This is a genomic window from Anoxynatronum buryatiense, from assembly GCF_900182905.1.
In the GTDB taxonomy this organism is placed as follows: domain Bacteria; phylum Bacillota; class Clostridia; order Peptostreptococcales; family Tindalliaceae; genus Anoxynatronum; species Anoxynatronum buryatiense.
The window spans coordinates 115,344-230,686 of record NZ_FXUF01000005.1 but is presented as its reverse complement, the minus strand read 5'-3'; the positions used below and the strand labels follow the sequence as shown (position 1 = coordinate 230,686).

Annotated in this window: 91 protein-coding genes, 2 pseudogenes and 1 riboswitch (2 of these 94 cut by a window edge); of the genes and pseudogenes, 78 read left to right on the top strand and 15 right to left on the bottom strand. The window is 51.7% G+C overall.

All coding sequences use genetic code 11. The features are described 5' to 3' along the window. The 39 genes and pseudogenes from fsa to QOL74_RS08750 all read left to right on the top strand — a co-directional run. Positions 1 to 5, top strand: partial view of a fructose-6-phosphate aldolase gene (fsa, locus tag QOL74_RS08940; RefSeq protein WP_283409116.1) — the 3' portion only. Its footprint begins 640 nt before the window's first position; 5 of the gene's 645 nt are visible here — the last part of the coding sequence; its start codon lies beyond the left edge, outside the window; its stop codon occupies positions 3 to 5. Positions 6 to 63: 58 nt separating this feature from the next. Then, on the top strand, positions 64 to 1,032 hold the full coding sequence (gene glpX / locus QOL74_RS08935; protein ID WP_283409115.1) for a class II fructose-bisphosphatase: 969 nt from the start codon (positions 64 to 66) through the stop codon (positions 1,030 to 1,032). Between the two features lie 11 nt (positions 1,033 to 1,043). Continuing rightward, positions 1,044 to 2,513 (top strand): transcription termination factor Rho, encoded by a 1,470-nt coding sequence (rho, locus tag QOL74_RS08930; RefSeq protein ID WP_283409114.1) that lies wholly within the window; start codon positions 1,044 to 1,046, stop codon positions 2,511 to 2,513. 151 nt (positions 2,514 to 2,664) lie between these two features. Then, complete coding sequence (gene rpmE, locus QOL74_RS08925; RefSeq protein WP_283409113.1) at positions 2,665 to 2,862, top strand: 50S ribosomal protein L31; 198 nt, start codon at positions 2,665 to 2,667, stop codon at positions 2,860 to 2,862. Positions 2,863 to 3,462: 600 nt separating this feature from the next. Continuing rightward, positions 3,463 to 4,809 carry a dihydrolipoyl dehydrogenase family protein gene (locus QOL74_RS08920; RefSeq protein WP_283409112.1) on the top strand — a complete coding sequence of 449 codons (1,347 nt, stop codon included), beginning with the start codon at positions 3,463 to 3,465 and terminating at the stop codon, positions 4,807 to 4,809. Between the two features lie 14 nt (positions 4,810 to 4,823). Continuing rightward, positions 4,824 to 5,786, top strand: a complete 963-nt coding sequence (prmC, locus tag QOL74_RS08915; RefSeq protein WP_283409111.1) for a peptide chain release factor N(5)-glutamine methyltransferase — start codon at positions 4,824 to 4,826, stop codon at positions 5,784 to 5,786. A 192-nt stretch (positions 5,787 to 5,978) separates the two neighbouring features. Then, positions 5,979 to 7,049: a peptide chain release factor 1 gene (prfA, locus tag QOL74_RS08910; protein WP_283409110.1), complete on the top strand. Its 1,071-nt coding sequence runs from the start codon at positions 5,979 to 5,981 to the stop codon at positions 7,047 to 7,049. A 72-nt stretch (positions 7,050 to 7,121) separates the two neighbouring features. Then, positions 7,122 to 8,231: an L-threonylcarbamoyladenylate synthase gene (locus QOL74_RS08905; RefSeq protein WP_283409109.1), complete on the top strand. Its 1,110-nt coding sequence runs from the start codon at positions 7,122 to 7,124 to the stop codon at positions 8,229 to 8,231. A 175-nt stretch (positions 8,232 to 8,406) separates the two neighbouring features. Then, positions 8,407 to 8,889: a low molecular weight protein arginine phosphatase gene (locus QOL74_RS08900; protein WP_283409108.1), complete on the top strand. Its 483-nt coding sequence runs from the start codon at positions 8,407 to 8,409 to the stop codon at positions 8,887 to 8,889. Continuing rightward, positions 8,886 to 9,338, top strand: coding sequence for a ribose 5-phosphate isomerase B (gene rpiB / locus QOL74_RS08895; RefSeq protein WP_283409107.1), 453 nt, complete (start codon positions 8,886 to 8,888; stop codon positions 9,336 to 9,338). The genes QOL74_RS08900 and rpiB overlap by 4 nt, the downstream gene beginning before the upstream one ends. A gap of 84 nt (positions 9,339 to 9,422) precedes the next feature. Next, positions 9,423 to 10,053, top strand: a pseudogene (upp, locus tag QOL74_RS08890) (uracil phosphoribosyltransferase). 6 nt (positions 10,054 to 10,059) lie between these two features. Further along, positions 10,060 to 11,256, top strand: coding sequence for a glycosyltransferase family 2 protein (locus QOL74_RS08885; RefSeq protein WP_283409106.1), 1,197 nt, complete (start codon positions 10,060 to 10,062; stop codon positions 11,254 to 11,256). 221 nt (positions 11,257 to 11,477) lie between these two features. Next, positions 11,478 to 13,013, top strand: coding sequence for a sugar transferase (locus tag QOL74_RS08880; RefSeq protein ID WP_283409105.1), 1,536 nt, complete (start codon positions 11,478 to 11,480; stop codon positions 13,011 to 13,013). Continuing rightward, on the top strand, positions 13,014 to 14,234 hold the full coding sequence (locus QOL74_RS08875; RefSeq protein ID WP_283409104.1) for a glycosyltransferase family 4 protein: 1,221 nt from the start codon (positions 13,014 to 13,016) through the stop codon (positions 14,232 to 14,234). Beyond that, on the top strand, positions 14,231 to 15,346 hold the full coding sequence (locus tag QOL74_RS08870; protein WP_283409103.1) for a glycosyltransferase family 4 protein: 1,116 nt from the start codon (positions 14,231 to 14,233) through the stop codon (positions 15,344 to 15,346). Before QOL74_RS08875 ends, QOL74_RS08870 begins: the two co-directional genes overlap by 4 nt. A gap of 8 nt (positions 15,347 to 15,354) precedes the next feature. Next, positions 15,355 to 16,026: a YveK family protein gene (locus QOL74_RS08865; protein WP_283409102.1), complete on the top strand. Its 672-nt coding sequence runs from the start codon at positions 15,355 to 15,357 to the stop codon at positions 16,024 to 16,026. 105 nt (positions 16,027 to 16,131) lie between these two features. Beyond that, positions 16,132 to 17,679: an O-antigen ligase family protein gene (locus QOL74_RS08860; protein ID WP_283409101.1), complete on the top strand. Its 1,548-nt coding sequence runs from the start codon at positions 16,132 to 16,134 to the stop codon at positions 17,677 to 17,679. Continuing rightward, on the top strand, positions 17,670 to 18,815 hold the full coding sequence (locus tag QOL74_RS08855; protein ID WP_283409100.1) for a glycosyltransferase: 1,146 nt from the start codon (positions 17,670 to 17,672) through the stop codon (positions 18,813 to 18,815). The genes QOL74_RS08860 and QOL74_RS08855 overlap by 10 nt, the downstream gene beginning before the upstream one ends. Further along, the gene (locus QOL74_RS08850; RefSeq protein ID WP_283409099.1) at positions 18,805 to 19,593 is read left to right on the top strand and encodes a DUF2334 domain-containing protein; all 789 of its coding nucleotides are present in this window, start codon (positions 18,805 to 18,807) and stop codon (positions 19,591 to 19,593) included. The genes QOL74_RS08855 and QOL74_RS08850 overlap by 11 nt, the downstream gene beginning before the upstream one ends. Before the next feature lie 37 nt (positions 19,594 to 19,630). After that, entirely contained in the window at positions 19,631 to 20,413 is a 783-nt protein-coding gene (locus QOL74_RS08845; RefSeq protein ID WP_283409098.1) for a GNAT family N-acetyltransferase, read from the top strand. A 64-nt stretch (positions 20,414 to 20,477) separates the two neighbouring features. Next, complete coding sequence (locus QOL74_RS08840; protein WP_283409097.1) at positions 20,478 to 21,245, top strand: hypothetical protein; 768 nt, start codon at positions 20,478 to 20,480, stop codon at positions 21,243 to 21,245. A 125-nt stretch (positions 21,246 to 21,370) separates the two neighbouring features. Continuing rightward, on the top strand, positions 21,371 to 22,123 hold the full coding sequence (locus QOL74_RS08835) for a hypothetical protein (protein WP_283409096.1): 753 nt from the start codon (positions 21,371 to 21,373) through the stop codon (positions 22,121 to 22,123). A gap of 33 nt (positions 22,124 to 22,156) precedes the next feature. After that, complete coding sequence (locus QOL74_RS08830) at positions 22,157 to 22,807, top strand: GNAT family N-acetyltransferase (RefSeq protein ID WP_283409095.1); 651 nt, start codon at positions 22,157 to 22,159, stop codon at positions 22,805 to 22,807. 45 nt (positions 22,808 to 22,852) lie between these two features. Continuing rightward, on the top strand, positions 22,853 to 23,992 hold the full coding sequence (locus QOL74_RS08825) for a glycosyltransferase family 4 protein (RefSeq protein WP_283409094.1): 1,140 nt from the start codon (positions 22,853 to 22,855) through the stop codon (positions 23,990 to 23,992). 40 nt (positions 23,993 to 24,032) lie between these two features. Then, positions 24,033 to 25,565, top strand: a complete 1,533-nt coding sequence (locus tag QOL74_RS08820) for an oligosaccharide flippase family protein (protein WP_283409093.1) — start codon at positions 24,033 to 24,035, stop codon at positions 25,563 to 25,565. Positions 25,566 to 25,682: 117 nt separating this feature from the next. Continuing rightward, positions 25,683 to 27,458 (top strand): DUF4832 domain-containing protein, encoded by a 1,776-nt coding sequence (locus tag QOL74_RS08815; protein ID WP_283409092.1) that lies wholly within the window; start codon positions 25,683 to 25,685, stop codon positions 27,456 to 27,458. Between the two features lie 227 nt (positions 27,459 to 27,685). Further along, complete coding sequence (galE, locus tag QOL74_RS08810) at positions 27,686 to 28,702, top strand: UDP-glucose 4-epimerase GalE (RefSeq protein WP_283409091.1); 1,017 nt, start codon at positions 27,686 to 27,688, stop codon at positions 28,700 to 28,702. Positions 28,703 to 28,825: 123 nt separating this feature from the next. Beyond that, positions 28,826 to 28,914, top strand: a riboswitch (cyclic di-GMP riboswitch). Positions 28,915 to 28,988: 74 nt separating this feature from the next. After that, the gene (locus QOL74_RS08805) at positions 28,989 to 31,472 is read left to right on the top strand and encodes a DUF4832 domain-containing protein (RefSeq protein ID WP_283409090.1); all 2,484 of its coding nucleotides are present in this window, start codon (positions 28,989 to 28,991) and stop codon (positions 31,470 to 31,472) included. A gap of 352 nt (positions 31,473 to 31,824) precedes the next feature. Next, positions 31,825 to 34,356, top strand: coding sequence for an ABC transporter permease (locus QOL74_RS08800; protein WP_283409089.1), 2,532 nt, complete (start codon positions 31,825 to 31,827; stop codon positions 34,354 to 34,356). A 150-nt stretch (positions 34,357 to 34,506) separates the two neighbouring features. Continuing rightward, entirely contained in the window at positions 34,507 to 35,199 is a 693-nt protein-coding gene (locus QOL74_RS08795) for an ABC transporter ATP-binding protein (RefSeq protein ID WP_283409088.1), read from the top strand. Continuing rightward, a complete protein-coding gene (locus QOL74_RS08790; protein ID WP_283409087.1) occupies positions 35,183 to 36,265 on the top strand; it encodes an HlyD family secretion protein in 1,083 nt (360 codons plus the stop codon). The genes QOL74_RS08795 and QOL74_RS08790 overlap by 17 nt, the downstream gene beginning before the upstream one ends. 371 nt (positions 36,266 to 36,636) lie before the next feature. Beyond that, a complete protein-coding gene (locus QOL74_RS08785; RefSeq protein ID WP_283409086.1) occupies positions 36,637 to 37,593 on the top strand; it encodes a bile acid:sodium symporter family protein in 957 nt (318 codons plus the stop codon). A gap of 332 nt (positions 37,594 to 37,925) precedes the next feature. Continuing rightward, positions 37,926 to 39,623, top strand: a complete 1,698-nt coding sequence (locus tag QOL74_RS08780) for a helix-turn-helix domain-containing protein (RefSeq protein WP_283409085.1) — start codon at positions 37,926 to 37,928, stop codon at positions 39,621 to 39,623. Positions 39,624 to 39,814: 191 nt separating this feature from the next. Further along, on the top strand, positions 39,815 to 41,491 hold the full coding sequence (ilvD, locus tag QOL74_RS08775; protein WP_283409084.1) for a dihydroxy-acid dehydratase: 1,677 nt from the start codon (positions 39,815 to 39,817) through the stop codon (positions 41,489 to 41,491). A gap of 215 nt (positions 41,492 to 41,706) precedes the next feature. Continuing rightward, a complete protein-coding gene (locus tag QOL74_RS08770) occupies positions 41,707 to 42,006 on the top strand; it encodes a Nif11-like leader peptide family RiPP precursor (RefSeq protein WP_283409083.1) in 300 nt (99 codons plus the stop codon). Positions 42,007 to 42,050: 44 nt separating this feature from the next. After that, positions 42,051 to 45,266, top strand: a complete 3,216-nt coding sequence (lanM, locus tag QOL74_RS08765) for a type 2 lanthipeptide synthetase LanM (protein WP_283409082.1) — start codon at positions 42,051 to 42,053, stop codon at positions 45,264 to 45,266. A gap of 389 nt (positions 45,267 to 45,655) precedes the next feature. Beyond that, a complete protein-coding gene (locus QOL74_RS08760; RefSeq protein ID WP_283409173.1) occupies positions 45,656 to 46,858 on the top strand; it encodes a TraB/GumN family protein in 1,203 nt (400 codons plus the stop codon). 157 nt (positions 46,859 to 47,015) lie between these two features. Next, on the top strand, positions 47,016 to 48,338 hold the full coding sequence (hisS, locus tag QOL74_RS08755; RefSeq protein WP_283409081.1) for a histidine--tRNA ligase: 1,323 nt from the start codon (positions 47,016 to 47,018) through the stop codon (positions 48,336 to 48,338). A 227-nt stretch (positions 48,339 to 48,565) separates the two neighbouring features. After that, the gene (locus tag QOL74_RS08750) at positions 48,566 to 49,168 is read left to right on the top strand and encodes a GNAT family N-acetyltransferase (protein WP_283409080.1); all 603 of its coding nucleotides are present in this window, start codon (positions 48,566 to 48,568) and stop codon (positions 49,166 to 49,168) included. An 11-nt stretch (positions 49,169 to 49,179) separates the two neighbouring features. Here QOL74_RS08750 and QOL74_RS08745 read toward each other — a convergent pair whose 3' ends face one another. After that, positions 49,180 to 49,638, bottom strand: a complete 459-nt coding sequence (locus tag QOL74_RS08745) for an Lrp/AsnC family transcriptional regulator (RefSeq protein ID WP_283409079.1) — start codon at positions 49,636 to 49,638, stop codon at positions 49,180 to 49,182. A gap of 254 nt (positions 49,639 to 49,892) precedes the next feature. On the opposite strand from QOL74_RS08745, the gene QOL74_RS08740 reads away from it, so the two are divergent. From QOL74_RS08740 to QOL74_RS08730, 3 genes are all read left to right on the top strand, one after another. Beyond that, on the top strand, positions 49,893 to 52,820 hold the full coding sequence (locus QOL74_RS08740) for a chemotaxis protein CheB (protein ID WP_283409078.1): 2,928 nt from the start codon (positions 49,893 to 49,895) through the stop codon (positions 52,818 to 52,820). A 14-nt stretch (positions 52,821 to 52,834) separates the two neighbouring features. Further along, on the top strand, positions 52,835 to 54,202 hold the full coding sequence (locus QOL74_RS08735; protein ID WP_283409077.1) for a PAS domain-containing sensor histidine kinase: 1,368 nt from the start codon (positions 52,835 to 52,837) through the stop codon (positions 54,200 to 54,202). A 67-nt stretch (positions 54,203 to 54,269) separates the two neighbouring features. After that, positions 54,270 to 55,781 carry a hypothetical protein gene (locus QOL74_RS08730; RefSeq protein WP_283409076.1) on the top strand — a complete coding sequence of 504 codons (1,512 nt, stop codon included), beginning with the start codon at positions 54,270 to 54,272 and terminating at the stop codon, positions 55,779 to 55,781. A 75-nt stretch (positions 55,782 to 55,856) separates the two neighbouring features. Here QOL74_RS08730 and QOL74_RS08725 read toward each other — a convergent pair whose 3' ends face one another. Next, positions 55,857 to 57,362: a phospholipase D family protein gene (locus tag QOL74_RS08725; RefSeq protein WP_283409075.1), complete on the bottom strand. Its 1,506-nt coding sequence runs from the start codon at positions 57,360 to 57,362 to the stop codon at positions 55,857 to 55,859. A 203-nt stretch (positions 57,363 to 57,565) separates the two neighbouring features. On the opposite strand from QOL74_RS08725, the gene QOL74_RS08720 reads away from it, so the two are divergent. The 10 genes from QOL74_RS08720 to QOL74_RS08675 all read left to right on the top strand — a co-directional run bounded on the left by QOL74_RS08720 (position 57,566) and on the right by QOL74_RS08675 (position 70,140). Further along, positions 57,566 to 59,431: a sigma-54 interaction domain-containing protein gene (locus tag QOL74_RS08720; protein ID WP_283409074.1), complete on the top strand. Its 1,866-nt coding sequence runs from the start codon at positions 57,566 to 57,568 to the stop codon at positions 59,429 to 59,431. 424 nt (positions 59,432 to 59,855) lie between these two features. Further along, positions 59,856 to 60,038, top strand: coding sequence for a hypothetical protein (locus QOL74_RS08715; protein ID WP_283409073.1), 183 nt, complete (start codon positions 59,856 to 59,858; stop codon positions 60,036 to 60,038). After that, positions 60,035 to 61,171, top strand: coding sequence for a dipeptide epimerase (locus QOL74_RS08710; protein ID WP_283409072.1), 1,137 nt, complete (start codon positions 60,035 to 60,037; stop codon positions 61,169 to 61,171). The genes QOL74_RS08715 and QOL74_RS08710 overlap by 4 nt, the downstream gene beginning before the upstream one ends. 162 nt (positions 61,172 to 61,333) lie before the next feature. Continuing rightward, positions 61,334 to 62,914, top strand: a complete 1,581-nt coding sequence (locus tag QOL74_RS08705; protein ID WP_283409071.1) for an ABC transporter substrate-binding protein — start codon at positions 61,334 to 61,336, stop codon at positions 62,912 to 62,914. Between the two features lie 169 nt (positions 62,915 to 63,083). Beyond that, a complete protein-coding gene (nikB, locus tag QOL74_RS08700; RefSeq protein ID WP_283409070.1) occupies positions 63,084 to 64,004 on the top strand; it encodes a nickel ABC transporter permease in 921 nt (306 codons plus the stop codon). A 24-nt stretch (positions 64,005 to 64,028) separates the two neighbouring features. Then, positions 64,029 to 64,943 carry an ABC transporter permease gene (locus QOL74_RS08695; protein ID WP_283409069.1) on the top strand — a complete coding sequence of 305 codons (915 nt, stop codon included), beginning with the start codon at positions 64,029 to 64,031 and terminating at the stop codon, positions 64,941 to 64,943. Positions 64,944 to 64,960: 17 nt separating this feature from the next. After that, positions 64,961 to 65,944: an ABC transporter ATP-binding protein gene (locus QOL74_RS08690; protein ID WP_283409068.1), complete on the top strand. Its 984-nt coding sequence runs from the start codon at positions 64,961 to 64,963 to the stop codon at positions 65,942 to 65,944. Positions 65,945 to 66,036: 92 nt separating this feature from the next. After that, a complete protein-coding gene (locus tag QOL74_RS08685; protein WP_283409172.1) occupies positions 66,037 to 67,032 on the top strand; it encodes an ABC transporter ATP-binding protein in 996 nt (331 codons plus the stop codon). Positions 67,033 to 67,106: 74 nt separating this feature from the next. Then, a complete protein-coding gene (gene lysA, locus QOL74_RS08680) occupies positions 67,107 to 68,414 on the top strand; it encodes a diaminopimelate decarboxylase (RefSeq protein ID WP_283409067.1) in 1,308 nt (435 codons plus the stop codon). 121 nt (positions 68,415 to 68,535) lie between these two features. After that, a complete protein-coding gene (locus tag QOL74_RS08675) occupies positions 68,536 to 70,140 on the top strand; it encodes a serine hydrolase (protein ID WP_283409066.1) in 1,605 nt (534 codons plus the stop codon). A gap of 85 nt (positions 70,141 to 70,225) precedes the next feature. Here QOL74_RS08675 and QOL74_RS08670 read toward each other — a convergent pair whose 3' ends face one another. Further along, a complete protein-coding gene (locus tag QOL74_RS08670; RefSeq protein ID WP_283409065.1) occupies positions 70,226 to 70,975 on the bottom strand; it encodes a TIGR03915 family putative DNA repair protein in 750 nt (249 codons plus the stop codon). Continuing rightward, positions 70,956 to 72,419, bottom strand: a complete 1,464-nt coding sequence (locus QOL74_RS08665; RefSeq protein ID WP_283409064.1) for a putative DNA modification/repair radical SAM protein — start codon at positions 72,417 to 72,419, stop codon at positions 70,956 to 70,958. The genes QOL74_RS08670 and QOL74_RS08665 overlap by 20 nt, the downstream gene beginning before the upstream one ends. Before the next feature lie 467 nt (positions 72,420 to 72,886). Between QOL74_RS08665 and QOL74_RS08660 the strand changes: the two genes are divergently transcribed. From QOL74_RS08660 to QOL74_RS08550, 23 genes and pseudogenes are all read left to right on the top strand, one after another. Then, the gene (locus QOL74_RS08660; RefSeq protein ID WP_283409063.1) at positions 72,887 to 73,084 is read left to right on the top strand and encodes a cold shock domain-containing protein; all 198 of its coding nucleotides are present in this window, start codon (positions 72,887 to 72,889) and stop codon (positions 73,082 to 73,084) included. Positions 73,085 to 73,441: 357 nt separating this feature from the next. Beyond that, the gene (gene cshA, locus QOL74_RS08655; protein WP_283409062.1) at positions 73,442 to 75,004 is read left to right on the top strand and encodes a degradosome RNA helicase CshA; all 1,563 of its coding nucleotides are present in this window, start codon (positions 73,442 to 73,444) and stop codon (positions 75,002 to 75,004) included. Between the two features lie 197 nt (positions 75,005 to 75,201). Beyond that, on the top strand, positions 75,202 to 78,030 hold the full coding sequence (locus QOL74_RS08650) for a PAS domain S-box protein (protein WP_283409061.1): 2,829 nt from the start codon (positions 75,202 to 75,204) through the stop codon (positions 78,028 to 78,030). Beyond that, a complete protein-coding gene (locus tag QOL74_RS08645; RefSeq protein WP_283409060.1) occupies positions 78,011 to 78,610 on the top strand; it encodes a 3'-5' exonuclease in 600 nt (199 codons plus the stop codon). The genes QOL74_RS08650 and QOL74_RS08645 overlap by 20 nt, the downstream gene beginning before the upstream one ends. Positions 78,611 to 78,634: 24 nt before the next feature. After that, positions 78,635 to 79,282: an HAD-IA family hydrolase gene (locus QOL74_RS08640; protein WP_283409059.1), complete on the top strand. Its 648-nt coding sequence runs from the start codon at positions 78,635 to 78,637 to the stop codon at positions 79,280 to 79,282. 37 nt (positions 79,283 to 79,319) lie between these two features. Further along, complete coding sequence (locus tag QOL74_RS08635; RefSeq protein WP_283409058.1) at positions 79,320 to 80,711, top strand: sensor histidine kinase; 1,392 nt, start codon at positions 79,320 to 79,322, stop codon at positions 80,709 to 80,711. A 5-nt stretch (positions 80,712 to 80,716) separates the two neighbouring features. Next, a complete protein-coding gene (locus QOL74_RS08630; RefSeq protein WP_283409057.1) occupies positions 80,717 to 81,412 on the top strand; it encodes a response regulator transcription factor in 696 nt (231 codons plus the stop codon). Positions 81,413 to 81,566: 154 nt separating this feature from the next. Then, on the top strand, positions 81,567 to 82,856 hold the full coding sequence (locus QOL74_RS08625) for an FMN-binding protein (RefSeq protein WP_283409056.1): 1,290 nt from the start codon (positions 81,567 to 81,569) through the stop codon (positions 82,854 to 82,856). 167 nt (positions 82,857 to 83,023) lie between these two features. Beyond that, positions 83,024 to 84,139, top strand: a pseudogene (locus QOL74_RS08620) (DEAD/DEAH box helicase); the annotation flags it as partial. Between the two features lie 1,027 nt (positions 84,140 to 85,166). Further along, positions 85,167 to 86,741, top strand: coding sequence for a sigma-54 interaction domain-containing protein (locus tag QOL74_RS08615; protein ID WP_283409055.1), 1,575 nt, complete (start codon positions 85,167 to 85,169; stop codon positions 86,739 to 86,741). A 296-nt stretch (positions 86,742 to 87,037) separates the two neighbouring features. Further along, complete coding sequence (locus tag QOL74_RS08610; RefSeq protein WP_283409054.1) at positions 87,038 to 87,691, top strand: CoA transferase subunit A; 654 nt, start codon at positions 87,038 to 87,040, stop codon at positions 87,689 to 87,691. Further along, positions 87,691 to 88,392 carry a 3-oxoacid CoA-transferase subunit B gene (locus QOL74_RS08605; RefSeq protein WP_283409053.1) on the top strand — a complete coding sequence of 234 codons (702 nt, stop codon included), beginning with the start codon at positions 87,691 to 87,693 and terminating at the stop codon, positions 88,390 to 88,392. Before QOL74_RS08610 ends, QOL74_RS08605 begins: the two co-directional genes overlap by 1 nt. Continuing rightward, a complete protein-coding gene (locus QOL74_RS08600) occupies positions 88,370 to 88,711 on the top strand; it encodes a cupin domain-containing protein (RefSeq protein WP_283409052.1) in 342 nt (113 codons plus the stop codon). Before QOL74_RS08605 ends, QOL74_RS08600 begins: the two co-directional genes overlap by 23 nt. A gap of 21 nt (positions 88,712 to 88,732) precedes the next feature. Beyond that, complete coding sequence (locus QOL74_RS08595) at positions 88,733 to 89,521, top strand: SDR family NAD(P)-dependent oxidoreductase (protein WP_283409051.1); 789 nt, start codon at positions 88,733 to 88,735, stop codon at positions 89,519 to 89,521. An 11-nt stretch (positions 89,522 to 89,532) separates the two neighbouring features. After that, positions 89,533 to 90,465, top strand: coding sequence for a 3-hydroxyacyl-CoA dehydrogenase family protein (locus QOL74_RS08590; protein WP_283409050.1), 933 nt, complete (start codon positions 89,533 to 89,535; stop codon positions 90,463 to 90,465). A gap of 80 nt (positions 90,466 to 90,545) precedes the next feature. Continuing rightward, positions 90,546 to 91,484, top strand: coding sequence for a cyclase family protein (locus tag QOL74_RS08585; RefSeq protein ID WP_283409049.1), 939 nt, complete (start codon positions 90,546 to 90,548; stop codon positions 91,482 to 91,484). A gap of 68 nt (positions 91,485 to 91,552) precedes the next feature. After that, on the top strand, positions 91,553 to 92,383 hold the full coding sequence (locus tag QOL74_RS08580) for a beta-keto acid cleavage family enzyme (RefSeq protein WP_283409048.1): 831 nt from the start codon (positions 91,553 to 91,555) through the stop codon (positions 92,381 to 92,383). Between the two features lie 131 nt (positions 92,384 to 92,514). Continuing rightward, on the top strand, positions 92,515 to 93,708 hold the full coding sequence (locus tag QOL74_RS08575; RefSeq protein WP_283409171.1) for an acetyl-CoA C-acetyltransferase: 1,194 nt from the start codon (positions 92,515 to 92,517) through the stop codon (positions 93,706 to 93,708). A 285-nt stretch (positions 93,709 to 93,993) separates the two neighbouring features. Next, positions 93,994 to 94,815, top strand: coding sequence for a DAPG hydrolase family protein (locus QOL74_RS08570; protein WP_283409047.1), 822 nt, complete (start codon positions 93,994 to 93,996; stop codon positions 94,813 to 94,815). A gap of 25 nt (positions 94,816 to 94,840) precedes the next feature. Continuing rightward, positions 94,841 to 95,080 carry a 4Fe-4S dicluster domain-containing protein gene (locus QOL74_RS08565; RefSeq protein WP_283409046.1) on the top strand — a complete coding sequence of 80 codons (240 nt, stop codon included), beginning with the start codon at positions 94,841 to 94,843 and terminating at the stop codon, positions 95,078 to 95,080. A 32-nt stretch (positions 95,081 to 95,112) separates the two neighbouring features. Then, on the top strand, positions 95,113 to 96,828 hold the full coding sequence (locus QOL74_RS08560) for an FAD-binding protein (protein WP_283409045.1): 1,716 nt from the start codon (positions 95,113 to 95,115) through the stop codon (positions 96,826 to 96,828). A 443-nt stretch (positions 96,829 to 97,271) separates the two neighbouring features. Then, on the top strand, positions 97,272 to 98,639 hold the full coding sequence (locus QOL74_RS08555; protein ID WP_283409044.1) for a YjiH family protein: 1,368 nt from the start codon (positions 97,272 to 97,274) through the stop codon (positions 98,637 to 98,639). Between the two features lie 477 nt (positions 98,640 to 99,116). After that, a complete protein-coding gene (locus QOL74_RS08550; protein ID WP_283409043.1) occupies positions 99,117 to 99,782 on the top strand; it encodes a methyl-accepting chemotaxis protein in 666 nt (221 codons plus the stop codon). 166 nt (positions 99,783 to 99,948) lie between these two features. Here the strand turns inward: QOL74_RS08550 and QOL74_RS08545 are convergent, their stop codons facing one another. Beyond that, positions 99,949 to 100,842 carry an acetamidase/formamidase family protein gene (locus QOL74_RS08545; protein ID WP_283409042.1) on the bottom strand — a complete coding sequence of 298 codons (894 nt, stop codon included), beginning with the start codon at positions 100,840 to 100,842 and terminating at the stop codon, positions 99,949 to 99,951. Between the two features lie 407 nt (positions 100,843 to 101,249). On the opposite strand from QOL74_RS08545, the gene QOL74_RS08540 reads away from it, so the two are divergent. Beyond that, complete coding sequence (locus tag QOL74_RS08540; RefSeq protein ID WP_283409041.1) at positions 101,250 to 102,017, top strand: hypothetical protein; 768 nt, start codon at positions 101,250 to 101,252, stop codon at positions 102,015 to 102,017. Between the two features lie 160 nt (positions 102,018 to 102,177). Here the strand turns inward: QOL74_RS08540 and QOL74_RS08535 are convergent, their stop codons facing one another. Continuing rightward, positions 102,178 to 103,839, bottom strand: a complete 1,662-nt coding sequence (locus QOL74_RS08535) for a M23 family metallopeptidase (RefSeq protein ID WP_283409040.1) — start codon at positions 103,837 to 103,839, stop codon at positions 102,178 to 102,180. 454 nt (positions 103,840 to 104,293) lie between these two features. Between QOL74_RS08535 and QOL74_RS08530 the strand changes: the two genes are divergently transcribed. Both QOL74_RS08530 and QOL74_RS08525 read left to right on the top strand, forming a co-directional pair. Beyond that, positions 104,294 to 104,431, top strand: a complete 138-nt coding sequence (locus QOL74_RS08530) for a hypothetical protein (RefSeq protein WP_283409039.1) — start codon at positions 104,294 to 104,296, stop codon at positions 104,429 to 104,431. Beyond that, positions 104,428 to 106,023: a flagellar assembly protein A gene (locus QOL74_RS08525; protein ID WP_283409038.1), complete on the top strand. Its 1,596-nt coding sequence runs from the start codon at positions 104,428 to 104,430 to the stop codon at positions 106,021 to 106,023. Before QOL74_RS08530 ends, QOL74_RS08525 begins: the two co-directional genes overlap by 4 nt. An 82-nt stretch (positions 106,024 to 106,105) precedes the next feature. On the opposite strand, the gene trhA is transcribed toward QOL74_RS08525, so the two are convergent. From trhA to nirJ1, 9 genes are all read right to left on the bottom strand, one after another. Next, on the bottom strand, positions 106,106 to 106,735 hold the full coding sequence (gene trhA / locus QOL74_RS08520; RefSeq protein WP_283409037.1) for a PAQR family membrane homeostasis protein TrhA: 630 nt from the start codon (positions 106,733 to 106,735) through the stop codon (positions 106,106 to 106,108). Further along, positions 106,722 to 107,075, bottom strand: coding sequence for a hypothetical protein (locus QOL74_RS08515; RefSeq protein ID WP_283409036.1), 354 nt, complete (start codon positions 107,073 to 107,075; stop codon positions 106,722 to 106,724). The genes trhA and QOL74_RS08515 overlap by 14 nt, the downstream gene beginning before the upstream one ends. A gap of 164 nt (positions 107,076 to 107,239) precedes the next feature. Further along, positions 107,240 to 109,483: a DNA gyrase subunit A gene (locus QOL74_RS08510; protein ID WP_425499424.1), complete on the bottom strand. Its 2,244-nt coding sequence runs from the start codon at positions 109,481 to 109,483 to the stop codon at positions 107,240 to 107,242. A gap of 137 nt (positions 109,484 to 109,620) precedes the next feature. Beyond that, a complete protein-coding gene (locus tag QOL74_RS08505) occupies positions 109,621 to 111,603 on the bottom strand; it encodes a DNA gyrase/topoisomerase IV subunit B (protein ID WP_283409035.1) in 1,983 nt (660 codons plus the stop codon). Positions 111,604 to 111,813: 210 nt separating this feature from the next. Beyond that, positions 111,814 to 112,305 carry a siroheme decarboxylase subunit beta gene (ahbB, locus tag QOL74_RS08500; protein ID WP_283409034.1) on the bottom strand — a complete coding sequence of 164 codons (492 nt, stop codon included), beginning with the start codon at positions 112,303 to 112,305 and terminating at the stop codon, positions 111,814 to 111,816. Positions 112,306 to 112,374: 69 nt separating this feature from the next. After that, positions 112,375 to 113,232, bottom strand: coding sequence for a DUF6544 family protein (locus tag QOL74_RS08495; protein WP_283409033.1), 858 nt, complete (start codon positions 113,230 to 113,232; stop codon positions 112,375 to 112,377). A gap of 126 nt (positions 113,233 to 113,358) precedes the next feature. After that, a complete protein-coding gene (gene ahbA / locus QOL74_RS08490) occupies positions 113,359 to 113,829 on the bottom strand; it encodes a siroheme decarboxylase subunit alpha (protein ID WP_283409032.1) in 471 nt (156 codons plus the stop codon). Next, positions 113,826 to 114,830, bottom strand: a complete 1,005-nt coding sequence (nirJ2, locus tag QOL74_RS08485; RefSeq protein ID WP_283409031.1) for a putative heme d1 biosynthesis radical SAM protein NirJ2 — start codon at positions 114,828 to 114,830, stop codon at positions 113,826 to 113,828. Before nirJ2 ends, ahbA begins: the two co-directional genes overlap by 4 nt. Then, positions 114,827 to 115,343 carry the end of a putative heme d1 biosynthesis radical SAM protein NirJ1 gene (gene nirJ1, locus QOL74_RS08480; RefSeq protein ID WP_283409030.1) on the bottom strand. The gene runs 665 nt beyond the window's last position, so only the last 517 of its 1,182 coding nucleotides appear in the window; its start codon lies off the right edge, out of view; the stop codon is at positions 114,827 to 114,829. Before nirJ1 ends, nirJ2 begins: the two co-directional genes overlap by 4 nt.

The following is a 115,343-nucleotide window of genomic DNA, read 5'->3' as shown; positions in this document are numbered from 1 at the left end:
AATAACCGCTTCAATGAATCATTGGCCCTGAGCAATCACTGAAAAGGAAAGGACGGTGCGGCAATGGATCGAAACCTGGCACTGGATTTGGTGCGAGTGACGGAAACAGCGGCCCTGCGGGCAGCTCGCTATATGGGTTTGGGAGATAAGAACGCAGCTGACCAGGCGGGTGTGGACGGCATGCGCCGGATGTTTGACACCCTCGATATTGACGGCATCGTTGTGATTGGTGAAGGGGAAATGGATGAGGCTCCCATGCTCTATATTGGTGAGCAGGTGGGACGAGGCGGTCCGGGAGCCCCCAAGGTGGACATCGCCGTTGACCCGGTGGAAGGCACCACCTCTGTGGCCGACGGTATGCCCAATGCCATTGCCGTGGTGGCTATGGCGCCCCGGGGCTGCCTGTTGAATGCACCGGATATGTACATGGACAAACTGGCTGTCGGCCCCAAAGCCGCCCCATATGTCAATCTGGATGCTCCTGTGGCTGATAACCTGCGGGCTGCCGCAGGGGCACTTGGAAAAAGCATCAGTGATATCACTGTTGCCATTCTTGACCGGGAACGGCATGCGGGCATTATTGACGAATGTCGTCGGGTGGGAGTGCGGATCAAGCTCTTTCAAAATGGCGATGTGGATGCCGCCCTGGCCACCTGCTTCGAAGAGACAGGCGTCGACATGCTGCTGGGTATTGGCGGTGCCCCGGAGGGTGTCATCGCTGCGGTGGGCATTAAATGCATGGGCGGCAACTTTCAGGGACGCCTTATCCCCTATGGAGATGAAGAAGAATCCCGCTGCGTACTCATGGGCATTGACTGCAGCAAAACCCTCACCCTGGATGATCTGGTGAAGGGGAAGGAAGCTTCCTACGCCGCCACGGGAATCTCCGATGGTGCGTTGCTGCGGGGCGTTACATTTTCTGCCAATGGCATTGCCCGCACCCACTCAGTGGTGATGCGGTCAGAAACGGGCACCATCCGCTATGTGGAGGCTGTTCACAATTTCAATAAGAAACCATTATACGCATTTTAGGAGGTGCAGGCTTGGATCGTCAGACACTCGAGGCTAAAAAGCTGACCGACCTCAGGGAAATTGCCAAGGCCCTGGGTATAAAAAGCATTGTCAAATATCGCAAGCAAGAACTGATTGATCTGATTATTCGGGGCGAAGGTTCGGCTGCAGTCTCTCAAGAGTCTGACTTAGCTGCATCTAAATCTACTGTATCAGAACCTGCTTCACCTGAAGCACCCAAACAGGAAAATCCGGGAGGACCGTCTGGGGCGCAGCCATTGAGAGAAGCTGCCAATGAGAACGCTCCGCCTGTTCCACCCCGCCCCCGGGTGCTCCCCTCGGCACCCGATCTTCCCCAGCACCTGCATGATGAAATCCCGCTGGGTGAGGAAGCCAATCAGGCAGAGGGAATTTTGGAAATCATGGTGGACGGCTACGGGTTTCTCCGAAGCAGTAACTACCTGTCAGGGGATGCAGATATTTACATGTCTCCCTCCCAGATTCGCCGGTTTAACATGAAAACAGGGGATAAAATCACCGGCATTACCCGCCCCCCAAAATCCGGCGAAAAATATAAGGCCCTTCTCTACGTGCGCAAAATCAACGATCTTGATCCGGAAATGGCCAGCAAACGCCCCGCTTTTGAAACCCTCACCCCCATTTACCCCAATCAGCGGTTAACCCTTGAACTGAAAAACCACGAGCTTTCCACCCGTCTCATTGATCTTGTGGCACCCATCGGCAAAGGCCAGCGGGGACTCATTGTTTCGCCGCCAAAAGCCGGTAAAACCATTTTGCTGCAAAAAATTGCCAACAGCGTGACACATAATCATCCTGAGGTGGAAATCATCGTCCTTCTCATTGACGAGAGACCTGAAGAAGTCACTGATATGCAGCGTTCCATTCAGGGCGAGGTGGTGTATTCCACTTTTGATGAGATGCCCAGTCACCATATCAAAGTGGCAGAAATGGTGCTGAATCGGGCACAGCGGCTGGTGGAACACGGGAAAGACGTACTGGTGCTGCTGGACAGCCTCACCCGGCTGGCCCGGGCTTATAACCTGGTGGTGCCCGCTTCGGGACGCACCCTTTCCGGCGGCCTTGATCCGGCTGCCCTTCACCCTCCCAAAAAGTTTTTCGGAGCCGCCCGTAAACTGGAAGAAGCCGGCAGCCTGACCATCATGGCCACTGCTTTGGTGGACACCGGCAGCCGCATGGATGACGTGATTTACGAGGAGTTCAAGGGAACAGGGAACATGGAACTGCACCTGGATCGCAAACTGTCGGAAAAACGGATTTTCCCGGCGGTGGATATCAACCGTTCCGGTACCCGGCGGGAAGAGTTACTTCTTTCCCAGGCAGAACTGGAAACCATCTGGCGTATCCGACGTGCCCTGGGGAACAACTCAACTCAGGAAGTGACCGAGACAATTACTCAAATGCTGTCAGAATCCAGGAGCAACCGGGAGTTCATCGACTTGGCGGGCAAAAAGCTTCTCTAAGAATGTGCTTGCACCTGTTGCGGGGCTGTGCTATAATTGAAACGTTCTTTTCATGACAGTCGGTTGACAGCAGCCGGCAACATCGCTCATGACATTTTGCGGTTCATCCGCTGGCAACCATCGAAGCATGAACGGGAAAGAGGTGAAGGAAATGAAAGAAGGAATCCATCCGAACTATAATGAAGTGGAAGTGCATTGCGCATGCGGCAATGAGTTTAAGACCCGTTCCACCAAAGAGGAAATCCGCGTGGAAATTTGTTCCGAGTGCCATCCCTTTTACTCCGGTAAACAAAAGGTAATGGAAAAGGGCGGTCGCGTGGAAAAATTCAAGAAGAAATACGGCGTGTAAGTTTATTCTTTTGCGTCAACCGGGAACCGACAGTCCTTATGAGGATGGCGGTTCTTTTTTATGTCAGTTTTATGTCAGTTTGTGCTTATACAGAAAACGGACGCCTTCATCGCTGTGGATGAGACGCCCGCTTATTCATAATAGATTCGGAAGTAGCTGTGCCAGCCCCTTTCATACTTTGGTGGGAGAGTGTGCTCTGTGTTCATAGACCAACGCCTTTCTACGGTATTTGGAAAACCAGGTTTTCCAGGAACTGCGGTGCTGCAGGGATTTCAGATGAAGCAACTTCACCTGTGTCCCTTGTCCGGCTTTCGCCGGTGGTGCTTCGGTCGTGCGAAAATCTGTTGAAACCAAAAGGTTTCGACTCCTGATGAATCATCAGAGCCATCAGTTTCTTCGCTGTCCACCGAGACTGGCAGGGAACTACCGGAATCTATTGTGTTCTTTATATACCACAGGGCGTTTTCTTTAAACAGAGAATTTCATTTTGTTTTTGATAAAACACTTTTATCAGCGAAACACCCGGTGATGACTGCTTTCGGAAAGTGATGTGATATAATGGAATCAGTCAGTTAACAGACATAAAATGGAGGGATGGGGATGAACACAGAACTGGTGATCATAGGAGGCGGTCCGGCGGGCTATCACTGTGCCCTGCAGTGTGCCAGGCAGGGACTAAAACCCGTGCTCATTGAAAAAGAAGCATTGGGAGGCACCGGGCTTCGATGGGGGTGTCTGCCGGTGAAATATATCATGGACCGAATTCGGGCCCATAAAACCCGGCGGGGATTCTGGAGAGGCGGTATTGCCGGAGAAGAGTCCTTGGCGTCGGGGGTGGCTGAAACCATTCTTACCGACAGCCGCAAAACCATGGCCGCTGTCAGCGAAGCCATGGAAGAGCAGCTGACAGCCGCCGGTGTGACCCTGCTTTACGGAGACCCGGAACTGCTGGGCCCGCAGCGGGTGCAGCTGGGAGATGAAACCATCACCTTCCGCCGGCTGGTGCTGGCCACGGGAACAGAAGCCAATCCGCCGACGGGTGTCCGGCTGGATGGCAAGCGCATCATCAGCCATCGGGAAGCGGTGGTCATCACTGAACCCCCTGCGTCTCTTCTGATTTTGGGCGGCGATGTGGAAGGGCTTGAATTTGCTTCCCTCTTTTCAGAGTTGGGGAGTCGGGTCACGGTACTGGAAATGCAGCCTGATTTGCTGGCGGGAACAGACCCGGATCTGACAGCCCCCCTCTTTCGAAGGCTGGAAGCCAACGGTGTTGCGCTGAACACCGCCACCCAGGTGGCGACGGTGAAGACAGTGGATAACGGCGTCGAAGTGCAGGCAGTCGACGGGCGCCTTTATGAAGCAGAGCTGGCTCTGGTGGCCATGACCCGGCGGCCGGTGCTGCCGGCAGGGCTGGAAAAGACGGGTCTTTCCCTGGTGGACGGTCGCATCCCTGTGAATGATGACTGCCAGACCACTGTGGATCATATTTACTGCATCGGTGATCTGAATGGTCGCATGGAAATGGGACATACGGGGATTCAGCAGGGCGTGTTGCTGGCAGACCATTTCAACCGGGGCACCGCCATCACCTGGCGCTATGCCCCACTGCCCAGAGCCATGTTCACCCTGCCTCAGAACGGTGGCGCCGGTGAACAGGAGCAGGAACTGAAAGCAGCCGGGATCCCCTATCGGAAAGCCCAGGTTCGCTGGGCCGATACCTGGCGGGGAATGGGACAGGCAGAGCCAGAGGGCTTTGTGAAAGTACTGGCCCATGAAAATGGCACCTTGCTGGGAATTTGGATGACCGGATATGAAATCAGCGAGCAGGTGGGACTGGCGGGAATGCTCATTGACGAAAAGAGAACGGTGGATGAGCTGAAGCAACAGCTGTGGGTGCATCCCACCCTTTCAGAAGCGCTGCATATGGCCCTGCTGCAGCTATCATGAAAGGAATGGGAGCGATGACTTGTCAGGAATGGCTGAAAGCCGCTGAGCAGCGGCTGAACCTTGAGGGGAGCACCACCCCCCGACTGGATGCTGAGGTGCTTCTGGCCCATGTGCTCCAGGTGGAACGGATCCGCCTTCACATGTACCCGGAGCGTCTGTTGTCAGCCGAAGAGATGCAGCAGGTCTCCCGGCTGGTGGAACGGCGTCTTCATCAGGAACCGGTGGCGTATATCATCGAATCCCAGGAGTTTATGGGGTTTGACTTTCACGTGAACCCGGCGGTGCTGATCCCCCGGCCGGAAACAGAGCTGCTGGTGGAGCAGGTGGTGTGCTGGTTGAACAGGAAGGCTTCTGATAAAACCACCGGGGAACAACTTCGGGCAAAAGACAACGACACAATGATAACCTGCAGTCTTCGGGGAGCTGACATTGGCACCGGCAGCGGCTGTATTGCCGTGAGTCTGGCAAAGCTGGTGCCGGAAATCATGATGCTGGCGGTGGACCTTTCACCGGCGGCTTTGGAAGTGGCCGCAGAAAATATCCGGCGGCATCAGCTGACCCATCGGGTGACCCCCCTGGGCGGCGATCTGCTGGCACCGGTGGCGTCTTACCTGGAGAACCGGGCATTGCCGCAGTGTGGTCATGATGGCGGCGGCAGCCTTGATTTCATCGTGTCCAACCCGCCTTACATCAATGAAAAGGACATGGAAGCCCTGAGCCCTTCGGTGGCCGCTTTCGAACCGGAGACTGCCCTGGCCGGAGGGGCTGACGGCTTGGATTATTACCGCCGGCTGGCGGCGGAATCTCCCCGGCTGCTGTGCCCCGGCGGTCTGCTGGCCCTTGAAATTGGCTATGATCAGGGAAGTGCGGTGGTGAGGTTCTTGGAAGAACAGGGGTTCATGGAAGTGAAATGTCTTCCGGACCTGGCAGGCATTGACCGGGTGGTAATGGGCATCCGGCCTGGGGCAGCAGAATGAAACAACACCGGAGCAGTCTGGCAAAAGCGATCTGGCAGGAGAGGCCGAAAAGCAAATGAGGATTTCTTTTGGAAGACTGTTCCCTTATGATCCTTCTTTTGATATAATACATTGTTGGAATAGATGCCTGTGAACCAGGCCTGTCGGCGAATGTGAAATGTGAAACATGAAATAAGGAATAGGTGATGACGCATGCTGGAAAAACTGGCATTTTTAGAAGATAAATACGAAGATCTGGGCGCACAGCTGAGTGATCCAGAGGTGATTAATCAGCAAAACCTGTGGCAGAAGCTGGTGAAAGAGCATGCCGAGCTGGAAGAAATCGTTACCTGTTACCGGGCATATATGGAAACCCGGAAGGCGGCAGACGAAACAAAAGCCATTCTGTACGATAAATCCATGGAAGACGAACTGCGGGATATGGCCCGGATGGAACTGGATGAGCTGGAAGAAAAAGTTGCCGCTCTGGAGGATGAGCTTCAGATATTGCTGCTGCCCAAAGACCCCAACGACGATAAAAATGTCATTGTGGAGGTGCGTGCCGGCACCGGTGGCGATGAAGCCGGTCTTTTTGCCGCCGACCTCTTTCGCATGTACACCCGTTTTGCCGAAGACCAGGGGTGGAAGGTGGAGCTCATGAGCGCCAGCGAAAGCGGCATCGGCGGGTACAAAGAAGTCATTTTTATGATTCGCGGCAAGGGAGTTTACTCCCGCATGAAATTTGAAAGCGGCACCCACCGGGTACAGCGAATTCCTGCCACCGAGTCAGGCGGGCGAATTCACACTTCGGCCGCGACGGTGGCAGTGCTGCCGGAAGTGGATGACGTGGAGTTTGAGATTAACCCCAATGAGATTCGTGTCGACGTGTTCCGGGCTTCCGGCCACGGCGGTCAGAGCGTTAACACCACCGATTCGGCAGTGCGTATTACTCATTTGCCCACAGGGATGTCGGTGTCCTGCCAGGATGAAAAGTCCCAGCTGAAAAACAAGGACAAAGCGATGAAAGTGCTTCAGGCCCGGCTTTATGACATTATGGTGCATGAACAGCAACAGGCCATCGCTGCCGACCGGAAAAGTCAGGTTGGTTCCGGCGACAGAAGCGAACGGATTCGCACCTATAACTATCCCCAGGGCCGGGTCACCGACCATCGCATCAACATGACCCTCTATCAGCTGGACTCCTTCATGCAGGGAGATCTTGACGCCATGATTCAGGCACTGATCACCACCGATCAGGCAGAAAAAATGAAAGCCATGGCATAAGGTAAATACCACAAGAGGCACGGGGACGGTTCCCCTGCCTCTTTTTGCAGGCTTGAATGTAAAGGAGACGCCATGAAAACAACCCGTTTTGCCACCATTGACCCTCAACATGTTACCGATGAAGCCCTGCAGCCTTTTGCCCGTATGCTGGCAGCGGGAAAGACCGTGGCCTTCCCCACAGAGACTGTCTACGGCCTGGGAGCGGATGCCACCAATCCCCGGGCACTGGCGGCCATTTTTGAAGCCAAGGGACGCCCTTCCGATAATCCCCTCATCGTTCATGTGGCGGCCATGGAAGATGTGGCACCACTGGTGAAAACCGTGACGCCCCTGGCCCGGAAACTGATGGCACATTTTTGGCCGGGCCCCCTCACCATCATTCTGGAAAAATCGCCTGCTGTCCCTGACATGGTGACAGCGGGACTGGATACTGTTGCCCTGCGTATGCCGGCCCATCCCCTGGCCCGGCGCCTCATCGCCCTGGCAGGAGTTCCGGTGGCGGCTCCCAGCGCCAATCAGTCAGGGCGGCCCAGCCCCACCCGTGGCAGTCATGTGGTGAAAGACCTGGAGGGGCGGGTGGATGCCATTATTGACGGAGGCCCCTGTGAAGTGGGGCTGGAATCCACCGTGGTGGATGCCACCGGCAGTTTTCCGGTGATCCTCAGACCCGGGGGCATTACCCGGGAAATGCTGCTGATGGTGGTGGACCATGTGGCGGTTGATCCCGCCCTGACGAAAAAGGATTTCGGCGGCGGAGAATCGGTGACAGCACCCCGTTCACCGGGAATGAAATATACCCATTATGCTCCAAAAGCTCCCCTGATACTGGCCCGGTCAGTACAACCGGCAGCAACAACCACAGAAGCGGCTCACGTTCTGATTACCCTGGCCCTTCGCCATCAAAAAAACGAAGCCGCCATTGGCATTCTCTGCACCGACGAGACCGCCGCGATACTGGCCGAAATGCCTGAAGCAGCCAAGCCGCCCCTGCTGGTGGTTAAGTCACTGGGAAGCACTCACCGCCCGGAAGAAATGGCGGCGAACCTTTTCCTGCGGCTGCGGGAATTTGATGAGACGCCGGTGAGCCTGATTATCGCAGAAGCTTTGGCTGACAACGCGCTGGGGTTTGCCCTGATGAACCGGTTGGTGAAAGCTGCGGGAAACCAGTGGGAAGAAGCCTAAGCACAGCATCAAAAACATGTCTGATAAAACCGGCTAAACCAAAAGTTCAAAGATTGCCATAAAATGACACACAAAGAAAGTTTTCACAAAAGATCATCGAAAGATGGTTGAACCACGGGGAATACGGTAGAATAAAAAGGAATCGACGGTTCAGTGTCGGGAAAGGAGCAGATTTTTGAAAACCATTCTCTTTGTCTGCACAGGAAACACATGCCGCAGCCCCATGGCCGCTGCATTGCTGCAGGGTACGCTGAACCGGCTGGGCATTGGTGAAGACCAGATCAGCGTGCTGTCGGCGGGCATTTTTGCATCAGAGGGGCAACCGGCCTCTTTTCAGGCGGTGGAAGTGATGCAGGAAAAGGAGCTTCCCCTGGAAAATCATCGGAGCCGGCGGGTGACACCCCGGCTGCTGGAATCTGCCGATCTGATCTTTACCATGACGGCAGCCCACCGCCAGTCGGTACTCATGATGGATGCCGCGGCTGCCGGACGGGTGTTCACACTGACGGAATACGTCACCGGAGACCCGGAAGCGGGAGAAGTACCTGACCCCTTTGGCGGTTCGGTGACGGTTTACCGCCAGACAGCAGATTATCTGGAAACACTGATTCATCAACTGGCACTTCAACTGAAAGAAAGGGTGGTGGAAGGCAGATGAAAATTGCCATTGGCAGTGATCATGGCGGCTATGCTCTGAAAGAACTGATTTATCAGCATCTGGTTGACCAGGAATATGAAGTGACCGATTTTGGCACCCATGATGAAGAATCCTGCGACTATCCGGTTTATGCCCAAAAGGTGGCAGAGGCTGTGGCGGCGGGAAAATATCAGCGGGGCATTCTTCTCTGCGGCACCGGCATTGGCATTTCCATTGCCGCCAATAAAGTGCCTGGCATTCGGTGTGCCCTGGTATCCGACTGTTATTCTGCCCGCTCCACACGGCAGCATAACGACAGCAATGTACTGGCCCTGGGCGGCCGGGTCATTGGCCCTGAACTGGCCCTGGAATTGGTGAAAGTCTGGCTGGAAACCAGCTTTGACGGCGGACGGCACCAGCGGCGGGTGGATCTCATCACCCAGCTGGAAGCAACTTACGGCCGCCAATAAATGAAACCTGCTTCGCGTTCTTCTGAAACCTGCTTCACAACCTGTCTGACAAACGCAAGAAACCATTTTAAAGGAGGAATCTGGATGAGCAAAGTGGTGGTAATGGACCATCCCCTGATTCAGCACAAACTGACCATGCTGCGGGACATCAATACCGGATCAAAGGATTTTCGTGACCTGGTGAAGGAGATTTCCATGCTGATGGCCTACGAAATGACCCGTGAACTGACCCTGGAAGATGTGGAGATTGAAACACCCCTCTGCAAAATGAATTCGGAAAGCCCTGGCAGGAAAAAAACTGGGGATTATTCCCATTCTGAGGGCAGGATTGGGCATGGTGGACGGTGTGCTTCAACTGATTCCTGCTGCCAAGGTGGGTCATATTGGCCTGTACCGTGATCCGGAAACGCTGCAGCCTGTGGAGTATTACTGTAAGCTCCCTTCTGATGTGCCGGAGAGAGAACTTTTTGTGCTTGATCCCATGCTGGCCACCGGCGGGTCTGCCAATGCAGCCATCCAGTTTATCAAAGACCGGGGCGGCGTCAACATTCGGCTGGTCTCCCTGATTGCGGCGCCGGAAGGGGTGGATGCTGTTCACAAAGCTCACCCGGATGTGGACATCTACGTGGCCGCCATGGATGAAAAGCTGAATGATCACGCCTACATTGTCCCGGGTCTGGGTGACGCAGGCGATCGGCTTTTCGGAACCAAATAATGACTGATGTTTGAGCGGATTTTCAATAAACTCTACGGCATCACCGGCAGCTACTCCCTGTCCCTGGCAGGGGGGAAGCTGCTGGACGCATTGCAGCAATTGATGTTTCAGTTTCGTTTGCAGCGCATTGATCCCCGCACCCGGGTGACGCTCACTGAAACCGAAAGCATGGAACTGCTCCAGTCCCTGCGCCCTTATGACCCCGAGGATTTGAAACCGGCGCTGACAGACCGGGTGGCGGCAGATCCATCCATCTGGGTCTCTGTTATTGTGCCTGCCTATAACGCTGCCGACTATCTGGAAGAATGCCTTCAGTCACTGTTAAGCCAACAGACGACCTATGGGTATGAAGTCATTGTGGTGAATGACGGTTCCACCGATGCCACCGGCGAGATGCTGGCAGCCCGGAAACCGGACGACCGGCTGGTGATCATCACCCAGCCCAACGGTGGCATTTCAAGAGCCCGAAACCGGGCCATGTCTGTTGCCAGAGGACGTTATTTTCTTTTTGTGGATGCAGATGATGCCCTGACACCGGGAGCGCTGGAGCATATGCTGACAGAAGCGGAACGCACCAGGGCTGACCTGGTGGAGGGTAACTACCTGCTGCTGGAAAAAGGACGCACCCGTCTGGGCCGGCCCCTGCACCACCACCGCAAGCAGGTGGACTTTAAGCAGACGCCGGAAACCATGCTGACCATTCCCGGTTATCCCTGGGGTAAGCTCTATGCCCGTCATCTGTGGGATGATCTGGGATTCACCCTGGGGCTCATCTATGAGGATACCATTAACCGCCTGGTGGTGTTGCGCCGGGCACGGCACTACGTGTACCTGCCTGACCCCCTTTATGTGTACCGTCTCCACGAAGCCTCGCTGACCCATCAGTCCAACAGCACTCCCAAGAGCCTGGATACCTACTACATTATTGACCGGTTGATTGGGGAGAACCACCGGCTGAAAATGCCCCTGGACCACACATTCTACCGCCTGATTCTCAAGCAGCTGGGTTCGATCTTCTACCGAAGAACCAGCGGTTTTGAGACAAATGTACGGGAAGCCCTGCTGGTGGTGGCGAAGAAAACCCTGCAGGAACTGGAAGGCTGCCGGCCGGTTGATCTGAGCCAGCGGGAAAAGCTGCTGATCAAATCCATTGAAGAATTGAATCTGCCCCTGTGGGAGCTCTGTTGCCGCCACGATGAATAACGTGGCGGTTTTTGCAGGGAAGCCGTTTCTGGCGGTTGAAAATGGGTAATCTAATAGTAATTACAGCCAGAGAATCTGACTGGCTGTTTTATGTTTGGCGCCAAAAGAAGAGCCACATTGCCGGTGACAATATCTGAAAATTTCAAAAGAATTTTAAGTATTGGTGCACCAAAAAATGATGGTGCGCCAAAAGAAGTCGTCAACAACCAGGGGGTGGCGTCATGCTGCGATGGCAAAAAAAGCTTTTACGAATGACTTATGTGGTACTGGATGTGGTCATGATGCTCATCAGTGTCATCATCAGCATCCAGCTGGCTGAAAGATGGCTGGCGGAAAGTTTTCGCCCTTTATCCGGGCTTGAAATCTACGGGTACGTGAGTATTATTGCCCTGATGAACCTGCTGGTTTTTCTGTTTGTTGAACTGTATGATTCCTTCATGGAAAGTCCAAGGGCACTCACCGGCCGGTTGCTGCTGGAGTCTGTGATTGCCTTTGCTGCCGGCCATTTTTTGTCCTATGGGCTGCTTATGGCTGTGCTGACAGACTATCGCCAGGGGAATCATTTGCTGTTTTCAGTCATCTTTTTTGTCATTTCCACCTGCGGCAAGGTGATCTATCATCGAATGCGCAGCAACCGAAATCGCCAGGCTGAAAACGTGCGAAATGTGCTGCTGGTGGGTCAGTCGCCCAATGGGGTGCAGTATGTGGAAGCCATTCGCCGTCACCAGTATCTGAACTACCGGATTATTGGGTTTCTGCACATCAAGTATCCTCCCGGGCATGAAGCTGCGGGAATGGATGATGGGGCGGGCATACAGGCAACACGGGATTCATTATTGCCGGGAAAAGCGGAAAACGGCGACCGTCTTTTGCCGGAATGCAGTCTGCAGGCACTGATCTACGGTCCTCTGCCTCATTTGGGCGGACTGGATGAGCTGGAAGACATTATCAACCGGCAAGTGGTGGATGAAGTGGTGGTGACCCGGTCACTATCCTATGACCAGCGGCTGGAACCCCTTCTGAAAACCTGCCAGGAGAGGGGCATTACCATCACCATGCTGCTGAAGCGGCAGAACTATCATTCTGCCCAGGCTATGGTGACCATGATTGATGACATACCGGCGGTAAAATTTCATACGGTCAGCCTCAATGAAGAACAGCTGCTGGCCAAACGACTGCTGGATATTATGGGGTCACTGGTGGGAATGGTGATCTTTGGTATTGCGTGGCTGGTGATTGCCCCGCTGATTAAGCTGGAAAGCAGCGGGCCGGTGATTTTCACCCAGGACCGGGTGGGAAAAAACGGCCGTGTGTTTAAAATCCGAAAGTTTCGTTCCATGTGCAATGATGCCGAGGCTAAAAAAAGAGAACTGCAGGCCAAGAATGAAATGCGGGGGCATATGTTCAAAATGACCAATGATCCCCGGGTAACGAGAATCGGTGCGTTTCTTCGCAAAACCAGCCTTGATGAACTGCCCCAGTTCTATAACGTGCTGAAAGGTGACATGAGTCTGGTGGGCACCCGGCCGCCCACGGTGGCAGAGGTGGAAGAATACCAGACACATCACTACAAGCGGATTTCAGTGATTCCCGGCATTACCGGCATGTGGCAGATCAGCGGTCGGTCCGCCGTCATTGATTTTGAAGAAGTGGTGAAACTGGATAATGCCTACATTGCCAACTGGACAGTCTGGCGGGATATCAAAATCATTGCCAAAACGGTCATAGTGGTGTTACAGCGGAGGGGATCCCATTAAATGAAAATACTCATGGTCAATAAATTTCTGTACCACCGGGGAGGCGCCGAAACCTACGCCTTTGAACTGGCAGACTATCTTAGGCAACAGGGGCATGACGTGCAGTTTTTCGGCATGGAGGATTCCCGCAATGTCTATGGAAACGAGTTGAACCTGAATGTGAGCCATGTGGAGTTCCGGGGTGTTTCGGTGCGGCAGGTCACTTACCCCTTTCGCATCATCTATTCCCGGGAGGCAAGGCGAAAAATCCGGCAGGTGCTGAACGACTTTCAGCCGGACTACGTGCATCTGAACAACATCAACTTTCAGCTGACACCGTCGATTCTCTATGAGATTCATGCCCAGGGAATCCCCATGATTCAAACCCTCCATGATTTTCAGCTGGTATGCCCCAACCACATGATGTACCGGGAACATGACACCACCATCTGTGAAAAATGCAAGGGGCGGCGTTACCACGAATGTGTGCGTCACCGGTGCATTCATAACTCCCGGGTGAAAAGTTTTTTTGGAGCGGTGGAGGGATGGCTGTATCACCGGTTGAGAACCTATGAGATGATTGATGCCTTCATTGCCCCCAGCCAGTTTCTGGCTGACAAAATGGTTGCTTTTGGAGAAGACGGGCGTCGAATTCATACCATTCATAATTTCATAAAACGGGATTATGACCAGATGCAATTTGAAAAACAGGATTATTTTCTTTATTTCGGGCGTCTTTCCATTCAAAAAGGAATCCCCACCCTGCTGCGGGTGATTCGCTCGCTGCCGGAGGTGCCCTTTCTCATCGCCGGCGGCGGTGAACTGGAAGAAGAAGTCAAGCAGGCAAATCTCGCCAACTTGAAGTTTGTGGGATTCAAGACCGGGGAAGAACTGGTGAAGCTTATTGGCGAAGCCAGGGCCACCCTGCTTCCCACCGAATGGTATGAGAATTGTCCCATGGCCGTGCTGGAATCTCTCATGGTGGGCACCCCGGTGATTGGATCCCGTATTGGGGGAATTCCCGAGCTGGTGGATCATGAAGTGGATGGGCTGTTATTTCCGGCAGCAGATGAAGCCGCCCTGCGGCAGCAGGTGCAGCGTCTCTGGAGCCAGCCTGATACAGCGGCAGCCATGGCGGTGAAAGCCCGGCAAAAGGTGGAGGCCTTTTCAATCGACACTTACGGAGACAGACTGATGAATCTGGTGACACCGCTGCTGAAAAACGGGAGGAGCAACCCATGAAAATTGCCATGATAGGCCATAAACGCGTTCCTTCAAGGCTGGGGGGCGTAGAGGTGCACGTGGAGGAAATTGCCGCCAGACTGGCAGCCAGGGGGCATGAGGTGCATCTGTATAACCGGGATATTTACGGCAAAGATGCGGGACCCTACCGGGGCACTCTTTTAAAACCGGTGTTCACGGTGAAAAAAAATTCGCTGGAGGCACTGATCTATTCCATCATTGCCAGTGTGCAAACTGCCTTTGGTTCTTATGACATCGTTCATTTTCACGCCCTTGGTCCCTCGGTGATGAGCTTTATTCCTCGCCTTGCCGGTAAAAAAGTGGTTTGTACCGTCCATGGCCTTGACTGGAAAAGAGCCAAGTGGAAGGGGCTGGCCACCCGTTACCTGAAGCTGGGAGAATATGCCACCGCCCGCTTCCCCCATGCCACCATCAGTGTTTCCAAAACCCTGGTGCCCTACTACCAGAAAAAATATGGCACCTCTGTGACTTATATCCAAAACGGGATTAACCTGAAGCCGGAGGAACCCCTGGGATCACTGGCAGCTTCCATGAATATCGAAAAAGACAGCTACTTTCTTTTTGTTGCCAGGCTGGTGCCTGAAAAAGGATGCCATTACCTGCTGGATGCCTTTCGGCAGGTGACCACAGACAAGAAACTCATCATCGCCGGTGATAATCCCTATAACCAGGAATACACGGCGCTTCTCCGGGAAAAGGCAGCGGCAGACCCCCGGGTGAGCCTGGTGGGCTTTCAGGATGAAGAAACACTGCAACGGTTATATGCCAATGCCTACACCTATGTGCTTCCCTCAGATATTGAAGGACTTCCCATCAGCCTGCTGGAGGCCATGAGCCAGGGGTGCCTGTGCCTGGTGAGCGACATTGAAGAAAATCTGGCAGTGGTGGAAAACCACGGCCTCAGCTTCCGTCAGGGAAATGTGGAATCCCTGCGGGATGCACTGACAGATCTTTTGCGGGAAGAAGCCCGCCACCGGGAATGCTTTCAACCGCAGGTACTGAAGGCCCATATTCAGAAAACCTATGACTGGGATACTGTCACAATGGAAACAGAAAAAATCTATCGGCAACTGACTAATCAAAAAGGGTGATGACAGTGGTGCGTTATTTTCGAAATGTGATGAAATCCCTGCCCCTCATCGGGGTGGTGACCGTGATTATGGTGCTGAGCATGTTTCTCTCAGTGATCCGCACCTTCCAGCCCGCCTATGAGGCCTCCACCTCGCTGTTGGTGAGCCGGAACCCGGGTGATGATGAGGCTTATGAAGCGTATGTCATGCTGCAGGAGGTGCAGATTGCGGAGAAAATCGTCAACGATATTCCGGAACTGATTTTCAGCACCCGGGTGCGTCAGGCGGTGAACCGGGCATTGCAGCAGGAGTTGGGTGACGGCAACAGCTATGACGAAGAGACCTTTCTAAAAAGTGTGGAAACAGAAACGGTTCTGAATGCCCGGGTGGTTCACGTGGCAGTGCGCTACCCTGACGCAGAGGGAGCCCGGGTAGCGGCAGACACCGTTGCCTGGACCATCGATCAAATGGTGATGGACCTCACCGGCCAGGATTTCATTCATGTGATCCGCACGGCCGAACGACCCGACCGCATTGCCGGCCTTGGCAAAAAACACTTGTGGGTGCTGGGGCTGCTGGGGGGCGTGTTGCTGGGAATGGCCATTGTTCTGCTGATGACGCTGGTGGAAGTGGAACCCATGTCCCGTATGCGAAACCAGCGGTACCGTGAACGTGATAAAAAGCCGTCCACCGATGACTGATTGGGTACAATGAGAAGCCGGCAGGGAAAATGCCGCGATCAAGACCCGTAAGCAGAAAAGCATCCAAGGAACAGCAGTCAATCACTGTAGTCAAGAGTAACACATATGAGAAACACAAAAGAGAAGGTGACAGCAATGATTGAAAAAAACACCATGGCACTGCCGGATCTCCTCTGGGTGGGCGGGCTGTCAACATTGGCACTGGTGGCGGCTGTGGTCATGGCGGCCCAGTCTCCTTACATGATTGTGATGATCCCCGGCGCACTGCTGCTGGCCGCCCTTTTGCTGAGCAGTGATACCCTGTGTCTGGCAGCGGTGATTCCCGTTTTGCCTCTCTCTGCCTCCACCCTGTTCACGGCCCAGTTGCTGCCGGTTCCCGGTGCCAGAATTAACAACATCCTCCTACTGTTGCTGCTTTTGGGGTTTTTGCTGAATCGAAAGCCAGACTTTCGGGAACTGCGACCGGCGGCGGTGTTTTATGCCGGAAGCCTGCTGCTGCTTACGGCAGCTATTTTTCGTACCGGCCATGTGGCCGGCTTTGCCCGGGAATTTTGGCAGGAGAGCTACAGCCCGGTGAAGTTCTTTCTTTCCCACGGGTTGATTCCCCTCCTCACCAGCATCCCCTTTCTGATGATTGCCGGGAGTGTCCGGCAGGGAAAAGAAATACGACGGGTGCTGTTTTATCTGGCCCTGTCCATGAGTCTTTTTTCCGGCGTGATTGTGAGTACCTGGGTGCTGAAGGTGCCACCGGGTGCCGATTTTTCAACGGTGCGTGATATTATTGGCCTGGAGACACTGGGAATGCACGGCAATAATCTGGCAGACTTTATCATTGTGGGATTCCCCCTCATGCTGGCCATGGCCCTGGTACCCCGGGGTAAATATCGCCGGTGGTTTTATCTGGCAGCGGTACTTTCCCTTGTGGCGGCAACGTTAATTTACTCCCGCACAGCCTATGCCATGATTCTTCTTTCCATTGCTGCCATTGTGGTGCTCACCCGACAATACCGGCTGATTTTACCGGTGGTGGTGCTGGTGGTGCTGGTGGCAGCGGCCATGCCCGGTGTTACCGAGCGGGCCCTCACTGGTCTGGAGGGCGGTGAACGAAATGTGATCACCGCCGGCAGAACCGATGAAATCTGGCGGCCGGTGATGCGGGAATGGCGTCAGCGAACAGCCACCCACCCGTGGCAGACACTGGCAGGCTACGGCCGCTACGGAATCATGGATTTTCAGGCATTTCGAAATGGGCGCATGCTCCGGGTCACCCATTCCCACAACATGTTTCTGGACACACTGGTGGACACGGGCATTATTGGGTTGGCGTTCTATCTGGGGTTTTTGGGATACGTGCTGGCGGGGCTGCTCAGGGCTTTTTACCGGCGGCGCCGCTCGGGAAGCATTGAAGAACTGCATGTGACAGCGGGGCTGCTCACTTCTCTGGGCTGTTTTTTAGGCCGGGGATTAACAGACAGCTTTTTGCTTCCCCAATTGACCAATGCCTATTTTTACATGGTGATGGCGCTGGCCTTTGTGGTGATCGGCCAGGAAAAACAGCACCGTTTCCTGGAAAAAGCAGTCAATAATGAAGCCAGTGAGGATGCAGAGCATCCCGAAACCGGCGTGGAAGGAGCGGGCATGGAATGGGCATGACAAAGCTGTTCATCATCATCAGCAGCATGACCTTCGGGGGTGCTGAAATGCAGACCCTTGAACTGGCCAATGGTTTGGTGGACCGGGGCTATGACATCGAAATTGCCGTGCTGGACCATAAACAGGAGATCATTGATAAAGGACGCCCGGAAATTCGGTTTCATATCCTCAAGAAAAAAAACTATCTGGACAGGCGGGTGGTGAAGGCGCTGAAAGAACGCCTGTCAGTCTTTCAGCCCCACCTGGTGCTGTGCGTGGATCTGTACCCGGCCCTTTATTTCAGGCTGGCTGCCAGGGGGAACAGTGCTCCCCCGCCGGTGGCCACTGTGTTTCACTCCACCCTTCCCCGGGATACCAAAGAACGTTTCCAGCGATGGTACCTCACCCGCCTGCTGAAAAAAAACAACCGGTTGGTGTTTGTCAGCGAAAAGCAAAAGGAGTACTGGCTGCGAACCTACAAAGGGCTGCGCCTTCACCATGCCCGCACCATTCACAATGGCATTCATTTGGAGCGGTTCTATGATTTTTTGAAGGAAGAGGCAAAATTAACTGCCACCCGCCGCTTGCTGGCGTATGAACCCAATCAGGTGATCATCGGCAACTGCTCCAGTTTTCGGGTTGAAAAAAGACACCAGGATCTGCTGGAAGCCGTCCACCGTTTGAAATCTGACGGTCACCCGGTGAAACTGCTTCTCATCGGCGACGGAGATCAGCGGGCGCATATTGAAAAGCGCATCCGGGAGCTGGGGATGGAAGAAAGCGTCTATATCACCGGACACATTGCCGATGTGCGGCCCTATCTGGCGATGGTGGATGTGTTTGTGCTTACTTCTGACTCGGTGGAGACGCTTTCCATTGCAGCCATTGAAAGCCAGGCCATGAAGAAAGCGGCGGTATTGTCAGATATTGGAGGCGCCTCTGAAATTGTTCAGGACGGTGTCAACGGATACCTGTATGCCGCCGGGAATGTGGACCAGCTGACAGACTGTCTGCGAAAAATACTGCAGCATGAGCGTTGGAAACCCATGGGAGAAGCGGCTTATCACCATGCCCGGCAACACTTTGACCGACGGCAGATGGTGGAGGCTTATCACCAGCTGCTGATGGAGATGAAGGGAGGCAGTCATGGAGGTTAAGTATATCTATCGCATTGACGACATTCATCCGGCCATGATGTGGTCCCGTTTTGAACGGGTGATGGCCATGTTTCAACAGCGGGGCGTGGTGCCTTTGTTGGGGGTCATCCCGGACAATCAGGATGAAAGCCTTCAGTTTGACCCGCCCCGGGAAGATTTTCACCAGATCATGCGCACCCTGGTGGCAGAAAAGCGGGCTGAAATTGCCCAGCATGGCTATCGGCACTTATACACCACCCGGCAGCAGTCCGTCAACCAGCGTCTCTATGGCCGGGTATCCAGCTCAGAGTTTGCCGGTCTCCCCTATGAGACCCAATACCAGATGATTCGTGACGGCCAGGCTATGCTGCGGGCCCAGGGGCTGGAAAGTGACATTTGGATGGCTCCCTCGCACACCAGTGATGACAACACCTTTCGCGCTCTGAAAAAGCTGGGGTTTCGCTATGTCACCGATGGTGTGGCAGTGTATCCTTACCGGCATCATGGGCTGATTTTTGTTCCCCAGCAAAACTGGCAGTCTCAAAAACCTTTTCCGGTGGGAGTCTTCACCATCTGCCTTCACCTGGATGATCTGGAAGAAGCTGCCATGAAAGAAATAGAGGACCATCTGAAAACAAATGATGTGATGGTGCCCTTTTCCCAGGTGGCCAGCCTTCCCCGGCAATGGTATCATGGCCCGCTGAACAGCCTGTTTAAGCTGAAACGGGTCATCTACCACCGGGGGGTGCGTCCCCTGCGGGCAATGAAACATCAATCAGTTGTTGATCAGGAACGCTGAATCACTTCAATTCATCCAAGATCAGGAGGCTAATGCTGTGTTTGCAATCAACCATCGGACCAAACTGGGACTCATCCGCATCAAGGACATCTACTATGCCTCTGCGCTCCAGCCGCCGTCACCGGTCATCGACGTGATTTACTATTATCATTGCGAAATTCCAGGGCCGGGGTCCAAACCATTTCACACCCTCCTCATCGATGTTTCCCAGGAGCCGGAAGCCCTGCTGGCTTCCTTCCGAAAAAGTACTCGAAACGCCATTCGGCGGGCCATGGAGAATCCGTGCATCTCCCTGGAGGTGAAGGCGCTCAGCAGCCTCCAACAAAGCGGGGGCGAAAAATTGGAGGCCTTCGTGTCAGCCTATGACCAGTTTGCATCCCAAAAGGGCATTCAGCCCTGCAACCAGGAACTGTTACACCTGCTGGCAGACGAAGAACGACTGGCGCTGGCCACTGCCAGACTGGCAGATGAAATCCTGTGCCAGTTCCTGCTGGTTGAAACAGACAGGAAAATAGTAGCCTATTATGGGTACAACACCCGTTTTTCCGTTGAAGAGGATATTGAAAAAGTCAGTCTTATTGGCAAAATGAACCGGGCACTGGATTACCAGTGCATGCTGTATACCCGGGATAAAGGGAAGGCCCACTACGATTTTTGCGGCCTGACCCTTGATCCGGAAAACCCGGAAGCAGGCAATGTGGATCACTACAAACTTGGATTTGGAGGCGAGATTGCCACTGAATATCATTTCATGCAGCCAGTGACACTGAAGGGCCGGTTGTTTTGCCGGTTGAAGGCACTGCAGGGAGGCATCGGGTAATGAGCCGGTACCGGGAGGCAGAAGCGACTGCCTCCTGAACAGATGTTGGAGAGGTGGTGGGAACATGTTTGCAGTCAATCAGCGTCAAAAACTGGGGTTTATTCGACTGGAAGACATCTACTACGCGCCGGAGGTGCAGCCTCCCACCGGCGGGCATGACGCAGTCTATTATTTTCACTGTCGTGAGCCGGGCAACAATGCCCGGGAATTTTGCACCCTGCACATTGATCTGACGTGTGATGAAGACAGTCTGTTCCATTCATTCAACTACCAGACTCGAAAATCCATCCGCAAAATGACGTCTTTTGAAGATTTGGAAATTCGAATCCTTGACAGTCCTGATGCAGAAGAACTTAACCGGTTTTCTGCCTACTATAACCATTTTGCCTCCATTAAACACATCCAGGCCTGTTCCCGCCGGCTGCTGGATGAACTGCTGCTGATGCAGCGGCTGGTGATTATCAAGGCGCTGGTTCGGGAAGAGGTGTTATGTCAGTATGTCTACATTGAAGATGAAGACCGGGTGGTGGTCTACTGCGGCTGCACCGCCCGTCTCTTTGACCCGGTGGATAAGGAGAAGCTCCAGCTGATCTGTGATTCTCACCGAATGCTGGATTTTCAGGCCATGCTTCATTTCAGGCGTAAAGGCATGCGTATTTTTGACTTTTGCGGACTCGTCACAGAAAACGGGCAGCCTGTCTGTGCCAGTGTGAACCAATATAAACTGGGATTTGGCGGTAAGCCGGTGAAAGAATATCATTTCATGCACCCCCTCACCCTGCAGGGCCGAATCTTCTGCTGGGCAAAGGCGCACAGGGGAGGCATCGGGTAGTGCACCGGAAGAAATTTCTTCAGACAGGCTGAACAGCTGAATAATGGGACAGCCGATAAATGGTGACATGCAGGGCATCATTCTGATATTTCAATGAAGAATACCTTAAAAAGGAGCAGACAGCCATGTTTGAAGTGGGAGATCGGTTGAAGGGTTTTGTGCGCATCAAAGATGTGTACTATGCCCCGGAAATCAAGCGCAGGGATCCTGGGTATGATGTGGTGTATTATTTTTTCTGCCGCCAGTCGTATCCCGGTGCCCGGGAGTACGCCACTGCAGTCATTGACTTAAACCGTGATGAAGAGGCATTGCTGCATTCTTTTCGTGACAGCACCCGCAAGGCCATCCGACGGATGCTCCGGGATGAATCCCTTGTCATAGAAATTGAAGAATCACCGACGAAAATGCAGGTGGACAGTTTCCTGGAGAAATACGATGACTTTACCCGTATGAAGGGATTTGAACCTTCAGAGCGCCGGCGGGTGTACCAGTTGCTGGCCCATCACCGCATTGGTATGGTAACAGCATGGTATGAAGACCGGCTTCTGTTGCAGCGTATCCTGATTGAAGACACTGAAAAAGTGCTTCCATATTTTGGATTCACAGAGCGGTTGAATGAAACAGAGGCACACCGCATTCAGTTGATTTCTGCTGTGAGCAAAACAGTGGATTATCGGTGCATGCTTTACTGGAAAGAAAAGGGCAAACACCTCTATGACCTGGGGGGGCTGCTGCCTGCCGATGGTGATCTTTCGTGGCAGCAGGTGAACCATTATAAGGAAGGGTTCCATGGGGAGATCTTAAAGGAGTATGAATTTTACTATCCTCTGACATGGCAGGGCCGGTTATTTTGCATCTTTAAGATGTGGCTGAACTGAAATCAGAATAGAACAGAACAGAAAGGAAATCTTATGTTATTTGGAAAGCTGGTTTTCATCATTAAAACAGAGAGAATAATTGGAATCATTCGGCGGATCCTCCGTCGTGTTTACCTGCGCACTCATGTTTATCGGGTAAAATTGAAGCATGTGGCGCCTGTGACATGCGATGAAAGATTGAAGCTGACAGAGATGGATCACAGGCTGTTTCAGTGCATGATTCAGACGTATTCGGACGAGATTCTGCCGGAAAAACAGGAAAAACTGGCAGAACGGTTAAAAAAGGAGACTAAAGAGCGGGTGTATGTGGTGATGGACACAGCGGAACAGATTCTGGGGTATTATTGCCTTGCTTTCCGGGAAACCTATGATGAGTCCATGGAATACCTGGTGCCGGATGAAGTGGGCAACGTGTTCCTCTTCGACGGCTATACGTTTAAACAGCACCGCAATCGGGGGGCGCAAAAATATGCCACGCAGGCCTTGCTGACACTGGGAAAGAAAAAAGGTTGTGACACAGCCAGTACCATGGTGGATGAAGGGAACCGGTTTTCTGAAAAATCTATTCGGCGATATGGATTCCGGCGTTATCAAACCATTCATCATATCGATCTGCGATTTAAAAAAATCAATATGGTTCGATCATGGGAAGACGATGTATTAAAGGAAGAATCGCGGGATTAGCCTGCCGCAGTTGAGAATGACTTGAAAGAGAGAGGGGTATCAGGTGTGAAGAAAATTCAGATCGCTTTTTTATCCGCCAATGCCTATCCCCTGTTTAATCCCGATGCTCCCCCCGCCTTTGGCGGTGCCGAGGTGGACCAGTATAATCTGGCGGTGTATCTGGCGCAGCAGCCTGATTTCTCAGTGATATTTTACGTGGGTGATTTTGGGCAGCCTGACGAACCGGAGTTCAGGGATGGGGTGCGGCTGGAAAAAATTCGGTATTTTGGCTGGCACCAGAAAACGCCCAAACAGAAACTGGTCTTTTACAGCCGGCTGTGGCGCACCCTGTGGCGGAGTCCGGCCCAGGTAATGCTGACGGAAATGGCTAATGACATGGTGGGATGGGCTGCTTTGTTTTTTAAAGTATTTCGCAACAAGTACATGATCCACCGGCTGGCCTCCGATAACGACACCGCTTTCACCAGCCCTTCTGCTGCCGGGGGCAGGCGCACCTATCACCTCTACCGCCTGGGGTTGTACCGGGCCGATGAGGTGCTGACCCAAACGGTGCAGCAGCAGCGGCTTCTAAAAGAACGCATGCAGGTGGAAAGCCGGGTGGTGCCCAACGGGTTTCCTGCGGGGGAGGCCATCAATTTTCAGGAGAAAAAAGATATTCTCTGGGTAGGCCGGTGTATTGCCCTGAAACGGCCCCGGCTGTTTCTGCAGCTGGCACAGCAATTGCCTCATTTATCCTTTAAAATGATTATGCCGCCCCCTTCCCCCATGGAACCACCGGCATTTCTGGCCCAGGCCGCAGAAATGACATCCCTGGCCAAATCCCTGCCCAATCTCACTTTTTTGCCATCGGTGCCTTTTCGTGAAATCCAGGCGCATTACAACAGCGCCAGGGCACTGGTGAACACCTCTGAATATGAGGGCTTTCCCAATTCTTTCGTACAGGCCTGCCTGGGAGGTGCTCCCATTGCCTCTCTCAAGGTGGATCCCGACGGCGTCATAACCCGCCACGGGCTGGGAATTTGCTGCCATGATGACATGCAGCAGATGGAAGACTTTCTGCGCCGGCTTGACGATGACACGCTGCGGCAGCTGGGGACGGGTGCACTGAAATATGGGCGAGAGCACCACCAGATAGAGGTCATGGGGGAACCCTATGCGTCGATGATCCGGCAGCGGTTCGCATGATACGTATCAGCCATTCCACAGGGAAGCACAGGTGAAGAACATGGAACAGTCACTTCGGCGGGATGCCCTGTCATCCTATACCAACTTATTCATTAATATTCTGGCTGCATTGATTCTGGTGCCCATCGTGGAATCCCATGTGGGAAAAAGTCATTATGGCATCTATCAGTTTGTCATCAGCCTCACCATTTATTCCGAACTCATGAGCATGGGGCTGGGAAAAACCATTGAACGGTATGTGGCCAAATATGCGGAGGAAAAAAAAGAGGAGATGGAGGGGGCCATTGTCTCCATTGTACTGACTCTGTACATAGGCACCGGTCTGGTTTTTCTTGGCGGTGTGGCGGTGTTATACCATTATTTTGGGCACATTTTTGCTTTTACCGGCACTGAGCTGACCCTGGCAAAAACCAGTTTTCTCATTGCGGCGGCCAATGCAGGGCTGAACATTCCTGCCTCCCTGTTTCAGTCCCATCTTCGGGGGCGGGGGCGTTTCTCCCTGCTGTTCAATATCGGAACGGTGAAAGCGCTGCTGAAACTGTTGACAGTTACAACGGTTCTGCGGCTGGGCGGCGGCATCGTGGCAGTGTTTCTGGTGGAAATGATTTTGGTGCAGTCGGCCAATCTACTCTTTGCCCTGGTGTCGGTGTTCCGGTATCATTTGAAAATCCGGCTCTTTCATCTGGATAAGGCTCTTTTTCACAAACTGTTTCAATACACCACCTTTGTGTTTCTTTCAGGAGTGGCCCATACCCTCTACTGGAACACCGACAACATTGTGCTGGGCATGTTCACCAATGCGGAGGTCATTGCCGAGTATGCCCTCAGCCAGCGGCTCATCGATTATTTTTATCGCTACAGCATCGCCTTCTCCGGGTTATTTCTTCCCAAGTTCATGGCCCACTACGTGGTGAAAGATCTGGCAGAGTCCAAGGCCCGGGCCAGCAGTCTCTTTACCCGCAGTTCCCGGGTGCTGGCCATCCTCATGAGCTTTGCCGTGGTCAACTTTTTGGTGCTGGGGCGGGATTTTGTCGTGCTCTGGATCGGTCATCGCTATCCCATGACCTATGTCTATGCCATCACCATACTGATTCCTTATTGGCTGATTCTGGCACAAAGCACAGGCGTTGAACTGTTGTACGTGATGAAGCGGCACCGAATCAGCACCTATATCTATCTGGGGAGCGCCATTGTGAACATTGTTGCAACCGTCTATCTGGTGCAGCGCATCGGCCCCATGGGAGCAGCCCTGGCCACGGCCACCACCCTGTTTTTGGGATCCTTTGTCATGACCAACTTTTATTACCGAAAACTGCTGCAGCTGGATTTGATGCATCATTTCCGGGTGGTTTTTCTGAAAAACGGTGTGGTTTCAGGCATTGCCCTGGCATTTGGATACGGGCTGAACCGGCTGCTGGACGGTACCGTGCTGACCGGATTTTTGACAAAAGGGATGTTGCTGAACCTGCTGTTTCTCCCCCTGATATTTTGGGTGCTGCTCACACCTGAGGAGCGCTTAAGCATTCTGCGTCGGTTGGGAATGGGCAAACCTGTGAAAAAAGAGGCACCGTAAACGGTATGACTGGAGGCAGCTGCACCGGGCAACATCGGTGGTCTTCAATTAAAACGTTCCACTCACGTCATTTTGGGTATCAAGAAAGCATGGAAGGCACAAAGGGGTGAAATCACCATGAACATCACGGGAACAGAGCTGCATGAAAAAACAACGGTGTTGTTTCGGCAACGTCGTCAACCGGCTGCAGTAAAACCGGGAGACGGCAGGCGATTGTTGGAAAAACCTGGGTTTCGACGAATACTGGTGATGGTAATGGCAGCGCTGGCGGTCGCCGCACTGCTGGTGATGCCCCGAATGAACCGGCTGCAGGAAATGGAGGGGGCGCTGCCTGTGGCCCAATCCACCCGGCAGGTGATTTTTCAGCAAGACACCCGCTATGTGCCCAACCCCTTTATGGGGGCAGTGGCCCCCGCCAAATACCGCACCCGCTATGTGGAGGGCACGCTGGTGGTGGCTGGCTATACCTGGCGGGAAATTGAAGCGGAAAAAGGAAACATTGATTTCAGTGAAGTGGAGGAGCAAAACAATTTCCGGTACTGGATTGAAGAACATCAAAACCAGTACATGCTCATGTTGGTGATGGATTATCCCACTCTTAGCCGGGAAATTACCGAAGCACACATTGATATTCCCCTGTGGATGTATGAAGCTCTGAAAGAAGAGGCGGCTGCAGATTACAGCCGGCGTCTGGAAGAAGCCCGGCGCCTGGGGAACCAGGAAGACGTGCGGGAGGCGGAAAGGGCCCTTCAGCTGATTCGCAATGACCGGCAGGTGATCCGTCAGTTTAACGCCACCTTTGCCGACACCGCCGATATCCCAGGTGTGGGTACCTTCTACCGATGGAAAATGGACCTGCCCGATGGCGGGGTGGAATACCGGGGCGGTTTCAGTCCCAATTATGCCAGCCCTCTGCTCATGGCATACCACCACCAGGCGCTGGAAGCAGTGGCAGAACGCTATGACAATGACAAAACCTACGCAATTGTCATGGGAAGCCTGGGGCACTGGGGGGAGATGCACACCCACTTTATTCAGCAGGCGGGAGCAGCGGGAAGATACCCGGTGAAAGAAATCGCTTCCCAGTACGAAGAAAAGTATGCTGAAGTGTTTCAACAGACACTGGTGAGTGTTCGATACCCCCGGCAGGTGGTGCTGGATCATCACTTTGGCCTCCACAACCATGCCTTTGGATCAGCGGTGGACACGTATCAGTATCATCAAAACTGGTATGAAAACGGATACGTGGATCATTACACGGGAGATACGCATCCGGCCATGCCGGATTTCTGGAAAACAGCGCCTTCAGGGGGAGAATTTCTCTACACCGGTGACCAGCGCTTTCTCACCAATGCTTACATTGACGCCACCATTCAAATGGCCCGGGATACTCACCTCACCTGGCTGAATGAAGCCTTTTTCTACATGGACAATGAGACCCGGGTGAATCAGGAAAAGCTGTTCAGCCATATCGGTTACCGGTTCATGATACGCCAGGCCGCCCACAGCGACCGGGTGACGGCGGGAAATACCCTGACGGTTCAAAGCACCTGGAGCAATGAGGGAACGGCCCCCTTTTATGAAGACTGGCCCATCGTGCTGCGTCTTCAGACGCCTGCGGGAGAAACGGTGGCTGAAGCAGTGGTGAGTGAGCGTGTGAGAACGCTGTTTCCTCAAATGGTGGAGACTCATGAAACCCGGCTGGAGGTGCCCGAGGATCTGACGCCAGGCACATACGGCCTGTGGGTGGGCATCGTCAACCCGGAAACCGGTGAGGCACCGGTGCGCCTGACAGTAAAGGAAGTGCCTCAGCGAAACAATCTGGTCTATGTGGGCGAAGTAACCGTGACCCGGCGCAGTGCCCTGGCAGAGATGTTCAAAATGCTGAACTGAGTGGGAAAACAGTGCAAGAGCAGGGTGAAAACGGTCTTGAGTTTTCAACAGAGACAGTGCAGGCATGCAGGCAGTATGTGGTATCATGAAAGCATCCATCATTATCTTAAAATCATCATCACAATGATAAGGCTAAATGAAAAGGTAACAAGGGAATCAAGATACACAGCCAAAGAGTTATCATAAAGAATTATCATAAAGAATTGAAGAAAGACAGGTGAAGATTGATGTCAATTTTGGTGACCGGTGGTACCGGCTATATCGGCAGTCATACCTGCATCGAGCTGCTGCAGGCAGGGTATGAAGTGGTTGTGATGGATAATCTTTCCAACAGCAAACGGGAAGTGTTGCGGCGCATGGAAGCCATCACAGGTAAAACAGTCCGTTTTTACGAGGCTGATTTACTGGACGAACCAGCCATGGAGGCTATTTTTGCGGCGCATCAGGTGGAGGCAGTCATCCACTTTGCCGGTCTGAAAGCAGTGGGGGAATCGGTGGAACAGCCTCTGCGCTATTACCATAACAACGTGACGGGCACGGTGCTTCTCAGCCAGGTGATGGCCCGCCACGGGGTGAAGCGGCTGGTGTTCAGCTCTTCGGCCACAGTTTACGGCATTCCCGCATCGGTTCCCATTTCGGAGGATTTTCCCACCAGTGCCACCAATCCCTATGGGCGTACCAAGCTGATGATCGAAGAGATTCTCAGGGATCTTCAGGCCGCCGATCCCCAGTGGCAGGTGGTGCTGCTGCGGTACTTCAACCCCATCGGCGCCCATGAAAGCGGCACCATGGGTGAAGATCCCAATGGCATTCCCAACAACCTGATGCCCTTCATCACCCAGGTGGCTGTGGGCAAACGAAAAGAGCTCAGTGTTTTTGGCAGCGACTATGACACTCATGACGGCACCGGCGTGCGGGATTACATCCATGTGAATGACCTTGCAGTGGGGCATCTCAAGGCCCTTGAAAAACTGCAGCACATCACCGGCGTCAGAGCCTATAACCTGGGGACGGGTATCGGCTACAGTGTATTGGATCTGGTCAACACTTTTCAGAAAGCGACAGGCCAGGCGATTCCCTATGTGATGGCTCCCCGGCGGCCAGGCGATATTGATGCCTGCTATGCAGATCCTGCTCTGGCAGAAAAAGAACTGGACTGGAAAGCACAAAAAACCGTGGAGGATATGTGCCGGGATTCCTGGCGCTGGCAGCAGCAGAACCCGGAAGGCTATGTGGGAGAATAAAGATGTGGTGCTGACTTTTTGGGTCTATTGCAATGAAAGGACAATTGGTGAAGGGAATTTTACCCAATGGTCCTATTGCGCTCATGATTTATTATGTTAACATAAAAAGTGTAATCAGTACGATCATGAAAAAGGCAAACCTGTCGGAAGGCAGGGACGCAAAATCACGGGTCTTGCAAGTGAAGAAAAAACAAGACAGCCGGATTGCCATGATGTAACAGGCGCTTGACATTGCCATACATCTCTTTTTCAATCGTATCGATTTGAAATCAGGAGGTGTATTTTTATGTCAACAACACTCAAGCGAAAGACACAACGGGGCGCAATGCTCATGCTGGCACTGGTCATGTTACTGTCCATGCCCATGGCGTCCTTTGCATCCAATAGCCCAGACGAAAATCTCATTGAAACCCATACATTCCAGGAATCCACCGAATATGTTGCCAACCCCTTCATGGGTGCGGTGGCCTTTGCCACCAACAGAAACCGAAACTATGACGGTACCATCGTTGTAGCCGGTTATACCTGGGCAGAAATTGAAAAAAACAAAGGTGTATTCGATTTCTCAGGAGTGGAAAGCAAAAACAATTACAACTACTGGGTGAACGAGAAGAACAACCAGCTTATGCTGGGTTTTGCCATGGACTACCCCAGTCTTTCCAACACCATCGGCCTGAACCAAATGAGTATTCCCATGTGGTTGTACAACGAGCTGAAAGCTGAAGCCACTCAAACTTACACCCAGCTGCGGCAAGAGGCACAGGCAGCCGGAAACCAGGCTAAGGTTAATGAATACAACACAGCCCTTGACCGCATTCAAAACGACCAGAAAGTGATTGATGATTTCAACAAATCTTCTGCACTTACCGCCAACATTCCCGGCGTGGGTACTTTTTACCGCTGGGGCATGGATCTTCCCGGCGGCGGTGTGGAATATCGCGGCGGATTCAGTCCCAACTATGCCAGCCCCCTGCTCATTCAGTACCATGACAAGGTGATGCAGGCACTGGCCAATCGCTATGACAACGACAACACCTACGCCATGGTCATGGGCAGTGTGGGCCACTGGGGTGAAATGCATACGTACTTCATCCAGGGAGCCAACGATGTGGGCCGTTATCCTCAGGCGGCCGTCGCTTCCCAGTATGAGCAGGCCTATGCCAGATACTTCAGAAACACACATGTAAGTGTCCGATATCCCAGAGCTGTTGCCCGTGACAACAACCTGGGTCTTCACAACCATGCTTTCGGATCTCCCAAGGATACCTATGACTGGTATCTGGACTGGATTAAAAACGGATATACCGACTATTACACCGGCGATCGTCATCCGTCAATGCCGGACTTCTGGAAAACAGCTCCCTCCGGTGCCGAGTTCCTGTACACCGGCGACTACCGTTACCTGAATAACAGCAATATCAATGCCACCCTGCAGCAGGCGAAAGACTCCCACCTGACCTGGCTGTTGGAGCTGTGGTACAATCTGTCACCGGAGGCCAGCCAGAACATGGATCGCCTCATGGCCACCATGGGTTACCGATTTGCCATCACTGAAGCCAGCTTCAATACTTCGCTGGCAGCAGGAGAAACCATTGAGCTTACCACCAAGTGGCGCAATGGGGGAACAGCCCCCTTCTATCATGACTGGCCCATTCAGGTGCAGCTGAAAAATGCTGCCGGACAAACTGTCACCACATCCACTGTCAGCCAAAGCGTCCGGAGTCTGTTCCCGGATACCAGTGAAACCTTCACCACCACCATTGACACATTGGAAACGCTTGAGCCGGGCACCTATCAGCTTCATGTGGGAATCATTGATCCCAAAACCAGCCAGCCGGCCATTAACCTGACTGTTGCCAATGTTCCCAACCAGAATAAACTGTACCACATCGGATCGCTTGAAGTGACGGCTCCGGCAGAATTGCCGCCGGTTGTTGAAGAACCTCCAGTGGTTGAAGAGCCTCCGGTGGTGGAAGAACCGCCGGTAACTGAAACGCCTGATCCGGGTTCTCCCTATGTCGATCACAGCATCGCCATTTATGGTGACCAAAGCATGAAAATCTACGATGTGAATGTGAACTCTCAGTTTGCAGCAGTTCTGAGAGACGGCGCAGGAAGAGATGTCACCAGTCAACCCCTCACCTGGTCAGTGAATGGTGTCAGCGGCGTTTCCATCACTCAGAATGGATTATTGACAGTTGGATCCAATGCCAGCGAAGGCACGGCAGTGATCACCGTCGCCATGACCAGTGACCCGACGGTCAAAGGGGTGCATCATCTCCCGCTGACCCACTATCAAACCCAGGCAGTACCACAGCCGCCTGTGGTGGAAGAGCCACCAGTGATTGAAGAGCCACCAGTCGTTGAAGAACCTCCTGTGGTGGAAGAACCACCAGTCGTTGAAGAGCCTCCAGTTTCGAACCCTTATGAGGGATATAACATCAGCATTTATGGTGATCAGAGCATGCAGATATATGATGTTGACGTGAACTCCCAGTTTGCCGCAGTGCTTCGGGATGACCGTGGACGCGATGTCAGCAGCGAACAGCTGGTGTGGTCAGTCAGTGGTGTCAGCGGTGTTTCCATCAGCCAGAGCGGGCTGTTGACAGTCAATGCCTCTGCCAGTGAAGGGACAGCAGTCATCACCGTTACCATGGCCAATGATGGTTCCATAAGAGCGACACACTCATTGCCTCTGACCCGCTTTAACAGCCAGACAACACAAGACAGCAATACCAGGGGCAACAGCGGCAACAACCGCAGAAGATAGCGGTAACGACTGCCACAATTTCATTTGTTTTCTCCTTGCTGACCGCAGGTGTTCAAACGACACCTGCGGTTTTTTTGTCGAATTTATTATCTTAGTTGAAACAATTCAAACAGATTCGCGTATTGTATCAGGGAAAGCCGCAAAGTGCTGCAAAACAGACTGACGGTGCAGTCATTTTGTGAGCAAATGGCCAGTCTGCAAGAGATGGCCTGAGGTATGCGGTGTGCAATATGCAGTTTAAAGAGTCTGGATGCGGTTAAAAATGACCGGATGCGGTTAAAAGTGTCCGGCTTTAAGTGTCCTACATAAAGTGTTCGGCTTTGCCCAATGAATTTTCCAGGTGGTGTCAGTCATGGGAATTATCCTGAAATATATATTGAAAAATATTGCTGAGAAAAAGTTCCGAACCTTTCTCATCGTGATCTCCGTCACCTGCTCAGCGGCACTTTTTTTTGCATCCAGTGCCATTGCCGGCACCATGACAGTGATGTACGGCAACCAGATGCGCATGCAGACAGGTGAAGCGGCCTTGCTGATTTATACCAATGAACAGTCGCCTTCTTCTTTTTTTCGAATCGCTCCCGACAGGGTGGAAGGGGTGGCCCTGACAGCGGGTGAAATCTCCATGGGCGGTATCTACACAGTTCCCCGCAATGGCGGCGAAGGCGCTGCTGCTGAAACCACTCAGCTTTATCTTCGGGGGTTTCAGCTGGAAGAACTGGAGGTCATGAATCCGGTCATCTTCAGAGAAAAAGCCGTCGGCAGACCTTTTGCCGGAAATCATGTCATTTTAAGCCAGTTATTTGCCGATCAACATGGTTTTCAAACGGGAGATCAGATTCAGCTGGAAATCAGCGGGGCCCAGCGCCGGCTGACAGTATGGGGAATTGCCCGGCCCACTGGGCTGTTTAGGGATTCGCCCCAGTCTGAAACCCGCACAGCGGTGATTCCTCTGGATTACGCTGCTTCCCTTACCGGCACCCGGGGCAGTGTGAGCACGGCCTATGTGGTGCTCGAAGATGGGGCAGACATCACCACTGTACAGGAGATGCTTCAGAGCCATTACCCCCGGCATGACGTGCGGCCGCCCTTTTCAGAGGCAGATCTTTCCGGCATGCTGGAGATGATTGTGGTGCCCTTTTTTCTCATGACAGCCATGGTGCTGTTCATCAGTGTGTTTATCATCTATTCCACCTTTAAGGTGATTACCGTGGAACGCCTGCCGGTGATCGGCACCTTTCGAAGCATTGGGGCCACCCGGAAAACCACCGATGGTGTGCTGCTGGGAGAAAGTCTGGCTTATGGGGTGCTGGGCGGTATTCTGGGAAATCTGGCAGGCATCGGCATTCTCTATGCCATGACAGCCATACTGGCCAATGACCCCTGGAGCGGTTCCATGGATGTGGCCATGCAGTTCGGCCCGGAACATCTGGTGCGCGCCTTTTTTCTGGCAGTGGGTGTGGCTGTGGTCAGTTCTTGGATTCCCATTGCCCGGGTTTCCAAAATTCCCATTAAAGAGCTGGTGCTGAACCTGGTGGACAGCCACCGCAGCCCCAGGCGCTGGAAATCTTTGGCAGCTGTATTGCTGCTGGCAGCCGGCGTTGCCCTGCCCCGACTGGCGCCCTATGCCATGGCCATGCCGGCCAGTCTGCTGGGGCTGGCAGCCACCAACACCGGTGTGGTCATGGCAGTGCCGCTGCTGACCCGCATTTTTCTGCTGGTGTTTGGTCCCCTCTATGGGTTGCTCTTTGGCAACGAGGGCCTGCTGGCGGTGAAAAATCTACGGGACAACAAAAACATCCTTAACAATATCACCCTTCTCACCATTGGCATCACCGTACTCCTGATGATCAACACCATCAGTTACAGCGTGGGAGTCGAAGTGCTCAATGCCTACAAAGACTGGCAGTTCGATATAATGGTCAGTATCAACGGGGCAGACCGGAGTACCGAACAGGCCCTTCGGGCAGTCCCCGGGGTGGCCGCCACCTATGCGGCCCGGGAAGAGTGGGGAGAAGTGCGGGTGACCAGTCACGACTATCCCATGCGATATCTTCAGGGGATTGACCCGGTGAACTATCGTGATTATATTGCCTTTCGGCCCTTGGATGGTGCCGATGGGGATGAACTGATGGCCCGCCTTTCCGAAGGCCGGTACATTATTCCCGCTGGTATGATGCAGAAGGCCCTGGAGCTGCAAGTGGGCGATATGCTCACTTTAGAGATGCCAACCGGGCCCCGGCAATACGAAGTGATCGGATTTTACGACTCTCTGATGATGAACGGCAGCAATGCCATTATTCACCAGCAATATTTCCGCTCTGATATGAACAGATCCTATGTGGATACCTACTTTGTACGGGTAGATGAAGGGGCTGACGACGCTGCGGTGCTGGCAGCCATCAACAGCAAGTTTCGCCGGCGGGGTGTCTGGGGACAGACCAACCGCATGATGGAAGAGATGAACACTGAATCCAACAATCAGTTTTTCGTGATTCTCAAAGGATTTTCTCTGCTGGCCATGGCCATCGGCGTATTTGGTGTTTTTAACAACTACGTGATCAGCTTCATGGAACGCCGCCGTTCACTGGCTATTATGAAATCTGTGGGTATGAGCCGGCGGCAGGTGATTAAAATGATCTTTGCCGAAGCCATCACCGGGGGCTGTATTGCCGGGGTGACGGGCGTGGTGGGCAGCATTCTCATGCTTTTGGGAATTCCCGCCTTTATGGATGCCGCCGGCATTCCCATCGGTGTTCACTTCGTCGGAACTTTTTTTCTGGCGGCCATCATCGGAGGTATTCTCATTGCGGTATTGGCCTCCATCAGCCCGGCGCTGAAAAACGCCCGGATGAACATTGTGGAAGCCATTAAATATGAATAAACCCCACCAAACTGAACTTCACACCAGCCGTATGAAAAGTCAACTATGCGGACAAACTGGAAAGTCAAGTAAGCGGACAAACTGGAAATTCGAATAAGTTGTCGGAATGGGAATGCGAACCAATGGAAATGATAGAAAAGAGGGAAATGGATGACCCCCATGATTGAAACAGAAAAACTGTATAAAACCTATCAGCTGGGAGAAGTGGCGGTGGAAGTGCTGAAAGACATCAATCTCACCATTCATCAGGGCGAGTTTGTCACCATCATGGGCCCTTCCGGCTCGGGTAAAAGCACGCTGCTCTATCTGGTGGGAGGGCTCGACCAGCCCACCGCCGGCACCATACGACTGGGAGGCACGCTTCTTTCCGGCCTTTCAGACAAAGAACAAAGTATCATGCGGCGGCGTCAGGTGGGGTTTGTCTTTCAATTCTACAATCTGGTGCCCAATTTGACGGTGGAAGACAACATTCTGCTCCCATTGCTGTTGGACGGAAAAAAAGTGAAACCCCATCGGGAACGCCTGGAAAATATCATGGAAACGGTGGAACTGAGTGACCGAAAAGACCACACCCCCCGGGAGCTTTCCGGCGGGCAGCAGCAGAGGGTGGCCATTGCCCGGGCGTTGATGAACGACCCGGAAGTGATTCTGGCAGATGAACCCACGGGAAACCTGGACAGCCGCACCACCGAAGAAGTGATGCTGCTGTTGTCCAAAATCAACCGGGAGCAGGGAAAAACCATTGTACAGGTCAGTCATTCAGTGGAAACTGCCGCGTATGGCAATCGAATCATTCAGGTGAAAGACGGAAAGGTGTGGGATGAGAATGAAGGTAACGATTGAAAGAGAAGGGTATGACAGCAGTGAAAAAGCCATCCTCCCGGAGAAGGGTAGCAGCCATCTCCGGCGGAAAAGCAGACGGGTCACAGGTTTGGCCATGATGCTGGGAGTCGTGCTGCTGCTGACGGGCTGCGGTGGAAATGGCGGAGAAGAGCCGGTGCAGGAAGTGGACCTTTCGGAGATCAGCCGCCAGGTGGAAGCCTTTGGAAAAGTGCGGGCTGCCGACGAAATGAGTGTTTCGCTGGAAGTTCCCGCAAGGATTCAAACCCTTCAAGTGCGGGATGGACAGCAGGTGACTGCAGGCCAGCAGGTGATGACCCTGGCGTTTGCGGGGTTGGAAGAAGAAGCCGATAACCTTCGGGGAGAGCTGGCGGTGGTACGGGCAGAGATCAACGCCCAGGCGGCAGAAGTCAGCGGTGAAACAGCCCGATTGCTTCAGGAACTGGGGCATGCGGAAAAACAACTGGAAGAAGCCCGTGAGGATGCAGAAAACCGGCAGCGGCTCTATGAAGCCGGTGCCGTTCCAAAAGAAGAAATGGAGCGGTATCAGCGGGAAATCACCTCCCGGGAAAGCCAGGTGGAAAATTTACAGTTGCAGCTGAACCAGCAGGCAGGCACCCATCAGATCCAGGTGCGCCGAGAGCAGGCGGCATTGCTGGAGAACCGGTTAAAGCGGCTGGAAGCCCGGTTGAACCTGCCATTTTTGGAAGAAAATGCGGTCGTCTGCCCCTTTGACCGGGCAGTGGTATCAGGCCTGGAGATGAAGCCTGGTGACCGGTCAGAAGCCTACCAGCGCCTGTTTCGCTTCATTGACCTGGATACCCTTCAGGTGGAGGCAGATGTGCTGGAAGAATTCATTCGCCAAGTGGAGGTGGGCGCTGCTGTGACCCTCATTCCTGTGGCCGACCGTTCCCGCACCTACAATGGAAGGGTGGAAACCATTGCCGATACAGCTGTCGTGGTGAATAACGAGACAGTGGTGCCGGTGGTGATTTCCCTGGAAGATGCCGATGGATTCCTGCGACCCCAGTTTAACGTGGATGTGTTCATTGACGTTGCGGATGAGTAAACGGGGAAATCCAAATTTCCTGTCTGTGTTGGATGTTGTCGACAGCCTGACACCTCTTAAAAGTCATTTTGAGGGGTGTTTTTTGTGCGCGTGATGCTTGGTTTCATAAAATAGATCAGATTCTCATGCAATAGTATTAAATTGACATGAATCGTATTTATTTGACAAATCATATCAGCAAGATCCCATGGGGATTGATTAACAATTTTAAAGCGAGATTTCGTAAACTGACAGAGAAGACAAGAATGATGGGAATGTGCAGTCAAAGGAAAACGATGCACTATTTCGCAGACCACAGACAAAAAAAGCAAAAGGAGAAAGGCAAGAGTAAATGGAAGAAAATCTAAAAACAGATAAGGAGTGATGTGAGGATGAGACAGGCAGCAAAATTAATCTCCAGGTATTTCGGACTCTTGATCATCGCAGCAATGCTGTTAGGCTTTGCCGTTCCGGGAATGTTTTCCTGGGTGGTTTCCCGGTTTATGGGGCAGCCGGTGATCAATCTATTGCTGGGGGTCATCATGTTTGGGATGGGAATGACACTGACGGTGGCTGATTTTAAGCTGGTCCTGGAACGACCCCTGGATGTGCTGAAGGGGACAGCAGCGCAGTTTATCATTATGCCGCTGATTGCCTTTGGTCTGTCTATGGCTTTTGGACTGGAAGAAGCCCTGATGGTGGGAGTGGTGCTGGTGGGCACCTGTCCGGGCGGAACAGCCTCCAATGTGATCACCTTTATGGCAGGTGGTGATGTGGCCCTGAGTGTGACCATGACCACGGTGTCCACCTTGCTGGCACCTTTTTTGACACCGGCAATCACCTATCTGTTGATTCAGCAGTCGGTGAGTTTCAGTCCGGTGAGTATGTTTGTGAATATTGTCCAGGTGGTGCTGGTACCCATTCTGCTGGGGCTGGTGATCCGGTCGGTTTTGAAAGAAAGCGTTAAAGTGGTGGAAACCTACATGCCTGCCCTTTCAACCCTGTGCATTGCCAGCATTGTTGGAGGCGTGATAGGGGCCAATGCCACAAGAATCATGGAATCCCTGGGAATGATTGTGGTAGTGGTGATGCTTCATAACCTGCTGGGATACGCGTTGGGCTTCCTGGTAGGCCGACTGACAGGCATGGAAAGACGCAAGTGCGTTACCCTGGCAGTTGAAGTGGGCATGCAAAATTCCGGGTTGGCAGCATCACTGGCAGCCGGTCAATTTGCCACAATGCCACTGGCCGCTGTCCCCGCTGCGCTGTTCAGTGCCTGGCACAATATTTCAGGTTCCATTTTTGCCTGGCTGGTCAAAAGCCGGGAATCCAAAACAGAAGAACAGTAGCAGTAAGCATCGGTATCATTGGCAAGCAACGGTAAGTTTCGGCAAGTAGCGGTGAATAATGCCAGTATCATCATTACCTGCATACCTGCATACCAGCATGAATCCCGGTGAACCCATCTTTTCAACAGGTATTCCGAGAGGCATCTGTCAACAGTGATACCAGAGAGGCCACCCGTGAACAGTCATCCCGGAGTTTTCTTTGCATGAATGACTTCTGTCAACTATAATAGGAATCAGAACAGCGTATGGAGAAGCCAACGGGCAAACCATCACTGCAAAGAGACCTGAAAATCTGCAAAGAAGGCTGCGGCCTGTGAAAGGGATTGCACTTGATGAAAACGCTCCATCAACAACAATCAACAGATCGTCAACAGTTCGACTGGGGAAACATTCTCTGGCTCCATGAACCGGAAATGGCTTCAGACCGCCGGGTGAGTGTGGCTCGGGTGACCATAGAAGCCAACTGTTTTCAGGAAAGACACTTTCATTTGGGGGAAGAACAGCTCTTTTATGTCATTCGCGGCAAAGGGCTTTTTATCACAGACCGGGGGCAGGAAACCGTCTCACCGGGAATGGTGGTGTATGTGCCCCCCTATTCAGAGCATGAAGTGCAGAATACCGGAGAGACAGCATTGGTATTTGATGTGATTTATGTGCCCGTTCGTCTGAAACAGCCTGAAAAGCCCATGATCTACAGCAAGTTTCAGTCACTTCAGGAAGTGGTTTCTCAGGAAATGCTGCAAAGTATCTGTGAACAAATGAAAGAAAGGCTGAAATTGTCCATTGTTGTGATGGATGCTGACGGCAGTCGCCTGACAAAGCCGCAGGAAGAATCAAACCTGTGCCGACACTGCCAGATAAAGTCAAAACAGGAGAAACAGAAGCATCCGGAAGCAGCGGAGTGCCTTGACCACCATCCATTTCAGGCACATGAAAGAGTCTGGCACTGCCAATGCGGGCTGAAAAGGCTGTATGTGCCGATTCTCATGGGTGACCAGGTGGTGGGCAGCATTCGCAGTGAGAGCTTTCTGTTTAATAATGAAGATGTTCATGCGAATATGGCAGGGGTTCAGCTGGGGACGACCTCCCAAAGAGCGGCACCTGAAAAAAACGGGGCAATGATCAGCCAGATACCCAAAATGATTAAAAGCAGGGTTCACGTGATGGTGGACCATCTGGAGACGGCGGCCAACTTTGTGCAGCTGCTCATGGAACGACAAGTGTTTGACCGGGAACTCACCGAGAAAGAAAATGCCCTGGTACGTCAGGCGCAGGAAAAACTCCAGCTTATGGACGCCTTAAAAAAAGCCAATGAGAAACTGGGATACCGCACCATTTTTGCAGCATCACCTATGCTGGCCCAGGAGGCGGCGTATCCTTACCCGCTGGAAAAAAAGCTTGAAAAAGCCATCGAAACAGGCAGCATTCACACGATTCACCAGGAAATTGCTGATGCGGAAGCCCTGAAACTGCCGGGAGAAGCCATTGTTCCCGAGATGATTGCCGTGCTGCTGCGGGCAGTATTAAAGCCACTGGAAGATATCAATGTGCTGATGGAACTGCGGGGGAAGTACCACCAGCTGATCAAAGAGAGTCCCGGAGCGAAGGCCTGGCGCGTGCTGGAACAGTGCTGTCTGGAATGCGTGGAGCTGCTGCAGCATCACCAGGAATACCAGTCGGGAGAAATGATTGAAGGCATCAACCGGTACCTCCGGCACCATTTTCGAAAAAACGTGACGCTGACAACAGTGGCAGAACAGTTTTATGTGAGCCCCAACTATCTGAGCCACCTCTTCAATGAGCAAAACCAGATCTCGTTCAGCGAATATGTGCAGCGGCTGCGGGTGGAAGAAGCCAAGGAAATGCTGGTTAAAAGCCGGATGAGAATCAGCGACATCGGAAAGCAGGTGGGTTTCAATCACGACAGTTACTTCGTCAGCGTTTTTAAAAAACACACAGGCACCACGCCCAACGAATTTCGAAAGCACCATGGTTCCACAAGCACGATGGTCAGCGAGGAAAACAAGTGAAGTAATGAGAGATCAAAAAACGAAATGACATATCAAAAAAGTAACAGCGTGTGAAATTGAGTAGCAGCCTGTGAAATAGAGTACGAGCTTGTGAAATAAAGCAATAGCCTTTCCAATAGAGCAATAGCCTGTGAAATAGAGCAACAGCGTGTGAAATATCGAAATTAGTTGAAATGAAAGGGGAAGTGTACATGAGAAGCGAACAAATCACCAAAGGCGTCGAAAAAGCGCCCCACCGGTCGCTGCTGAATGCTCTGGGAATGTCAGCAGAAGAAATGAAAAGACCCAAAATTGGTATCGTCAACTCCTTCAATGAAGTGGTGCCCGGACACATGAACCTGGATAAAATTGTGGATGCCGTCAAAATGGGAGTGGCCATGGCCGGTGGTGTCCCCATGGAATTTCCTGCCATTGCCGTTTGTGACGGACTGGCCATGGGCCATGCCGGCATGAAATACTCCCTGGTCACCCGGGAGCTCATCGCCGACTCCACAGAAGCCATGGTAACAGCCCACGCCTTCGACGGTCTGGTGATGGTGCCCAACTGTGATAAAAATGTGCCCGGTCTGCTCATGGCGGCGGCGCGGCTGAACATCCCCACCATTTTTGTCAGCGGCGGCCCCATGCTGGCGGGTAAGGTGAAAGGGAAGAAAACCAGCCTGTCCTCTGTTTTTGAGGCCGTGGGAGCCCACACTGCCGGCAACATGAGTCTGGAAGATCTGGAATGCTATGAAAACCAGGCCTGTCCCACCTGCGGGTCCTGTGCCGGCATGTTCACCGCCAACAGCATGAACTGCCTCACCGAGGTGCTGGGCATGGGTCTCAAAGGCAACGGCACTATTCCTGCTGTGTATTCTGCCCGCATTCAGCTGGCTAAAATGGCGGGCATGCAAATCATGGCCCTGGTGGAAGCCGGCCTGAAGCCACGGCATATCATGACCAAAGCTGCCTTTAACAATGCCCTTACCGTGGATATGGCCCTGGGTTGCAGCACCAACACCATGCTTCACCTGCCGGCCATTGCCCATGAAGCCGGGGTTCCCCTGGATCTGGAACAGGCCAATGCCATCAGTGCTGTCACCCCCAATCTGTGTCACCTGGCCCCGGCGGGGGATGCCTACATGGAAGACCTGGAGGAAGCCGGCGGCATCTATGCTGTGATGAACGAACTGGATAAACTGGGTCTCATCGAGAAAGACGTGCTTACCTGCACCCGAAAAACCGTGGGTGAAAACATTGCCGGGCATACCAATCGTAACCCGGACATCATTCGCCCCGTGGAACATCCCTTCAGCAAAACCGGCGGTATTGCCGTGCTGAAAGGCAACCTGGCCCCGGATACCTGCGTGGTGAAAGCTGCTGCAGTGGCGCCGGAAATGATGCAGCACACCGGCCCGGCACGGGTTTTTGACAGCGAGGAAGAGGCTGCGACAGCCATTGCCGGCGGCAGTATTGTGGCCGGTGATGTGGTGGTTATCCGTTATGAAGGCCCCAAGGGCGGCCCGGGGATGCGTGAAATGCTCAGCCCCACAGCAGTAATTGCCGGCATGGGGCTGGGAAGCCAGGTGGCCCTCATCACCGACGGCCGTTTCAGCGGTGCCACCCGGGGTGCCTCCATCGGCCACGTGTCACCGGAGGCAGCAGTGGGTGGTCCCATCGCCCTGGTGGAAGAAGGCGATCTCATCGCCATCGACATCCCTGCCCGAAGCATCCAGCTGAAGGTGGATGACGCTACCCTGGCCCAGCGCCGGGAAGCCTGGCAGCCACGGGAACCCAAGATCAAAGGCGGCGTACTGGGCCGTTACGCTCATCTGGTCACCAGCGGCAACCGGGGAGCCGTGCTGGAAATTCCCAAGAGCGAAAAGTAAAAGAAGGCAAACCAACTACGAAACCCTGTGACAGGGCGATGGTCAGAGATCAACGCCGTTTCCTCAACATGAGGAGCGGCGTTTTTTCAATCTGGGTATTCTCGCTTCTTTTTCTGAAAAACAGTGTGGGAGTTGAGCAAAGCAGTGGTTTTTTCATTGAAAAAAGTGTATAAATGAGATATCCATGAACATAACAATTGAAGGAGGCATCAGTAATGGCGGCGAATCAGGTGAAAGCGTTCTTTGAGTATGTGAAAAATTCGGAGGATGTACAGCGTCAAATGCAAGCCATCCAGGAAACAGGGGAAAGTGATCTGCTGAATATTTATGTGCAGCTGGCACAAGTCAATGGGTTTGAGGTGACGGCGGAAGAACTGGAAACAGAGATTGAAGGCATGGCGATGAATATGGTGGGAGAAGGGGAACTCAGCGATGAAGAGTTGGAGTCGGTCGCTGGCGGAGGTTGCCCTTATTGCATGTTCACCAAAGGCAGCTACTGCTTCTTTACCAAATAATGACCACTCAGGAACTTAAGAAAATTGTCGGCAGAGCATTACTGATGAGTGAAAGAACCAGCCGGCTGGATGCTTCGACGCACATCACTTTTGAAGACCTGAACAGAGAAGAACAGGAGCGTTACCACCGGTGGGTTCGCCATGCCGGTGGCAACGGAGGCCGGCGGTCTTTTCTGATGCGGTTGGCAGCAGAGGGACTTCGAGAGGAGCAGGCATATTCATTATGTGCAGCAGTCCGGCAGGAGAACTCAAGCGAAGCACTGCCGGAATGGGCCGTCGTGCTGCAGGCTGTTTTTTCCTGCCTTCCTTTGGACTGCAATCATAGGACAGAGGAACATCAGATGATGAGTGATTTTTCCTGTCTCCTTAAACCCTTTAGGGTATATGGGGAAAGGCAGTTGAAACATGTCTGGGCAGTCAATAAACAAGGATCCTCCCTGGTGACCCGGTCGGTTCAGGATGCCTTTTTTAAAGGATTGGAAAAAAGACTGGAAGTACGCATGAGTCAGTCCTATGAGGCGTTTTTAAATCAGAAAATGGCCCTTGAAAATCCTCTGCAGTTCATTATGGGCGCAAGGCCGTCTGCTGAGGCGGCAACCAGAAGCCGGCAGGCATGGTGCGCCGGGATGCTGGCGGGAGATTGGATTGTTTTTTTACATAAATATCCGGTACTGGCCCGCCATTTGTCAGAAGCAACCATGAACTGGCTTCAGCATGTGACGGCTCTCATGACCCACTTACAGGAAGATCTTGAAAAACTGGAAACAGCTTTCGGCATCGGCCGTTCATTAAACAGGGTCACCGATGTGCAGATGGATGTATCTGACCCGCACAACGGGGGGAGAACCGTTGCCATCCTCACATTTGACACAGGGATAAAAGTCGTTTACAAACCACGCAGTGCCAGCATTGATCAGGCATGGCAGCAATTGATCCAGTGGATGGAATCAGCAGGGCTGCCCTGTTTTCCTGTTCCCCGGGTAATTGATGGCGGCGACCACAGTTGGGTGGATTTTGTTGAACCACTGCCTGTATCCTCGGCAGAAGAGGCGGTCCTCTATTATGAACGGGCGGGAGTACTTCTTTGCCTCACCTACGTATTAGGTGGCGGGGATTTTCACATGGATAATATCATTGCACAGGGAGCTCATCCTGTTCTTGTTGATGTGGAAACCCTGTTGATGCACCGCTTCAAACCCTTTGATGCGGATGAAGATGCCGTCAGCTCTGAACAGACAGCCAATCACTGGTTGATAGAGTCAGTGTTGCACACCGGTCTGTTACCCGTCTGGGTAACCGATCATCAGGGCCAAGCTACTGATATCAGCGGTTTAACAGGAGGCTTTCCTGAAAGTGCCAATATACCTGTGCTGAAAGACCGTGGGCTGAAAGCAGCGGACTATCAGAAGCACATTCTGGAGGGATACCGTCGAGGGTACACTTTTATCTTGCATCATCGGGAACTGCTCCTCGGCCCGGCATCACCCCTGAACAGGTGCCGGGGGATCTTTTTACGCGCCCTTATTCGGGATACCCGGGTATACGACAGCCTGTTGCAGCGAGCGCGGCATCCACGCTACCTGAAAGATGGGATGGCCTATTCCATTGAACTGGAAAGACTGGCGGCAGCATACTTTTTGCAGGATGCACCCAATCAGCTGCAATGGCTGTGGAATTGCTTTGTCAGTGAACGGAGTGCGCTGGAGCAAGGCGATATTCCCATTTTTTACAGCAAAACGAATGAACTCTCCCTGCGCAGCGTTGAAACGATGCTGCATCCGACCTTTTTCATGGAAACGGCCCTGGATCATTGCCGGACAACGATTCAGAATATGAGCGAAGAAGACTTGAAAATGCAGCTTCATTATATTCAAACTGCCCTGTCCATGCAACAACACGACCTGAAGGCGCACGCGGCCGTTGTCAGGTTAACGGCGGGGGCAGAAGATGCAGTTTCTGATAATAGAAAGGAAGGAAGGGAAGGAAGACAACGTAGCCAGGCGCCAGAGAAGGGAAAAGCAGGTGAACATTCAAATGTGTTGCTTCGAGAAGCGTTGGATATCAGTAGACAGATCATGGGTTGGCGCCTGGAACCAGAAAAAGACATCTATACCTGGATCACGCTGCAAATGGAGGCGACTTCCCATCGAATGGTGCTGGGACCTATCAACCATTCCTTTTACGATGGCACCATCGGGCTGGGTGTTTTTTTAGCGGCTCTTTCCCGCATAACGGCATCAGAATCACTGAAAAAACAGGCGTTAGCAGTGATTCATCCATTCCGACAGCAACTGTACCACCCCTATAATCCCTTGCCGGTGCACCGGTTGACCCTTGGTTTGGGTACCGGCATCGGGGGTTTTATCCGAGGCTTGATGGCCATGGGCAGTTATCTGAGAGAGGAAGCGCTCCACCATGAGGCGTTGACGATCATTGAAAAAGTGCGCGAAGAGCAAATTGCCAATGACCGACAGATAGATGTGCTGGGAGGTACGGCCGGGTTGGCACTGGCATTGGCAGATTTGCCGGCAACGCTGCACAGTGACAAGACGCTCTCTTTGATGGCGCGATGCGGCCAATATCTGATGGATAAGCGGAGCACGGCAAAAACCGGCCATCAAGTGTGGGACAACGGTCTTGGAGAAGTTCCCTTAACCGGCATGGCCCACGGAGCAGCGGGTATTGCCCATGCGCTGCTGCAACTTTATCGGGTAATGGGTGAAAAAGACTGGCGTGCTGCCGCCCTGGAAGCCGTTGCTTATGAAAACCAGTTCTTTGATTTGAAGAGAAGTAACTGGCAGGATTTGCGCCATGGACAGCACTACCGGAGGGAAAGAGATGGAAAAGCGTTTATGGGAGGCTGGTGCAGTGGTGCGCCAGGTATTGGTCTGGCACGTCTTTCAGGTTTGAACGAAGCTGGCGGGGAAGCGCCTGTGTTTCACAGAGATATTGAAAAAGTGATCCGGTTTGTTGATGAAAACCAAGGATCGCATGGAGATACCCTGTGCTGCGGCAATGGGGCAATCATTGATTTCTTAGTGGAAGCTTCGCAAGTGCTGCAACGTTCTGATCTTCTTGAAATGGCTCGAAAGAAAGCCTTTCAAATGATGGCATTAAAAGAGAAGCAAGGGGAATACCGGTACACCGGCAGTGAGGGCGGTGTGGTATTCAATCCCTCATTTTTTCATGGTTTGGGAGGGGTTGGATATACCCTTCTTAGATGTGCAGTCCCTGATGAAATAAAAACCATGATGAAGTGATGCCTGCATCCCTCACCAGCTTTTTCCCGTAACCGATGCCAAAATGCCAGTGACCGGTGCCAAAATGCCAGTGATATGATACAATAAACATCATTGGAACATGTGACAGGCAACGAGAAATGCACCAATGAACTGGTGATCATCCCCCGGGGCGTTTGTGAGACGCCCGGTGAGAAGGAAGGAACTTCATGAGTCAGGAATCAGGACAACAACAACGAGACAATCTTGCCACTGCTGAAGTGGATCAACAGACGCCGGCGGCTAAAACGGCGAAAGCAACTGAAACAATCACAGAAGCAACAGTGGAAGCAGTTGCAGAAACAGCCACAGAGGCAACAACGGAAGCCTCCGCAGAAGCCGTTTCGGTGGAGACCGCGAGCAATGATGGCATGGAGGATACTCCGGTGGTACTGCCGCCTGAGCTGGAAGAGGCGGTGACACGCCTGACCCTGGGAGAGAAGGAAATTCTTCTGGTGGGCACTGCCCATGTTTCCCGCCGCAGTGCAGAGCAGGTGAAGGAAATTATCGAGATGGAACGGCCGGATGCCGTCTGCGTGGAGCTGGATGAACAGCGTTATCAGTCCATCATTTCCGGCAATAAATGGAAAGAAACAGATATCTTCAAAATCATCAAGGAGAAGAAAGCCACGCTGCTGCTGATGAATCTGCTCATCAGCTCCTTTCAAAAGCGGATGGCCAAACAGTTTGGTGTCACCCCGGGGCAGGAAATGCTCCAGGGGATTCAGTCGGCCCAGGAAACAGGCGCTGCACTGGTGCTGGCAGACCGGAACATTCAGGTCACCTTTTCCCGCATCTGGCACGGGTTGGGACTGAAAGGACGGGCCCAGCTGATCCTTCAGATTTTCATGAGTCTTTTTGAAGGAGACGATATTACCGAAGAGGAAATGGAAAAACTGAAGTCCAAAGATACGCTGAACGCTATGCTCAGTGAGTTCACCGAACATTTTCCCCAGTTAAAGGTGCCGCTGATTGATGAGCGGGACCAGTACCTGTCCCAAAAAATTAAAGACGCTCCCGGTCGTAAAGTGGTGGCGGTGCTGGGAGCCGCCCATGTGCCGGGCATTCAGGAAGAGATTCACAAAGACCACGATCTGGCGGCTTTGTCTCGCGTTCCTGCCAAAAGGAAGGGCCCCGGCATGATCGGCTGGCTGATTCCTGCTGTGATCATTGGCATTATTGGCTACACCTTCTATCTCAACCGGGACGCCGGCATTCGCCAGTCCATCAGCTGGGTGTTGTGGAATGGTTCGTTTTCAGCCATCGGTGCCACGCTGGCCTTTGCCCATCCCCTGGCCATTCTCACCGCCTTTCTGGCGGCACCCATCAGTTCGCTGAATCCCCTGCTGGCTGCCGGCTGGTTTGCCGGCATCGTGGAAGCCTACATTCGCCGGCCCAATGTGCAGGATTTTGAAAACCTGACCGATGATGTCACCAGCCTGAAGGGCTTCTGGAAAAACAAAGTGACCCGCATTTTACTGGTGGTGGCCCTCACCAATGTGGGAAGCAGTCTGGGCACTTTCATCGGCGGTGCCGACGTGATTCGCCTGTTTCTGGAAACCATCAGCGGTTGAATGGCTGCGTAACAACAGTGTAACAACAGCGCAACAACAGCCTGACGACTGAAACAGCCGGAAAAAGATGCCGGCGATACGTTTGCTGTCGTTAGGCGGTCTGGTCGTTTTTGACCATCCGTTTGAACAATATATCCTGAATAAGGGAGGAATCCATATGAGTGAAAAACAGAACATCGTGAAGCCCTCGACCCTGCCGGGCTTTATGGAACTGCTGCCGGCAGAGCAAATTCGCTTTAACCGGATGATGGACACTATTCGCCGGGTGTATGAGCGCTACGGCTTTGCCCCTCTGGATACCCCGGTGATTGAAAAATCGGAGGTGCTCCTGGCCAAGGGCGGCGGCGAAACAGAAAAACAGGTTTACCGCTTCATGAAAGGCGACAGCGACCTTTCCATGCGGTTTGATCTCACGGTACCCCTGGCCCGTTACGTGGCCCAGCATATGGGTGATCTCACTTTCCCCTTTCGCCGGTACCAGATCGGCAAGGTGTATCGGGGAGAAAGGAACCAGAAAGGGCGTTTTCGTGAGTTCTACCAGTGCGACATTGACGTTATTGGCCGTGAAAAGCTGAGCATTGCCACCGACGCTGAAATTCCAGCCATCATTTACAATGTGTTCACGGAGATTGGCCTGCCCCCCTTCGTCATTCGCATTAATAACCGGAGACTGATGAACGGTCTTTTTGCCCACTACGGGGTGGCAGGAAAGCCGGAAATGCTCCGTGCCATTGACAAGCTGGAAAAAATAGGGCCCGAAAAAACCCGAAAAGAACTGGAAGAGGCAGGCATTGATGCAACTGCCATCAGCGGCGTCTTCGATTTTATTGCCATTGAAGGCACCAACTCAGAAAAACTGGCTGCCCTGAACGACCTGGGCATCGACAATGAGCAGTTCAGGGAAGGTCTGAAAGAGCTGAATACCGTCGTCACCCTGATCAGAGCCTTTGGGGTGCCGGAGGAAAGTTTTGCCATTGAGCTGAAAATTGTGCGGGGGCTTGATTATTATACCGGCACGGTGTATGAAACCCTGCTGCAGGACTACCCGGAGATCGGCTCTGTCTGCTCCGGCGGCCGTTATGATAATCTGGCAGAGTATTATACAAAGGAGAAACTTCCCGGCGTGGGCATTTCCATCGGCCTCACCCGGCTGTTCTATCAGTTGAATGAAGCGGGAATTCTGGGAGAAGAGAACATTTCATCGTTATCTCAGGCGTTGGTGGTACCCATCGGCGACACCCTTGAAACCTGTGCCCGGGTGGCCAGCCGCCTGCGGAACGCCGGTGTGGTGACAGAAGTTTACCTGGAAGAGGCGAAAATAGCCAAGAAGATGAACTACGCCAACAAGCACGGCATTCCCTATGTGGTGCTCATTGGTGACGAAGAAGTGGCTGATGGGCTGCTCACGCTGAAAAACATGGCCGACGGCGAACAGCAGCGCCTTTCCTTTGAAGATGCTGCCGCCATCATCAAGCAATAAAGACGTAATCATCCCGCGCCTGCAAAGCCTTTGGCAATGCAGGCGTGGTTTCGTTTTTCAGATGTTGAAAAATGGACGGCAGGAGATGACGGCTCCGCCGGGAACAGCACGTGCTGTTAGATTTTGTTGGGGTGCGGGCGTTATTACGGGGGCTGGTTGGGTATGTAATGATGTGTATAACAATAAACCCGATGACGACGCATTCAAACTGTGAGGAGGGCGGGCAAATGGCAAAACCAACTTCAGATCGGCATCAGTCACCCTTTCGGATCACTTGCCGGGAACTAGTGGTGCGACCGGAAAACAAAAAAGAAGTACCGGTAATTCGTGAAGTCGTTCGTGAAGCCTTCCACCCCATGCCCTTCAGTACAGGCCGTGAATGGAAGCTGGTGGAAGAAATTCGCCAGAGCCCCGGTTACCTGCCGTCACTTTCCCTGGTGGCTCTTTGTGATGGAATGCTGGTGGGGCACAGCATCATATCCCTGATCGAAATTGAAGACAAAAAAAAGCCCCACAACGCATTGGTTTTGGGGCCGGTTTCGATTTTGCCTGATTTTCAGCGGCGGGGCATAGGCCAGGAATTAATTCGAATCGGTATCGTTGCGGCCAAAAGAATGCCGCTGCCGGCCATGGTGGTAGTGGGGGATCCGGCGTATTATAGTCGATTTGGTTTTGAGCCGGCTGTTCCCAGAAACATTCATATGCCCTTTGGTTTCGATGAGGAAGACTACCTGCAGGTGCTGGAGCTGAAAAAAGGTGCCCTGAAAGGGGTACAGGGTGTTATCAAGTTTCCTCCCAGTTTTTTTGACGAAAAGGGGGATTTGCTGTAGTGGGTTTTGCTTTAGAAGTTCCAGCAGTATTCCCGCTTCAGATACGAAAGCACCACTGAGGTTTCTGTCTGTTCGATGCCGTCAATGGGCCAAATTTTCTTCTCCAGCAGCTCGTGGAGCTGATGAATGTTTTTGACGTATACCTCAATATCAAAGGTGGATCGGCCGGTGGCCAGGGCGATATACCAGATTTCATTGATTTTTCCCAGTTCTGCTGCCACATGATCCACTTTTTTGATGTCAGAATGAATCTTGATCATGGCTGCCACATCCAGTCCCAGCTTAAACGGGTCGGCAACGGCTACGATCTGCATGACTTTATTGTCAATAAGTCGTGAAATCCGGTTGCGCACGGTGGATTCTGAAACACCCAGCTCTCTGGCAATGTCTGTGTTGGGGGTACGGCCGTCCCGCTGCAGCATTCGGATGATCTTCATATCGACATGATCAAGGCCATAGGGGTTTTTCATACACATCATCCCTTCTGTGGTTTCGATGAACGAAACAATCTCAGTCTCTTCTATTATAACTGTTGATCATCGGAGATTCAAACAATACTCGCAAAAATTCCAATTTTTCGTTTTATTGAGAAATAAAAAACTGGGAATCGCAACTTTCTGCCGGTGATTTTTGAGAGTCATGGGATGATGGCAGTCACCATGGTGCGGAAGAGCTGAAAAAGAAAAGAATGCCGGAAAACACAGGCGGAGAGGACGATGGCAGAGTGGCAGAGGAAACAAAAAAACCGTTGGTTCAACCGGCGAAGGAAATGCCAGTATTTGAAAAGCCTTTGTATTATGTAGGAATCGGTGCTTCTGCCGGAGGGCTGGAAGCACTTCAGGATTTGTTTAAATACATGCCCCGGGATACGGGAATGGCCTTCGTTGTGATTCAACATCTGTCACCGGATTACCGCAGTATGATGGATGAACTGCTGGCCCGCCATACGGCCATGACCATTCATATTGCAGAAGATGGGATGCCGGTGACGCCCAATACCATTTATCTGATACCTCCCCGCAAAAACCTGATGCTGTTCCATGGCAAGCTTTATCTTGAGGAACAGCGAAGCCAGAAAGCCCTGAATCTTCCCATAGATGTGTTCCTAAGATCTCTGGCAGCAGATCAGGGTAAACAGGCCATCGCTGTCATTCTCTCCGGCACTGGCAGTGACGGCACGCTGGGAATCAGGGCGGTGAAGGAGGCCGGGGGAATCATTGTGGTGCAGGATGAACAGAGTGCCAAGTTTGACGGCATGCCCCGCAGCTCCATTTCCACAGGACTGGTGGACTTTATTCTTCCGCCGGCTCAGATGGGAGAGGCGCTGCTTAACTATGTGAAACATCCCTTTATTTCCAACAGTAAAACCCTTGAAAAAGCGCTGCCGGAAAATATGGATACGCTGGCAAAAATCAATCTGATTCTCCGGGATTATATTGGCATTGACTTTTCCTATTACAAAGAAAATACCATTGCCCGCCGGCTGGAGCGGCGGGTAAGTATCAACCGGTGTCATAACCTGGAGGAATACCTGAGTTTCCTCATGGAGTCGGACAAAGAGAAAAATACCCTCTACCGGGAGATGCTCATTGGTGTTACCCGGTTTTTCAGGGATGGAGAAGCCTTCGATAGTTTGAAGGAAAATGTGCTGCCACATCTGAACTGTCAGAAAGGCCACTTGCGTATCTGGTCGGCCGGCTGTTCCACCGGGGAGGAAGTTTATTCCCTGGCCATGATCTGTCTTGAAGAAATGGAAAAGCGCCGCTTAACCTGTGAACTGAAAATTTTTGCCACCGATATTGACCGCAACTCTCTCAATACGGCCAGTCAGGGGCTTTACTCTGAAAGCATCGTGGCTGACATTGATCAGGAAATGCTGGCCAAGTATTTCATTCGTTTGGAAAATGGCTATCAGGTCAAGGAAAACCTTCGAAAAACAGTGGTTTTCGCCACCCATAATTTGCTGAAAGATCCTCCTTTTTCACGGCTGGATCTGATGGTGTGCCGCAACCTCTTCATATACCTTAAACCGGAAATGCAGCAAAAAATTCTCAACATGTTCTACTATTCGCTGAAACCGGGTGGCTTTCTTTTTATGGGGAACAGTGAAACCCTGGGAGATATGAGCGAAGGCTTTAAAACCATTGATGGCAAATGGAAAATCTATCAGTATCGGGAAGGCTTTCGACCGCCGCTGATGCGTGATGTCCAGCCTTTGCAGCCCATACAGGCCGCATCTGTCCGGCAGCAGTTACCTTCAGGCAGCACCCGAGCAGATGCCGAAACCCTGCGGCAGTCCAGGCTGCTGGAAAACGCGCTGGAAGCCTACCTGCCCCCATCGGTGATTGTGGATCAACAAGATCGTATGGTGCAGGTAATCAATGACATGAATCCTTTTTTTCAGGTTCGGGCGGGGCAATTTTCCGACAGTATTTTGAAGCACCTGCCCAATGATTTATCCCTGTATGTCAGTGGATTGCTGCGGCGACTGAAGCAGGGACAGGAGCATCTGGTGTACGAGAACATCGAACACATTCCCGGGTTTGAAGACAGACAGGTGGCTGTTGAAGGGCGAAGGCTGGAACTGGATCAGGTACACTACTATCTCATCAGCTTCCGGGAGATGCCGGTGGCCGGAGATCCTGTGGTTCGAAGCGGGTCGCACCCGGATGTGGGGCAGGAAATGAGCCAACGGGTGAAAGAACTGGAAAATGAGCTTCAAATCAGCCGGGAAAATCTCCAGGCAACAGTGGAAGAACTGGAAACCTCCAATGAAGAGCTACAATCTTCCAATGAAGAACTGATTGCCTCCAATGAAGAACTGCAGAGCACCAATGAAGAATTGCAGTCGGTGAATGAAGAGCTTTATACGGTGAACTCAGAGTTTCAAAGCAAGATCGATGAACTGACCCAGGCCAACAATGACCTGACCAACCTGCTTCATAATACAGAGGTAGGCGCCATCTATCTCGACCGGAACCTGTGCATACGACGCATTACGCCGGTGGTGAAAAAAATCACCAACTTGAGAGAATCTGACGTTGGCCGACCCATTTCGCATATTGCTGCCATTGAGACCCATTCGGCTCTCATGGATGATGTGAACCAGGTGCTGGAAAACCTGCAGCCCATCGACAGGGAAATTGTGGATGAAAATGGCGGCGCCTGGTTTGTGAGAACCCGCCCCTACCGCACCTCCTACCATGCTGTGGAAGGGGTGTTGGTCACTTTCGTCGAAATCAGCCGCCTGAAGCATTTGGAGGCTGAAGTCCACAGCTGCAACTATTTGCTGGAAACCGTGCTTGACCACAGCCCGGTGGCCAAAACCATGGTGGACGCATCTGGTGATCTGATTTATGTTAATCAAAAAGCTGAAACTGTCTTTGGCTTAACCAGAGAGCAGTTGATGAATCGAACGTACGATGACAGCCAGTGGAAGATCACAGACTTAAACGGGAAACCCATTCCCCCTGAAAAACTGCCCTTTGCACAGATGAAACAAACCCTTCAGCCTGTCAGCGGCTATCAGCATTATGTGGACATACCAGGGAAGGGAAAACAGCTGCTGACCATCTATGGCGTGCCGGTGATCCGCCACAATGGGGTTTTTGAAGGCGGTGTGTTCACCATTGAAAATGAAAAAGCGGAATGATCGGGGTGAAAAAAATGAGCCATAACCAGGATCAACGGAAACAATTGCAGCAGCGCATTGAAGAAGCCATCAAAAAAAGGCACATGGATCCCGATTTTCTTAAAAGCAAACCCATGGAAGAATTAATGCAGGAAGTGAGTATCTATCACCAGGAGCTGGAATATCAGAACCTGGAACTAATGCGGGTGCAGGAAGAACTGGAGAACTCTCAGATTCATTATATCAGCCTGTTTCAGGATGCACCGGTGGCCTATGTGGTCATCGACAGGCACCACTGCATTCAGGCGGTCAACCGGGAGTTTTGCCTGCTCACAGGAGCACAGGAAAAAGAAACCCTGGGAGAACGGATCGAAATATTTATTATGCCTGAGAGCCAGGACGCCGTGTATCATCATCTGCGAAATCTGACACATGTGGCACAAATGGACAGCCTGCAAATACAAATACAAACACGTCAGGGTGTTCGCACGGCAAAAGTTCAAAGCAATTTACTTTTGAAGAATGGAACACCCCAGATTCGCATGAGTCTGGTGGATCTTACGCCGGAAAAAGAACTGCAGGATGCGCTGGAAGAAAAAGGCCGGGCGCTGGAACAGGCCAAATCGAAAGCGGAAGCTGCCAACGAGGCGAAGAATCGGTTTTTGGCCAATATCAGTCATGAAATTCGCACGCCCATGAACGGCGTCTACGGATTTCTTCAGCTTCTGATAAACACCCAGGTAGACGAGGAACAGCTGGACTACATCGATCATATGATGATTGCCAGCCGGCGGATGCTTCGTCTGATTAACCATCTGCTGGACTTTGCCGCAATGGAAGACGGCGACATGCAGGTGCACCATCAGGAAATTGTGATGGCAGACTTTTTTCAAACACTGGTCAACAGCTGGCAGGGTGAAGCAGAAGAAAAACACCTGGAACTGGCAATGGAACTGGAGGCGGGAATCCCGCTTATTCTCCGGGGCGATGCTTCCCGGCTGCGGCAGATATTGGATGGTCTTATGGAGAATGCCATTAAATTTACGCCCCAGGGAAAGGTGCGACTCCGGGTATATCTCGTGGAAGAACAACAAAATGAAAACCGTCAGGAAAATGAAGCACAGAAAGAACGGGTGGTTCTTGGAATAGCAGTGACAGATACAGGCATTGGGATTCCGACAGAAGATCAGGAGCGGATTTTTGAATGGTTCACCCAGGGAGACACCTCCAGTACCCGCCATTATGGCGGTGCAGGCATCGGGCTTACCGTTGCCCGGCGGTTGGCAGGATTGTTGGGTGGGGAGATTCGGGTCGTCAGCCGGGAGGAAGAAGGCAGCACCTTTGAGCTGCGGGTTCCTTTTGGCAAACTGTCACAAGAAGAACTGGAAGCACTGACAACATAAACAGGAGTGGCGGCAAAAAAGAACCATCAACTGAAAAGCGCTGATGACAGATGAGGAGATGAGTGACATGAATGAGCGCGATTTTGATGATAATAATGAAAGTGAAACATCTGACGCAGTTGTTGAACAGAAGAGACAGGCAGCAACACCTTGGCGCAGAGCCATGGACCGCACCATAACCGGCATGGCCCTGAGTGTTATCACACTGAGTTTTCTGGCGCTTGATTATCTGCTGCCCACCATCGGTATCATACTGCTGTTACTGGGTTTTGGGACGCTTCGCAGCGTAAACGGCTGGTTCAAAAGCGGCTGGGTGCTCACGCTGCTGCGGGCAGTCTTCTTTTTTTTCACACTGATTCTCAATGCCACCATCTATCAGCGGGCAGTGTATGATTCGGCCATTGGCAGTGCTCTCAACATGGTGAATCTGGGAGTGCAGTTTCTGATGATTTTCTGCCTCTGGGGAGGCATTAAGGCGGTACGGAAAAAGGCAGACGCTTCTCATCACAATGGAAGCGCTGGGGCACTGCTTGTCTGGTACATCCTTTTTATCCTGCTGGCATGGGTGCGGTATCATGGGATTGTGATTGGACTGGGAATGATTGCAGGCTATATTCTGATAATCCGCAGCCTCTATCGTCTTTCGGAAGAGCTGGAAGAACCGGATGATGCTGTCAAAAAATCAAGGGTGACTCTTTCTGACCGACATCTGGTGAGGGCCCTTGTGGCTGTTCTTGCGGTGGGCATCATCTGCGGCTATGCTTTTTTCGGTCGCTACAGGATGAACTGGCAGGCTGAAGAGACTGCACAGAGTACAACGGTCACCGAAGTCAAAGCGGATCTCCTGGCCCTGGGATATCCCCCTGCGGCGTTGGAAGATTTATCCCATGAGGATCTCATGGCCTGTCAGGAGGCACTGCGGGTGGTTGCACAAACACATGAGGAACCGGTAAATCAGGGGCATGAGGTGCGGGAGGTTGAAGGAAACGCGACCTATATCACCACTGCCTATGATGTGAAGGAGCTGCGTTTGACCAATGTTGCCGTAGAACTGCCCGGCGAAATCCCCCGGTGGAAGATATTCCACCACTTTCGCTGGACGGTGAACCCCGGCTTCGCGGGCACAGAGGCCCTCCAGATCTGGCCTGCCTATCGAAACAACGAAGGATGGGCGGCGGCCGGAGAGATGACGGGGCGGGTACTCTACGATGCAAACGGGACGGTTTACACGGCGCCCTTCCATTCCCTCGCTGCAGAAAGCTACACCTCGGACGGTTTCTTCTGGGGGGAACAAGACGTGACGGATATTTTTGCAACCTTCTCCATGCCTGGAAAAGGTGAAGGGCAGCGGGGCTATGTTGCCTACGGGATCGAGGAAGTTAAGGAAGGCTGGATGGTGAATGCGTGGGTCAATTACACCCATCAAAAGAGCCGGTTTCAGTACCCGGTTCTTACCGCCGAGGAAAAGCGGAAAGCCTCCGGATGGAACGATGCCCATCCCTTCATCACGGTGCAGAATGCATTGCAGTTTTTCATCACAGATGAAGGCGTTGATATGCTGAGCGAGAGTCACCGGTGAACAAAAAGGGGTGTGTCGCAAAAGCGTACACACCTCTTTTTCTTGAGATTGAAGTTTGAGGGCTGATGAGGGAGTTTAGAAAGTGGAGAAGCCGCTCCACTCCTGGAACCGGTAGAGCCACTGGCGCCAGGCCCGGCTGTCTTCAAAGGCTTCATAAGGAAGGGTATACTGGCCGCCCCGGTTGCCCCAGAGCCGTCTGAAATAGTCGGTGACAGTGGTGGACAGTTCGCCGCTGCGTGGTGTCAGCACCATGATCATGGTTTCCAGGTTGTTGTCTCCCAGATTTCGTTTCGTCAGATTGGCAGATCCTCCAAACAGAATGCTGTTTTCTCCCCGGTGAATCAGGGTTAGCTTGGTGTGGTACTGTTCTCCCTGGGTGTTGTACCAGCGAATTTCGATGGCACCCTGGGAGGCTTCCACCAGTTCGGCGGCGGCAGGTCGGTTGGGAATGCCGCTCTTTTCAATGCCAAAGGCATCCCGGTTGGGGTCGAGAATCAAGCGGATGGAGACTTCTCGCTGGGCAGCATCCAGCAGTGCCTGTGAGATCATTCGGTCACCAATGTAAAACTGACCCATCCAGATGCTGTCGCCGGCATCTGTTTGATTGATTTCTGCCAGCAGATGCTCCCTGATTTTACCCTCGGTCAGCACCCGGGCCTGGGTATCGCTCTGGGTTTCGGTGGCGATGAAGTCCACCTGGGGCATTGTGGGAAAACGGGAGCTGTCATAGCCTGACAAAACCGCCACTTCCCGCTCTGTCTCCAACAGATCGGCTGCCAGAGGTCCGGAGAACCGAAAGGCCATGTTGGAATGAAGCGCGCTGGCATCATGGGGGTTGGCTGACATCACCAGGGCTGCTTCTTCGGTGATCAGCACCTTCCGGTGATTGGCCTTGAAATTCATCAGCCGCAGGTAACTTCGCAGGGTGACCCGGGGCGCATCAGTACCAAAGGGGTTGGGAAAGAGGCCGAAATCACCGCTGCCAAAGTGGGAGATTAAGGTTGTCCAGATACCTGTGTAAAGAGGATTGGAATTTCCCATGACGGTCGGGTCGGTGACCACCACTTCAATACCGTTTTCCTGCAGATGTGTCAGATGATGGGCTTCATAAGACCCATAAAAATTGTTGATTTCGTCGGTGATGAGCACCACCTGCAGCTCCGGCACCTCTTTTTTTCGGGCGATGAGGGCGTCTGTCAGCTGACGGGTTAAGTCGGGATAGCTGTCGTCTGATCGGTCATAGACATCGTTGAAGAGAAAAAAATCAGCCACAACAAAATCAGTGGCATTGGCCACCAGGGTGACCATCTCTTCAAAAATCACCTGCTCATGCTGAATTTCACCGCCATGAATCCAGGAGAGGTCTGCCAGGAAAGTCAGGTCTGATACCGGCTGCAGCGGTCCTTCGTAAGAAAGGGAAGGTGCCGGGGAATGAAAAAAGCCGGTGATTACCACCGAGACCATCATGATCAGTACCAGGATGCCTGCCAGAACCTTGAAAATAAGCCCGTAATTTCGTTGTTTTCCGCCATATTTGGTTTTCACCATCATTCTGCCCAGGGGCAGTGGTTTTTCTTTCAAAAGGGTTCCCGCCTTTGAGTTGTTATTGGAAGTGCCATCTGCCGCCTCCTCATCATACCATAAAAGAGTGGCTCTGACAATTGAAACAACAACGTTGCAGCCCTCGCCGAGCTCTCGGATGGTTCTCAAAAGCAGGGGGATCTGGTAGAATAGCAGAAAAGCCTTTGGTCTGGGGGGAAAGGCCTGAGGAAGGAGGGGCAGTCGTGAAATTCCACGAAACAGATGTACGTCTGTTCACCGACATGATGATGGAGGGGTTTATTTTCATCGACCCTCAGGGGATCATCCGTCTCTACAATCAAAAGGCCAAGGAGATTTTCGGTGTGGTGTATCACCAGCCCCATGAACACCCGCCGGGGCAGTTGGTTGCCGGAGACCTGGTGATTCTGGCAGATAACTGTCTGGGTGAAGATGACGGCGGTCTGAACGCTTCCACCCTGGCCCTCATGGGCGTTGCACCGGGCACTGTTCGTCAGGGGGATGCAGTGATTGCCGCAGGCATCATGGGAGGCGCGCCCGGCAGTGCCAAAGTGCTGGTGCATTCACCGGAGGTGCAGCGCCAGTCTCTTGAAATGACCACCACACTGAAAAAGCATCGTCTTCAGGCGGCTATTCATTACCAGCAAAAGAAAATCAGTCTGCAGGTGGATCACCATCTGTTTGAGCTTCCCTACAACAGTGCCATCGGCCATTTGGCGGCCCTTGACGGTGCTGCGGGAACCCTGAAGTTTTATCAGGAACGGGGCTATTCTGTACGCAATGAAGCCTTGCGGCAGTTGCTGGAAGGAAGCCCGTTCCGGGGAAAGGGGCGGCACGAAGCCCATCTGGATGTACTTGGCAAACACCTGACAGAAATCCATGAGCCCAGTGATGTCATCAGGGAGTTTCTGGAAACTGCCGCCGGCCGTCCCCTGGGTTATTGCGACCGCTTTGCCGAAATCAACGGCAGGCAGACCCTGTGTTCCCTTTTTCCTGTTGACCGGGAGGGCTGCCGGCAGGGGGCCGTCCTCAAGGTGGAGGACGTGACAGAAATGAAAAAGGCCCTTCAGGAGCGGGATGAAGCGCTCCGCAGCCTTGAAATGGTCGAAAGCCGCCTGAAAGCTCAAACAGCGGTCACGGCCACCTTTGCCGCCATCATGGGGGAAAGCCCCGAAATTATTCATACCCGAAGGCTGGCCATGAAAGCCGCCGCCAATAAATCCACCGTGTTGCTGCTGGGCGAAAGCGGTACGGGAAAAAACCTGCTGGCCAAAGCCATTCACGATGCCGGCAGTGACCCCCAGGCTCCTTTCGTGCAGATCAACTGCGGCTCTATCCCTGAAAACCTGCTGGAAAGCGAGCTTTTCGGGTATGAAAAAGGTGCTTTCACCGGGGCCCGGGATGAAGGCAAGCAGGGCCTTTTTGAACTGGCCGATGGCGGCACCCTGCTACTGGATGAAATCGGCGAGCTGCCCCTGGCCCTCCAGGTAAAACTGCTGCAGGTGCTGCAACACAAAAGCTTTTACCGGGTGGGGGGCAACGAGAAACGAGAGGTGCAGGTGCGCATCATGGCTGCCACCAACCGAAACCTGGAAGAAGAAATGCTGCAGGGGCGCTTTCGGGAAGATCTCTATTATCGCATCAATGTATTCCCCATCTGGATGCCTCCCCTGCGGAAACGGCAGGGCGATATTGAACTGCTGGTGCGGGAGCTGCTGCCCCGGATCTGCCGGGAGGCAGACGTGGCTGAAAAGCGCATTTCGGCTGAAGGGCTGCAAAAACTCATGGAGTACCACTGGCCGGGAAATGTGCGGGAGCTGGAAAATATTCTGGAGCGGGCAGTTCATCTTTGTGAAGGGCCGGTGCTTCTTTCAGGCCAGCTGATGGTGGCGCCTCAACAGGGTAAGACCAAAGAAGCCGCGGAGGAACCGGGTGACAAAAGCCTGAAAACCGCTTTGATGGAAAAGGAAGCAGCATTGATCCGGGAAGCCCTGGCCCGGTGTGAAGGCAGCCGCCGGCAGGCGATGCAGCAGTTGGGCATTGGAAAAACCCAATTCTACGAAAAACTGAAACTCCATGGCATTGAATAATCACAGATTGAATAATCACAGATTGAATAATAACAGAATGATATCGAATAAAAGAGCTGTTACAGCACTAATCGCTCACACTCCGCTGATGATGGCGGGAGCGCTGAATCTGCTCTGTGTGTCCGGAATATCGGAACCAAGTCCGATAAACCGAACGATTGGATTGTGCACCAAAGCGATTTAAGAAGTTTCTGAAAATGCTGGATTTCAGACTTGATATGCCGACATTCAAGACGTTGATTGATGAACCGTCGGCATAAGAGTTCGGAAAAACGGAAAATAGCACTGGGATGAATGGCCGCTGTGGCGGGTGCGGCCATGAGCCATTCTGCTTAAAGAAATCCTGAAAGGCTGGAAAGACAACGGCTTGCCAGTGTGGAGCCGATGAAAAGCGGCTGTCGAATCATGCCGGGAGATTCTTGGCATGATTATTGCAGTATTAATAGCAGTATTAATCATTGAAGCATGCAGTGCCGCGATTCTCAGGAGCAGTCTTGAAAGTTCCCTGAGGAATCTCGCCGGCCGGTTGAACTGTTTTCTGACAGTGAACAGCTTCTTTATTAGTGAGATTAATGAACAGCTTCTTCATAAAGGAGTGACCCTGTGAAAATCACTGACATTCAAGTTAAGCGCCTTCGCATTCCGCTGAAAAAACCCTTCAAAACTGCCCTGCGCACTGTTGAGGCGGTGGAAGACATCCTCATCACCATCCACACCGATACCGGTGACATCGGCTATGGAGAAGCACCGCCCACGGCTGTCATCACAGGTGATACCCGGGAGGGTATTGAAGGGGCGATTCTGGGGCATATCAAGCCCCGATTGCTGGGACTGCCGGTGGTGGAGCTGGAAACCATTATGGAACGGCTGCACACGGCACTGGTGGGGAACACCAGTGCCAAGGCGGCAGTGGACATGGCGCTGTATGACCTCTTTGCCCGTTATCATCAGGCTCCCTTGTTCCGGCTGCTGGGCGGAGCCCGTCAGACACTGGCCACTGATTTGACCATCAGTGTCAATGATTCGGCAGAAATGGCGGAAGACGCCCGGCAGGCGGTCTTATTGGGCTACAGTACCCTTAAAATCAAGGTGGGAAAAGACCCGCAGCAAGATCTGAAACGCATCAAAGCCCTTCGACAGACCCTGGGAGACGGGGTGACCCTGCGGCTGGATGCCAATCAGGGCTGGACACCCCGGGAGGCAGTGAAGCTGATTCGGCAGATGGAAGAGGCCGATCTGGGTATTGAGCTGGTGGAACAGCCGGTGAAAGCCGGTGATCTGGAAGGTCTGAAGTATGTCACCCAGCAGGTGGAGACGCTCATTCTGGCAGATGAAAGTGTTTTTTCTCCCCTGGATGCCCTGCGAATCATGCAGGAGCGGGCGGCAGACCTGATCAATATTAAGCTGATGAAAACCGGAGGTATCCATCAGGCGTTGAAAATTTGTGCGCTGGCAGAAATCTACGGCATGGAATGCATGATGGGATGCATGCTGGAGAGCCGCCTGAGTGTGGCGGCTGCCGCACATGTGGCGGCAGGCAGAAACATCATTACCCGCTGTGATCTCGACGGCCCCGGCCTCTGCGCCGACGACCCCTGGCAGGGTGGGCCGGTCTTTGATCACGCCGCCATTACCATGAGCAAAGAGGCGGGTCTGGGCATTGTTCCGGGACCAACCTTTGACCAATATATTTCGCAGCCTTTCAGCAGCTTTTCGGCAACACCGCAAAAGAAGATGTAGGCGAACGCACCGTATCCCGGGCATGGCCCTGCCGAGACCAAAGGCGGTACCGGCAGACGCTGAACAGATGCCCATGAGCGGAAGCAAGGGAAAACGAAGGGAGGGGATGCCTCTCAATACAGCAGGGCAACAAACAGTAAACAGACAAAGGGAGGAATTGAATTGAACAAAAAAAGCCTGTTATGGATGTTGACCGTGATACTGATTATTTCCATGGTGGCCCTCAGTGCCTGCGGTTCTTCTGATCCCGCGCCCGCACCAGAGAGCGGCAACGGAGAAGCTGCTCCGGCACCGGGTGCTGCACCGGGTGCCCGCACCGACCTGATCTGGGGTGCCATGCAAGACCCGGATTCCCTGGACCCCCGCCTCACCACCTCTTCATATGCGGAAGAAGTGCTGGAGCTGGTGTTCAACTCGCTCATCTACCCTGATGAGAATCTGGAAATGCAGTTTGACCTGGCCACAGGAATGGAAACCCCTGACGACCTGACCTATATTTTTACCCTGCGGGAGGATGTTACCTGGCATGATGGCGAACCGTTGACAGCCCACGACGTGGTGTTCACTTATGAAACAATTCTGAACGAAGATTTTGGTTCTCCTCACCGTACCCGTACCCATGTGTCCACAGTGGAAGCGCTGGATGACTACACGGTGAAATTCACCACAGAAACACCCAACGCTGCCGCCTGGACCAGCCTGCGCCGGTTCATCGTTCCCCGGCACCTGGCGCCTGCCGAGCCTTATGAAGACGGTCAGGGCACCTTTGCTTTCCAACCGGTGGGCAGTGGCCCCTTCAAGCTGGTGGAATGGATTCCCAACGACTTCATTTTGCTGGAACGTTACGACGACTATTTTGAAGGCCCGGCCATTCTGGAAACCATCCTTCGCCGTGAGATCCCTGAAGGGGAGACCCGGTTTGCCGAGCTGCTGGCAGGGAACATTGACTTCACCTATCCCCCGGAACGTGAAATTGACACCCTCATTGAAGACCCTGATTTCACCCTGGTGATGTCTCAGACGCTGAATTATTTCCCGCTGGCCATCAATCATGCTTACGCAGGCAGTGACGTGCTCAATGACGTGCGTATTCGTCAGGCGCTGAACTATGCCCTTGACAAAGAGGCCATTGTGAAGCACGTATGGCCCACCGCCTCTGTGATGCACAACCCCATTATTGCCGGCACCTGGGCCTACGACGATGAAGCCACCTACAAGTACGAATACAACCCCGAAAAGGCAAAACAACTGTTGGAGGAAGCCGGTTACGGTGACGGCCTCACCCTGACGGTGACCATGTCCAACAGCACTGAAAATATCGAGTTTGGTGAGCTGGCCCGTAGTTTCTACGGCGATGTGGGCATTGAACTGGTGCTGGAAACCATGGAATTCAGCTCAGCCCTGGCAAAAATTCTTGACGGCGATTTCCAGCTGTATCACATGGGTTCCACCGGTATGTATGATCCCCATGATTTCATGAGCCGCTTCATCAACGGCACCGGCACCACCGCCTACAATCATCCCGAAGTCAACCGGCTGGTGGAAGAGGCTGTTCAGATCATTGGTGACCAGGACGCCCGTAAAGCCCTTTACTCAGAAGCGCAACGAATCATGACAGAAGACGCCTACAATGTACCTCTGCGCAACAGCCAGATGTGGATGGCCTGGGATGCAGACTTCGAGTTTGATTACAACTTTGTGGTGCGCAGCCGAAATCTGAAAGATGCTTACTGGAAGCAGTAGCATGTGCTTCTGATTAAAGCACAGAACCAAGGTTCAGAACCAAGATACAGAACCAAGATACAGAACCAGGGTACACGAAAGAAATTCATGAATGAACTGCTGTGGGAGCAGGCGTGAACGCCACCCTGCTCCTTTTCTCTGAAAAAATCATTCCGTAAGGAGTGTTACCATGCATATTTACATCATGAAACGACTGCTCCAGGCCATTCCGGTAATTTTTCTGGTGACGGTGCTCACCTTTTCCCTGGTGCATCTGGTGCCGGGAGACCCGGCCCTCATGCGGGCGGGAGAAGACGCCACCGCCGAACAGGTGGAGGCCATTCGGGAAGCCATGGGGCTGAATGAACCCATTTACAAGCAATACACCAAATGGGTCAGCGGCATTATGAGAGGCGACATGGGCTACTCCCTTCAGGATGGCCGCCCTGTCTTTTCCACCCTGATTCAGCGGCTGCCCGCCACCATGAAGCTGGTGATGGCTTCCTTCATCGTATCCATTGGAATTGGCGTTCCCGTGGGTATTTTATCAGCGGTGAAGCAAAACACCTTTGCCGACTCTTTTGCCCGGGTGTTTGCCCTGCTGGGCATTTCCATGCCCAACTTCTGGATGGGACTGATGCTGATGCTCATCTTTTCCTACTCTTTGCGCATGCTTCCCGCCAGCGGCTCCGGCACCCTGGCCCATCTCATCATGCCTGCCATTGCCCTGGGAATGCCGGGAGCGGGCATCATCACCCGCCTCACCCGTTCCAGCATGCTGGAGGTGATGAAGCAGGATTATATTCGCACCGCCCGGGCCAAGGGATTGCGCCGCCAGCTGGTGATCTACAAACACGCCCTGAAAAATGCCATGCTGCCGGTGGTCACAGTGATCGGGGTGCAGCTGGGTTCGCGGCTGGGCGGCTCGGTGATCGTGGAAAGTATCTTCGCCTATCCGGGCATCGGCCGTTTTGCCTATACCCGGCTGCTGGCCAGGGACTACCCCATGATCATGGGCAATCTGTTCATTTTCGCCATGATTTTTATCCTCATTAATCTCATCACAGATATTCTCTACGGATTCCTGGAACCTCGAATCCGTTACGACTAATGAACCGACGGGAGGGAAACGTCCATGTCATCATCCAATCTGCAATCACCCATACCTGAACCGCCGGTGATGCCTGCTGAAGTCACCATTCAACGCAGTACCAGCTTTCGGGATGACGCCCTGCGCCGGTTCAAGAAGAATCCCACCGCCATTTTTGGGCTGGTGATTGTGATTCTGTTCCTGCTCCTGGCCATCTTCGGGCGGCAGCTCACCCCCTTTGATCCCTTTGCCCAAAACATCCGCAACGCTCATCAGGCCCCCGGGGGCGAACACCTGCTGGGCACCGACTTTTTCGGACGGGATGTACTGAGCCGCATTATTTATGGGGCCCGCATCTCCCTTTTTGTCGGCGTCAGCGTGGTCACCATTCAGGCGGCCATCGGCGTGGTGGTGGGCCTGGTGGCCGGCTACTACGGCGGAAAAATTGAAGCCGTGATGATGCGGCTGGTGGATGCCTTCATCGCTTTTCCCGGCATCATTCTCGCCATGGCCATCATGGCGGTGCGGGGACAGGGGATCGAAAATGTGATTTTTGCCCTTTCCTTTGCCGGGTGGCCCACCTTTGCCCGGCTGGTGCGCAGTGAAGTGATTTCCCTGAAAGAGCGGGAATATGTGCAGGCGGCCCGGGGACTGGGATTTCATGACGCCAAGATTATGTTTAAACACATTCTTCCCAACTGCCTGGCCACCATCATTGTGTACGCCACCATGGGAATTGCCAATCCCATCATCGCTGAAGCCGGCCTCAGCTTCCTTGGCCTGGGAGCCACTTCAGAGCAGGCCACCTGGGGCTTTCAAATGTCCCTGGAACGCCAGTACATGCGCACAGCCTGGTGGGGAGTCACCTTTCCCGGGCTGGCGGTGATGATTGTGGTGCTGGGTTTTAACCTGCTGGGCGACGGGTTGCGGGACGTGCTGGATCCCCGCATGAAAGAATAGCTGGAGGAGGGGTTGACATGCAGACGCATTTATTGGAACTGAAAGATCTGACCACTGAGTTCAGCACCCCCGACGGCGTGGTGCGGGCAGTGGATCAAGTCAGCTTTTACATCGATCAAAAAGAAACCGTGGGCGTGGTGGGCGAGTCGGGCTGTGGCAAAAGTGTCACCTCCCTGTCCATCATGGGCCTGGTGGCTCACCCTGGAAAAGTGAAGGGGGAAATCCGCTTTGACGGCAAAGATCTGACCAAGCTGTCGGAGCGGGAGATGCGCCGTATACGGGGCAATGAGATTTCCATGATTTTTCAGGAGCCCATGACTTCCCTGAACCCGGTGTACACCATCGGTAACCAGCTGTGTGAACCCCTGCGCCTTCATCAGGGAATGAGCCGAAAGCAGGCCTGGCAGACGGCCGTTGAATACCTGGCCCTGGTGGGCATTTCTTCACCGGAAAAGCGGGTGGCGGAATACCCCCACCAGTTGAGCGGCGGCATGCAGCAGCGGGCGATGATTGCCATGGCCCTCACCTGCAATCCCAAGCTTCTTATTGCCGACGAACCCACCACCGCCCTGGATGTCACCATTCAGGCCCAGATCCTGGAACTGATGAAGGATCTGAAGGAGCAGCTTTCCACCTCTATTATGATGATCACCCATGATCTGGCAGTGGTGGCAGAGATGTGCCAGCGGGTGATTGTGATGTACGCCGGCCGGGTGGTGGAAACGGCCCCCGTGCGCCAGATTTTCCGTGAGCCGGGGCACCCCTATACCGAAGGCCTCATCCGTTCCATTCCCAAACTCCATGAAAAAGAACAGCGCCTCTACGAAATCAAGGGAGTGGTTCCCAATCCCCTGAATGCCCCCAAGGGGTGCAAGTTCAACAACCGGTGCGAATTTGCCACCGACAGGTGCCGTGAAGCAGAACCAGCCTTGCTGGAAGTGGCGCCGGGCCATGAGGTGCGGTGTTTCTATCCCCGCCATGGGAAGGAGGTGGCCCAGTGAATCCAGACGGAGAAATGATGAAAACAGATCAGCAATCCAGAACAGATCAGCAAACCAATGATCCAACCCCAAAGGCCACTGGCGAAACCATCATGAAAGTGTCTCATCTGAAGAAATACTATCCCATCAAGGGGGGCGTTCTCTCCCGGGTGGTGGGTCATGTGAAGGCTGTTGACGATGTGAGCTTTGACATTAAGGAGGGGGAAACCCTGGGGCTGGTGGGTGAGTCGGGCTGCGGCAAAACCACCACGGGGAAAACCATCATGCGCCTGGTGTCTCACACCGACGGGGAAGTACTTTTTCGGGGAAAAAATATTTTTGCTCTTTCCAAAAGTGAAATGAAGGCGTATCGTAAAGAAGTACAGATTATTTTTCAGGATCCCTACGGTTCTCTGAACCCCCGGCAGACGGTGGGAGACATGTTGACAGAAATCATCACTTATCACCAGCTGGCCTCCGGCGAGGGTGTGCAGCAGCGCATCCGGCAGCTGATGGAGATGGTGGGATTATCTGATTACCACATCGGCCGGTATCCCCACGAGTTCAGCGGCGGCCAGCGGCAACGCATCGGTATTGCCCGGGCCCTGTGCCTCAACCCTCGCATGATCATCTGTGACGAGCCGGTGAGTGCCCTTGATGTCTCCATTCAGAGCCAGATTCTAAACCTGTTGAAAGACCTGCAGGCAGAACTGGGACTCACCTACCTCTTCATCGCCCATGACCTGTCGGTGGTGAAGCATATTTCCGACCGGGTGGGGGTTATGTATCTGGGAAGATTGGCGGAACTGTCGGAAACGGACCGTCTTTTTGAGAATCCCCTGCACCCTTACACCCAAGCCCTGTTGTCTGCCATTCCTGTGGCCGATCCGGACCATACGGCGGTGAAGGCAGTGCTGAAAGGAGACGTGCCCAGTCCCAGTAATCCCCCCAAGGGCTGCGTGTTCCACACCCGCTGCCCCCAGTGCATGCCGATCTGCTCTCAGGAGATCCCCGTGATGACAGAGCCGGAGCCGAATCACTATGTGGCCTGTCACCTGTACCCCGCTGAACAGCAGCACCGGGGGAAGCCTGAAGAAAACCAGCATTAGAACCAGCATGGGCATCAGATTAGAATCAGTATCAGAAGGAAGCGGCTCAGGCCGCAGTGTGAGGAGCGGTTTCAATGAACAATCAAGCGAGCAATCATTTCCATTTTGCTGGCCAGGACGTGGTGAAGCTGGCCGGTGCTTACGGAACACCCCTTTACGTGGTGTCAGAAGACCTGATTCGGCAGCGGTGCCGGCAGGTGAAAACAGATTTTCTCGATCAGTATCCCGGCAGCCGGGCCGCCTATGCCAGCAAGGCCTTTCTTTCCATGGCCATGTGCCGCATCATCGAAAGTGAAGGGTTTTACCTGGATGTGGTTTCCGGCGGCGAGCTATACACGGCGGTACAGGCTGGTTTTCCCATGGAACGGGTGATTTTCCACGGCAACAATAAAAGTCTGGAAGAGCTGGAAATGGCAGTGAGCCACCGGGTGGGCCGGGTGGTGGTGGATCATCCTGAAGAAATTGACATGCTGGAAGCGGCGGCTGCGGCAGCAGGTGCCACCATGACCATTCAGCTGCGGGTGGTGCCGGAGGTGGAAGGCAAAACTCACCGGCACATCATGACCGGCCAGAAGGATACCAAGTTTGGCATTCCCCTGGCACCCGAAATCATTGAAGCCGCCGTCAAAAAAGCTGTGGAGAGCCCTCACCTCGATCTGGCGGGCTTCCACTTTCACATTGGTTCCAATCTTTTTGAGCAGGAAGTGTATGTGGCAGCCGTGGAACGGGTGATGACCCTGTGCCGCCAGCTGCAGGAAAACCTGGGGCTGACTGTGCGGGAACTGAATACCGGCGGTGGCTATGGCATTCAATACACCACCGAAGACAGCCCGCATCCTGCCTCCTATTATACCGATGCCATCATGGCCACGGTGAGTGCCTGCGCCGACAGACTGAACCTGCCGGTTCCGCAGGTCACCATTGAGCCGGGCCGGTGGATTGTGGGAGAAGCGGGCATTACCCTCTACACTGTGGGAGCGGTGAAAACCATTCCCGGAGTGCGCACCTATGTGAGTGTGGACGGCGGTTTGCCCGACAATATCCGCCCGGCTCTTTACGGTGCCGTTTATGGAGCGGTGGTTGCCAACAAGATTGATCGGCCCTGCAGTGAAACCGTCACCGTGGCGGGCAAGTGTTGTGAAACCGGTGATATTCTCATCTGGGATCTAAAAACCCCGCCCCTGGAACGGGGAGATGTGCTGGCGGTGCTCAGTACCGGTGCCTATAACGAATCCATGGCCAACAACTACAATCGCCTTCCCCGACCGGCCGTGGTGCTTCTCACCGGAGATCAGGCCCGCCTCATGGTGGACCGGGAAACCCGGGAAGATCTGCTGATGCGGGAACGACGGGCAGAGGAAATTGCCAATGGGTCACTATAATCAGTATGAAATCAGCATTAAAACAAAATGAACTGGGAATGAACTTAATGCGAATGAACTTAAAGCGCACCCAAGCTGAACAAAAAATCAAGTCAAATCTGAAGAAATAGGGAGGACAATCATGCTGACACAACAGATCCATTCCCTGCTGCAAAAAACCAACGCCCAGGTGGCGGTGACGGTGAAAGATGTGAGTCGGGGGCAGTGGGTGATGCAGCTGAATGACCATCAACCCATGCCTTCAGCCAGTATTATCAAGCTGCTCATCATGGCAGAGGCCATGAACCAGGTGGCAGAAGGACGGTTTGCCCTTGATCAGTCCATTGAAATTCTGCCGGCAGAGCAGGTGGCCTACAGCCTGGTAACCGATCTGGCCGCCGGCAGTTACCAATACCAGGACCTGGTGCAGTTGATGATCACTGTCAGTGACAACACTGCCACCAACGTACTCATGGATCTTTTGGGAATGGAACGGATCAACGGCCTGGCGGCAGCCCTGGGACTGAAAAACACCCGCCTGCAGCGAAAAATGATGGACTTTGAATCGGCCCGTCAGGGGCGGCAAAACCTGACCACTTCAGGTGATATGGTGACCCTGCTGGAACTGATTCTTCAGGAAAAACTGGCCACCCCCGCTCTGTGCCGGCTGATGCTCACTTTCTTGGAGAACCAGCAGGATCGGGATTCCCTGCGCCGCTACCTGCCCAAGAAAGTAAAGGTGGCTCACAAAACCGGCGAACTGCCCACGCTGAACCACGATGTAGGGCTGGTGAGTCTGTCGGATCAACAGTACCTCATCGGAGTTTTTGTAAATGAAGCAGTGGATAACCTGGAGGCCAGGCGCCTCATTGGGCATATTTCCCGGCTGGTGTATCATCACATGACCGCCGCTGCCCCTGCCCTGGCGGTGGTCGCGCCCACCACCGCCCCCATTCAGCTGCATCCCCATTTTCAGAGCGAAATGGCTGATGAGGCCATCAGCGGTATGGTGGTCACCCGACTGCGGAGCATGGGAGGCGGCTGGCATCATATTCGCACCGACTACGGCTATGAAGGCTACCTTCATGAAACGCAGCTGGTGATGGATGAAAACCGGGCAGACCGGTGGCAGACCCTGGCCGGGCACCTGATCATGCATCCCCTGGCAGACGTGATGGCCGGCCCCAAATACCAGTACCACGTGATCCAAACCCTCACCCGGGGCAGTCGGGTGCAGTTGACGGGGCGGGTATCGGAAGACTGGTCAGAGGTGATGCTTCCTGCGGGAGAAACCGGCTGGGTACGCACTGCCTTTATCAGCCCCATGAAGCCGTTGCTGCCGCCGGGCACCACCCCGGGGGGCGAAGAAGCGGCTGCTCTGCGGCGCAAGCTGATGGAAACGGCGCTGGCCTATGGGGGCACCCAGTACCGGTGGGGCGGCCGCACCTCTCTGGGCATCGACTGTTCCGGTCTCTGCTCCATGGCCTATTTGCTCAATGGCCTGGTAATCTACCGGGATGCCGTCATGAAAGAAGAATACCTGAAACCCATTCCCATGGAGGCCATTCAGCCGGCAGATTTAATTTTCTTCCCCGGTCACATTGCCATGTATCTGGGAGAGGGAAAATACATCCACTCCCGGGCTTCTGCCAACGGCGTGGTCATCAACAGCCTGAACCCCGGTGACAGCGACTACGACGGGCCGCTGAAAGAAAGCATCACCGGTGCGGGGACCATATTCAGGTAAAGAACTGCATCAGTGATTGCAAAAGGCCGGAGACTTGGTGAGTCTCCGGCCTTTCATGTCAGTTCAATGATCATCAGAAGGTTTTTCATGACATTGTCCCTGGTTTCTCCACCAGATGCTTCCAGTATTTTTTCGGCATAAAACTCCGCTGTACGGTGGGGTTGGCCCGCTGGCGGATGGCAATGTGCTGAAAGTAGGCCTGCCAGAGCTGCTGCAGTTCCTGTTCATCGCTGGAAATATCAGGGGTTTCAGCTGCCGGAAGATCCCGCAGCACCCACTGACGGGTATCCCAGCAGGCGGCCAGCTCCCGGCGCAGGTCGTGAATGATCCAGGGGTGGGAGCTCATGCGCTGAGAAAAGTGGGGGGCAATGAGGGGTGTCTGATGAAAATCAGGCTCGTAGCGGGCATAGAGCAGGCCGCCCTTCAGTTCCTGAAACCGGAGGAGGCCCAGCAGGCGGTGGCTTTCCCGGCTAACCTGCCGGCTCATGGTCAATACCGGATGCACTTGGGGATGGGTCACGAGTCCGTTGATTCCCGGCCCAATGCGAAAGCCCAACTGGAGAAAGGGGAGCAGCAAGGTGCCGGCATCAGGCTTTTCCGACAGGTGAAGACGGTACACATGCCGCAGGGTCATGGGAGACATTTCCTGGCGGATGAGGGCAAACAGCCGGTCGGCCAGGGCCTCATCGGTGGGATGAAAGATGGGTTCATCAAAAAGAGCGGGTTGGTGAGCGTCTTCGGCTTCAATGCGAAGGTCATCGGTGCCAGCCCGCAGGCCCAGATAGAGGGCGGAGAGAAGCCCTTCAAAAGTGCCGTCATAGAGAAAAACCTTCATGGGAAAGGAGCCCTCCTTTTACGGGTAACATCAGCGGACTTTTCAAGGCCGGCCCACTGGCAGGTGGTGGGGAGTCGGTGACCGGCAGGGGTGACAGAATGGCACTGGTGACACTGGGAAGGTCATTGAACCGGCTGAGTATCACTGATGGCGATTTTTTTTCGGTGGTGGCTGGTGTTTCCTGGTGAAGCAGGTCTTCCAGCGAAAGCTGAATACCCTGATACCCCTGCTGGGCAAAGGTTTCTTCTGCGGTGAGGAGGCCGTGGATCCGCCGGGGGTCAAAATCACGACCGCCGGCATACTTCCCCTGGCAGGTGATGAAGTACCGGGCCCGCTTCAGCACGGCGCCGGTGCGTTTCAGGCTGTCAAAGGTGAGGGGGCCGTAACGGCGGGAGGAAATGATGCGTCGGGCGCTGGTGGGGCCGATGCCGGGAATGCGCAGCAGGGCCTGGTAGTCGGCCCGGTTGATTTCAATGGGGAAGATTTCAGGGTTCCGCAGGGCCCACATGCACTTGGGGTCCAGCAGCAGGTCCAGCTGAGGGGCTTCATCCTGAAGAAGTTCTTCAGCATCAAAATGGTAGAACCTCAGCAGCCAGTCTGCCTGGTACAGGCGGTGCTCCCGCAGCATGGGAGGTGGTCCGCCGGGTACCGGCAGCAGCGAAGAGGTGTTCACTGCCATGTAGGCAGAGTAATACACCCGCTTCATTTGAAATTTCCGGTAAAGCCCCTGGGAGAGGCGGAGGATTTGCCGGTCAGTTTCAGGAGAAGCGCCGATCATCAGCTGGGTGCTCTGACCTGCGGGCACAAAATCGGAAGCTTGCCGGTAACGCCGTTTTTCCTCCCGGCGTTGTAAAATGCCCTGGCAGATTTGCCCCATGGGCAGCAGAATATTCTCCCGCTTTTTCTGGGGAGCCAGCAGGTGCAGGCTTCGCTCTGACGGCAGTTCAATGTTGACGCTCATCCGGTCTGCCAGGCGTCCGGCCTGGGCAATGAGCAGGGGGTCGGCTCCGGGAATGGCCTTCACATGAATATAGCCGTTGAAGCGGTGTTCCTCCCGCAGCAGCCGCAGCATTTCCACCATGTCTTCCATTGTTTTGTCCGGAGAATGGCGAATGGCTGCACTGAGAAAGAGTCCTTCTATGTAGTTGCGCAGGTAAAAGGCAATGGTCAGGTCGGCCAGCTCCCGGGGAGTAAAGCTGGCCCGGGGAATGTCGTTGGAACGGCGGTTGACACAATAGGCACAGTCGTACAGACAGTCATTGGTCATGAGAATCTTCAGCAGGGAAATGCAGCGGCCATCATCAGACCAGCTGTGGCAGATGCCCGCAGCGGCTGCGTTGCCGATGCCGCCGGGCGTGTTTTTTCGCCGGCTGCCGCTGGAAGAACAGGAAACATCATATTTGGCACTCTCGGCCAGAATGTTGAGCTTTTCGGATAGCTGCATGAGAACCCCCCCAAGAGATGGGTACAGTGAGTGATGATATATGCCGACGTATAAAGTAGGCAAATGGTTAAGAATAGTATATCACATTGCGTGAATAGTTAAAAGTGAATGTTTGCAAAGTGCGAACTTGCCTTGTTCGTGGATGACCGTCTTACTGGTTGAGACTGCCCAGGTATCTCCCTTATTTTCTGCAGAAGACAGGACGCGCTGCCTCGTCGGGGAGGATTGCCGGAAGATGTTGAGTGGTGAAAAGCCGGTCATTTCAGGGAGGCGGGTGGATGGTGACGCAGGGCATCAAAAATGAATGTGAAATTGATGCTTGCTTTCCCTAAAAAATTATGTTATGATTGTACACGAAGTTAAAAAGTAAAAGAACACAATCATTTGAAGGCCTCTCTTTGCAGGGTATCATCAAATCGGTTTGGACGTGATTTTGCTTTTAACGGAAAGACAAAGGAGGCCAACATATGACTGGCAAAGTAAAATGGTTTAATGCAGAAAAAGGTTTTGGTTTTATCGAAAGAGAAGACGGTGACGATGTATTCGTACATTTCTCCGCTATCCAAACCGACGGGTTCAAAACTCTTGACGAAGGTCAAGAAGTAGAATTCGAAGTGGTTGATGGTAACAGAGGACCTCAAGCAGCTAACGTAACAAAGCTGTAAGATAAAAGACCATGAGAAAAAAGGCAATCCGGTTTTCGGAATTGCCTTTTTTTTAGCTCAACTCACCAACTACTGAACTCATCAATCGCCGGCTTTGCCGGCGAAGTGAGAAGTGCCGCAAGGACACTTCCAAAGGGGACCGGCTTAAAATGCAGCGCTGGTAAGAATGAAAAGCTGCCGCTGTATTTTTGGCCAGGCCCCCTTAATGGCAGCGCTGGCTCACTTGATGACCAGAAAAGAAGCTGCCGGGACCTCCCAGCCAGTCAGGGTGGGAGTGTGTGTGATGGAAGTGTAGGCACACAATGAAAATGGATCGTATGCGCAAACGGAAAATGACGAAGGAGATGAATTGATTTAATGAGATTATTTGAAGAACTGGGTGTCAGTGCCCAGATATTGCAAGCGTTGAAACAAATGGGATTTGAAGAGGCTACTCCCATTCAGGAGTCCACCATTCCCCTCTTGATGACAGGCAAAGACGTGATTGGACAGGCCCAGACAGGTACCGGTAAAACCGCGGCCTTTGGAATTCCCATGATTGAAAAGCTGTCACGGGATGAAAACTATGTGCAGGGGCTGGTGGTAGCACCGACCCGTGAACTGGCAGTACAGGTGGCAGAAGAACTGAACCGCGTTGGTCAGGTGAAGGGAATTCGTGCCCTGCCCATTTATGGCGGTCAGGAAATCGGCCGGCAAATCAAAGCCCTGCGGGCCAATCCCCAAATTGTTTCAGGAACGCCGGGACGTCTGCTGGATCATATCCGGCGCCGCACCCTGCGTCTTGACGGCATTAAAATGGTGGTGCTTGACGAAGCGGATGAAATGCTGAACATGGGCTTTATCGAAGACATTGAGGCGATTCTTAAAGAAGTGCCCCAGGAGCGTCAGACGCTGCTGTTCTCTGCCACCATGCCGGCCCCCATCCGCAAACTGGGCGAACGGTTCATGAAAGAACCGGAAATGGTGAAAATTGAAGCCAAGGAAATGACGGTGGATCTCACCGATCAATGCTATATTGAAGTGCTGGAGCGCAAGAAGTTTGACATTCTGTGCAATATGCTGGACATCCATTCGCCTGAACTGGCTATTGTGTTTGGCCGCACCAAAAAACGGGTGGATGAGGTCTTTGAAGCCCTCCAAAAGCGGGGATATTCGGCTGAGGCACTGCATGGCGACCTGACCCAGTCCCGGCGTGATCAGGTGATGCGCCGCTTTAAGCAAAACCGTGTGGATATTCTGGTGGCCACCGATGTGGCAGCCAGGGGACTGGATATTTCTGGGGTGACCCATGTATACAACTTTGATATACCCCAAGACCCTGAAAGCTATGTGCATCGGGTGGGTCGAACCGGCCGCGCCGGTAAAACCGGAGAAGCCATCACTTTTGTCACCTCCCGTGAAATGGATCATCTGCGTTTGATTGAAACCAGCATTCGTAAAAAGATTCAGCGAAGACAGGCTCCCACGTTGACCGATGCCCTGATGGGGCAGCAACAGACGGCTGTGGAGAAGCTGCTGGAGAGCATTGAGCGGCAAGACTACCTGGAGTATCAGGAAACTTCCCGCCAATTATTGGAAGAGCACGATTCCACTGCGTTGGTGGCTGCAGCCCTGAAGATGATCACCAAAGAACCGGTGACAATCCCGGTGAGCATCACTGAGCATGCACCCCTGCGCTCCAAAAAAACCCAGCAAAGCAGCTGGAAGGGCGGCAGTAAGAGCGGCGGCGGCTACAAAGGCAAGAGCAGCGGCAGCAGTGGCGGCGGTGGCTACAAGGGTAAAAGCACCGGCGGCTATAAAGGCAAAAGCACTGGCACTGGTGGCTACAAGGGTAAGAGCAGCGAGCGCAGCCAGCGTGACGGAAATTATTCCCGCAGCCGGAAGCCGGAAGACGGCAGCCGTGGTTCCCGCTGGGAGTAATCATTCACAGCTCTCACCTGCTGACTCATGAATCGAACACACGGGAAATGGCCGTTAAAAGCCTCCCGTGTGTTTTTTCGGTTTTAATGGAATACTTGGCTGAAAATGGTATAATTGAAAGAAATCTTCAATCTCGCAGGTCGGAGCTGCCGGCGAAAAGCAGAACAATGGGATGGCAGCCGGAGGAGGCACAAGGCATGAAGACAACCAACATGACGGAACGGATGGAGCAAAAGGAGCAACTGAAGCTTTTTCAGAAGATCGTCAATGGACTGGATTATCCCTTCTATGTGATCGATGCCAACAACTATCAGGTGATCATGGCCAATGAGGCGGCATTGGCGGGACGGGAGCACCTTCCTGAGAAAATCACTTGCCACCAGCTGACCCATGGTACCGATATCCCCTGTGACCCCAAAGAGCATCCCTGCGCTCTGCTGGCGGTGATGAACAGCAAAAAAGCGGTCGTCATGGAACATGTTCATTATGACTACCAGGGAAACCCCGTGGATGTGGAAGTACATGCGCACCCTCTCTACAATGAAGCAGGAGAGATCGACCAGGTGGTGGAATACAGCCTGGATATCTCCGACCGAAAAGAAATGGAGCGGCTGCTGGCAGAGAGCGAAGAAATTGCCCGCAAACTGACGGCTGCCATGGATCAAACTGCCTCAATGGTGGTGATCACCGATAAAGAAGGGTGCATTGAGTACGTCAATGCCGCCTTTTCCCGTACCACCGGATATACCCTGAAAGAAGTAATGGGGAAAAATCCCCGTATCCTGAAATCAGATGATAAATCATCTGAGGAATACAGGAAGTTATGGGAGACCATTACCGCCGGGCAAGACTGGCGGGGACGGTTCTGCAATCGAAAAAAAGAGGGAGGGCTTTACTGGGAAGAAGCCAACATCTCTCCTATTTTTAACACAGCGGGAGAAATCACCCATTTCATAGCTGTCAAAGAGGATATCACCGAACAGCGCAAAACAGAAGAAGCACTTCGAAAGAGTGAAGCCCTGCTGCGGGCTTCTCAAGCCATCACCCGCACCGGTGCCTGGGAATGGGATGTGGAAAAACAGACCATGTACTGGACAGATCAAACCTACCGCCTGCACGGCATGGAACCTGGAGAAGTGGCGGTCGGTTTGCCGGAACACATCGATCAGAGCCTCACCGGTTACAACCGGGATGATATTCCCCGCATTTCTGCTGCTTTTAAGGCCTGCCTGGAAGATGGTAAACCTTACGATATGGAACTTCCCTACACCACCCGAAAAGGAGACAAGATCTGGATCCGCACTTCAGCAGAGCCGGTGATTGAAAAAGGACGGGTAACGCGGGTGATTGGAACTTTCATGGATATTACCCAGCGCAAATCAGTGGAAGAAGAGCTGAAGAAAGCCCGTGACGAAGCTCAAAAGGCAAATGAAGCCAAATCCCGCTACCTTGCCAATATGAGCCATGAGATTCGCAACCCCATGAATGCGGTGATTGGTATGACACACCTGGCCCTTCAAACCCAGTTGACACCCCAACAGGCTGCCTATCTCAATCGCATTGACCAGTCGGCCAAAGCCCTGCTGGAACTCATCAATGATGTGCTGGACCTATCCAAAATTGAAGCAGGAAAAATGGAGCTGGAATCTGCACCGGTGGACATGGAGGCCCTGGTGGAACAGGTGAAGGCTGTGGTGGAAACGCTGGCCCGGGAAAAAAGTCTTGCCATTCAATTTCATATGGCACCGGATGTACCTCGGACAGTGAAGGGTGACGCGGTGCGTCTCAGCCAAGTGCTCATTAATTTAATGAGCAATGGCGTCAAATTTACAGAAACCGGCAGCGTCAGCCTCTCTGTTCGTACCGGCGGCTCATTGAAGTCTGGTGAAGAAAAACTGGTATTCATCGTTGAAGACACCGGGATTGGCATGACACCCCTCCAGATGAAGCATCTGTTCGATCCCTTCCGCCAGGGGGAGACATCCACGACCAGACGCTTTGGAGGCACGGGGCTGGGGCTTTCCATCTGCCGACACCTGGCAGATCTCATGGGTGGAGAACTGTTGGTGAAAAGTGAACCGGGACAGGGGAGCACCTTCCAGTTCAGTGTAACACTGCCATTGGACACTGCCTCGGAGACGTCGAATGAAGCTGTCGGTATGACCACTCCCGAAGAAATGCCTGAAAGTCTGGAAGAACTACGGGTGCTGGTGGTGGAAGACCAGGAGGTCAACCAGATGGTAGCCAGGGGAATCTTGGAAAACTGGGGAATTGCAGTGTCGGTGGCTTCCAACGGTTATGAAGCACTGGAAATGATTAAAACAGACTCTTATGATCTGGTGCTGATGGATATTCGCATGCCAGGCATGAGTGGGTTGACCGCAGTGCGCCGAATACGGCAGCATGATCAATGGAGAGACCTGCCGGTGATCGCCATGACTGCAGAGGCCATGAGTGGAAACCGTGAGGAAAGCCTGGCAGCGGGTATGAATGATCATGTGCCCAAACCCATTGATCCGGAACAATTGTACCACACACTGCTTCGGTGGGGTCTTAAAAAGCAAGGCGACATCACCGGGGCAACAGCAGAAGAAACCACTCCGGTAGCTGATGCCATGCAAGTGACAGATCTTCTGCCGGAGAGTCTACCGGGCATTGACGTGGCAGAAGGGCTGGAACGATTCCTGGGAGACCGTGAAGTGTTTATCCAGATTCTGGAACATGTTTATGAACATCGTTGCCAGGAGTTGAATGCCCTGCGTCAGGCCATCACTGAAGAAAACTTCACCAATGTCCGTTTCCTGACTCATCGTATCAAGGGAATGGCCGGCAATATCAGTGCATATCGCCTTCACGAAACAGCCCAGGAAATGGAAAAACTGCTGGCTGACCAGCAGCATACCCATCTGCCTGCTGCTTTCAGAGAAATGGAAGAAGCCATGATAGAAGTCACTGAGGGACTTGAGCCGTTGGTGAAAAGAAATAAACGTAATCAGGAGCGTTGGAATGACACAGATAATCTATGATTTTGAATTTAATACTGCGTTTCGCATTGACCGGCAGACCCGCAGGTTGCTGAAAGGTGATGCCCATCCGGAATGCCCGCAGGAAATCATTGAAATTGGTGCGGTCAAGCTGAATGAGGAACTGGCTATTGAAGACACCTTTCAGATGATGATCAAGCCCACCCTCTACCATAAAATGCATCCGAAAATCCGGCAAAAGACAAAAATCACTGCCGAAGAACTGCAATATGGAATACCCTTTCCCGAAGCCATAGAGGCATTTCGGGAATGGATGGGTACCGGTGAAGTGGTGATGGGGTCCTGGGGCATTGATGATCATCAGGAACTGGTAAGAAACTGCCGGTTTCACCGATTGGAAACTGACTGGTTTCAACAACATTTAGATATTCAAAAACTGTGCATGCGACATTTGGAGATGCCCAAAGGTCATCAGGTGGGGCTGAAAAAAGCGGTGGAGCACTTTCGTATTGAACTGGAAAACAGCTTTCACAAAGCCCTTCATGATGCCATCTATACCGCCCATGTGTACCGTGCCCTGAAAACAGCACAGGCAACCGGCCAGGCATCATGTCAGACATAGCCACAGCAGGAAGGAAGATGTGGGATGGAAAAACACCTTCTCTTTGATTTTGACGGCACATTGGTGGATTCGCTGGGAATCGGCCTGAAGGCCATGAATATCGTTGGCCGCCGCAAGGGATATCCCCGGGTGAACAGTGAAGACCTGGATGATCTGCTGCGAAAGCCCATTCGGGAACGGTTCCGCCATTATGGGGTGCCCATGGTGAAACTGCCTGCCCTGGCGTTGGAGTTTTACCGGGAATACAAACAGTGCCTGCAGGAACTCCGGTTTTTTGAAGGCATCCCCGACATGCTTCACCGGCTTCACGAAGCCGGGTGCCGCCTGACGGTGGTTTCTTCCAATGATCCGGAAATCATCAAAAACTACATGGCACATCATAACATCAGTCTTTTTCACAAAATCATCGGTTCCAACCGCATCTTTGGGAAAGATAAAATCATTCGCCGGTATATGAGACAGGAAAAGCTGGTGCCGGAGCAACTGATTTATGTGGGAGACGAACTGCGGGACATTGAAGCCTGCAAAAGAGCGGGTATACCCATCATCTGGGTTTCCTACGGCTTTGACCACGAAGAACTGGTGAAAACCGCCGGCCCGGAGTTTGTTGCCCACAGCCCGGCAGAGGTGGTCTCCATCATCAATGGGCTGGAACACCCGCTACTGAAATAAAGCAATGAATGGTGTGATTTAAAAGGAAGTGTGGCAGATGAGACCTCAGGAAACGATCATATATTACCTACTCTATGGATTTGCTTTTATTGCCATGGGTTTGGCAGCATGGCTGCATCAAAAAGATGAGCAAATCAGCAATCTTTCCCTGGCCAATGCGCTGCCTGATTTGGCGGCTTTTGGTGTGATTCATGGAATGACGGAATGGATGACCATGCTGCTGTTCACAGGTCTTTATTCGGATCTGGTGCCAGTCGCTGTGGTCATTCGCAGTTTTTTGAAGGTGTTGTCCTTTGTCTTTTTTCTCCGTTTTGGCATGCGTGTCCTGTGGCATCAAAAAAGCATTGGCAGCTTCTGGTTTTGGGTTCCGTGGCTTCTTTTTGCGGGGTGGATCACTGGTCTCTGGGTGCTGCAATTACGATTCTGGGGTATCTCTGGATCGGCCGACTTAAGCCTGCTGAATACGCTGGTGATGCGCTACGGCATGGCTTTGCCCGCGGGTATCATCACCTTCGCTGCTTTTCACCGGGATGCCCGACTGCTGAAAAAGAAGCACCGCCACAAGCAGGCGCTGTATACCCGGCTGCTGTCTGTTGCCTTTCTGTTCTATGGGTTGCTGGATGGGCTGGTGGTGCGGGAAGCGGCTTTTTTTCCTGCCAGCTTCATTAACCATGCCCTTTTCCTGCAGGTGACAGGAATGCCGGTACAGCTCATCAAAGCAGGTCTGGGCGTGCTCATTCTGTGGGGACTGACACATTTATTGAAAGCTTTCCGTGAAGAGGCTGCTTTTAAAATTCACCAGATGGTTCAGGAGCGGGCGGCAGTCGAAGAACGACGTCGCATCGGCATGACCCTCCATGACGGCATCATTCAAAAGTTGTATGCCAGTGGGCTGAAAGTGTCTTATGTACTGAAACAGCAGTCAGCGCCTGCACTGGTACAACCTTTGACTGACGTGCAGGATCGGATCAATGAATCCATGGAAATTGTCAGAGAACTGTTGAATCAAGACCATTCAGAACTCATGGAGCCGGAAGCGCTGATGGTACAGATTCGCAGGCTGGTGGAAGAATATCGGCAGATGACCCGGCTAAACATCCACCTGGCCAGTCGCATTCCACCGCTCCAGCTGGGAAAATTCAGCCCTGAACAATCAACACATCTCTACTACATCCTTCAGGAAGCGCTGTGCAACATTGTGAAGCACGCAGACGCAAGCCAGGTGCAAATCACACTGGAAGCGACCCTGGCAACGCTGGTGATACAGATTCGCGATAATGGACAGGGCTTTCAGCCAACAGCTGGAACTGGAGAGGGTAAAGGACTTGCCCTCATGCGTCAGCGTGCCCGTGAAGCCGGCGGTTCTCTTGAGGTAAAGAGCACCACCGCCGGTACGCTGGTAAGTCTGCAAATACCATGGGAGGAATGATGTCAATGGCAACTGACAACGTGAAGCAGCCCATCGGCCTGATGATTGTTGATGACCACAGCATTGTGCGTGAAGGCCTGCGGTTTCTCATTGAACTGAACGATGATTTTCAGGTGACGGGAGAGGCGGAAAACCTGCCCCAGGCATTGGAAAGACTGTCAGAAAACCTGCCGGACATTATCATCCTTGACTATCAACTGGCCCAGGGTGACGGCATCTTGGCCTGTCAGGAGATTAAACGACGCTACCCTGCATTGAAGGTGCTGATACTGACTGCCTTTGCAAAGCCCCATGTGGTTCTGGAGGCGGTGAAGGCGGGAGCAGACGGATTTTTGGTGAAAAGCGTGGACCACGACAGTCTCATGCGGGCCCTGTACGATCTTCATGAGGGCAAGTCGGTGCTGGATGCCGCTGTTACAGATTACGTGCTGGACCGCATTCGTGTGAAACCGTCGGAAGCCGAGTCAATGCTCACAGAACGGGAAGAAAAGATCATCAATCTCATCAGTCAGGGCCATACCAACTACGAAATTGCGTCAGTTCTGGACATCTCAGAAAAATCGGTCCGCAACGGAATCAGCACCATCTTCAAAAAACTGAAAGTGTCCAACAGGACAGAAGCGGCCGCATATTGGCTGAAACATCAATATCGGGATTCTTTTCCAGCCGGTGAAAGTAAGCCCGGCGGCGAAATCAAATAGCAAAATCAAATAAGAGGGACATCTCGCCCAGCTACGGGACATATGCATAGATGTGCAGGGAGTCTCGACTATGATACCCTTAAATCAGGAACGCATGAAAACGTTTGTCGAACATTTAACAATTCATGCCATTTGAATGAAGGGGGAACAGATCATGAAAAAATATGGATTAGTGGTAATGATCATTTTATTGACAGCCGCGCTGTTACTCACAGGATGTGGCGAGACCGGCACTACGCCGGCCGAGACGCCAGCCACGGGTGGGGAAGCATCCACAGAACCAGCTGAAACTGCTGAAGCGGCAGAAGAAAGCCAAGTTGAATCACCTGCTGAAGCTGTCGGCGACTATGACGACGGCACCTACCGTGGCAATTATAATGATTCCGGTGTGATGCAGGTAGGCGTTCAGTTTCGGCTGACAGAAGGTGTCATCAGCGATGTGCGATACCGCCATCTGTCTTATTCAGGTACCGATTATAACGCTTTGGAAGTGGACGATCCCTTCCACGGCATCAAACTGCAGCACGAACAGGTGGCAGATTATCTGGAAGGTAAACCGGTGACAGCCATCAACGATCTTTATGCACCCGGTGATTTTGTGGAAGATGTGGACACCTTCACAGGCGCCACCATTCGCGGTAATAAAATCTTCTCAGCGTTTCAGGACGCGCTGAACCGGGGCGTTTACGGTCCGGACAATGGGGTAACCCGTTCCATGGGCAGTTACGACGATGGCACCTACCGGGGTATTTACAGTGACGCCGGAGAAATGCAGGTGAGCATCCAGTTCAAGCTGGCGAACAACACCGTCAGCGACGTGCGCTTCCGACACCTGGCCTATGGAGGCACCGATTTTAGTGCCTTGGAAGAAAGTGATGCCTTTTATGGGATTTTAAGCCAGCACGAACAAATCGTTGATTATCTGGAGGGTAGGGAACTGGAGCAGATCTTTGACCTGTATACGCCCGGCGACTTTATTGAAGATGTGGATACCTTTACGGGAGCCACCATTCGCGGGAACAAAGTATTTTCAGCCATGAAAGACGCGCTGAACAGAGGACTCTATCAGCCAGCGGGCAGCTACAACACCGTCATCAATGCGCCTGACGGCCGTTATCGGGGAACGTATGAAGATAGCGGTGAGCAGCAGGTGAGCATCCAGTTCAATATCGAAAACGGCAACCTCACAGATATCCGTTTCCGACACATGGCCTATGGCGGCGTGGACTATAACGAGACGGAAGCGGGAGACCCCTTCCACGGTATTCTTCAACAGTATGAGCAGGCAGCAGCCTACCTTGAAGGAAAACCGGCGGCAACCATATTTGAATTGCACGCCCCTGGTGATTTTGTGGAAGATGTGGATACCTTCAGTGGAGCGACCCTTCGGGGAAACAAAATGTTCTCCGCCATCATGGATGGCCTGAACAGAGGCATTTACTAAAACCTGACAGCACCATAACCCCGGCCGGAAGCCTTTTCTTCCGGCCTTTTTCTGTCTGAGTCTGACCGTGAGAAAGAAATGGAGAAAGAAGCTTGCACATTGAAGGGCTTCAGTATATGATGAAGGCTGTCAATGACCAATGGTACCATTAGAACAGGAGAAATAACATGACCACCAAAGCAACCACTTTTCAGGCCTTGGGCCTGCACCCCCAGTGGCTTCAGCAACTGGAAAAACAACAGATCACCCAGCCGACGCCGGTTCAGGAAGCGGCCATCCCCCTGCTGTTGCAGGGAGATGATGTGATTGCCCGTGCCCAGACAGGCACCGGCAAAACCCTGGCCTTTCTGCTGCCCATCATGGAAAAGATCCAGCCTGAGCAGCGTGTGGTACAAGCCCTGGTGGTGACCCCCACCCGGGAACTGGCCATTCAGATTACCCAGGAAGCCAAGAAACTCACCGAAACCACCAGTATCAATCTCCTGGCGGCCTACGGCGGGCAGGATGTGGAAAAGCAGCTTCACCGTCTGAAGGGAAACATCCACCTGGTGGTGGGAACACCCGGACGGCTGCTGGACCATCTGCGCCGGGGCACCCTTGATCTTTCAGACCTGCGCATGCTGGTGCTGGATGAGGCAGACCAGATGCTCCACATGGGCTTTTTACCTGAGGTGGAAGCCATCATCAACCAAACACCTCCCAATCGGCAAACCATGCTCTTCTCCGCCACCATACCGGATGGCGTTCAGAAGCTGGCCAGGCGGTTTACCCAATCGGCCCGGCAGGTGAGCGTCAAAACCGAAACCGTCACCCTGACTGAAATTCAGCAGCTGGTGATTGAAACCACCGACCGGAAGAAACAGGATGCCCTCTGCCAGATACTGGGGGAATCCCCGCCCTTTATGGCCATCATCTTTTGCCGCACCCGGCGTCGGGCTGCCGCCCTCAATGAGGAGTTGCAATCCTGGGGCTATCTCTCCGATGAGCTCCACGGTGATCTGACCCAGGCCAAGCGGGAAAAAGTGATGAAGTCCTTTCGCAAAGCAGAAATTCAGCTGTTGGTAGCCACAGACGTGGCGGCCCGGGGGCTGGACATCGAAGGCATCACCCACATCTACAATTACGATATGGTGCAGGATGTGGATAACTACATTCACCGCATTGGCCGTACCGGTCGTGCCGGGCAGGTGGGCACAGCAGTTACCTTCGTAACACCCAGAGACCGTCAGGTGCTTCATGAAGTGGAAAAAGGCATTCGCATGACCCTCCCCAAGCGGCAGATCGGGCTGAAATTTGGGCATGAAGAAAGAGATCCAAGAGACACAAAGGAAAAGCAGAGCCATCAGCCGAAAACCGGGAAAACATCGAAAGATGGAAATGCCGGAAAAAATCGCGGCAACGCTGGAAGCAAAAAAACAGACCGGGGCAACACCTTTGATAAAGGCAAAGGCAAAGGTAAAGATCGAGATAAAGACAGAGACAGAGATAGAGACAGAGACAAAGGCAGAGGCAGAGATAAAGATAAAAACAAAGCCTTTGATAAAAGGGACAGAACCAAAGATGGAGAAAAAAGCAGGCCTGCTGAAAGGAATAAGAATAAGATGACAGATCAAAACAAAACAAAAGACGGCAAGCCCGGTGGCGAAGGCGGAAAGTGGACCCCAAAAGCAGCGGGTACAGGTGGTCAGGGCCAAAGCAAAGGTAAAGGAAAAGGACCGTGGACATCTCGGCCAAAGGGCAACGGAAATGGCTCTGGTGGAAAACAGCGGCGAAGTGCCCGTTCCAGATAGTGACAAAGAGAAAGTGGTGCGTCAAGTACCACTTTGAACAAATTATCAAAGATTATGAAAAGGCCATTCCGGATATCATCGGAATGGCCTGAGGTTGAAGACAAAGGGCTTTGCCGGGCCAGCTGATTCCAATCTTGTGTGTTTTTAGTCGAACGTCTCGAAAACAGCGCCTGAACTCGCTGCGCTCAAACAGCAGGCGCTGGCGGTTTTCGTTCCTTTTCGAAAAAACACTGACAAGATTTCCAAGGCTGGCCTTTACCAAATCCTTTGTCTTCATCTTACTTTATCTACAGTCTGAGGCCATTCCGGATTCCACCGGAATGGCCTTTTGCGAGCAAGAAAGCAAGCATCTGCTGAGCAAGGGATTGGGTGTATCGTGATGATGAAATATAAAATAACTTGCTGAGAAAGTCTTAAAAGGATACAATTCAGTTATGAATTAACGAGCATCCCGTCAGCGATGACAGTGGGTGCCTGAACCTGTTTAGGGAAAAAGCTTGCTGGGAAAAGAGGCAATAAGATGGAAGTCACATTATTCAGATTGAATGAAGACGTAAAACGACGACTTAATGCGAAATCTAAACACGCATATTTTCAGCAGGTTGAAGCCGTTGAGGCAGACGAGATCACATATGCATTTTTGACAGCCATGCAACAGGAAATTGAATCAATGGAGCAAGAAATTCATGATTTAAATCAATACAAGCAACGGGAGATAGATGCTTTTGCCATTGGTGATGCTGTTTCAGATGGGATTTGCATGACAGACGGCAAGGGCATTGTTGTGGCGATCAACAAAGTCTACACAGAGATCACCGGCATACCGGAAGATGTCATTGTGGGGAACCCCATTCAAAAACTTCTGGATGAAGGCTATTTTGATCGGGCGGTGACGTACATGGTGATTGAGCAAAAAAGGCGGGTGTCGCTTTTTTCCACCATTGCCAGCAACCGGAAAAAAGTGCTTATCACAGGCAATCCATTTTTTGATGAAGATGGTGAAGTTTCATTAGTGCTAACCGTTATGAAAGATATCACTGAGCTGATGATCACCAAAGAAAAGCTGGAAAAAGCTGAACGTGAAAGTGAACGGTATCGAAGTGAACTGGTGAAGTACAAGCACCTTGCAGAGCGTCAGTCCACTCTAATTGGAGAAAGTCTGGCCGTGAAAAAAATAAAGGAACTGATATCCTTTGTAGCTAAAACAGACGCCACCGTGTTAATCACTGGTGAAACGGGCACGGGTAAAGAAGTGGTGGCCCGGGAAATCCACGAAAACAGCGGAAAGCCAAAGGCACCCTATATCAAGGTCAACTGTGCTGCGATACCAGGTTCTCTCTTGGAGTCAGAACTTTTTGGTTACGAGAAAGGCGCTTTTACGGGTGCCTTGAATAAAGAAAAACCAGGCATGTTCGAACTGGCAAATGGAGGAACCCTTCTGCTCGATGAAATTGGCGAAATGCCCATGCTCTTACAGTCGAAGCTGCTGAGGGTACTGCAGGAAAAAGAGATCATGCGGGTGGGCGGCGTGAAAAGTGTGTCGGTAGAGGTGCGTGTGATTGCATCAACCAATCAAAACCTGCTTCACTTAATTGATAAGGGAACCTTTCGTGAGGACCTTTACTATCGGCTAAACGTGATTCCGGTTCACATTCCGCCTCTCAGAGAAAGACTGGATGATATTCCGCTCTTACTTTACCGATTGCTTGAAAAGTACAATACTAAATATGGCAAACATAAGCGGGTGGACACAACCGCTCAAATGGCGATGGAAACTTACCATTGGCCCGGAAATATTCGAGAGCTGGGGAACGTGATTGAAAGGTTGGTTGTCAGCGACGATGATCCGGTTATCAGTGGTGAGCAAGTGATGAAAGTGTTGGAGCATCATCGGGATCACCAGATGAAAGGAACTGGTTGGAACCAGGAAACCATGACATTGGATCAGGCTGTGGAGCAAGTGGAAAAAAAGTGGATTCAAAAAGCGCTGGATGACCATGGGAGTACGTATAAAGCAGCAAAGGCACTGGGAACCAGTCAATCAACGCTCTTTCGAAAAGCAAAGCAGTTGGGTGTTTTGATGGATAAAAAATGAACATAAGAAAAAACTAACGGCTATATAATTCAACAATGAATTAAGTAAGTCAAAAACAAATTACTTTTAAAGCGTGCAAGAAGAAGACATATGACGTCTTCTTCTTTTTTTGCGCAAAAATAATTCAAAAATGAATTAAAATTTCTTTCTGTGTGAGTTCCTTCAAGTCGATGAACTGAGAAAGAACTGTGATTTTGCAGTGGGTTGAGAGAAAAATAATCAAATGATGAGATATTTGGATTTTTGGCATGGCACTTGCGTTAATAAGAAGCATGGACGGAGGTGAAAAATAACGATTGAATAAACAAGTTAGTGCACAGGAAGCCATCAGCCATATTCAGGATGGTATGACAATTCTTTATGGTGGGTTTATGGGTGTTGGTACCCCTAAAATCCTTATTGATGCATTGATTGAACAAGGCACCAAAGAACTAACTGTGATCGGTAATGATGCTGCAACACCGGGTGCAGGTATTGGGAGACTCATCAGCAACGGCCAGGTGAAGAAGCTGATTGCTTCACACATTGGTCTTAATCCTGAAGTGGCACAGCTAATGAATACAGGAAAACTACAGGTAGAGCTGGTGCCACAGGGAACATTGGTGGAAAGAATCCGCTGCGGCGGTGCAGGCATCGGCGGATTTCTTACCCAAACAGGCCTGGGAACAGAAGTACAGGAGCATAAGCAAGTCATCCAGGTGGGCACACAGAAGTATTTGCTTGAGCTCCCCATTCGTGCAGATGTGGCCATCATCAGAGGAACGGTTGCAGATACCCTGGGCAATGTGTTTTATCGAGCCACAACCAAGAATCTAAATCCTTTGGCAGCCACAGCCGCAGATCTGGTGATTGTGGCTGCCCAGGAAATCGTTGACCCGGGAGAACTGGATCCTGAGAAAGTGATGACGCCCTGTGTATATGTCAACTATGTGGTGGGAGGCGAAAGCTAGTGGCACTTAAGGATAAAGAACTGATTGCCTGGCGAATCGCCCAGGAACTGAAAGACGGAGATGTTGTCAATCTTGGAATTGGACTGCCAACACTGGTGGCCAATTATATACCCGAAGAAATTCAGTTAATGCTTCAGTCAGAAAACGGCCTGCTGGGAATGGGTGCACTGGCGACAGATGCACAAGTGGATCCAGATATCATCAATGCAGGCAACCAGCATATCACCACTCAAAAAGGTGCTTCCTATTTCCACAGTGCAGATTCCTTCGCAATGATTCGCGGAGGACATGTGGATGTGACTGTTCTGGGAGCCCTGCAGGTTGATGAGCTGGGGAATATTGCCAGTCATATGGTGCCCGGGAAAATGGTGCCAGGGATGGGCGGAGCCATGGACCTGATAGCTGGTGCCAGGCGAGTGATTGTGGCCATGCTGCATACAGCCAAAGGCGAAGCGAAAATTTTAAAAGAATGCAGCCTGCCGCTTACAGGAGTTGGGAAAGTGAATATGATTGTTACAGAAAAAGCGGTTATGGAAGTGACATCCCATGGACTGGTTCTGAAGGAAATCATGCCAGGTTCAACATTGGATGATATTTTTGCAACCACTGAAGCCAGTTTCTTTTTAGCCGAAAACCTGGCGCTCAATGACAGGAAAACATTGGAAGGAGGTGAAGATGGTGATCAAGCGTCAAATTTCTGAAGTAAAACCTTACAATGCACCGTTGCACTTTGACATGAAAGCCCTTAAACTTCACGGTCTCGAAGAGTCAGGAGCAACTAAATTTTGGATGGGAATGTCGCATTTCCTGCCGGGAGGCGGTGCGGAATGGGCCTATGAAGATTCACCCACAGAAAAGATTTACTTTGTGCTGGAGGGTGAAGTGGTGGTGACTTCAAAGGATGGTGATATCCTGCTTCAAAAAGGTGATTCTCTTTTCATCGGCCCCAACGAAGGGAGATCCATGCTTAATCGGTCCAATCAGGTGGCGACCGTTTTGGTGGTCATCAGCAATGACTAATGGAAGGGTGAGAGCAATCCAATGATGCATGCAGATTTTGTTGAAAAGCTGTTTGATGTGAAGGGAAAGGTAGCGGTCATCACTGGTGCCACAGGCGCACTGGGAAAAGCCGTAGCAGTGGGATATGGTCTTGCGGGCATGAAAGTCTTTGTCACCGGACGCAGCGAAAGCAAATGCAGCGCACTGTGTGATGAGTTGAAAGCACAAGGCATTGAGTCTGCTTACGCCATCGGTGATCCAGCTGTTGAGGCAGATGTGATCAAGGTGGTGGCGGGTGCAGTGGCTGCTTTCGGCGAAATCAATGTGTTGGTTACGGCAGCAGGTTACAACCATGCACAACCCATTATTGAACAAGATTTGACAGAATGGAAAAAAATCATGGACTCTGATGTGCAGGGCACCTGGCTATTTTGCAAATATGTGGGACAGCAAATGATTCAGCAGGGAAAAGGCGGCAAGGTGATTCTGGTCTCCTCTGCTCGTTCTAAAATGGGCATGGCAGGCTATACAGGGTATGCCACCGCGAAAGCCGGCATTGATCTGATGGCACAATCGCTGGCCTGCGAGTGGACAGCCAAGCATCACATTAACGTTAATACCATTAACCCCACCGTTTTTCGATCTGACCTGACTGAATGGATGTTTGATCCCGAAAGTGAAGTGTACAAAAACTTTCTGAAGCGGCTACCCATCGGGCGCCTGGGAGAACCCGAAGATTTTGTGGGACCCTGCATCTTTCTGGCCTCCAGCGCCAGTGACTTTATGACGGGTGCCAATGTGGCTGTTGAGGGTGGATACTGGGCAAATTAGGGGGAAGACTGATGTTAAATGTGAATGTGACTATTTTAGGCTCTGGTTTGATGGGCAATGGCCTGGCCATTGTGTTCGCCAGAGATGAAAACACAAAAGTAATTTTACGATCCCGCAGCATCAAGGCGGATCCCCTGAAAGATATCAAAAGCAATCTGGATCTGCTAATTGAACGGGGCGCTTTGACGCAGGAAAAGGCAGCTGGCATCATGGAACGAATCGCCTTTACAGATGATATGGAAATGGCATGCAGAGAAGCCGACTTTATTGTGGAATGCGTGCCGGAAGTCATGGAAATCAAACAAAATCTATTTCGTGACGTGGAAGCGCTATGTAAGCCCACCTGCATTCTGGCCACTAACACTTCTGTTATGAGCATCACAGATATTGCATCAAAATGTCAGGATAAGAGCAGGGTGGTGGGAGCTCATTTCTGGAATCCACCTTATCTCATACCACTGGTGGAAGTCGTAAAGGGCGAAGAAACCAGTGAAGCAACCATGAACCGAACCTACGAGTATATGAAACGCATCGGTAAAAAACCTGTTAAATGCATGAAGGATGTGCCCGGGTTCATTGCCAACCGGCTGCAACACGCCATTTGGAGAGAGGCCCTTTCCATTGTTGAGAAGGGTATCGCCGATGCGGCAACAGTGGATGAAGCTTTGCGATATGGGCCGGGGCTGAGATGGCCTATTTTGGGAATTCTTGAGAATGCCGACATGATCGGGCTGGACCTTTCACTGAACATACAGCGGTATATTGTTAAGTACTTGGAAGACTCCCATGAGCCTTCAAAGTTGTTGCAGGAACTGGTGGAAAAAGGGGATTTGGGCTTTAAAACCGGCAAAGGGTATCAACGATGGACACCTGAGCAAATCACTGCTTCCAATACCAGGCTGAGAGAGTATTTAATCGATGTGACAAAAGAGATGAATGTCTAGCGGCATCACAGACAAGGTGCCTTCTTCAAAGGGCCAAGCAGATGAAAACTTAAAAAATGAAAAATTGAGGAGCGATTCTAATGGGAAAAAAAGTATTAGTTGACTTAAGTCATCCGTTTCATGCAGATATTCCAGTGTGGCCTTATTTTGCCAAACCTAAAATTGACACCATGCACAACCTGGCCAAGAGTGGTGTGTTGACTCAAAAAATTGACGTTGTGATGCACTGCGGCACCCATGCAGATGCGCCTCGCCATGTCATGGAACGGGAGTTCAACGGCCAACGGGCGCGTTACACCCATGAAATGCCTTTGGATGCTTACTACGGTGATGCTGTGTGCCTGGATATCAAGGTGGATGACTGGGGCCTGATCACGGCGGCACACCTGGACGAAGCACTGGCGCGTACAGGCGTTAAGCATGAAGAGCTGGAAGGCATGGTGATTTGTCTCAGAACAGGCATGCACTTGAAATTTGATGATACCAAAGATTATTATCATTATTCCTGCGGTTGCGGGCGAGAAGCAGGACAGTGGTTTGCGAAACATAAGCCAAGATGCGTTGCGATGGACATGCAAGCCTTAGACCACCCATTGCATACCACCATGGGAAAAAATGGCGGCTATGTGGGCATGAACCTTATTGGTAACTCAGGCAAATCCATTACTGATGAGTATATTGAAAAATTTGGGATTGAAGCCTTTGCGGAGTTCAATAAAGAAACCTACATCAACGTTTTCGGAATGGAAAAGTACATGGAAGCCTACGGGGATCTGGAAAACCATGGGTTGGAGGGCACCTGGGAACCCTGCCATAAGTTCATGATGGGAAATGGGATTGTAGGTGTGGAAAACCTGGGAGGAGATCTTGATAAGGTTGCTGGAAAACGATTTAAGTTTATGGCTTTTCCTATTCGCTGGTGGCTGGGTGACGGATCCATGGTTCGTTGCGTCGCAGAAATTGATGAAGATGATTTGAATGACGTACCGGATAGAACCTACACCTTTGGTGCTCTATAGTTCAGAAGTTCAGAAAGGCTTGCTGGAAACCAGTGAAACAAATTCAATGACAAAGGATGGATATCCATATGGCAGATCTGAGTAATAAAGTGATGTTGACGGTGGCGCCCACCGGAGCGTGGCCCACCAAAAATGAAACACCTTACGTGCCGCTTCAACCCAGAGAAATTGCTGATGAAGTGTATGCCTGCTGGAAGGCAGGAGCTTCTGTGGCGCACATTCATGTGCGAGATGACGATGATAAGTCCTCAATGAATCTTGAAAAATTTGTTGAGACGGTGACTTATATCCGCGAAACAGATTGTGACATTGTGATTAACCTGACCACCTCTGGTCAACTGGGACTGACAGATGAAGAGCGGATGCAGCATTTAATTGAGCTGAAACCAGAACTGGCTTCATATGATTGTGGTTCAATGAACTGGCAGCATAACTCTGTTTTCGAGAACAGCCCGCGTTTTCTTGAAAAGTTAGGCATGTTGATGCAAGAGCACCAGATTAAACCGGAAATTGAAATTTTTGATGCAGGCATGATGGCAAATGCCAAATATTATTTAAAGAAGGGAATCCTAAAAGCACCATTGCACTTTCAGTTTGTGCTGGGGGCCGCCGGTGGCATGGAAGCAACTGTTGAGAACCTTGTTTTCCTGAAAAGCCAGCTTCCAGAAAACTGCACATGGGGTGCCCTGGGTATTGGTAAAGGTCATCTTCCCATTATGTATGCAACACTGGCGCTGGATGGCCACGTGCGCGTTGGAATGGAAGACAACATTCTCTACTCCAAAGGTGTGCTTGCTAAATCAAACGTGGAGTTTGTAGAACGAACCAAGCGCATTGTTAAAGAACTGAACAAAGATATTGCCACACCGGCGGAAGCACGCCAGATCCTTGGCATATAGACAATACCACTGTTCATGTGGCAACTCACCTGATTCAGTAAAAAAGCGGAGGGGCTGCCCATTATGGTATACCGGCGAAGACGGGGACGCCCCTCACGTTACCAGCACAAGAAAGTGAGGCAGTGAGAGTGATGAAGCGAGTTGTGATAGTCAGTGCAGTGAGAACACCCATTGGCAGCTTTGGCGGCAGTCTAGCAACGGTTTCGGCTGCTGATCTGGGAGCAATCGTGATTGCTGAAGCCATCAAAAGAGCAGGCATTACACCCGCTAAGGTGGACGAAACCATTATGGGTTGTGTACTGCAAGGGGGCCTGGGGCAGGGGGTTGCCCGGCAGGCAGCCGTGAAAGCAGGCATACCGGTTGAAAAACCAGCCTATACGGTTAATATGATTTGTGGGTCGGGACTAAAAACTATTCAGCTGGCAGCTCAGTCGATTCTTTCAGGAGACGCAGATGTTGTGGTGGCTGGGGGCACCGAAAGCATGAGTCAGGCACCTTATGTGTTAATGAAGGCACGAACAGGATATCGAATGGGAAATGGCAGCCTGGTGGATACGTTGGTAAATGATGCACTGACAGATGCCTTTAGTGGGGCTCATATGGGAGTAACAGCAGAAAATCTGGCTGCTCAGTTTGACATTAGCCGTGAAGCTCAGGATGAATTTGCAGTCAGCAGCCAGCAAAAAGCAACTCAGGCAATTACACAGGGAGTTTTCAAGGAAGAAATTACTCCTGTTGTCATCCAGTCAAAAAAAGGGGAAGTCACTTTCTCGGAAGATGAATATCCCAAGGCTGGTGCGACCATTGAAAAACTGCAGCAGCTTAAGCCTGCTTTCAAACAAGGCGGAACAGTAACAGCGGGCAACGCCTCCGGCATCAACGATGGCGCAGCGGCCCTTGTTATCATGTCCCTTGAAAAAGCACAAGCGCTGCAAGTGGAGCCTCTAGCTGAAATAACAGGATATGCCTCTGCAGGCGTTGATCCTCAAATAATGGGCTATGGCCCTGTTCCTGCAACGATGAAAGCGTTGGAAAGAGCAGGTGTCGATATGAAAGACATTGACCTGATTGAAGCAAATGAAGCCTTCGCAGCACAGGCACTATCAGTGGCAAAAGCTTTGAAGTTGGACATGAAAAAAGTGAACGTTAATGGAGGGGCTATCGCCTTGGGTCATCCGGTGGGGGCTTCAGGGGCCAGAATACTGACCACGCTGCTGTATGAAATGAAACGGCAAAATGTGAAAAAAGGTCTGGCAACCCTTTGCATTGGCGGCGGTATGGGAACAGCGCTGGTGGTCGAAAGAATTTCAACAGATGCTTGCTAAAGGATAGCATATTATCATGGCAAACGAAAACTATTTGATAATTATTGACAAAAAAGCAATCGTTTACACAAAAATTATTTGAAAAAATGTAATCATTGAAATAATTGAAATAATCCCAGGAGTTTTACAGAAAAAAGGCGATAATAAGCTATACTGTATTAAGGTAAAAAGGTTGATGCAATAGTCGTTTTCATAAAAAGTAGCAGTCAGCGTGGCAGCTTATGAGGAATATCAAGGCCGTGCTACTGTAAAAACAAGAAAATATTTTAAAAGGAAGGTGTTAGCATGGCACAGCCAAGACAAGGAAAAGTACCTGTTACTGAACATGACAAAGTGAAAAGCTACTTCAAGTACTATGATGAGGAGATGACACAACCTGAAAAGGAACGATTCAACGACGTGCTGAAAGGTCCCCTTGACCCCAGAAAAGCATTGAAGTTTAAAGACAGAAACGATTTGTTTAAACCTGGATATTTAGAGGCAGAAGTCGGTTATTGCGTTATGGAGGACGGGACAGGTTTTGTGGCTAATCTGACAAAAATGCCTGGAGTAACGGTGGAGATGTTTGACTGGTGGTTTGCATGGCACGGACTTGACAATCTCAGGTACACCATTTGGAATCCGGATGATCACTATCAAGCTGAATCCATGCAAAAGAAGCGGGCACTTGACCCTGATTTGACATTAAAAGAAAAGTATTGGGATACCACCCATGAAGTGGTGGAAGATATTGGAATGGGTCCGGAAACAATTTATATCAACTTCAAAAACCCAGGCAACCTGGGATTTGATACAGGAAAAATAGGAACAGAAGCATGCGGCACGATCGTTTGTGCAAAGGGATGTGGAAAAGGGCATCCGCCATTTGCTTCACCGGACACAATTATGTGCCATTTCATCAGAGAAATTGAAGGCGGTGTTGAGCTTAGGACACGGTTTTGGATGGGATGGACTGTGGAAGACGGTAAAGATGTGAAAGCGTTGCCAGACTGGGCAAGAATGTCACCGATGGGACCAATGGCACTGGCGCTTCACAACATCAAAGAATTCACCCATTTGGCCGCATTGTTACCACGGGTTTATGAAGAAGAGAAGCATCGCTTCTAACCATTAGCAGAGGAGGCTGTTTAAATTGGCAAACCATCAAATCATTGTTGATCAAGAAAAGTGCATTGGATGCAAGAACTGCTATAAATCGTGCTTTGTAGATGTGATTCGCTGGGACGAAAGCAGCAAGAAACCCATTATTGCATATCCGAAGGACTGTGCACACTGCACTTACTGCGAAGCGATTTGTCCAGTTAACTGCATTGAAGTGGTAATCGATTTTGAAGGAGAGCGTCTCTACCAAAGTTTTGACAAGCATCGATGAAAATGAATGCCGATAGAGAGGGGAAAACGGACATGAAAAATGCTGAAATACAGGAAAAGGTTCTTTCTACGGATGTTTTGATAGTGGGGGGCGGTATTGGCGGATTAACAGCTGCTGTGAGAACCAAAGAAGTCAACCCGCACCTGGATGTTGTCATTATGGAAAAAAACACAACAGGGTACAGCGGAAAAGCCAATAGAGGCGGTGGTGTATTACAGTACTTCGACTTTGAAAAATGTACGCCCGATCAGTTTGTTCAGTACCACGTTCATAATGTGGGCGCGTATTTGGGAGATCAGGAATTACTACATGAATATGTAAGTAAAAACAATGAGATGATCGATAAACTGGTGGAATGGGGCGTCAAGGTTCCCTACACAGAAGACGGAAAACTGAAAGTAGTTCCCACAGGCCCTATGGTGGGGATTATCGGAGTCGATCTGGATATCACGCTGCAGGTTCGAAAAGCAGCCGTTAAACTTGGTGTCAAGATACTGGATAAAGTGGTTATGTCTGATGTGTTGACCAGCGAGGGAAAGGCGGTGGGAGCTGTTGGGTACAGCCTTCTCGATGGGACATTCCATGTGGTTAAGGCTAAAACAGTGGTACTTGCAACCGGAAGCCAAAACTACAAGATCATGCCCATGTGGAATGGACGTGGAGATGGAATTGCTGCAGCATACAGGGCAGGTGCGGAAATGAGAAATACAGAGTTCGGCAACTTTGCGCAACAGTACACAGCAAGAGCACACCATGACGCGGTGTTTACTGAAAACGTCATGTACAATGCACTGGGCGAAAACATCACTAAAAACTTCAGGCGCTTCCGTGAAGCAGATGTCAGCTCAAAGGCTGTTGCAGAATGGTATAAACAGATGTCGGCAGGTAAAGGGCCCATATCGGTCCATCGGGAAGAGTATGAAGTCACGGCCCATGGAGATGCCATGTTCACCACACCACGGGTTTGGGACAGACCCTATGGAATCGAAGTTTGGAAAAGAATCTATGGAAAAGCAGCAGAGAGGGATGGCGATTGCAAAGAAATTGTCATGTGCCTGGTGGGTGAGCAATCCCCTGTGAAAGTGGGGCATGACATGCAAACAACGATTCCAGGCCTGTATGCAATTGGGGATTTAAGTTACACAGGATCAACAGCGCCTGGTGCTGTTCCGGCCCCTCCGGGGAGAAATCGGGGATCAGGAATCCTTAATGCAGTGTTTAACGGATTAATAGTGGCTGAATCATGCTCAGACTACATCGAGAAAAACAGCGATATTGCGATCGATGATGACCAGGTGAAAGCATGTAAGGAGAGAGCCTACGCACCACTGTTAAGAGAAGTGGGAATCTCAGCAGACGAAGTGATGGACGACGTTCGGGAAGCGATAGGGCCGGTGGAGAACAGCGTGTACATGAGCCAGCACAGATTGGAGATTGGCCTTCGAAAAGTTGAGAAGGCGAAGGCAAAAGTGACACAACTGAAGGCAGCGGATTTTCATGACTTGTGCAATTGCCATGAAGCAGAAGCCATGGTGTTATCAGCAGAAATGCAGTTTAAAGCAGCTTCTATGAGAAAAGAGTCGCGAGGGTGGTTCTTACGAGAAGACTATCCTGAGATGGATAATGAAAACTGGCTGAAGTACATCATCGTAAAAAACATGAATGGAGAAATGGTTTTTGATACAGAAGACGTGCCCTATGAAAAGTGGGCAGTTAAACCACCGATGTTTCAACACGGGCAGAAGTAACGCTGAAAAGAAAGTAATCGAGTAAAATGGATTTTACAAGAGCTTTGGTATATTGAAAAAGTGCCTGGATGAGAGGCTTGTTTGCTGTGTCACAAAACGGGAGAAAAAGCAGCTGTTTTGCCAGGAAAAGAGGCACAAAATCTCTGTTCCATAGGAATTGAAGGAAGTTCAAATTGTTTTTTAATCGTCCAGCCAGTTGGTGGAAAAGATCATGTGGTTCGATGAGACAAGAATGAACGCAGTTCACATTATCCAGATCGATAAAAGAGTTGCCACTGACTGGCTGGAAAAGATCGAAGGGTACGTATTCTAAAGAAGGGAACATGATCGTAGTAATATTGTCCAATCTCATGTAAATGATCCGACTTCTTACAGGCAAATGACACAAAACAAATGTGTAGCGAATGGAAGAAAACCCAGGACCTAATGAGGAGGAAAAGACAATGAATGATCAGGTTAATCATGTCAGTAGCAGTGTAACTGGAGAAGTGTCTTCAAAGAACTATACCAACATAGGTGTGACAAAGTTTTTCGTATTCACCATGATTGGTATCCTCGCTTTTTTTGCAAACGTTACCATCGGAGATCAAAAAACCATTATCATTACACACCTGGTAAATTTCATTCAGCAAACCATTGCACCCATTACACCTTACTTGCTAATACTACTGGCTGCTCTAGCGGTGGTGGATGTGTTTAGAAACCCAGCGAGAAATTTGGCCACCACCACTGGAAAAGTGTTCTCCGTGGTTAGAGTACTTGGCTTGGTGTGTTTAATTATGGCTATCTTTCATGTGGGTCCAGCCTTGCTGCATGACGAAAGGGTACTTCCTTTTACACTTCACCGGGTGGTTACTCCTATGATGGTGGTAATTCCTGTATCGGCCCTCTTTCTGCCATGCCTGCTCAGCACAGGGTTTGTTGAAACCATAGGCTTGATTCTAAGACCGATTATGAGACCGCTGCTTAAGGTTCCAGGAAGGTCTGCTGTTATTGCCATTACAGCTTTCTTTTCTGCCAACGCTGTGGGAATCATTGCCATTGATCGTATGTATAAAGAAGGAAAGTTTACAGCAAGAGAAGCAGCACTGTTGGCGACTTCCTTTTGTACACAAGCCGTCGGATTTTTGATTATTGTTGCTGGCATGACTGGATTAATGCCACACTGGAACCTGTTCTTTTTCGGCACCTTCTTGATACTGGTGGTCTGTGCAATTGTCACAGGCAGAATTTGGCCGCTAAGCAAAAAGCCGGATACCTGCTACGATAAGTGTGATTATCAGGATGAAGAAGTTGTCAAGCAAGGCTTAATCAAAAGAGCTTTTGAAGAAGGTTTTGGAGTTGCAGAAAACATGGGATCGATGGCAACAAAAATTGCAATGACAATGAAAGCGACGCTGAATGTGTTAACGGTGGTAATTGCCACATCCATGTTTTTTGCAACAGCGGGACTGGCGCTGGTATATCACACACCCATTTTTCATTGGATTGGTTACATTTTCTATCCTGTTGCAGCGTTATTGCAGTTACCGGACACCCATCTTGTCGGAGCTTCAGGTTCCTCGGTGTTAGTGGCAGCACTGAATCCGGCGATTTTGGCCAATCAAACTGATAGCTTCGTGACAACATTTGTATTGGCATGCATGCCTATCACAACCATTATTAGCTTTGGGTTGACAGTACCAGTATATCTGACCACCTCAATTCCACTGAAGCTCTGGGAAATTCTTGTCATTTGGATAGAAAGAGTTATTATATCAATGATTACAGCTACATTGATTGCGATGGCTTACAGTGCGCTATTTCTATAAAACTTCATATGTTTAGACTCTCCTGAACCTGTGACATTTATAAAAACAATGATTAATGCTTCAAGAGCCCCCAAAAACCAACGAGCGAAGTGATGTTTACCGAAACATCTTGTTATTTCAAGGGTTTAACTACAGTGAAAGTGTCGTTGCATCATGGATTAAGGTTTACATGAATAAGCTTCCTTCGCTGACAACACGAAGGAAGCTTATTTAAAGGTCCACCTCGTTTTTTCATGACATTCAAAAACAATAACGGTTATGTAAGTTATCGCAATCAGGCACTTGATATCAGCAAAGGGGGTATACACTGTGAGTCATGATTACCAGGAAGTGCAATTGGTTCACCTGATGAATATGGCTTCATATCTGCCTCATTTTTTTGAGGATGACATTATTATAGGGATCACCAATACAGAGCGGTTCATCAAGCAAACCACCCATCTTAATCTTCCGGTAAGTGTTAAGGAAGGTGATTTGGTGACGGCGGGTGATGGTATGTACGAAGCCATGAAGTTGGAAAAACCATATGTTGCCATCATTCCAAAAGAAAAATTTGGTACGGCATTTAAATCAACATCTGTACCAATAAGAGATAAAAATGGGGAGATCATTGGCGCTTTTGGCATCGGGAGAAGTCTGGAAAAACAGGAAAAGATGTCGAAGCTATCCACTAATTTATCGGCTACTTCGCATCAATTGGCAAAAACCGTTCATGACATTTCAGAAGGCGTGCAAAATAGGGTTGAAAGCAATCAGGTCATTTCAAAAATGATCCATGAAACGTATGAATCAACGAAAAAAACAGATGAGATTGTTCGGTTTGTCAATGCGATTGCCACCCAATCAAACTTACTTGGATTAAATGCAGCCATAGAAGCTGCGAGGGCGGGCGAAGAAGGAAAAGGATTTGCAGTAGTGGCGGAAGAAGTACGAAAACTATCAAGCTTAAGTAGTCAGTCCATTGAAAAAATTGATGCTGTTCTCCACCAGATAAAAGACTCTGTCAAAGAAATCCAACAGAGCATCGATCAGTCAGATGTTGTCTTTCAAGAACAGGCTGCAGCACTTCAGGAGATTAATGCAGCGATCCAGGAACTCAATACATCTGCGATGATTCTTGAAGAAGTCATTCAGAATGACTAAGAAAGGAAATGCGCGATTCATCGGGTTTGAATGAACGTTGCTATTTTCGATGAAAGCACCCCTTGAGCATGCGATCCATGCGCTGTATAGACAGGTTGTAAAAGAAGGCCACTCCGGCTATCATCGGAATGGCCTTTAAGTTGATATAAATCCTGTGTGTTGATATTTAAACGCGTGCCAATTTTTCCAACACTGATTTTGCCATCCCGAAGCGGCTGGTGAGCAGAGGATCCACCACCTGGCAAATTTCTGCATTGCCTGCTGCGCTGAGAAGCATGCCGGCTTCATTAAAGGAAAGGTCAGAATGAGCCATCACCCATTGGTGCATGTTTTCTGTGGCGGTTTTAACAGCGGCGAGAAGATTTTCATGAGAGGCCACAGTGTATAGGTGGGTATCTGTTTCCAGCATGGGATGCGCTAGCTGGCGGTCTTTGAGAACAGTCACCCGCACAGTGACGCGGCCGGCTACTTCCAGTCCTGACACCATAATTTCACCATCACCGATGAGTCCGTGAAGATCACCCATGGCCAGCAGTGCTCCTTCAACAAACACGGGCAGGAAAAGCGTGGTGCCGGCGGTGGTTTTCCCGTTATCCATGTTTCCGCCATGAGGGCCGGGGGCACCGCAGGGAATAGAGCCGTTGGCAGGCGCTACACCAATGACGCCAATGGTGGGAACTACCGGTAAACTCAGTTTATCGCTGAAGCGGGCCATGCCATTCTCAATGGGCATTACTTTAATCTGAGAGTCAGTAACCTGATCTCCCAACAGTCCGGCTCCTGGAATGGCAGCCATCACTCCAAAGGAATCAATGTCGATAGCCAATATGTCCACTTTCAGCACATCGCCCGGCTGAGCATCGATGACATAGAGGGGGCCAGTTGCCGGGTTAATGTGATCCCAGTTAAGGGTGTCCACCGATTGAGCCTCGCTGGTGATTTGATTTTGAAAACAGTCGCAGGTCTCGAAAATCACTTTGCTGCCGCTGTCTGCCCGCAAGGCAGGAATGTTGGCGGCGGTCATGGCGTAAACCAGCTGATGGTTTTGGATGATATTCATGAAAGCACCTCCTGATGGATGATGAATAAGGATTGGATCATTGATCTCCATTCTATACGAAGAGGCATAGGAGATCAATTTTAAGGCGATAAATAAGCGCATATCCAATGGAAAATCGTCCGGTTCGATGATTTAGATGTGATGAGCCACAATATCAGAATGGAAAAACATTAAATTGCAATATTCTGCTAATTACTTGTCGGAAAGTAAATGGTTATGATAGTATTTTAGATGAAAACAGGATGAATATCCAATGCGATTCAACAAAGATCGAGCTCCACAGGAAAACGTTTAAAAGGAAAGCAGCACCTCTGTGTAAGATGATCATCTATAATCAATAGAAATTGATTGGGTGAACTGATTATGAGAGTCGACTCATAAGATGTTGAAGGGAGAGGGGCGAATAGATGAAAACGACACGTTTTAAAAGTGCTGGTGGAGAAGGAAACGGAAGGTTTATGATGGCGATGAGCGTGATGGCAGTTGCGGGTGTAACGATAATCATTTTGGCACTGATACTGGTATTTTTTGCATACAAGAGGGATGACATGGATACGGCAAAATGGGTCATGGCAGCAACGTTACCCGTATTGGGAACGTGGGTGGGAACTGTTCTTACTTATTACTTTTCGCGCGACAACTTTGAAGTGGCTAACAGAACTTTCACAGAAACAGCTGAACGCCTCAGTGATATTGAAAAACTTGGAAGATTATCAGTGTGTGATAATTATATTCCGGTGGAAAAAATCGTGCATGTAACAATGACACAGAGTGAATCAGAAGCGGATATAAAACTTGTAGGCGGAATAATAGCGTTGCTTGACAGGCGCAATAAAAACAGATTACCCATCTTGAGCAGTAGAGGTCATGTGCAGTACATTGTTCATAGAAGTATGATTGATCGGTATCTGACTCAAAAAATGCTCAAAGGATATCAGGGCGATCTCAACAAGCTCACGTTCGCAGATTTGCTGAAGGAAGATGAAGAGATGAAGCGTATCTTCTCAGAAGGATTTGGAGTGATCGCTCAAAGAGATACAATGGCTGATGCTAAAAAAGTAATGGACAGAATTCCTGACTGTCTGGACGTTTTTATCACAAAGGCAGGCACAAGAGACGAAACCATTAGTGGATGGGTCACTGACAAAAGAATCATGGAATGTGCCAGAATGTAATCTCGTAAGAGTGCCGGAGCTGAATCTGTTTTGGGATCATCGGCATCTGGGTGGGGTCACTGCTCATCATGTTGAACATCATAGGAACCATGAAACGCTGCGGCAGTGAGCTTGCGAAAGGGGCCGCAGCAGAGGAAGATAGATCAGCCAGGAGTGACATTTAATCCGGTGACAGGTGATGAGGGGCATTTTGGTAGGTAATGGGTTCACCCACCAGAAAATGACCCGGTTCCAGATTGTGGCGGTAGTAAGACATGGTGAAATGCAGATGGGGGCCGGTGGAGAAGCCAGTGGTCCCCACGGTGCCGATGACGTCACCCTGTTCCACCAGATCGCCTGTTGCCACCAACAACTCGTGAAGATGAAAATGAACACTGAAAAGTCCCTGACCGTGGTCGATGACCACGGTTTTTCCCTGCATGATCAAATCCATGGCCAGGGCGACCCGTCCCCGATTGGTGGCAGCCACCGGGGTGCCGGTGGGAGCGGCAATATCCAGGCCGGAATGGCGGTACGACGTGGGGGCATTGTTCACATAGCGGGTTTCGCCAAACTCAGTGGTTAAACGGCCGTGTACGGGAATGATAAATGGCTCCGTGTAATATCGTTCAGAGGCACTCTCGTCCCGGGAGGGGGTGAAGTACTTGGCCGACTGGGCGTAGGCCGCCTCATTTCGGGTGGCGGCTGCCACACCGGCATCAATGGCCAGGTGCTGAATGTGAAACTCCCGGGGCAGCAGGGTGAGTTTCGATTCCTGCAGGGGTTCACCTGTCAGGCCGTAGCGGAGGGTATGGTCTCCTGTAGAAGTGCCGTAGTGAGTGGGCAGGTAGGCCACATACCCGTCTTCCAGGGGAAAGAGGCGCACATTGGACGCCAGTTCCTGTTGCAGTTCCACTGTGGCGTCTGGTGGTAAATGCCGGGCGCAAAAAGTGAGCAGTTCTCCCTGCAGGGCGGTGGGGCCGGGAAGTTCAAAGACGGGGAGCAGGTCCATTTCCAGCACAAAGGCGGTGGAAGCGGCTCCCTGATAGGGCTTGTTTTCGTCTGTCCAGGCCATTTCCAGTGCATACTGGTGGGTACCATTGTAGGGAAACAAGGGCAACTCAGGTGTTTCCAGCAATCCGTCGTAGCGAAGGGTGCCGGCGGGGTCCGTCACCCGCAGCATCAGGTGATCGGGAAAGGGATCCAGTGACAGGATCAGGGGAACAGTGGCTTCACTGATGGAAAAAGTCGCAGGCTCAGGCAAGTCCGCCTGAAACTCATCAATGATGCCGGAGTTTGTTGATGGCCACACGGTGACCCACGTGTGATCCCAGCGTTCAAAGGCCCATTCAGCCAGGTGGAGATCACTTTCAAAAGGAGCAGCAGCACCTGTGATGTGCAGACGGGGCGGGCGGGAGTAAGGATACATGGCACTGAAGGCAGGGTGTTGATGGAAAAAAGCAGGCTCATCCACCTGCCTGTAGGTGTCATTTCCCTGGCTGATAAAAAGGTGGCCTTCATCAGTGGCCAGGAGGCGATACTCACGATGCCAGGGAATTTTCAGATGGAGTGTCAGCTGAAACTCGACGGCTGAGTCCATGGGCACTGGTAATTCCCGCGCTGTTAAGGCTGGGGAGGATTGACGAGACAAACCACTTCGAAAGGTGAGGGCTTCTGAAGCACTCAGCTCATAATAGGTATGCTCATGTTCATCGGCATGAACCACTGAAAATCCGTTTATGAGGGAAAGAGGCATGGGAATAATGTCCCAGATAAGCGCCCCGGCGACTGCGATAAATATTACTGCCGGCAGTAATAAGAAAATGATTCCGCGACGTTTCATAGACATACCTCCGTTGATATTATCCAGTGTGGCTTTGGATTTCAAGAACTGCTTCAACGTGACTTGCTCTGGCAGGTGAAAAGATCAGCCAATGAGCAGGCAATGATGGGGAGCGTGTACTAAAAGAATACCCTGATCCCCTGCTTCTGTCAAATAAGACAGAAGTCCTGCGAAACCCTGAAGCCAGTCCCATTAAGCCGTGGCGTCTCCCAAGGTGGTTCGATTGATTCAAAGGAAAGTGTAATAGTGGTGATTGAGTGGGAGTGATATTTACAAATAGCCGGACGATTGTTATAATATCGTCATAGTATGGCTCTTCGAAATCCGCAACAATTCTCACTCAATCACCACCCAACTGTCTGCGGTAAATTTAATCCCATTCGTTCCAACTTATCCACTGATTAAGCGCTGTTGTAGTACTGATTCTCCGCCAACTGTCAACGGATGTTTACGCATGCCATTTTTGATACGACTAAAAAAAGAAAATACGCCTATTCAAATGGAAAGACTATACTTGACGACAGCGGCATATGTGACAGCCGTGACCATCGCCAGCCACATGATGGTTGTCAGGGAGGATGGAGCCCATTGATCATTTACACCAGTGAAACCATGGAAGTAACGGTGGAGGAATCTGCCGGACAGCAGCACGTGTGGGTGAATGTGCTGAAAGGCGGCTTAAAAGTTGGCGCCTTTGAAGAAGCATGCCGGTGCTGCCCACGCATTAAAGTCACCAATTTTCCCGGTATGAAAGAAGCATTTGACGCCCCGGGGGTGAAAACCCGGATTGGCGAATATCGTCCCCTGGTGGAGTTTTTAGTTTCAAAAGACCAGATGAAAGGGTATCTGATACTGAATCAGTGTCAGGAGACTCCCTATGCTGAAAACAGGGAAGCGGTGCAGGAAGCGGCCAGACAGGCGCTGATGGAGGCAGGAGTCACCACCGGGATCATGGATGAAGTGCTGGAAGAAGGTCTCAGACCGCTGGAACAGACGCAGGTTGCAGCAGGAATTCCGCCTGTACAGGGAACAGATGCAAAAATCACCTATTTTCAACTTACCGACAAGAAACCGGTGATTACCAGCGATGGAAAAGTGGACAACTATGAAGTTAATCTGTTTGATCGGGTGGATGCGGGAGCATGGCTGGGAGAAAAGATACATGCCACCAAGGGAATGCCGGGCAGAACCATTTTCGGCGAGTCCATCCCGGCGAAGCCGGGACGGGACTATCAGCTGAAATATGACCCCAAATCAGTGATGGAGCTGAAAGAAATCGGAAAAACCACCCTGAGAGCGCAGACGAACGGTGCCGTTCGATTTCTTGAAGGGAAAATAGGGGTGGAGAATCACCTGGTGATTGAAGGCAATGTGGATTACAATACAGGGCATATTCGTTTTGACGGGTATGTCACCATTAAAGGAACGGTTGAGGATCTTTTTTCAGTGAAAGCGACAAAAGACATTGCCATTCAGGGGCCCATGGGAATTGGTGCAGTGGGGCTGATCCATTCGGTGGAGGGCAGCGTATCAGTCACAGGCGGCATGAATGGCAAAGGCAAGGGCAAAATCATTGCCGGCAACCATGTGTATATCAAATACGTGAATGAAGGCGACATTGAGGCTGACGGAGAAATCAATATCGGCCTGTATGCCCTCGACAGCAAATTGAAAGGCGGCCGTATCGTTGTTTCGCAGGAAAGAGGCCGCATTATTGGCGGCAGTATTGAAGCCGAACATCTGGTGGTGGCGGGAACCCTTGGAAACAGCACAGAAAAAGCCACGGTGGTGAAAGTGGCAGGTTTTGACCGAACGCTGATCAGACAGCAAATGGATGTGATCAAAGCCAACTTTAACGAAACCATCGTCAAGGCCAAACGGCTGAAAAAGCAGCTGGAGATTCTGGAATCCAATCAAAGCAGCCTTGATCAGCGGGCAAAGTCAACCTACGAAGGGCTGCTCTTTACCTATGAAGGCTTGATCGATGAAATCAACCGGCTGAACAGTGCCTATCAGCGGGTGGAGGAGATGCTGTCGACCCGGGGTGAAGGAGAAGTGAAAATCATGGGGAATGCCTATCCCAATACCACCCTGGAAATTAAAAACCTTCAGAAAGTGGTTAAATCAAATTTAACCGGATCCCTTTATTTCAAAGACAACAAAATTCACCTAACAGAACTATAAACAGCTGGTACTCTCAGCATTATATCATCATTATAAAAGCGGCAGCCCTTGGGGCTGCCGCTTTTAGCGGGTCAATGGTGTTTCAGCGCACGGCCAGTAATACCAGCAGGTAGTGAAAAATACCACCGGCCAGAATAAAAAAGTGGAATATTTCATGGAATCCAAAGCCGGGGAAGCATACCGGCTTTTTAATCATGTAGAAAACAGCGCCAATGGTGAAGGAGACGCCGCCCGCAAATAGCAAAAAGAAAGACCAATTACTCATGGCGGCAAAAAGTGGCTTGATGGTGAAAATGGCCGACCAGCCCATGAGCAGGTAAATGGTGGTATACACCCAGCGGGGAGCTTTCAGGTAAAAAAACTTGAAGAAAAACCCGGCCAAAACCAGCGACCACTGAAAAATCAGAATGCCGGTGCGAAGCCATCCCGTCAGGTATACATAAGTCACCGGCGTGTAGGTGCCAGCGATCATGACGAAAATCGCAAAGTGATCCAGTTTGCGCCAAAGGGATACTTCGCCTTCGGCTTTTTTGAAGTAATGGTAAAGAGAGCTGGCGGTGAAGAGAAAAATCACCGACAAGCCATAAATGGCCGAAACCGTCATCAGGGGCCAGTGCTGGCGGCTGAGAAACAATAACAGAATGGTTCCCGGCACGAAGAGCAGGGCACCGGCCAAATGGGAGTAAAAGGAAACGCGTTCAGTGGGTTTCATGGCTTTCTTCCTTCCTTATCCATTTCTTCATAGAGGCTTTTTTTGATTGCCAGTGTCGATCTGGTTGATACATCAGGTAATGGTACAGGAAAACAACGGCAAACCCCGTATAAAACAGGGAAGAGCCCATGCGGTATAACAAGGTCATATACAACCCATACAGGATCAAGCTGATGATCACCAGAAAAACCTTGTAAGACCTGATGGAGTTGAAGTTGTGAATCAGCTTTGTTTTTAAGTGCAACCGCTTGTCAAAAACATAAAAGAGTGTGACGGGTAAAAAGGTGAATAGCAGCGGCAACAGAAATCTGATGAGAAACACATGATTGTTGGTCAACACAGAATCAGTCCTTTCAAGAGGATCATTATCTTGAGTATTCACTATTCCTTCATCACGATTCCCTGCTTTCCATTGTATCATACCCAAATGAGATAAAAAACAAAGGCTTTCGGCTCAGATGAGACCGAAAGCCCGATGGCAACTGCGAAAAAAGTATTGAAATATTATTCGGGCTTCTCAGAGGATTCCTCCGTGTTGGACTCCAGTAATTCCATGAGATTAACATTCTCGCCCGTATCACATTCACCATGAAGCGTCAGACGGTCTTCTTTCTTCAGGTAGGTGCCCACAGCGGGTATGTTGGCCCGGTAATAATCGGGGTTGGCGAAGGTGACTTCTTCAGGAGCCAACACAGCCACCAGCTCGCTGCCTTTCTTGGACTTGATTACCTGAATCCCCATGGCGCTGCGGGTGGTCTTGAGATTGATCTGAGCGGTATCAAAAATCAGCACTTTGTTAATATTACTCACCGCCACCAGCCGGCAGTCTTCCTGGAAAAACCGGATGTCCCGCAGGGCCGGGTCGCCGTAGGCATTAGCCAGTACTTTCCGGTTAGTCTTGGTTTCGTAGGCGGAAAGAGGAATTTTGGCGGCTTTTCCGCTGCTGAAGGCGAAGAACATCATACCGCTGTAATCAGTGGTGGCGACCATATAGAGGATTTTTTCCTCTGGTTCCATGGGCACCAGATTGGGCAGGTAGTTCCCCAAATCACTGGCCTTGGAATCCTCCAGCTCATAAAGCTTCAGCTTGTATGCTTTTTGACGGTTGGAGAAAAGGATCAGGTCTCCCCGGTTTTCTCCGTCCATTTCCTGAATTAGGCAGTCTTTGGGTTTCAGCTTCTGCTCAAAATTGCCACGCAGGGAGGTGAGGGGGATTTTTTTCAGGTAACCGTCCCGGGTGAGGAACACCTTCAGGTTGTAATCACTGATCATCAGCACAGGAGATGGCTCGGGCAGCTTGTCCTGGGAGACAATGGCGGTTTTTCGCGGCTGGCCGTAAGTATCGGCAATGCGCTTCAGCTCTTGGGCGATGCGTTTTTTCTGCTTGGCCGGGCTGTCGATGAGGGCGGTGAGTTCTTTGATGGCTTTTTCCAGATCCTGGATATTCTTAGTCTGCTTCAGCAGGTATTCCCGGTTCAGATGGCGCAGTTTGATTTCGGCCACGTATTCAGACTGTATTTCATCAATGCCAAAGGCATCCATCAGATTGGGAACCACCTGTTTTTCTTTATCGGTGTTTCGAATGATGGCAATGGCCTTGTCGATGTCCAACAGAATCACTTCAAGCCCCTTCAGTACATGGAGCTGTTTTTCCTTTTCGCTACGTTCAAAGATCAGCTGCCGTTGCAGGGTGTCCATTCTGAACTTCAGCCATTCTGTCAGAATACCCTTCACTCCCAGCACCTGAGGACGGCCATCGATGATCAGGTTGAAGTTGCAGCTGAAAGAGTCTTGTAGAGGGGTCTGGCGGAAAAGCCGTACCATCACCCGTTCCGGGTCAACACCCTTTTTCAGATCCAGGGTGAGTTTGAGACCTTTCAGGTCGGTTTCATCCCGCAGGTCGTTGATTTCTTTCAGACTGCCGGATTTGATGAGGGCAGTGATTTTTTCCATGATGGCTTCAATGGTGGTGGTATAGGGAATTTCAGTGATTTCGATGACATTATCTTTTGCATCGTAGTGATAGACAGAGCGGAGGGTGAAGCTGCCCAGGCCCGTCTCGTAAATGCGCCGCAGCTCGGCTTTGTTTCGCACAATTTCGCCGCCGGAGGGAAAATCCGGGGCCTGGAGGGCTTCATACATGCCTTCCACATCATCGTCAATGAGTTTGTTGGTGGCTTCGCACAGTTCCACCAGGTTAAAGGGACAAATATTGCTGGCCATGCCCACGGCGATTCCCTGGTTGGGGTTCGCCAGAATGCTGGGGAAGGTGACGGGGAGCAGGGTGGGTTCTTTGGTGGTGTTGTCGTAGTTGGGCACAAAGGGTACCGTGTCTTTGTTGATGGCGGCAAAAAACTCGGTCATCACCGGCATCAGCTTGGCTTCGGTGTAACGGGGAGCGGCGAAGGCCATGTCCCGGGAGTAGGCCCGGCCAAAGTTTCCCTTGCTTTCCACCAGAGGCATCAGCAGGCTCTGGTTTCCTTTGGTCATGCGCACCATGGTTTCATAAATGGCCATGTCGCCATGAGGGTGAATCTTCATGGTCTGGCCCACAATGTTGGCCGATTTGGTGAGGTTTCCCTTTAAAAGGCCCATGCCGTACATGGTGTAGAGGATTTTTCGGTGGGAAGGCTTCAGCCCGTCAATTTCCGGGAGGGCCCGGGAGATGATGACACTCATGGCATAGGGCATGTAATTGGTTTCCAGAGTGTCCACCACATTGAGTTGTTGTACTTTCGGGTTTTTCAAGGGACATCTTCCTTTATCTCAAAGTAATCCAGCTATCTAAAGCATTTCAGCTGTTTAGGCGGAATCCGGCATCACCAGCGTCACCAGCATCGTAAGCGCTGCAACATGGGGTGCTGCCGGCGGGACACCTGATGAAATTAGTCAATATCCACCTGGGCCAGGTAGTCAGGCCCTTTTTCTGTAATGAAAAGCTTGCGGCCCGGCAGGTTGTTCCCCAGCAGCACGTCAAACATTTCCTTGGTGGCGGCAGCCTCAGAGGGGGTGACCTGAATGAGTCGGCGGGTTTCAGGATTCATGGTGGTTTCCCACATCATCTGGGGTTCGTTTTCGCCCAGTCCTTTGGAACGCTGCAGGCGGAAGTTGCCCTTGATCTTTTTCAGAATCTGTTCCTTTTCCCGTTCGTTGTAGGCGAAATGGGTTTCGCTCTTTTTCAGATCGGTGATTTCAAAAAGGGGAGATTCAGCAATGTACACATAGCCTTCTTCAATGAGCTGGGGAGTGAGCACATACAGCATGGTGAGAATCAGGGTGCGAATCTGAAAACCGTCCACGTCGGCATCGGTGCACAGAATGATCTTATTCCACCGCAGCTTGGTGATATCAAAGGTGGCCAGGTCAGAATGGCGGGATTTGATTTCAACGCCACAGCCGATGACTTTCAATAAATCAATGATGATATCGTTGGCGAAGATCTGCTGATAGCTGGCCTTCAGGCAGTTGAGAATTTTACCGCGTACGGGGATGATGGCCTGAAAATCGGCATCCCGGCCCATTTTGGTGGAGCCAAGGGCCGAATCGCCTTCCACGATGAACAGCTCCCGCTTATCTGGGTCTTTGCTGCGGCAGTCCACAAACTTTTTCACCCGGTTTCCCAGGTCCATTTTGCCGTTTAGCTTCTTTTTGATGTTCAGCCGTGTCTGTTCCGCGGTTTCCCGGCTTCGCTTATTGGTGAGCACCTGCTGCAGAATCTTCTCCCGGTCCTGTTTGTTCTCAATGAAGTAGATTTCCAGCTTTTCCTTGAGGAGGGCCGTCATGGCCTGCTGGATAAACAGGTTGCTGATGGATTTCTTGGTCTGGTTGGCATAGCTGGTCACCGTGGAGAAGGAATTGGAGAGGAGGAGCAGGCTGTCTTCGATATCGGTGAAAAGAATTTTTTTCTCGTTCTTACGGTAGAGATTCTCATCCTTTAAGAACTGATCAATGACCGCCACGAAGGCATTTTTCACCGCCCGGTCGGGGGCACCGCCATGTTCAAGAAAGCTGGAGTTGTGGTAGTACTCAATGAGGGGCTGCTGATTGTTAAAGCAGAAGGCGATTTCCATTTTCACCTTGTACTCCGGTTTGTCTTCACGGTCACGGCCGGTGGCGGTACGAGTGAGATGGCGTACTTCGGTGAGTTCCTGCTCTTTGCTGATCTCCCGGATATAATCCAGAATACCGTTGGGATAACAGAAGGTCACGGTTTCATCCGTCAGATGGTCGTGAAAGAGAAAGGTGATGCCGGCATTTACCACCGCCTGGCGCTTCAGGGTTTCCAGAAACCATTCCCGGGGAATGGCAATTTCGGTGAACACATCAAGATCCGGCAGCCAGTGGATCCGGGTGCCGGTTTCGATGGAGGAGCCGGTGAGTTTCTCGCTTTTCAGACCTTCTGGGTTAAGGCCTTTCTCAAAGTGGAGGGTATACCGGTGGCCGTCCCGCACCACCTCTACATCCATGAAAGTCGATGCAAACTGGGTGGCACAGGCACCCAGGCCATTGAGGCCCAGGCTGTATTCGTAGGTGAGGCCAGTCATGTTCTGGTATTTGCCGCCGGCATAGAGTTCGCAGAAAACCAGTTCCCAGTTGTAGCGTTCCTCCCGGGGGTTGTATTCCAGGGGAATGCCCCGGCCATGGTCGGTGACCTGAATGGAGTGGTCGGCAAACCGCTCCACTTCAATGGTGTTGCCGAAACCTTCCCGGGCTTCATCAATGCTGTTGGCCAGAATTTCAAAAACGGCATGCTGGCAGCCGCTGATATCGTCGGAACCAAAAATGACACCGGGGCGCAACCGCACCTTGTCGGGTCCTTTCAGGGAAGAAATGCTGTCGTTGTTATAGGCTTGCTGGGTTTTTACCATAGGTTCGTTCCTTTCCTGTGAAAATCAAAGTCCATGTATGATCATATCACAAGTGGCTGCGATATTTCAAAAGACGGTTTCTTTTCCGATGCCATTATAATACATCAGACCAAAAGATGATAGTTGTTTCATAGAAAGAAAAACCGCCTCAGTGAATGGGGCGGTGAGGATGAAGACGAATGCGAAGACGAAGGCGCGAAAGGGGGAAAGTTACTCGGTGGCGGCAGGGGATTCACAAAAGTATCGCATGCTGGTTTTTTTCAGTTCCCGGAGGCTGGTAAGCAGCTGGTAGTGCTGAATGCCGGTTTCAGCCGCCAGCTCCTGAACGAAATCAAGGCAGGCAGCTTCGCTGGTGCCGTGAATCATGGTAAACAGGTTGAAGGGCCAGTTGGGTCGGGTGGGGCGCTGGTAACAATGGGAAATCTCAGGGCGGGCAGCCATGTGATGACCTGTGGCGGTGATCAGGTGCTCCGGCACCTGCCACACCACCATCACATTATGGGTGTAGCCCACCTGATGGTGCCGAACCACGGCTCCCAGGCGTCTGAGAAGGCCTTTTTCCTGAAAGAGGCGTACCTTTTCCAGCAGGGCTTCTTCAGAGAGATGCAGCTGTTGTGCAAGGGTTTCGTAGGGGTTAAGGGTTTGGGGCAAATCCTGCTGCAGGGCTTTGATGATTTCTTTATCCAGTGACGTCAGGGTCATGAAGGGTCTCCTTTCGGAAGTTGAGTGATTCTGAGGATGCTGGTGGAAAGGGGTGTCCTGGTTCATCCATTAATAGGGTGCCGGCTGATTATATTCCATCTCAATGACTTCAAAGCGAAACCAGTTGAAGTCTCCTTCAGGTAGTTTCCAGGTGACTTCTCCCTTAGTCGGAACCATCATGCCATCAAAGGAGCGATAATCACTGACGGGAACCGCCCATGTGTGCAGACGAAAGGCACCGTTAAATTCTCCATAACGTTCAGCCTCGAACTTCACGGCAGCGCCATCACTGTTGAAAGTGAAGATGCCAGAGGCCTGTACATCTTCGTAAGTCATGGTCGCTTTCGCATGAGTGTCATCAATTGTTTCCCAGACGATGTAATCTTCCAGGGCGGCTGACGGAAACCACATGGTCTCAGCTAGATATCGCAGCATTGTTCCCTGATCAATTTCCGCTCCTTTGGCATCGGAGAGGGTGATCAAAGAAAGGGGTTTAATCAGCATGTTTCCATGACCGTGATCATATTTGTCTCTTGCGGCAATATGGATGAACGGAGCGGCCTGAACACGTGCTCTCCAAATGAATCCAGGTTTTTCAGAGGCGAAATATTGCTCGGCTTCCACAGGCAACCATGACTGATCTTTTCCCAATCTCATGGAGGCTGTCTGCTTCAGTCGAACAGCGGAAATTTTCTCTCTACCGACAATCCCACTGTATTCCAGCCATGCCTGCACATTCTTCGGCAAGCCCTCAAGATGTTCCTGAGTCACAAGTTCATCATAATGCTGCACCTGATGAAAGAGACTTTCCACTTCCTGCTTCACATGCTGCTGAAAGAAAAGATGGGCGATGCCTGAAGCGGCCACCAAGGTTAACAGGAGCACCACAAGGACAATGCCAGTTTTAAGAGCGATTCTTTTTATCATGGGATCCTCCAGTCAAGAAAAAAATGAATGTGCTTATGTAATGTGCTTATGTAAGGTACTTGATTTCAGGAATGAGGTTTTCGGCAGCACAAAACCAGTGTTTCATATTCAGCAAGCGCCAGCGGCTCAAAGCTGGAACTGCACCTTGATTTTGAAGGTTTGGCAGGCGGGCAGGTTCAGCAGGGACCCTGCATCAGCTTGGACCCGAAGGTCCTTTTCCAGTTGCTCAAGGGTCTCTGACAGTTTCGCGTCGGAGGGGGCAATCAGGGTAAACCACAGGTTGTAGGCGTGATCGCGCTGGTAATGATGGGTAACCCCTGGAAGGGGGTTGATCAGGGCCGCTGCCTGGGGAATCAGGTGATCGGGTACCGAAACGGCACACAGGGTACTCACATATCCCAGCTTGCGGGAATCAAAAACGCCGCCCAGCCGGCGAATGACCCCTGTTTCCCGCAAACGGTTCACCCGCTGAAAAGCTTGAGATTCAGAGATGCCTAAAGCATCTCCCAGTACCTGATAAGGCCGGGAGGCAACGGGGAAATCCCGCTGTATCAGGTTCAGCAGCTGTTGATCAATGGGATCCTGAATGGCATTCATCGCACATCCACCGCCTCTCCGCCCCGGTAAAGACACCAGGGTTCCTCAGCCATGTAATCTCCTTCATGATATACCGCCGCCCTGGCCCGGCAGCCGCCACAGGCCACTTTGTAACGGCAGTGGCCGCAGTAGCCGGCGTAATCCATGGTACGCAGTTGCTGAAACACCGGGCTGTTGGCCCAGATGTCGCTGAAGGGGGTTTGGCGCACATCACCCACCACCATGTCCATGTAGGCACAGGGCTGCACCAGTCCCCGTGGGCTGATGATGCAGTAGCTGGTGCCGGCCAGGCAGCCCCGGCCATAGCGCATTTTCAGGCCCATTTCGCTGGCAATGCGCATGAACTGAGGGGCACAGGTGGGCTTCAGCTCAATAGAGACGCTTTTTTGTTTTTCCATGATGCGGGTAATCACTGATTCATACTCTGCCGCCTGCAGGGAGGTTTCTTCCAGATTGGCCCCTCGGCCTGTGGGTACCAGAAAGAATAAATGGTGGGCCACGGCTCCCTGGGCCACGGCAAAGTCGGTGATGGCTTCCAGCTCATGCTGGTTCCAGTCCATCACTGTGGTGTGCACCTGAAAGGCCAGCCCTGCCTCTTTGCAAAGGGTCATGCCCCGCACTGCCTCCTGCCATGCCCCGGCATACTGGCGCAGCCGGTCATGGCGTGCCACGTCCATGCTGTCCAGGCTGATGCCGATGCCCATGACGCCGGAGGCTTTCAGATCCCGGGCCAGAGAAGGTGTCAGCAAAGTACCGTTGCTTCCCATCACCGGCCGCAGGCCGATCTGGGAGGCATAAGCAGTGAGTTCCACAATGTCGGGCCGCATCAGGGGTTCGCCGCCGCTGAAAATCATGATTTTAAAACCGGCTTTGGCGATTTCATCCAGCAGGTTTTTGGCTTCCGCGGTACTCAGTTCATCGGAAGCCTGAGCGCCGGCATCCCGGTAGCAATGGTCGCAGTACATATTACACTGATTGGTGGAATTCCAGGAAATGATCATTGGGAAGCACCTCCAATTTCTTCATCCGTCAGGTAACAGGCCGGGTCGGCTTCCCAAAAATCGCCGGTAACAGCTTCGGCCCGGGCTCTGAAATTGCCATTGCAACAATCCAGCCACTGGCACTGGGCACAGCGGCCCTTAAGCAGAGATTTTCGGTCTTTCAGACCGGCCTGCAGGGGATGCTCCCTGCTCTGCCAGATACTGCCAAAGGGTTTTTCCCGCACATTGCCAAAGGTAACATGCTGGGTGAACTGGTCGGGGTGCACATTTCCCAGGTGGTCCACATTGGCAAAGGCCATGCCCGACCGGTTCCCCCCGTTTTGACGCAAGAGGCTCAGCAGGCTTTCGGCCGCTGCCGGGTCTTTTTCCCGTAGCTTCAGATAAAGGTACACACCATCGGCATGGTTATCCACCGTCAGCAGCTCTTTCTTCAGGCCCCGGGCCTGAAAGTCAAGGGTGCGGTCAATGAGCAGGTCCATCAACTGTCGGGTTTCATGGTGGGTCACATCTTCC

Excerpts from the sequence above, each read along its gene's own strand:
- QOL74_RS08585 (WP_283409049.1), top strand. The coding sequence starts at position 90,546 with ATGGGAAAAAAAGTATTAGTTGACTTAAGTCATCCGTTTCATGCAGAT.
- QOL74_RS08800 (WP_283409089.1), top strand. The coding sequence starts at position 31,825 with ATGGGAATTATCCTGAAATATATATTGAAAAATATTGCTGAGAAAAAG.
- QOL74_RS08920 (WP_283409112.1), top strand. The coding sequence starts at position 3,463 with ATGAACACAGAACTGGTGATCATAGGAGGCGGTCCGGCGGGCTATCAC.
- ahbA (WP_283409032.1), bottom strand. The coding sequence starts at position 113,829 with ATGAATGCCATTCAGGATCCCATTGATCAACAGCTGCTGAACCTGATA.
- QOL74_RS08560 (WP_283409045.1), top strand. The coding sequence starts at position 95,113 with ATGAAAAATGCTGAAATACAGGAAAAGGTTCTTTCTACGGATGTTTTG.
- QOL74_RS08675 (WP_283409066.1), top strand. The coding sequence starts at position 68,536 with ATGCTGACACAACAGATCCATTCCCTGCTGCAAAAAACCAACGCCCAG.
- QOL74_RS08790 (WP_283409087.1), top strand. The coding sequence starts at position 35,183 with ATGAAGGTAACGATTGAAAGAGAAGGGTATGACAGCAGTGAAAAAGCC.
- QOL74_RS08830 (WP_283409095.1), top strand. The coding sequence starts at position 22,157 with ATGTTATTTGGAAAGCTGGTTTTCATCATTAAAACAGAGAGAATAATT.
- QOL74_RS08645 (WP_283409060.1), top strand. The coding sequence starts at position 78,011 with ATGACACAGATAATCTATGATTTTGAATTTAATACTGCGTTTCGCATT.
- QOL74_RS08770 (WP_283409083.1), top strand. The coding sequence starts at position 41,707 with ATGGCGGCGAATCAGGTGAAAGCGTTCTTTGAGTATGTGAAAAATTCG.
- QOL74_RS08805 (WP_283409090.1), top strand. The coding sequence starts at position 28,989 with ATGTCAACAACACTCAAGCGAAAGACACAACGGGGCGCAATGCTCATG.
- hisS (WP_283409081.1), top strand. The coding sequence starts at position 47,016 with ATGAGTGAAAAACAGAACATCGTGAAGCCCTCGACCCTGCCGGGCTTT.
- QOL74_RS08540 (WP_283409041.1), top strand. The coding sequence starts at position 101,250 with ATGAAAACGACACGTTTTAAAAGTGCTGGTGGAGAAGGAAACGGAAGG.
- QOL74_RS08855 (WP_283409100.1), top strand. The coding sequence starts at position 17,670 with ATGGGCATGACAAAGCTGTTCATCATCATCAGCAGCATGACCTTCGGG.
- QOL74_RS08875 (WP_283409104.1), top strand. The coding sequence starts at position 13,014 with ATGAAAATACTCATGGTCAATAAATTTCTGTACCACCGGGGAGGCGCC.
- QOL74_RS08625 (WP_283409056.1), top strand. The coding sequence starts at position 81,567 with ATGAAAAAATATGGATTAGTGGTAATGATCATTTTATTGACAGCCGCG.
- galE (WP_283409091.1), top strand. The coding sequence starts at position 27,686 with ATGTCAATTTTGGTGACCGGTGGTACCGGCTATATCGGCAGTCATACC.
- QOL74_RS08745 (WP_283409079.1), bottom strand. The coding sequence starts at position 49,638 with ATGAAAAACCCCTATGGCCTTGATCATGTCGATATGAAGATCATCCGA.
- cshA (WP_283409062.1), top strand. The coding sequence starts at position 73,442 with ATGAGATTATTTGAAGAACTGGGTGTCAGTGCCCAGATATTGCAAGCG.
- QOL74_RS08750 (WP_283409080.1), top strand. The coding sequence starts at position 48,566 with ATGGCAAAACCAACTTCAGATCGGCATCAGTCACCCTTTCGGATCACT.
- QOL74_RS08640 (WP_283409059.1), top strand. The coding sequence starts at position 78,635 with ATGGAAAAACACCTTCTCTTTGATTTTGACGGCACATTGGTGGATTCG.
- ilvD (WP_283409084.1), top strand. The coding sequence starts at position 39,815 with ATGAGAAGCGAACAAATCACCAAAGGCGTCGAAAAAGCGCCCCACCGG.
- QOL74_RS08835 (WP_283409096.1), top strand. The coding sequence starts at position 21,371 with ATGTTTGAAGTGGGAGATCGGTTGAAGGGTTTTGTGCGCATCAAAGAT.
- QOL74_RS08760 (WP_283409173.1), top strand. The coding sequence starts at position 45,656 with ATGGAGGATACTCCGGTGGTACTGCCGCCTGAGCTGGAAGAGGCGGTG.
- QOL74_RS08815 (WP_283409092.1), top strand. The coding sequence starts at position 25,683 with ATGAACATCACGGGAACAGAGCTGCATGAAAAAACAACGGTGTTGTTT.
- lysA (WP_283409067.1), top strand. The coding sequence starts at position 67,107 with ATGAACAATCAAGCGAGCAATCATTTCCATTTTGCTGGCCAGGACGTG.
- QOL74_RS08795 (WP_283409088.1), top strand. The coding sequence starts at position 34,507 with ATGACCCCCATGATTGAAACAGAAAAACTGTATAAAACCTATCAGCTG.
- QOL74_RS08545 (WP_283409042.1), bottom strand. The coding sequence starts at position 100,842 with ATGAATATCATCCAAAACCATCAGCTGGTTTACGCCATGACCGCCGCC.
- QOL74_RS08535 (WP_283409040.1), bottom strand. The coding sequence starts at position 103,839 with ATGAAACGTCGCGGAATCATTTTCTTATTACTGCCGGCAGTAATATTT.
- QOL74_RS08595 (WP_283409051.1), top strand. The coding sequence starts at position 88,733 with ATGATGCATGCAGATTTTGTTGAAAAGCTGTTTGATGTGAAGGGAAAG.
- QOL74_RS08495 (WP_283409033.1), bottom strand. The coding sequence starts at position 113,232 with ATGATAAAAAGAATCGCTCTTAAAACTGGCATTGTCCTTGTGGTGCTC.
- QOL74_RS08885 (WP_283409106.1), top strand. The coding sequence starts at position 10,060 with ATGTTTGAGCGGATTTTCAATAAACTCTACGGCATCACCGGCAGCTAC.
- QOL74_RS08530 (WP_283409039.1), top strand. The coding sequence starts at position 104,294 with ATGCCATTTTTGATACGACTAAAAAAAGAAAATACGCCTATTCAAATG.
- QOL74_RS08570 (WP_283409047.1), top strand. The coding sequence starts at position 93,994 with ATGGCACAGCCAAGACAAGGAAAAGTACCTGTTACTGAACATGACAAA.
- nikB (WP_283409070.1), top strand. The coding sequence starts at position 63,084 with ATGCATATTTACATCATGAAACGACTGCTCCAGGCCATTCCGGTAATT.
- QOL74_RS08615 (WP_283409055.1), top strand. The coding sequence starts at position 85,167 with ATGGAAGTCACATTATTCAGATTGAATGAAGACGTAAAACGACGACTT.
- QOL74_RS08695 (WP_283409069.1), top strand. The coding sequence starts at position 64,029 with ATGTCATCATCCAATCTGCAATCACCCATACCTGAACCGCCGGTGATG.
- ahbB (WP_283409034.1), bottom strand. The coding sequence starts at position 112,305 with ATGACCCTGACGTCACTGGATAAAGAAATCATCAAAGCCCTGCAGCAG.
- QOL74_RS08715 (WP_283409073.1), top strand. The coding sequence starts at position 59,856 with ATGATTATTGCAGTATTAATAGCAGTATTAATCATTGAAGCATGCAGT.
- rpiB (WP_283409107.1), top strand. The coding sequence starts at position 8,886 with ATGAAAATTGCCATTGGCAGTGATCATGGCGGCTATGCTCTGAAAGAA.
- rpmE (WP_283409113.1), top strand. The coding sequence starts at position 2,665 with ATGAAAGAAGGAATCCATCCGAACTATAATGAAGTGGAAGTGCATTGC.
- QOL74_RS08840 (WP_283409097.1), top strand. The coding sequence starts at position 20,478 with ATGTTTGCAGTCAATCAGCGTCAAAAACTGGGGTTTATTCGACTGGAA.
- QOL74_RS08905 (WP_283409109.1), top strand. The coding sequence starts at position 7,122 with ATGAAAACAACCCGTTTTGCCACCATTGACCCTCAACATGTTACCGAT.
- QOL74_RS08685 (WP_283409172.1), top strand. The coding sequence starts at position 66,037 with ATGAAAGTGTCTCATCTGAAGAAATACTATCCCATCAAGGGGGGCGTT.
- QOL74_RS08555 (WP_283409044.1), top strand. The coding sequence starts at position 97,272 with ATGAATGATCAGGTTAATCATGTCAGTAGCAGTGTAACTGGAGAAGTG.
- QOL74_RS08785 (WP_283409086.1), top strand. The coding sequence starts at position 36,637 with ATGAGACAGGCAGCAAAATTAATCTCCAGGTATTTCGGACTCTTGATC.
- nirJ2 (WP_283409031.1), bottom strand. The coding sequence starts at position 114,830 with ATGATCATTTCCTGGAATTCCACCAATCAGTGTAATATGTACTGCGAC.
- QOL74_RS08635 (WP_283409058.1), top strand. The coding sequence starts at position 79,320 with ATGAGACCTCAGGAAACGATCATATATTACCTACTCTATGGATTTGCT.
- lanM (WP_283409082.1), top strand. The coding sequence starts at position 42,051 with ATGAGTGAAAGAACCAGCCGGCTGGATGCTTCGACGCACATCACTTTT.
- QOL74_RS08730 (WP_283409076.1), top strand. The coding sequence starts at position 54,270 with ATGAATGAGCGCGATTTTGATGATAATAATGAAAGTGAAACATCTGAC.
- QOL74_RS08590 (WP_283409050.1), top strand. The coding sequence starts at position 89,533 with ATGTTAAATGTGAATGTGACTATTTTAGGCTCTGGTTTGATGGGCAAT.
- QOL74_RS08870 (WP_283409103.1), top strand. The coding sequence starts at position 14,231 with ATGAAAATTGCCATGATAGGCCATAAACGCGTTCCTTCAAGGCTGGGG.
- prmC (WP_283409111.1), top strand. The coding sequence starts at position 4,824 with ATGACTTGTCAGGAATGGCTGAAAGCCGCTGAGCAGCGGCTGAACCTT.
- QOL74_RS08860 (WP_283409101.1), top strand. The coding sequence starts at position 16,132 with ATGAGAAACACAAAAGAGAAGGTGACAGCAATGATTGAAAAAAACACC.
- QOL74_RS08880 (WP_283409105.1), top strand. The coding sequence starts at position 11,478 with ATGCTGCGATGGCAAAAAAAGCTTTTACGAATGACTTATGTGGTACTG.
- QOL74_RS08630 (WP_283409057.1), top strand. The coding sequence starts at position 80,717 with ATGGCAACTGACAACGTGAAGCAGCCCATCGGCCTGATGATTGTTGAT.
- QOL74_RS08650 (WP_283409061.1), top strand. The coding sequence starts at position 75,202 with ATGAAGACAACCAACATGACGGAACGGATGGAGCAAAAGGAGCAACTG.
- QOL74_RS08850 (WP_283409099.1), top strand. The coding sequence starts at position 18,805 with ATGGAGGTTAAGTATATCTATCGCATTGACGACATTCATCCGGCCATG.
- QOL74_RS08690 (WP_283409068.1), top strand. The coding sequence starts at position 64,961 with ATGCAGACGCATTTATTGGAACTGAAAGATCTGACCACTGAGTTCAGC.
- QOL74_RS08575 (WP_283409171.1), top strand. The coding sequence starts at position 92,515 with ATGAAGCGAGTTGTGATAGTCAGTGCAGTGAGAACACCCATTGGCAGC.
- QOL74_RS08735 (WP_283409077.1), top strand. The coding sequence starts at position 52,835 with ATGAGCCATAACCAGGATCAACGGAAACAATTGCAGCAGCGCATTGAA.
- QOL74_RS08665 (WP_283409064.1), bottom strand. The coding sequence starts at position 72,419 with ATGCAGCTATCCGAAAAGCTCAACATTCTGGCCGAGAGTGCCAAATAT.
- QOL74_RS08820 (WP_283409093.1), top strand. The coding sequence starts at position 24,033 with ATGGAACAGTCACTTCGGCGGGATGCCCTGTCATCCTATACCAACTTA.
- QOL74_RS08780 (WP_283409085.1), top strand. The coding sequence starts at position 37,926 with ATGAAAACGCTCCATCAACAACAATCAACAGATCGTCAACAGTTCGAC.
- prfA (WP_283409110.1), top strand. The coding sequence starts at position 5,979 with ATGCTGGAAAAACTGGCATTTTTAGAAGATAAATACGAAGATCTGGGC.
- QOL74_RS08670 (WP_283409065.1), bottom strand. The coding sequence starts at position 70,975 with ATGAAGGTTTTTCTCTATGACGGCACTTTTGAAGGGCTTCTCTCCGCC.
- QOL74_RS08580 (WP_283409048.1), top strand. The coding sequence starts at position 91,553 with ATGGCAGATCTGAGTAATAAAGTGATGTTGACGGTGGCGCCCACCGGA.
- QOL74_RS08660 (WP_283409063.1), top strand. The coding sequence starts at position 72,887 with ATGACTGGCAAAGTAAAATGGTTTAATGCAGAAAAAGGTTTTGGTTTT.
- trhA (WP_283409037.1), bottom strand. The coding sequence starts at position 106,735 with ATGAAACCCACTGAACGCGTTTCCTTTTACTCCCATTTGGCCGGTGCC.
- glpX (WP_283409115.1), top strand. The coding sequence starts at position 64 with ATGGATCGAAACCTGGCACTGGATTTGGTGCGAGTGACGGAAACAGCG.
- QOL74_RS08505 (WP_283409035.1), bottom strand. The coding sequence starts at position 111,603 with ATGGTAAAAACCCAGCAAGCCTATAACAACGACAGCATTTCTTCCCTG.